112 protein-coding genes and 1 pseudogene (1 of these 113 cut by a window edge) are annotated in these 112,774 nt (G+C 57.7%); 48 read left to right on the top strand and 65 right to left on the bottom strand.

Features of this window, described 5'->3' with window-relative positions; translation table 11 throughout:
* A protein-coding gene (era, locus tag HDF14_RS09290) for a GTPase Era (protein WP_183975771.1) crosses the window boundary here: on the top strand, positions 1-423 show its 3' end. 627 nt of this gene lie to the left of the window's left edge; only the last 423 of its 1,050 coding nucleotides appear in the window; its start codon lies beyond the left edge, outside the window; the stop codon is at positions 421-423.
* A gap of 21 nt (positions 424-444) precedes the next feature.
* Here era and HDF14_RS09285 read toward each other — a convergent pair whose 3' ends face one another.
* The 3 genes from HDF14_RS09285 to ald form a co-directional block, all read right to left on the bottom strand.
* Positions 445-1,815 carry a sigma-54-dependent transcriptional regulator gene (locus tag HDF14_RS09285; RefSeq protein ID WP_183975769.1) on the bottom strand — a complete coding sequence of 457 codons (1,371 nt, stop codon included), beginning with the start codon at positions 1,813-1,815 and terminating at the stop codon, positions 445-447.
* Positions 1,812-4,412 (bottom strand): sensor histidine kinase, encoded by a 2,601-nt coding sequence (locus HDF14_RS09280; protein ID WP_183975767.1) that lies wholly within the window; start codon positions 4,410-4,412, stop codon positions 1,812-1,814. Before HDF14_RS09280 ends, HDF14_RS09285 begins: the two co-directional genes overlap by 4 nt.
* 76 nt (positions 4,413-4,488) lie before the next feature.
* Complete coding sequence (ald, locus tag HDF14_RS09275; protein WP_183975766.1) at positions 4,489-5,601, bottom strand: alanine dehydrogenase; 1,113 nt, start codon at positions 5,599-5,601, stop codon at positions 4,489-4,491.
* Positions 5,602-5,920: 319 nt separating this feature from the next.
* On the opposite strand from ald, the gene HDF14_RS09270 reads away from it, so the two are divergent.
* Positions 5,921-6,985: a rod shape-determining protein gene (locus tag HDF14_RS09270; protein WP_281376834.1), complete on the top strand. Its 1,065-nt coding sequence runs from the start codon at positions 5,921-5,923 to the stop codon at positions 6,983-6,985.
* 358 nt (positions 6,986-7,343) lie between these two features.
* Complete coding sequence (locus HDF14_RS09265; protein WP_183975764.1) at positions 7,344-7,556, top strand: hypothetical protein; 213 nt, start codon at positions 7,344-7,346, stop codon at positions 7,554-7,556.
* Between the two features lie 58 nt (positions 7,557-7,614).
* Here HDF14_RS09265 and HDF14_RS09260 read toward each other — a convergent pair whose 3' ends face one another.
* The 4 genes from HDF14_RS09260 to HDF14_RS09245 form a co-directional block, all read right to left on the bottom strand.
* Positions 7,615-9,099, bottom strand: coding sequence for a hemolysin family protein (locus tag HDF14_RS09260; protein WP_183975762.1), 1,485 nt, complete (start codon positions 9,097-9,099; stop codon positions 7,615-7,617).
* Entirely contained in the window at positions 9,096-9,803 is a 708-nt protein-coding gene (ybeY, locus tag HDF14_RS09255) for an rRNA maturation RNase YbeY (protein ID WP_183975760.1), read from the bottom strand. The genes HDF14_RS09260 and ybeY overlap by 4 nt, the downstream gene beginning before the upstream one ends.
* On the bottom strand, positions 9,800-10,762 hold the full coding sequence (locus tag HDF14_RS09250; protein WP_183975757.1) for a glycoside hydrolase family 16 protein: 963 nt from the start codon (positions 10,760-10,762) through the stop codon (positions 9,800-9,802). Before HDF14_RS09250 ends, ybeY begins: the two co-directional genes overlap by 4 nt.
* Before the next feature lie 79 nt (positions 10,763-10,841).
* Positions 10,842-11,879, bottom strand: a complete 1,038-nt coding sequence (locus HDF14_RS09245; RefSeq protein ID WP_183975756.1) for a PhoH family protein — start codon at positions 11,877-11,879, stop codon at positions 10,842-10,844.
* A 468-nt stretch (positions 11,880-12,347) separates the two neighbouring features.
* Between HDF14_RS09245 and rpsT the strand changes: the two genes are divergently transcribed.
* A complete protein-coding gene (gene rpsT, locus HDF14_RS09240; RefSeq protein ID WP_183975755.1) occupies positions 12,348-12,626 on the top strand; it encodes a 30S ribosomal protein S20 in 279 nt (92 codons plus the stop codon).
* A gap of 380 nt (positions 12,627-13,006) precedes the next feature.
* Here the strand turns inward: rpsT and HDF14_RS09235 are convergent, their stop codons facing one another.
* Positions 13,007-14,776: a hypothetical protein gene (locus tag HDF14_RS09235; RefSeq protein WP_183975753.1), complete on the bottom strand. Its 1,770-nt coding sequence runs from the start codon at positions 14,774-14,776 to the stop codon at positions 13,007-13,009.
* Positions 14,777-14,948: 172 nt separating this feature from the next.
* Here HDF14_RS09235 and HDF14_RS09230 point away from each other — a divergent pair, with 172 nt between their 5' ends.
* Together HDF14_RS09230 and HDF14_RS09225 are read left to right on the top strand one after the other, a co-directional pair.
* The gene (locus HDF14_RS09230) at positions 14,949-17,063 is read left to right on the top strand and encodes a M13 family metallopeptidase (RefSeq protein ID WP_183975751.1); all 2,115 of its coding nucleotides are present in this window, start codon (positions 14,949-14,951) and stop codon (positions 17,061-17,063) included.
* A gap of 81 nt (positions 17,064-17,144) precedes the next feature.
* The gene (locus tag HDF14_RS09225) at positions 17,145-18,065 is read left to right on the top strand and encodes a DMT family transporter (protein ID WP_183975749.1); all 921 of its coding nucleotides are present in this window, start codon (positions 17,145-17,147) and stop codon (positions 18,063-18,065) included.
* Positions 18,066-18,077: 12 nt separating this feature from the next.
* On the opposite strand, the gene HDF14_RS09220 is transcribed toward HDF14_RS09225, so the two are convergent.
* Positions 18,078-19,463: an MATE family efflux transporter gene (locus HDF14_RS09220; protein WP_183975747.1), complete on the bottom strand. Its 1,386-nt coding sequence runs from the start codon at positions 19,461-19,463 to the stop codon at positions 18,078-18,080.
* A gap of 728 nt (positions 19,464-20,191) precedes the next feature.
* Between HDF14_RS09220 and HDF14_RS09215 the strand changes: the two genes are divergently transcribed.
* Positions 20,192-21,169, top strand: coding sequence for a zinc-dependent alcohol dehydrogenase family protein (locus tag HDF14_RS09215; RefSeq protein WP_221304624.1), 978 nt, complete (start codon positions 20,192-20,194; stop codon positions 21,167-21,169).
* An 87-nt stretch (positions 21,170-21,256) separates the two neighbouring features.
* Positions 21,257-21,586, top strand: a complete 330-nt coding sequence (locus tag HDF14_RS09210) for an STAS domain-containing protein (protein WP_260698152.1) — start codon at positions 21,257-21,259, stop codon at positions 21,584-21,586.
* A 6-nt stretch (positions 21,587-21,592) separates the two neighbouring features.
* Here the strand turns inward: HDF14_RS09210 and HDF14_RS09205 are convergent, their stop codons facing one another.
* From HDF14_RS09205 to HDF14_RS09190, 4 genes are all read right to left on the bottom strand, one after another.
* Positions 21,593-22,747 (bottom strand): DUF1254 domain-containing protein, encoded by a 1,155-nt coding sequence (locus HDF14_RS09205; RefSeq protein ID WP_183975743.1) that lies wholly within the window; start codon positions 22,745-22,747, stop codon positions 21,593-21,595.
* A gap of 65 nt (positions 22,748-22,812) precedes the next feature.
* Complete coding sequence (locus HDF14_RS09200; RefSeq protein WP_183975741.1) at positions 22,813-24,246, bottom strand: DUF1254 domain-containing protein; 1,434 nt, start codon at positions 24,244-24,246, stop codon at positions 22,813-22,815.
* 89 nt (positions 24,247-24,335) lie between these two features.
* Positions 24,336-25,592: a threonine synthase gene (locus HDF14_RS09195; RefSeq protein ID WP_183975739.1), complete on the bottom strand. Its 1,257-nt coding sequence runs from the start codon at positions 25,590-25,592 to the stop codon at positions 24,336-24,338.
* A gap of 192 nt (positions 25,593-25,784) precedes the next feature.
* Positions 25,785-25,997, bottom strand: a complete 213-nt coding sequence (locus HDF14_RS09190) for a hypothetical protein (RefSeq protein ID WP_183975737.1) — start codon at positions 25,995-25,997, stop codon at positions 25,785-25,787.
* Between the two features lie 298 nt (positions 25,998-26,295).
* Between HDF14_RS09190 and HDF14_RS09185 the strand changes: the two genes are divergently transcribed.
* The 15 genes from HDF14_RS09185 (at position 26,296) to HDF14_RS09115 (ending at position 40,890) form a co-directional block, all read left to right on the top strand.
* Positions 26,296-27,273 (top strand): HAD-IIB family hydrolase, encoded by a 978-nt coding sequence (locus HDF14_RS09185; protein WP_183975736.1) that lies wholly within the window; start codon positions 26,296-26,298, stop codon positions 27,271-27,273.
* A 64-nt stretch (positions 27,274-27,337) separates the two neighbouring features.
* A complete protein-coding gene (locus HDF14_RS09180) occupies positions 27,338-28,042 on the top strand; it encodes a lytic transglycosylase domain-containing protein (protein ID WP_183975735.1) in 705 nt (234 codons plus the stop codon).
* A 33-nt stretch (positions 28,043-28,075) separates the two neighbouring features.
* Entirely contained in the window at positions 28,076-29,128 is a 1,053-nt protein-coding gene (locus HDF14_RS09175) for a lysylphosphatidylglycerol synthase transmembrane domain-containing protein (protein WP_183975734.1), read from the top strand.
* A gap of 196 nt (positions 29,129-29,324) precedes the next feature.
* Positions 29,325-29,798, top strand: coding sequence for a transcriptional regulator NrdR (gene nrdR / locus HDF14_RS09170; RefSeq protein ID WP_183975733.1), 474 nt, complete (start codon positions 29,325-29,327; stop codon positions 29,796-29,798).
* A 3-nt stretch (positions 29,799-29,801) separates the two neighbouring features.
* Complete coding sequence (locus HDF14_RS09165; protein ID WP_183975732.1) at positions 29,802-30,848, top strand: isocitrate/isopropylmalate dehydrogenase family protein; 1,047 nt, start codon at positions 29,802-29,804, stop codon at positions 30,846-30,848.
* A gap of 55 nt (positions 30,849-30,903) precedes the next feature.
* A complete protein-coding gene (locus HDF14_RS09160) occupies positions 30,904-31,710 on the top strand; it encodes a beta-sandwich domain-containing protein (protein ID WP_260698151.1) in 807 nt (268 codons plus the stop codon).
* Between the two features lie 45 nt (positions 31,711-31,755).
* Positions 31,756-32,121 (top strand): hypothetical protein, encoded by a 366-nt coding sequence (locus tag HDF14_RS09155; RefSeq protein WP_183975731.1) that lies wholly within the window; start codon positions 31,756-31,758, stop codon positions 32,119-32,121.
* Between the two features lie 147 nt (positions 32,122-32,268).
* Positions 32,269-33,390: an aspartate-semialdehyde dehydrogenase gene (gene asd / locus HDF14_RS09150; protein WP_183975730.1), complete on the top strand. Its 1,122-nt coding sequence runs from the start codon at positions 32,269-32,271 to the stop codon at positions 33,388-33,390.
* Between the two features lie 26 nt (positions 33,391-33,416).
* Positions 33,417-34,820, top strand: a complete 1,404-nt coding sequence (lysC, locus tag HDF14_RS09145) for a lysine-sensitive aspartokinase 3 (protein WP_183975729.1) — start codon at positions 33,417-33,419, stop codon at positions 34,818-34,820.
* Positions 34,821-34,830: 10 nt separating this feature from the next.
* On the top strand, positions 34,831-35,517 hold the full coding sequence (locus tag HDF14_RS09140) for a 4-hydroxy-tetrahydrodipicolinate reductase (RefSeq protein ID WP_183975727.1): 687 nt from the start codon (positions 34,831-34,833) through the stop codon (positions 35,515-35,517).
* Between the two features lie 18 nt (positions 35,518-35,535).
* The gene (locus HDF14_RS09135) at positions 35,536-36,804 is read left to right on the top strand and encodes an aminopeptidase (RefSeq protein ID WP_183975725.1); all 1,269 of its coding nucleotides are present in this window, start codon (positions 35,536-35,538) and stop codon (positions 36,802-36,804) included.
* A gap of 328 nt (positions 36,805-37,132) precedes the next feature.
* Positions 37,133-38,380 carry a pyridoxal phosphate-dependent aminotransferase gene (locus tag HDF14_RS09130; RefSeq protein WP_183975723.1) on the top strand — a complete coding sequence of 416 codons (1,248 nt, stop codon included), beginning with the start codon at positions 37,133-37,135 and terminating at the stop codon, positions 38,378-38,380.
* A 122-nt stretch (positions 38,381-38,502) separates the two neighbouring features.
* Positions 38,503-39,423 (top strand): 4-hydroxy-tetrahydrodipicolinate synthase, encoded by a 921-nt coding sequence (gene dapA / locus HDF14_RS09125; RefSeq protein ID WP_183975721.1) that lies wholly within the window; start codon positions 38,503-38,505, stop codon positions 39,421-39,423.
* 32 nt (positions 39,424-39,455) lie between these two features.
* Positions 39,456-40,073: a hypothetical protein gene (locus HDF14_RS09120; RefSeq protein ID WP_183975719.1), complete on the top strand. Its 618-nt coding sequence runs from the start codon at positions 39,456-39,458 to the stop codon at positions 40,071-40,073.
* Positions 40,048-40,890 carry a 2,3,4,5-tetrahydropyridine-2,6-dicarboxylate N-succinyltransferase gene (locus HDF14_RS09115; protein WP_183975717.1) on the top strand — a complete coding sequence of 281 codons (843 nt, stop codon included), beginning with the start codon at positions 40,048-40,050 and terminating at the stop codon, positions 40,888-40,890. The genes HDF14_RS09120 and HDF14_RS09115 overlap by 26 nt, the downstream gene beginning before the upstream one ends.
* A gap of 242 nt (positions 40,891-41,132) precedes the next feature.
* Here HDF14_RS09115 and HDF14_RS09110 read toward each other — a convergent pair whose 3' ends face one another.
* Both HDF14_RS09110 and HDF14_RS09105 read right to left on the bottom strand, forming a co-directional pair.
* The gene (locus tag HDF14_RS09110; protein WP_183975715.1) at positions 41,133-42,518 is read right to left on the bottom strand and encodes a dihydrolipoyl dehydrogenase family protein; all 1,386 of its coding nucleotides are present in this window, start codon (positions 42,516-42,518) and stop codon (positions 41,133-41,135) included.
* A gap of 180 nt (positions 42,519-42,698) precedes the next feature.
* The gene (locus HDF14_RS09105; RefSeq protein WP_183975713.1) at positions 42,699-43,310 is read right to left on the bottom strand and encodes a protoglobin domain-containing protein; all 612 of its coding nucleotides are present in this window, start codon (positions 43,308-43,310) and stop codon (positions 42,699-42,701) included.
* A 72-nt stretch (positions 43,311-43,382) separates the two neighbouring features.
* Here HDF14_RS09105 and HDF14_RS09100 point away from each other — a divergent pair, with 72 nt between their 5' ends.
* From HDF14_RS09100 to HDF14_RS09080, 5 genes are all read left to right on the top strand, one after another.
* A complete protein-coding gene (locus tag HDF14_RS09100; RefSeq protein WP_260698150.1) occupies positions 43,383-44,945 on the top strand; it encodes a carboxylesterase/lipase family protein in 1,563 nt (520 codons plus the stop codon).
* A 118-nt stretch (positions 44,946-45,063) separates the two neighbouring features.
* The gene (rpiA, locus tag HDF14_RS09095; protein WP_183975711.1) at positions 45,064-45,777 is read left to right on the top strand and encodes a ribose-5-phosphate isomerase RpiA; all 714 of its coding nucleotides are present in this window, start codon (positions 45,064-45,066) and stop codon (positions 45,775-45,777) included.
* Positions 45,778-45,827: 50 nt separating this feature from the next.
* The gene (locus tag HDF14_RS09090) at positions 45,828-47,492 is read left to right on the top strand and encodes a ribonuclease J (protein ID WP_183975709.1); all 1,665 of its coding nucleotides are present in this window, start codon (positions 45,828-45,830) and stop codon (positions 47,490-47,492) included.
* A 202-nt stretch (positions 47,493-47,694) separates the two neighbouring features.
* Positions 47,695-49,911, top strand: a complete 2,217-nt coding sequence (locus HDF14_RS09085) for a patatin-like phospholipase family protein (RefSeq protein WP_183975707.1) — start codon at positions 47,695-47,697, stop codon at positions 49,909-49,911.
* A gap of 112 nt (positions 49,912-50,023) precedes the next feature.
* A complete protein-coding gene (locus tag HDF14_RS09080) occupies positions 50,024-51,049 on the top strand; it encodes a threonine ammonia-lyase (RefSeq protein WP_183975705.1) in 1,026 nt (341 codons plus the stop codon).
* A 76-nt stretch (positions 51,050-51,125) separates the two neighbouring features.
* Here the strand turns inward: HDF14_RS09080 and HDF14_RS09075 are convergent, their stop codons facing one another.
* Positions 51,126-52,934, bottom strand: coding sequence for a chloride channel protein (locus HDF14_RS09075; protein WP_183975703.1), 1,809 nt, complete (start codon positions 52,932-52,934; stop codon positions 51,126-51,128).
* Between the two features lie 6 nt (positions 52,935-52,940).
* The gene (locus HDF14_RS09070; RefSeq protein ID WP_183975701.1) at positions 52,941-54,125 is read right to left on the bottom strand and encodes a tetratricopeptide repeat protein; all 1,185 of its coding nucleotides are present in this window, start codon (positions 54,123-54,125) and stop codon (positions 52,941-52,943) included.
* Between the two features lie 179 nt (positions 54,126-54,304).
* Between HDF14_RS09070 and HDF14_RS09065 the strand changes: the two genes are divergently transcribed.
* Together HDF14_RS09065 and HDF14_RS09060 are read left to right on the top strand one after the other, a co-directional pair.
* Complete coding sequence (locus HDF14_RS09065; protein ID WP_183975699.1) at positions 54,305-55,336, top strand: hypothetical protein; 1,032 nt, start codon at positions 54,305-54,307, stop codon at positions 55,334-55,336.
* An 82-nt stretch (positions 55,337-55,418) separates the two neighbouring features.
* Positions 55,419-56,303, top strand: a complete 885-nt coding sequence (locus HDF14_RS09060; RefSeq protein WP_183975697.1) for an undecaprenyl-diphosphate phosphatase — start codon at positions 55,419-55,421, stop codon at positions 56,301-56,303.
* Between the two features lie 66 nt (positions 56,304-56,369).
* Here HDF14_RS09060 and HDF14_RS09055 read toward each other — a convergent pair whose 3' ends face one another.
* Both HDF14_RS09055 and HDF14_RS09050 read right to left on the bottom strand, forming a co-directional pair.
* Positions 56,370-56,729: a DoxX family protein gene (locus HDF14_RS09055; protein WP_183975695.1), complete on the bottom strand. Its 360-nt coding sequence runs from the start codon at positions 56,727-56,729 to the stop codon at positions 56,370-56,372.
* 113 nt (positions 56,730-56,842) lie between these two features.
* The gene (locus HDF14_RS09050; protein WP_183975693.1) at positions 56,843-57,307 is read right to left on the bottom strand and encodes a PA2169 family four-helix-bundle protein; all 465 of its coding nucleotides are present in this window, start codon (positions 57,305-57,307) and stop codon (positions 56,843-56,845) included.
* A gap of 368 nt (positions 57,308-57,675) precedes the next feature.
* Between HDF14_RS09050 and HDF14_RS09045 the strand changes: the two genes are divergently transcribed.
* On the top strand, positions 57,676-60,360 hold the full coding sequence (locus tag HDF14_RS09045) for a DNA translocase FtsK (protein WP_183975691.1): 2,685 nt from the start codon (positions 57,676-57,678) through the stop codon (positions 60,358-60,360).
* A gap of 24 nt (positions 60,361-60,384) precedes the next feature.
* Here the strand turns inward: HDF14_RS09045 and HDF14_RS27175 are convergent, their stop codons facing one another.
* The gene (locus HDF14_RS27175) at positions 60,385-61,683 is read right to left on the bottom strand and encodes a DUF3999 family protein (protein WP_183975690.1); all 1,299 of its coding nucleotides are present in this window, start codon (positions 61,681-61,683) and stop codon (positions 60,385-60,387) included.
* Entirely contained in the window at positions 61,680-63,581 is a 1,902-nt protein-coding gene (locus HDF14_RS09035) for a DUF2339 domain-containing protein (protein WP_183975689.1), read from the bottom strand. The genes HDF14_RS27175 and HDF14_RS09035 overlap by 4 nt, the downstream gene beginning before the upstream one ends.
* 85 nt (positions 63,582-63,666) lie before the next feature.
* On the opposite strand from HDF14_RS09035, the gene HDF14_RS09030 reads away from it, so the two are divergent.
* From HDF14_RS09030 to HDF14_RS09020, 3 genes are read left to right on the top strand one after another with little or no spacing between them, the layout of a single operon-like run.
* Positions 63,667-64,377: an Hpt domain-containing response regulator gene (locus HDF14_RS09030; protein ID WP_183975688.1), complete on the top strand. Its 711-nt coding sequence runs from the start codon at positions 63,667-63,669 to the stop codon at positions 64,375-64,377.
* A 36-nt stretch (positions 64,378-64,413) separates the two neighbouring features.
* Positions 64,414-65,121: a response regulator gene (locus HDF14_RS09025; protein ID WP_183975687.1), complete on the top strand. Its 708-nt coding sequence runs from the start codon at positions 64,414-64,416 to the stop codon at positions 65,119-65,121.
* A 42-nt stretch (positions 65,122-65,163) separates the two neighbouring features.
* Positions 65,164-66,174 carry a YpdA family putative bacillithiol disulfide reductase gene (locus tag HDF14_RS09020; protein ID WP_183975686.1) on the top strand — a complete coding sequence of 337 codons (1,011 nt, stop codon included), beginning with the start codon at positions 65,164-65,166 and terminating at the stop codon, positions 66,172-66,174.
* 13 nt (positions 66,175-66,187) lie between these two features.
* On the opposite strand, the gene HDF14_RS09015 is transcribed toward HDF14_RS09020, so the two are convergent.
* The 3 genes from HDF14_RS09015 to HDF14_RS09005 all read right to left on the bottom strand — a co-directional run bounded on the left by HDF14_RS09015 (position 66,188) and on the right by HDF14_RS09005 (position 69,202).
* A complete protein-coding gene (locus HDF14_RS09015) occupies positions 66,188-67,072 on the bottom strand; it encodes an ABC transporter permease (protein WP_183975685.1) in 885 nt (294 codons plus the stop codon).
* Positions 67,073-67,105: 33 nt separating this feature from the next.
* Positions 67,106-68,047, bottom strand: a complete 942-nt coding sequence (locus HDF14_RS09010; RefSeq protein ID WP_183975684.1) for an ABC transporter ATP-binding protein — start codon at positions 68,045-68,047, stop codon at positions 67,106-67,108.
* A 117-nt stretch (positions 68,048-68,164) separates the two neighbouring features.
* Positions 68,165-69,202, bottom strand: a complete 1,038-nt coding sequence (locus tag HDF14_RS09005; RefSeq protein WP_183975683.1) for a zinc-dependent alcohol dehydrogenase family protein — start codon at positions 69,200-69,202, stop codon at positions 68,165-68,167.
* A gap of 20 nt (positions 69,203-69,222) precedes the next feature.
* Between HDF14_RS09005 and HDF14_RS09000 the strand changes: the two genes are divergently transcribed.
* On the top strand, positions 69,223-69,555 hold the full coding sequence (locus HDF14_RS09000) for a hypothetical protein (RefSeq protein WP_260698149.1): 333 nt from the start codon (positions 69,223-69,225) through the stop codon (positions 69,553-69,555).
* A 147-nt stretch (positions 69,556-69,702) separates the two neighbouring features.
* On the opposite strand, the gene HDF14_RS08995 is transcribed toward HDF14_RS09000, so the two are convergent.
* Both HDF14_RS08995 and HDF14_RS08990 read right to left on the bottom strand, forming a co-directional pair.
* Positions 69,703-71,283 (bottom strand): OmpA family protein, encoded by a 1,581-nt coding sequence (locus tag HDF14_RS08995; protein ID WP_183975680.1) that lies wholly within the window; start codon positions 71,281-71,283, stop codon positions 69,703-69,705.
* 244 nt (positions 71,284-71,527) lie between these two features.
* Entirely contained in the window at positions 71,528-72,265 is a 738-nt protein-coding gene (locus tag HDF14_RS08990) for a GvpL/GvpF family gas vesicle protein (protein ID WP_183975678.1), read from the bottom strand.
* Positions 72,266-72,810: 545 nt separating this feature from the next.
* Here HDF14_RS08990 and HDF14_RS08985 point away from each other — a divergent pair.
* Entirely contained in the window at positions 72,811-74,007 is a 1,197-nt protein-coding gene (locus HDF14_RS08985) for a DUF481 domain-containing protein (RefSeq protein ID WP_183975676.1), read from the top strand.
* A 66-nt stretch (positions 74,008-74,073) separates the two neighbouring features.
* Here HDF14_RS08985 and HDF14_RS08980 read toward each other — a convergent pair whose 3' ends face one another.
* Positions 74,074-74,631: a c-type cytochrome gene (locus tag HDF14_RS08980; RefSeq protein ID WP_183975674.1), complete on the bottom strand. Its 558-nt coding sequence runs from the start codon at positions 74,629-74,631 to the stop codon at positions 74,074-74,076.
* A gap of 141 nt (positions 74,632-74,772) precedes the next feature.
* Here HDF14_RS08980 and HDF14_RS08975 point away from each other — a divergent pair, with 141 nt between their 5' ends.
* Together HDF14_RS08975 and HDF14_RS08970 are read left to right on the top strand one after the other, a co-directional pair.
* On the top strand, positions 74,773-75,507 hold the full coding sequence (locus HDF14_RS08975) for an outer membrane beta-barrel protein (protein WP_183975672.1): 735 nt from the start codon (positions 74,773-74,775) through the stop codon (positions 75,505-75,507).
* 165 nt (positions 75,508-75,672) lie between these two features.
* Positions 75,673-77,196 (top strand): fumarate hydratase, encoded by a 1,524-nt coding sequence (locus HDF14_RS08970; protein WP_183975670.1) that lies wholly within the window; start codon positions 75,673-75,675, stop codon positions 77,194-77,196.
* A gap of 15 nt (positions 77,197-77,211) precedes the next feature.
* Here the strand turns inward: HDF14_RS08970 and HDF14_RS08965 are convergent, their stop codons facing one another.
* Together HDF14_RS08965 and pgsA are read right to left on the bottom strand one after the other, a co-directional pair.
* Positions 77,212-77,400 (bottom strand): hypothetical protein, encoded by a 189-nt coding sequence (locus HDF14_RS08965; RefSeq protein WP_183975668.1) that lies wholly within the window; start codon positions 77,398-77,400, stop codon positions 77,212-77,214.
* A 244-nt stretch (positions 77,401-77,644) separates the two neighbouring features.
* The gene (pgsA, locus tag HDF14_RS08960; protein ID WP_183975666.1) at positions 77,645-78,337 is read right to left on the bottom strand and encodes a CDP-diacylglycerol--glycerol-3-phosphate 3-phosphatidyltransferase; all 693 of its coding nucleotides are present in this window, start codon (positions 78,335-78,337) and stop codon (positions 77,645-77,647) included.
* 373 nt (positions 78,338-78,710) lie between these two features.
* Here pgsA and HDF14_RS08955 point away from each other — a divergent pair, with 373 nt between their 5' ends.
* Positions 78,711-81,425, top strand: a complete 2,715-nt coding sequence (locus tag HDF14_RS08955) for an FG-GAP-like repeat-containing protein (protein WP_183975664.1) — start codon at positions 78,711-78,713, stop codon at positions 81,423-81,425.
* Positions 81,426-81,501: 76 nt separating this feature from the next.
* On the opposite strand, the gene HDF14_RS08950 is transcribed toward HDF14_RS08955, so the two are convergent.
* Positions 81,502-82,767 carry a Glu/Leu/Phe/Val family dehydrogenase gene (locus HDF14_RS08950; RefSeq protein ID WP_183975662.1) on the bottom strand — a complete coding sequence of 422 codons (1,266 nt, stop codon included), beginning with the start codon at positions 82,765-82,767 and terminating at the stop codon, positions 81,502-81,504.
* Between the two features lie 229 nt (positions 82,768-82,996).
* On the opposite strand from HDF14_RS08950, the gene trpE reads away from it, so the two are divergent.
* The 8 genes from trpE (at position 82,997) to HDF14_RS08910 (ending at position 90,767) form a co-directional block, all read left to right on the top strand.
* Positions 82,997-84,511: an anthranilate synthase component I gene (gene trpE, locus HDF14_RS08945; RefSeq protein ID WP_183975660.1), complete on the top strand. Its 1,515-nt coding sequence runs from the start codon at positions 82,997-82,999 to the stop codon at positions 84,509-84,511.
* Between the two features lie 262 nt (positions 84,512-84,773).
* On the top strand, positions 84,774-86,390 hold the full coding sequence (locus HDF14_RS08940; RefSeq protein WP_183975658.1) for an AsmA family protein: 1,617 nt from the start codon (positions 84,774-84,776) through the stop codon (positions 86,388-86,390).
* Positions 86,391-86,466: 76 nt separating this feature from the next.
* Positions 86,467-87,054, top strand: a complete 588-nt coding sequence (locus tag HDF14_RS08935; protein ID WP_183975656.1) for an anthranilate synthase component II — start codon at positions 86,467-86,469, stop codon at positions 87,052-87,054.
* Between the two features lie 9 nt (positions 87,055-87,063).
* The gene (locus HDF14_RS08930; RefSeq protein WP_183975654.1) at positions 87,064-88,008 is read left to right on the top strand and encodes a nuclease; all 945 of its coding nucleotides are present in this window, start codon (positions 87,064-87,066) and stop codon (positions 88,006-88,008) included.
* Between the two features lie 139 nt (positions 88,009-88,147).
* Positions 88,148-88,705 (top strand): elongation factor P, encoded by a 558-nt coding sequence (gene efp / locus HDF14_RS08925; protein ID WP_183975653.1) that lies wholly within the window; start codon positions 88,148-88,150, stop codon positions 88,703-88,705.
* 99 nt (positions 88,706-88,804) lie between these two features.
* Entirely contained in the window at positions 88,805-89,086 is a 282-nt protein-coding gene (locus tag HDF14_RS08920; protein WP_183975650.1) for an acylphosphatase, read from the top strand.
* Between the two features lie 6 nt (positions 89,087-89,092).
* A complete protein-coding gene (locus tag HDF14_RS08915) occupies positions 89,093-89,632 on the top strand; it encodes an adenine phosphoribosyltransferase (protein WP_183975648.1) in 540 nt (179 codons plus the stop codon).
* An 88-nt stretch (positions 89,633-89,720) separates the two neighbouring features.
* Complete coding sequence (locus HDF14_RS08910) at positions 89,721-90,767, top strand: NAD(P)-dependent alcohol dehydrogenase (protein WP_183975646.1); 1,047 nt, start codon at positions 89,721-89,723, stop codon at positions 90,765-90,767.
* Positions 90,768-90,792: 25 nt separating this feature from the next.
* On the opposite strand, the gene HDF14_RS08905 is transcribed toward HDF14_RS08910, so the two are convergent.
* Together HDF14_RS08905 and HDF14_RS08900 are read right to left on the bottom strand one after the other, a co-directional pair.
* The gene (locus HDF14_RS08905) at positions 90,793-91,998 is read right to left on the bottom strand and encodes a lactonase family protein (protein WP_183975644.1); all 1,206 of its coding nucleotides are present in this window, start codon (positions 91,996-91,998) and stop codon (positions 90,793-90,795) included.
* 19 nt (positions 91,999-92,017) lie between these two features.
* Positions 92,018-92,449: a hypothetical protein gene (locus HDF14_RS08900; RefSeq protein WP_183975643.1), complete on the bottom strand. Its 432-nt coding sequence runs from the start codon at positions 92,447-92,449 to the stop codon at positions 92,018-92,020.
* Positions 92,450-92,662: 213 nt separating this feature from the next.
* On the opposite strand from HDF14_RS08900, the gene HDF14_RS08895 reads away from it, so the two are divergent.
* Positions 92,663-94,111, top strand: a complete 1,449-nt coding sequence (locus HDF14_RS08895; RefSeq protein ID WP_183975642.1) for a GGDEF domain-containing protein — start codon at positions 92,663-92,665, stop codon at positions 94,109-94,111.
* Positions 94,112-94,186: 75 nt separating this feature from the next.
* Here HDF14_RS08895 and rplQ read toward each other — a convergent pair whose 3' ends face one another.
* The 33 genes and pseudogenes from rplQ to tuf form a co-directional block, all read right to left on the bottom strand.
* A complete protein-coding gene (rplQ, locus tag HDF14_RS08890) occupies positions 94,187-94,666 on the bottom strand; it encodes a 50S ribosomal protein L17 (RefSeq protein ID WP_183975639.1) in 480 nt (159 codons plus the stop codon).
* 173 nt (positions 94,667-94,839) lie between these two features.
* Positions 94,840-95,943 (bottom strand): DNA-directed RNA polymerase subunit alpha, encoded by a 1,104-nt coding sequence (locus HDF14_RS08885; protein ID WP_183975637.1) that lies wholly within the window; start codon positions 95,941-95,943, stop codon positions 94,840-94,842.
* 189 nt (positions 95,944-96,132) lie between these two features.
* Positions 96,133-96,765, bottom strand: coding sequence for a 30S ribosomal protein S4 (rpsD, locus tag HDF14_RS08880; RefSeq protein WP_179585608.1), 633 nt, complete (start codon positions 96,763-96,765; stop codon positions 96,133-96,135).
* 54 nt (positions 96,766-96,819) lie between these two features.
* The gene (locus HDF14_RS27510) at positions 96,820-97,005 is read right to left on the bottom strand and encodes a DUF1272 domain-containing protein (protein ID WP_183975635.1); all 186 of its coding nucleotides are present in this window, start codon (positions 97,003-97,005) and stop codon (positions 96,820-96,822) included.
* 15 nt (positions 97,006-97,020) lie between these two features.
* On the bottom strand, positions 97,021-97,443 hold the full coding sequence (gene rpsK / locus HDF14_RS08870) for a 30S ribosomal protein S11 (protein WP_183975633.1): 423 nt from the start codon (positions 97,441-97,443) through the stop codon (positions 97,021-97,023).
* Between the two features lie 3 nt (positions 97,444-97,446).
* Positions 97,447-97,827 (bottom strand): 30S ribosomal protein S13, encoded by a 381-nt coding sequence (rpsM, locus tag HDF14_RS08865; protein WP_179585614.1) that lies wholly within the window; start codon positions 97,825-97,827, stop codon positions 97,447-97,449.
* Between the two features lie 151 nt (positions 97,828-97,978).
* Positions 97,979-98,092, bottom strand: coding sequence for a 50S ribosomal protein L36 (gene rpmJ / locus HDF14_RS08860; RefSeq protein WP_158790629.1), 114 nt, complete (start codon positions 98,090-98,092; stop codon positions 97,979-97,981).
* A gap of 177 nt (positions 98,093-98,269) precedes the next feature.
* A complete protein-coding gene (gene infA / locus HDF14_RS08855; RefSeq protein WP_013581270.1) occupies positions 98,270-98,488 on the bottom strand; it encodes a translation initiation factor IF-1 in 219 nt (72 codons plus the stop codon).
* A gap of 147 nt (positions 98,489-98,635) precedes the next feature.
* A complete protein-coding gene (map, locus tag HDF14_RS08850) occupies positions 98,636-99,385 on the bottom strand; it encodes a type I methionyl aminopeptidase (RefSeq protein ID WP_183975631.1) in 750 nt (249 codons plus the stop codon).
* Between the two features lie 20 nt (positions 99,386-99,405).
* Complete coding sequence (locus HDF14_RS08845; RefSeq protein ID WP_221304622.1) at positions 99,406-100,131, bottom strand: adenylate kinase; 726 nt, start codon at positions 100,129-100,131, stop codon at positions 99,406-99,408.
* A gap of 12 nt (positions 100,132-100,143) precedes the next feature.
* Positions 100,144-101,553, bottom strand: a complete 1,410-nt coding sequence (gene secY, locus HDF14_RS08840) for a preprotein translocase subunit SecY (RefSeq protein WP_183975629.1) — start codon at positions 101,551-101,553, stop codon at positions 100,144-100,146.
* Between the two features lie 90 nt (positions 101,554-101,643).
* Positions 101,644-102,105 carry a 50S ribosomal protein L15 gene (gene rplO / locus HDF14_RS08835; RefSeq protein WP_179585620.1) on the bottom strand — a complete coding sequence of 154 codons (462 nt, stop codon included), beginning with the start codon at positions 102,103-102,105 and terminating at the stop codon, positions 101,644-101,646.
* A gap of 97 nt (positions 102,106-102,202) precedes the next feature.
* A complete protein-coding gene (rpmD, locus tag HDF14_RS08830; RefSeq protein WP_183975627.1) occupies positions 102,203-102,397 on the bottom strand; it encodes a 50S ribosomal protein L30 in 195 nt (64 codons plus the stop codon).
* A 38-nt stretch (positions 102,398-102,435) separates the two neighbouring features.
* A complete protein-coding gene (gene rpsE, locus HDF14_RS08825; RefSeq protein ID WP_313899529.1) occupies positions 102,436-102,942 on the bottom strand; it encodes a 30S ribosomal protein S5 in 507 nt (168 codons plus the stop codon).
* Positions 102,943-102,990: 48 nt separating this feature from the next.
* Positions 102,991-103,356, bottom strand: coding sequence for a 50S ribosomal protein L18 (rplR, locus tag HDF14_RS08820; RefSeq protein WP_158943420.1), 366 nt, complete (start codon positions 103,354-103,356; stop codon positions 102,991-102,993).
* A gap of 119 nt (positions 103,357-103,475) precedes the next feature.
* A complete protein-coding gene (rplF, locus tag HDF14_RS08815) occupies positions 103,476-104,021 on the bottom strand; it encodes a 50S ribosomal protein L6 (protein ID WP_183975625.1) in 546 nt (181 codons plus the stop codon).
* A 116-nt stretch (positions 104,022-104,137) separates the two neighbouring features.
* Entirely contained in the window at positions 104,138-104,536 is a 399-nt protein-coding gene (gene rpsH / locus HDF14_RS08810) for a 30S ribosomal protein S8 (RefSeq protein WP_183975624.1), read from the bottom strand.
* 162 nt (positions 104,537-104,698) lie between these two features.
* Positions 104,699-104,884, bottom strand: coding sequence for a type Z 30S ribosomal protein S14 (locus HDF14_RS08805; RefSeq protein ID WP_020715220.1), 186 nt, complete (start codon positions 104,882-104,884; stop codon positions 104,699-104,701).
* 61 nt (positions 104,885-104,945) lie between these two features.
* On the bottom strand, positions 104,946-105,494 hold the full coding sequence (gene rplE / locus HDF14_RS08800) for a 50S ribosomal protein L5 (RefSeq protein WP_183975623.1): 549 nt from the start codon (positions 105,492-105,494) through the stop codon (positions 104,946-104,948).
* Between the two features lie 114 nt (positions 105,495-105,608).
* Positions 105,609-105,938: a 50S ribosomal protein L24 gene (gene rplX / locus HDF14_RS08795; RefSeq protein WP_221304621.1), complete on the bottom strand. Its 330-nt coding sequence runs from the start codon at positions 105,936-105,938 to the stop codon at positions 105,609-105,611.
* A gap of 68 nt (positions 105,939-106,006) precedes the next feature.
* Positions 106,007-106,378, bottom strand: coding sequence for a 50S ribosomal protein L14 (rplN, locus tag HDF14_RS08790; RefSeq protein ID WP_158790617.1), 372 nt, complete (start codon positions 106,376-106,378; stop codon positions 106,007-106,009).
* 80 nt (positions 106,379-106,458) lie between these two features.
* Positions 106,459-106,803: a 30S ribosomal protein S17 gene (rpsQ, locus tag HDF14_RS08785; RefSeq protein ID WP_179636960.1), complete on the bottom strand. Its 345-nt coding sequence runs from the start codon at positions 106,801-106,803 to the stop codon at positions 106,459-106,461.
* Positions 106,804-106,805: 2 nt separating this feature from the next.
* Positions 106,806-107,081 carry a 50S ribosomal protein L29 gene (gene rpmC, locus HDF14_RS08780; RefSeq protein ID WP_020715225.1) on the bottom strand — a complete coding sequence of 92 codons (276 nt, stop codon included), beginning with the start codon at positions 107,079-107,081 and terminating at the stop codon, positions 106,806-106,808.
* 25 nt (positions 107,082-107,106) lie between these two features.
* Positions 107,107-107,541 (bottom strand): 50S ribosomal protein L16, encoded by a 435-nt coding sequence (gene rplP, locus HDF14_RS08775; RefSeq protein WP_179636956.1) that lies wholly within the window; start codon positions 107,539-107,541, stop codon positions 107,107-107,109.
* Between the two features lie 73 nt (positions 107,542-107,614).
* The gene (gene rpsC / locus HDF14_RS08770) at positions 107,615-108,289 is read right to left on the bottom strand and encodes a 30S ribosomal protein S3 (protein WP_158943402.1); all 675 of its coding nucleotides are present in this window, start codon (positions 108,287-108,289) and stop codon (positions 107,615-107,617) included.
* 78 nt (positions 108,290-108,367) lie between these two features.
* Positions 108,368-108,892: a 50S ribosomal protein L22 gene (rplV, locus tag HDF14_RS08765; protein WP_183975622.1), complete on the bottom strand. Its 525-nt coding sequence runs from the start codon at positions 108,890-108,892 to the stop codon at positions 108,368-108,370.
* Positions 108,893-108,983: 91 nt separating this feature from the next.
* Positions 108,984-109,271: a 30S ribosomal protein S19 gene (gene rpsS, locus HDF14_RS08760; RefSeq protein ID WP_158943398.1), complete on the bottom strand. Its 288-nt coding sequence runs from the start codon at positions 109,269-109,271 to the stop codon at positions 108,984-108,986.
* 126 nt (positions 109,272-109,397) lie between these two features.
* Positions 109,398-110,222, bottom strand: a complete 825-nt coding sequence (rplB, locus tag HDF14_RS08755) for a 50S ribosomal protein L2 (protein WP_183975621.1) — start codon at positions 110,220-110,222, stop codon at positions 109,398-109,400.
* Between the two features lie 82 nt (positions 110,223-110,304).
* The gene (locus HDF14_RS08750; RefSeq protein ID WP_183975620.1) at positions 110,305-110,598 is read right to left on the bottom strand and encodes a 50S ribosomal protein L23; all 294 of its coding nucleotides are present in this window, start codon (positions 110,596-110,598) and stop codon (positions 110,305-110,307) included.
* Complete coding sequence (gene rplD / locus HDF14_RS08745; protein ID WP_183975619.1) at positions 110,599-111,276, bottom strand: 50S ribosomal protein L4; 678 nt, start codon at positions 111,274-111,276, stop codon at positions 110,599-110,601.
* 95 nt (positions 111,277-111,371) lie between these two features.
* A complete protein-coding gene (gene rplC, locus HDF14_RS08740) occupies positions 111,372-112,109 on the bottom strand; it encodes a 50S ribosomal protein L3 (protein ID WP_183975618.1) in 738 nt (245 codons plus the stop codon).
* Positions 112,110-112,205: 96 nt separating this feature from the next.
* Entirely contained in the window at positions 112,206-112,523 is a 318-nt protein-coding gene (gene rpsJ, locus HDF14_RS08735) for a 30S ribosomal protein S10 (RefSeq protein WP_013581294.1), read from the bottom strand.
* A gap of 125 nt (positions 112,524-112,648) precedes the next feature.
* A pseudogene (gene tuf / locus HDF14_RS08730) lies at positions 112,649-112,774 on the bottom strand (elongation factor Tu); the annotation flags it as partial.

Below are 112,774 nucleotides of genomic sequence, written 5' to 3'. Positions count from 1 at the left end.
CATCAACTCACCGATCAGCCAGAGCGTTTCCTCGTCGCCGAACTGATTCGCGAGAAGATTTTGATGCTCACCGGCGAAGAGGTCCCATATGCGACCGCGGTCGTCATTGAAAAGTTTGAAGAGCCCGCCTCCATGAAGAAGATGAAGGACGGCAAGCTGCCTGTGACAAAGATCTCGGCGGCCATTTTCTGCGAGCGAACAGGCCAGAAGGCGATCCTAATTGGCAAGCAGGGCGAGATGCTGAAACGAATCGGCACTGCGGCACGGAAAGATATCGAATCTCTGCTGGGCACGCGGGTGTTTCTCGAACTCTTTGTGAAGGTACAGGAAGAGTGGCGTTCCAGCCGAGGCTTTGTTGAAGACCTCGACTGGCGGAGGCAACTTGAAGAGATTGCGGCCAAACAGGCTGCGGAAGAAAAATAACGGCGCAGAGTTGTTTCGGGTCTATTCTTTCACGCTGACGCCGAGTGCTTTCATCTTGCGATAAAGATGGCTGCGCTCAAGGCCGAGGCCTTCTGCGGCGCGGCTGACGTTGCCGTGGAACTCATCTAATTTTTTCAGGATGTAGTCGCGTTCGTAGGCTTCGCGGGCCTGCAGGAGGCTGGTGAACTCTTCACGACCGTTGTTCTTGTTCGCGTCTCGGGCGGAGTCGCGGTAGACGAGCATGGGCAGATGCTTGCGTTCGAGGCGCTGCGTCTTGGGATTGAGGATCAATACCCGCTCGACCAGATTGCGCAACTCGCGCACGTTTCCGGGCCAGTGATATTGCTTTAGAGCGGCAAGAGCGTCGTCGGTCATTTCCACGTGTGGGCGTCCATACTCCGCACCGAATTGCTGCAGGAACTCTTTTACCAGCAAGGGAATGTCTTCCTTGCGGTCGCGCAGTGGTGGGACGAAGAACGGAATGACATTGAGACGATAGAAGAGGTCTTCGCGGAAGTTGCCGCGGGCGATCTCTTCTTCAAGATCCTTATTGGTCGCTGCGATGACGCGGACATCGACGTGGACGGGATGGGAGGCGCCAACAGGAAGAAAGCGCTGCTCGTCCAATGCTCGTAATACTTTGGCCTGTGTCTTGAGGCTCATATCCCCGACCTCGTCGAGGAAGAGGGTGCCACCGTCGGCTCTCTCGAAGGTCCCACGCTTTTCGGTAGGTCCGCCTGGGACCGCACCATGGCGATAGCCGAAGAGCTCGCTCTCGATGTAATCCTCGGGGATGGCAGCGCAGTTTAGCTCGACGAAAGGACGATCTTTGCGCAGGCTCTCGGCATGCATGGCTCGACCGACGAGCTCTTTTCCTGCGCCGGATTCTCCGTAGATCAGCACGCGACCGTTGGTTGGCGCCATTAGCTTAATCTGTTGTCGCAGGGCTTTCATGGGAACAGAGTTTCCTGTGACCGTCCCTTTGGTGAGCTGGCGTGAGAACTCCTGATTGTCCTCGCGCATCTGGCGAGCCTTCATGGCGTTCTTGAGAACGATCAGGGTGCGATCCAGTGAGAGAGGCTTTTCGAGAAAGTCGTAGGCACCCAGTTTTGTGGCACGGACTGCGGCTTCGATGGTGCCGTGACCGCTAATAATGACGACTTCGGGAACGTTGGCCGATTCCATTTGACGGATTTCGGTGAGGGTATCGAGGCCGTCACGGTCGGGCAACCAGATGTCGAGAAGGACAACGTCGTAGGCGGCGTCGCGAAGAAGCTCCAGGGCTTCGCCGGCTGTTGCTGCGGTGGTGACCAGATAGTCCTCTTCTCGAAGGATGCTTTCGAGCGACTCGCGGATCTCGGCTTCGTCGTCAACGATGAGTACGTGATTCATTGTGGGCCTCTGGGGCGAGTGGAGGCAAAGTCGTCTTCGGCTTTGGTGCCGTTGGTTGCGGCGGCAGATTCGACTTCAACTGTCGAGTGATGACCATTCTGGGAAGGGGCATAGGCACTGAAGACAGCTGTCGCCTCGGCGTCGCTGTCCGGCGAACTGGCTGGGCGAAGCTCAACGATAAACCTGGCTCCCGCCGGCTCATTCTTCTCCGCGCGGATAGTGCCCTGATGCTCCTGGATGATCTTTGCAGCAATTGCGAGGCCGAGTCCGGTACCGCGCTGCTTGGTGGAGAAGTACGGCAAGAAGAGGCGCTGTCGCATGTCGTCGGTAAGACCGGAACCGCTGTCGGCGATGGTAAGTTCGACCATTCCGCTGTCCAGGAGACAGGTGCTTATTTGCAGCTCTCGATAGAGGCTTTGCTGCATTGCCTCGGCGGCATTGTCGATGAGATTGCCGAGAGCGCGCTTTAAGGCCTCTGGGTCTGCCATGACGAGCGGCAGATCGGGACTCATCTTACGGACGACGCGAATCGTCTGCATGCGGCCTGCGAACAAAGCCAACGAGTTTTCGACGATCGTGTTGAGGTCTGCAGGCTTCGGGCGAGCCGTGGGGAACTCCGCAAGAGCGGCAAATTGGTCAACGAGTGAACGCATGCTCTCAACCGAAGAGGTGATGACCTCAGAGCATCGGCGGATGACGGCGATGGAAGGTGGTTCCGCGCTGCTAGGTGGTATCGCGTCGGCGACGGCGCGGGCGAGGCGGTCGATGTGACGGCGAATTTGCTCGGCGCTGAGGCTGATTGGAGTAAGAGGATTCTTAATCTCGTGGGCTACCCGCCGGGCGACCTCTTTCCATGCTGACTGCTTCTGCGCGCGGAGCAGCTCGGTCGCGTTTTCAAGGACGATTACGTAGCCCTGATGCTCACGGCGCATGCGTTCGGAAGCAGCAGGCATCTCGAGCAAGGCAACTGTAGCGAGGAGATTCATGGTTCCGCCAAATCTGTCGCCCGACGTTCTGGGAAAGCCTGTAATCTCAATCTCACTCGAAGCCGAACCCATGCGATGACTGCGTTTAATGAGGCGGTCAAGTACCTCGGAGACCTCAGGCGGAAATACCTCTTCCATGACCAATCCATAGAAAGGTCGCTGTCCGCCCGGATCCATCATCTCGCTAAGAGCGCGGTTAGCGAGGACTATCCGTCGATCCGTGTCGAGCGTCGCTACGCCGTTGGGAATCGTCTCGAGCATCGTTTCGAGTTCTCCGCGACGCGCCTCAAGCGCAGTGTTGGCGGCGCTGAGTTGTACGGTGGACTCTTCGACTGCGCGGCGGCTGCCCTCTAGATCGGCGGCCATGTGATTGAAACTGCGCACTAGTTCCCCAAGCTCTTCGGTTGCACTCTCCTGCACGCGGTGGCCGTAGTCGCCTTGTGCGATAGCTTCCATCGCATCCGCAAGAGCCTCAACCGGCTTCGTCACTTGTTTTGAGAGATGAAGCGCCAACCAGCATGAGGCGAACAGAGCAAGGCTCGTCATCATCAGCAGCAGGAGCATGTAGAGATCTCTGATCTGACGACGCTCGCTGTAGAGTACCCAATACGCGTCTGCAGCCTTACGCAGATTGGTCATGGTCGCAGCCATACCGAAGGGCATAGGCAGGCCTACGACGACGGTCTCGCCCTGTTTCAGAGTAGTGGCACCCAGTGCGTAGTCGGTTGCACCAAGCGAAAACACGGGCTGGTCGACGCGCTGGGCGGCGTTGAGGATCGCGGCATCCATGGGGTCGGTGGGGGCGTGAGCGCTCGCCTCCTCCGTGTCAGCCCCGGCCACCTGGTCGGGAAGCCAAACCTTAACCTGCGCGGTGGCTCCGACGCGCTGTGGCAGGTGAAAGGTAGCAACGACGCGACCCTCGCGATAGACGATAGCAAAGCCGTTTTGCAGGGTAATTTCGTGCTGTCGCAAAACCTCGTAGACCGCCTCACGGTTCAGATGAGAGGCAGAGGGTGCGGCGGGATGCGCAGGACCATGCGCCGAACCGTGGGTCGAGCGATGCGGCTGGCTATGACTCGACGCAGGTTCTCGTGCAACTCGTTCATTGGCTACGGGAGCAACCGCCGGTGGTGCGGGCAGACTAGCGGCGATCGAATCCGCCTCGGCGCGGGCATTCGCTGTCGTGTAGTGCGCCAGTTCGAGGGCCATGTTGTTGCTGTCTTCGCGCATATCCGTGACAGGCTGAGTAAACCAGCGGTCAACGGCGCGATTCATGAGTTGATAGCTGAATGCAAACATCGAAGCGATGGGAACGAGACTGACCAGCACTGCGCCCCACAACATGCGGGTGCGCAAACGTGTACCCATCACACGGCTGCGCTGGTCCGCATACAGCTTCAGTACGTTGCGAACCAACAGCAGCAACACAGCGACGAAGAGAAGAAACGCCACGATCGACAGACCGGTGAAGATCACTGTCTGCTGGTTGCTCGCCGGTTTGGGGAGCTGGGTGTTAAAAGCGTTCAGAGTAGCAAGAGCCACGAAGAGGATGAGCAGGCACGCACCGAGAGCGACGATCCAAATCTTTCGCCGATTCGCAGTTGGTCCCATGGCCCGCTCCCCTCAGTCCCCACGATTATATGCGGCTGAGATCGGTTTTTCGTTCATTCCGCAACAGTGACGGCGGCTAAACGAGCTTCGCTACGGCCTGCCAGTCGCGCTTTTGCGCCTGAGCGACTGCGCCGTAGGTCAGGACACCGTTGAAGGTGTTGACGCCCTCGGCAATTCCCTTGTCCTCGCTGATGGCCGCGTTAGCACCCAGACGCGCTAGTTTGAGCACGTAGGGGAAGGTTGCGTTGGTCAACGCGAGGGTTGATGTGTTGGGTACAGCGGCAGGCATGTTCGTGACGCAGTAGTGAACCACACCATTGACCTCGTACGAGGGGTTCGAATGCGTCGTCGGGTGCGCGGTCTCGATGCAGCCGCCCTGATCGATCGCGACGTCGACGATCACGGCACCCTTCTTCATCTTCGCCACCATCGCTTTGGTGACGATTTTTGGGGCGGCCGCGCCCGGAATCAGGACGCCCCCAATGACGAGGTCGGCATCGCGAACGGCGTGCTCGATGTTGTAGCTGTTCGAGGCGACGGTGTGGAGGCGGCCGCCGAAGATGTCATCCAGTTCGCGCAGACGATTCAGGTTCAGATCGATCAGCGTGACCTTCGCGCCCATTCCGAGCGCGATCTTTGCAGCGTTCGTGCCGACGATACCCCCGCCGATGATGCAGACGTTGCCTGGGGGTACGCCTGGAACACCTCCCAGGAGAACTCCGCGCCCGCCATGCTCCTTCTCGAGGTAGGCTGCGCCGACCTGGACGCTCATGCGGCCCGCGACTTCGCTCATTGGGGTTAGCAGCGGTAAGGCGCCGGTGCGATCACGGACGGTTTCATAGGCGATGCCTGTGACTTTCGACGTAAGCAGCGCGTCGGTCAGGTCGTTGAGCGGAGCCAGATGGAGATAGGTGAATAGAACCAGACCCTCGCGGAAGTGCTTGTACTCTTTCTCGACCGGCTCCTTGACTTTGACGACCATCTCGGCGAGCCGCCACACATCATGTGCCGAGCCGACGATCTCGGCGCCCGCTGCCTGGTATTCGTCGTCGGGCATGGCCGACAATGCACCGGCGTTGTGCTCTACGAGAACTTTGTGTCCAGCTTCGACCAGTGCTTTGACACCAGCTGGGGTTACTCCTACGCGGCTCTCGTGATCCTTCACTTCCTTCGGCACACCAATAATCATTCGTCTGTCTCCACATCGCTGAAGCTTATTTGATTGTATCTATTCGCACTGGAAGGATGTCACAGGAGTATGAGAAGGCCTCTCGCGACCGCGCTCTATAACCAAACGTGAAGATCCTCTTCTCGCGCTTGAGAGTACGGCTCGACTGTCATGTGAGAATTCTCATCTATCCGTGCATGTTCTGCTGCCGGTGCAGTGTGAACCATAACGGGACTAACACAGAAGAGGCATGCTAACTGGTTAGGTTAGGTGCTGAAATACCGCTTGCTAAAGGAATACACTAGTGTGAGTCTCTTTTTAGGATCGATCGCAAACACCTATGTCTTCGAATAGTTTTCAGATGCGTTACTCCCGCATTCACAATATGCGGTCTCTTTTCAGCCTCTTTTCCAGCGACCTTGCTATCGACCTCGGCACGGCGAATACGCTTGTCTTCGCACACGGCAAAGGCATCATCGTCAACGAGCCTTCGATCATCGCGGTGAATAAGATCACCAACGAGGTTGAGGCTGTCGGCAAAGAAGCCAAGGAGATGCTTGGCCGCACACCGGGAAATATAGTCGCCATCAAACCGATGAAGGACGGCGTGATCGCCGACTTCCGTCACACCGAGAAGATGTTGAACTACTTCATCCAGAAGGCTCACAACCGGAAGATGATGGTGCATCCTCGCATCGTGATTGGCGTTCCGTCTGAGATCACGCAGGTTGAGAAGCGCGCGGTTATGGACTCGGCTTACCGGGCCAAGGCGTCCGAGGTTCACCTGGTCGAACAAGCCATGGTGGCCGCGATTGGCGCGGGTTTGCCGATTACCGAGCCGGGCGGCAACATGGTTGTCGACATTGGCGGCGGCACAACCGATATCGCGGTGATCTCGCTGGCCGGCATTGTCTACTCGCGTTCCGTGCGCATGGCCGGAAACCAGATGGACGAAGCCGTGATGACGTACCTGAAGCGGAAGTACAACCTGCTGATCGGCGAGCGTACCGCGGAACAGATCAAGATCTCGCTTGGTTCGGCGTATCCGCTGGATAAACCTATTTCGATGGAGGTCAAGGGACGCAACCTGATCGAGGGCGTGCCGAAGACCATCACCATTGAAGACTCCGAGATTCGCGAGGCGCTCTCGGAGTGCATTGCGACCATCATCAACGCGATTCGCGTTGCGCTTGAGAGAACTCCGCCGGAGCTTTCGGCAGATATCTCCGACCGTGGCATTGTGCTTACCGGTGGCGGGGCGCTGATCAAAAATCTGGACAAGCGGATTCGTGAAGAGACGGGGCTTCCAGTTTCGATCGCGGACGATCCGCTGGCCTCGGTAGTGCTGGGTACGGGCAAGATGCTGTCGGATTTCAAACTGCTTCGCAAGATTTCTATCGACTAATCGACTTTGGTTCTACTCTGGTTGGGCAAAGGCTCCGGATTCTCCGGGGCTTTTGCTTTTTCTGCTGGTGAGGGTACCCCCCCCCCGTCGCCTTCGTGTAAGTGCTTATTTATTAGTAGTTTACGAGAGATATACCCTTGCAAATTCGTCATAGCAAATGGGTTACGGCCAAATTCGTCCAAACAAAGGATTTAGCGAGTCTCCTTTTACAAAAAGAAGAAGCCCGGGTGGGTACCTGGGCTTTTATGAACTGTGATCAGTATATCGGTCCGTGGGTAACTGCTGCGCCACGCTTATGTCGTTGGTGGGTAGCGGGTTAGATGGTTTAGGGGCTTGACAGGTTGATTGAGGGGAGGAGATGAAGATCCCCTTCGGGGATGACAACCAGAACGGCAACGGCAACGGCAACGGCAACAACAACGGCAGCGGCAGCGGCAGCGGCAGCGGCAACGACAACGACAACGACAACGACAACGGAAAATACAGGGATCCTTCGAGTACGTTGCTCAGGATGACGAGCGCTTGGGGTTGGGAAGAACAAGCGACGGCGGGTCAACTTTGCTTAGGATGACAAGTGTTTTGTCTTGGGCTGGAAGGACTTGCGACGGCAGGGCGAGCGATAGCTGCGGCTAGGCGGCGGGGAGGTTGGCGAGGCTGACTCGGATGCGGTCGATGCGGCGGTCGGTGCTGGCTAGTACTTCGAGGCGGAGGCCGTCCTCTTCGACGACTTCGCCGGGTAGGGGGATGTGGCCGGCGATCTCGGAGACGAGGCCACCGAGGGTTGTGGATTCGTAGTGCTCGGGAAGACGGACGGCTGTGGGGTCGTCGCGAGTGTCGCGGGGCTCGCGTAAATCTCTTATGTCTTTGGCATCGTCGGAGTCTTCCCTGCTGTCGCTCCAGTGAGCGGCTTCCGCTGATTCGAAGGCCTCGTCTTCGGGATCGTGGGGTTCGCTGTCTTCGGCGGGGCGTCCGTTGCGGTTCGGTTGTTCGAATTGATCTGCGAAGAGGTCGCGGAGGCGCGAGAGCTCGAAGGAGCCGGAGACGACGTAGGCGCCGTTGGGTTCGCGGATGGGTTCGTCGTCGGCTTCGGGCTCGTCGTGCTCGTCGGCTATGTTGCCTACGATGGCTTCGAGCAGATCTTCAATGGTGACGAGGCCTGCGACGCTGCCGTACTCGTCGATGACAATGCGCATGTGTTGTTTTTCGCGCTGCATCTCGCGGAGGAGCTCAGCCACCCTTTTTGTCTCGGGTACGAAGGCGGCTGGGCGCTGGATCTGTGCGACGGTGAGGGTGTTGGCTTCGGCGTCGAGGACTTTCAGGAGATCGTGGGCGAAGGCGATGCCGGTGACGTGATCGAGCGAGCCGTTGTAGACGGGGACGCGGGAGAAGGCGTGCTCGTTAATGGTGGCGGTGAACTCCTGCAGGGTGAGGGTGCCGGGGACGGAGAATATTTCCGGGCGAGGGGTCATGACCTCGAGGACGACTTTGTCGCCGAACTCTACAGCGGAGCGGACCAGCTCGCGATCGGACTCTTCGAGGATCCCTTCTTCTTCGCCGGCTTCGAGGAGTGCGTCCATGGCTTCGGAGGGATGATCTTCTTCGGTGGTGTCTTCAGGTTCGGCGAGCGCGGCGATGGAGAGGAGGAGGCCGAGGAGGAGGGTGACGGGAAGGATGAGATAGAAGAGGGCCTGGAGAATGGGGGTGATGCGCCTGATCCAAAGGCCGCGGGTGCGGGAGAAGAGAAGCTGGGGGAGGAGACGATCGAAGATGAGGATGAGGAGGATAAGCTCAAAGACGGCGCGAAGGATCTCGCCTGTGGTTGGGGTGCGGGCGAGGGTTGGGACGAGTGTGGTGTGGCTGTAGAGGCGGAGGCCGGAGAGCAGAGCCAGGGCGGCGAGCGAGAGTTGACGAAGGACGGAGGCGGAGAGCGCGATGGACTCGCGACCGAGGCGGAGGCGGGGTTCGACAACGCGCTCCCATGAGTCGATGTTGTCCTGATACTCGCGGGCGAGAAACTTGCCCATCTCGGAGTAGATGCGATCGACGTAGGCAGCCAGCGCCAGGATGGCTAGGAGGAGGAGGAGGGCGATGGTGTAGGCGTAAGAGGAAGTCACTTTGCGCCTCGCTTGTTTTTAATCTTCGTACCTTTGGGTTTTTTGGTGGTTCGTGCGAAGTGCGGGGGTCTCTCCACTGCGGCGGCATAGTGCGCCACCTTCGGTCGAGATGACGATTTTTTAGTGAGGGTCGGAGATGTTTTTGTTGAGTGTGATAGCGATTTCTTAGTGATGGCTGAAGATGGTTTTGTTGAGCTGGGTTGCGATTTCTTCAAACGTGAAGAGTTCTCTTTGGCGGCGCGCGTCATCGACTTTCGCGGGAGTGCAGTGGTGCGTTCGATGAGAGTGTTTGAGAGCTTGAGTTTGGTGCGGAGCGTGGCTTCGCGGGCGGCCATCTGTCCGTTGTCGGTTTCGTGATCGAGGCCGGAGAGGTGGAGGAGACCGTGGAGGAGGAGGATTCTTACTTCGTCGCGCAGGGAGTGGCTGTAGGTGGCGGCCTGGCGGGCTGCTGTTTCGAGGGAGATGGCGAGATCTCCGGCGTGCGTATCTGCGATCTCGTCGGGCGTGGGGAAACTGAGGACGTCGGTAGGCTTGTTTTTGCCGCGGAAAGATTTGTTGAGACGACGGAGGGTGGGGTCGTCGGCGAGCAGGACCTCGACCTGGCCAGTGAGGCCGACGGCGAGGCGGGCACGGTTAAGGAAGCTCGTCAGGCCGGGGCGTGAGAGATTTTCCTTGAGGCTTGATGGTGGCTCGATGGTGATCATTGAAGGGGCTTCGGTGCTGCGGCCGTTACGAGAGGCTTTTGGGTGGACTCGGTTTGGCTGGATTTCGTGTTGTTCGGCTTGTAGACGCGGACATAGTCGACGACCATCTGCTGGGGGAAAGTAGTGGTCTGGTCGGGGTTGCCGGGCCAGTCCCCGCCCGTTGCCAGATTCAGGATGATGAAGAAGGGATGATCGAAGGCCCAGTGGGTGCCGGGCGGCAGATCGGCGGGAGTGCGATGCGTGATCAGGTGATCATCGATGAAAAACTTTAGGTCGTTGGGGGCCCACTCGACGGAGTAGAGATGGAAGGCAGTGTTGACAGCTTCGCCCCCGGGGAGGATAAAGCGGGCGGGGATGGCGTGGTCGCGGCTGTAGCCGGGGCCGTGAAGGGTGCTGTAGATCTGGGTGGGGTCTCCGATGTTCTCCATAATGTCGATCTCGCCGCATTCAGGCCAGGGGTCGGAGTCGATATTGCTGCCGAGGAGCCAGAAGGCGGGCCAGATGCCTTTGCCGGTGGGAAGCTTCATGCGGGCTTCGAAGCGTCCGTAGGGCTCGGAGAAAAGGCCCTTGGTGAGGATGCGGGCGGAGGTGTAGGGCTGGGTGATGCCGTCGGGACCGGTGTGGGTTTCTTTGAGCGCGGTGATGATCAGGTGGCCGTCCTGCTGATGGGCGTTGGCGGGACGGTTGGTGTAGGACTCGAGTTCGTGATTGCCGTAGCCACTGCCACCGATGTCGTAGGTCCACTTTGTGGGGTCGGGCGATGTGCCGTTGGGGCCGTTGAACTCGTCGCTCCAGGTTAGGGTCCAGCCTGCTGGGGGGTGAGGGGACTGTGCTTTGAGAATGGGTGCGAATCCGGTTATGAGAGACAGCGCGAGGCAGGCACGTGTGAAGGTGCGCAACTGGCCGGGGCGGCGGGGCGCGGAGATGGAGTGAGTACTTGGAGGTTCGATGGTGGTCATCGCTCGGAAGCAGGTGGTGCTAAATGTCACAGGGGGCTGAATGCGCCCCCTGTCCTTGATTATCGCAGATTGCTTGTGTTCATTGAGGTTTTGGTATGGGTTTGGAGGCCTGGATGACGTTTGGGTCGGGTAGGGCAGTTTCGCCGATGGGAAGAGGAAGCTGCTGCTGAGCCTTGCCGTAGCTGTCGTAGGCCCGGACGATGCGCTGGACGAGCTGGTGGCGGACTACGTCGACATCTTCGAAGTGGCAGAAGCGAATGCCTTCGACACCGTCGAGGACGTGGAGAGCTTCGAGGAGGCCGGACTTCTTCGGGTTGGGCAGATCGGTTTGGGTGAGGTCGCCGGTGATGACGGCCTTGGAGTTGTGGCCGAGACGAGTGACGAACATCTTCATCTGTTCCATGGTGGTGTTCTGGGCTTCGTCCATGATGATGAAGGCGTCGGAGAGGGTACGGCCACGCATGAAGGCGAGTGGGGCGACCTCGATGACGTTAGACTCGAGGAGCTTGTCAACCTTGATGGGGTCGAGAAGATCGTAGAGGGCGTCGTAGAGGGGGCGGAGGTAGGGATCGACTTTTTCCTGGAGGGAGCCGGGGAGGAAGCCGAGGCGTTCGCCGGCTTCGACTGCGGGACGGACCAGGATGATGCGGCTGACTTTTTTCGCCATGAGGGCGCTGACCGCCATGGCGACGGCGAGGTAGGTTTTACCTGTACCGGCGGGTCCTAGACCGAAGGTCATGTCGGATTGTTCGATGGCCTCGACGTATTTGCGCTGGTTGGGCGAGCGGGGCTGAACCATGCGTTTGACGCCGGCGGAGCGCTGCTTGCCAGCGTCGACGAGGGATTTGAGAGTGGTGGCGGGGTCGGCGACGACGAGTTTGAGCATGCCGTGGAGTTCGCCGTTGTGGAGGTTGATGCCGGATTTTCGGAGGGTGTCGAAGTCGGAGAAGACTTGTTCGACGCGGGCAACGTTGGTGGCTTCGCCGGTAACGTGGATAGCGTCGGAGCGGAGATCGATCGTGACGTTGAGTTTGTCCTCGAGGATGCGGAGGTTTTCGTCGTGGGTCCCGTACAGGGGCTCAATGCCAGGTGTGATTTCCAGGGATTTTTTAATCAAGTAGTGTGCTGACCTCCGTCAGGGGGAGCTGGGTTGGGTACATGGCCGGTTGACCTGAGATTTTTAGGGGGGAAGAGCGGGCACTGACTGGTGGCGCATTTGCTGCGCCCTTTTACTGCGACCGGGATGGCGAAAGGTGCCAATCTAGTGTCGAAGATGGGCAAAGAGTAGAACGTCAGGGAGATGGCGTCAAGGGGCAAATGATGAATTGATTTTGAAGGGGAGCCGAGATTGGATCGTGGCACCAGCATGTTTTGGTATGTGAGATGCTTTTTGGCGGCGAAAGGACGGTTTTTGGGGTAAAGACGGTTGACCGGATGGCTGGGTTTCCGTAGACTTAGATATTGCAGGGAGTGCGGCAGGCTTGTTTAGCGCTGCTCCAAGGCTGTGACTGGAAGCAACGTCAGCTGGCCTCTAGCCTGCATCCCATTTTCCCCTACAAACGTACGGGTTGAGAGAAGAGAGTTTATGGCAAATCATGTTTCGTCGTTGAAGCGCGCACGTCAGACCGTAGCCAAGACCGCGGTGAACCGCTCGAACAAGAGCAAGCTGCGCGGAACGTTGCGCCTTCTGCGCGAGTCGATCGCCAAGGGCGACCACACCGCAGCAACCACCCAGTACCGTGAGACCGCTTCGATTCTGGACAAGAGCGTTCAGAAGGGCGTTCTGCATAAGAACACCGCGAGCCGCTATAAGAGCCGCTTGAATGCTCGTGTGAAGGCTGTTGCGCCGAAGAAGGCTGCTTAGTTTTCAGCTATTTGCGCTGAGATTTTCGTCTTTAGAAGCGATAGCAACAGATTCTCTTCGGGCATGACAACAAGAAAAGCTAAGATTTAAAGAGGCTGGCTGCGGGAGACCGCGGCTGGCTTTTATCTTTTGTGAGCTCCTCTACGCTTCACGTGTCAGCGGGCTCAAAGCCTTGACGGCAAATAACAACGGCAAAAAACGAAATACGGGTCTCTCCACTGCGTTGCGCGATGAGACCGCGCGACTTCGGTCGAGATGACGATTCCTGTGGGGGGTGTCTTAGAACAAAAGCAAGAACAAGAACAAAGACAAGAACAGGGCAAGAACAAGGACAAAGGCAGGACAAGGACAACGGCGACGATGTGGCAGGAGAGCGGACTCTACTGCGGGGTGTCCTTGGGATGGTCGGGGTTTGCGGGTTTGTCTGAGGGCTTGTCGGTTGGAAGGGTATAGAGGGTCGGGGGTTTGCGGTGGGCTTCCGGGGATGGGTCGCCGGAAGACTGAGCGGTACCGGAGGCTAGGCTGGGGTTGTCGGGGGATTGTGCGGGAGGCTGGGCGGGTTGGCCGGAGGGTTCGGCGGTAGCCTGAGCGGGACGGCGGGAGAGTGGGGTGGTGGCCTGATCGGGATGCTCGGGGGGGGGCTGACCTAGGTCGTTCGAGGCCGGGGCGTTGGCGTGGGTCGCAGGTTGGGAGGTCTGGTCGGAGTCGGAGGTTCCTGCGGTGGGGCTGACTACGGCGTTGTCGGGCTGGGCTTCGGGTTGAACGGTGGAGTCGGCCTCTTCGTCAGAAAGGGTGGGCTGGTTTGCGAAGTGAACCGGGAGATCGTTCGCGGGAGGAGCAGATGTCTGGGCCAGTTTGACCGCATTCACCTCCTTGGAGGTGAGCGCCGGAAGGCGATAGATCTCAATGGCGTCGGCGTGGATGAGAGCGAAGGAGAGGCCGTCGGGAGAGAGGGCGAAGTTCTGTCCTGCGCGCTCGATGGGGGAGCAGTCAACGTGCAGGATCTGCTTGCCGCTGTCGGTCTGATAGACGACGACGGTTTGGGACGATATCTCGTCGGGACTAACGGGCTGGTCGGCTACTACGGAGTTGCGCAGGAGAATCCGGCTGAGGGCGAATCGGCCGCTTGATGGAGCGAAGACGAGCGATGGGGCGATGAAGTCACCGAAGAGGCCTTGCTCCCACATCTCTTGTCCGCGCATGTTGAAGCCGCCCACTGCGCCGACGGTATGGCTGTTGCGGCAGCCGAAGACGATGAATTCGCTGTGGCTGACGAAGAGGGGATAAGGGTGGCAGGTGGAGTCAAAGGGAGAGAGTTCGTCGACCTTACCGGTGTAGGAGTGGAAGTCGAAAGCGTAGTGTTGACGGCCCTGGTCGACTGTGTCGAGATAGCCGGCGACGGTGATGGGGGCTCCTCCGACGGCTCTGGATCGTGCAATACCTGCGTATTCGGCTTTGATGGGGGCGGCGGGCTCGGCGGGTGGATGGAGACGATAGAAGTTCACTTGAACGACGGGGTGTTCGGGAGCCGGTTCGATGGGCGTGGGGCCGAAGAGGGGAGTCTTCGGTTTGGGCGGAGCGGGCGTACGTTTGATGGTCTCAACGGTGAGCAGGTCGGCGTCGGGCGAGAGGATGACGGCGGCTATGCGACGATTTTCTGTGGAGAGAAATGGCCGCTCAGCAAAGGACTTGCCGGTGGAGAGGTTGGCGAGGGGAGCGAAGGTGGTAAGGGTATCGCGGATGCGTAGTAGGAAGTGACCGTGGCCGAGGCTCCACAGATACTGCCCGTGGTCGTGCGTGCGCCAGGTGGTGCGGGCGAGGGCGTGGCCGGAGGGGAGTTCGATCAGGACGGCGTCGATGGTGCGGTCCATATCGTCCTCGGGCTCGTCGGGCAGCCGCGTGAGAAGGTGGCGGGCGCTGAAGGTGAGCAGAAGATGCTCATTGTCGACGTAGTGGATGGTCAACATGGAGCTGCCTGCGAGGAGGAACTGCTCGGAGAGTGGTTGGAACCCGAACGGTTGCAGAGGAAGACGCTGGTCGGGAGTGGCGACGCGCGCGGCGAAGAGGGCTTGAGCGAAGAAAAAAAGAAGAGCACCCATGAGCGAGAGGCAGTGGCGCAACGTCGAAATGAGAGGTTTAGAAACCTTCATGGGAACCGTCATGGGAGTGGACGCGTATCTCTGCTCACCGAGAACGCTCGAGTAATGGTTTCACAGACGCGCGAGCGTTGCCAATGTATGCAGACGATGTTGCGTAAATAATGGCCTGCATTGGATTGGTGATACAAAGGCTGCAGAAATTCTCCGAGAAAAGGAAGACGAAATGTTGAACGCATGGACTTTGGGAGTGCCCGACAGAACGAGACGACGCGCTGGGCTAAGCGTATTGATTGCACTGGCTACGGCTGGCACCGGCGTTACCGGATTTGCACAGACGAAGCTGGTGAATGACAGCAGCAAGCCGACCGAGGTCTATTTGCCGATTCCCGGGTTCGATACGACCTCGCTGGATACTTCGGCGGACCCCTGCAATGACTTTTACAAGTTTGCCTGCGGGAAGTTCGCGGCGAACCATCCGATTCCTGCGGACCAGGCTGGCGTGGATCAGTTTTATGCGCTGTATAACGTCAACACTCAGTCGCTGAATGGGATTTTGAACAAAGCGGCTGCTGGCGGGGCGGGGCGGTCGCCGGATGAGCAGAAGATCGGGGACTACTACAAAGCGTGTATGGATACCGACGCCATCGAAGCGAAGGGAGTGACGCCGATTGAGCCCCTGCTGCGTGAGATCGATGCCGTGAAGAGCAAGGCTGAACTGCCGCCGCTGATTGGGAAGCTGCAGCGCATAAGCGTGAATGCGTTCTTCGGTTACGGCGAGCAGCAGGACTTCAAGGATGCCACGAAGCAGATTGCGTTTGTAGGACAGGGTGGCCTTGGGTTGCCGGAGAAGGATTATTACCTTCGCACGGGAGCGAAAGACGTTGAGCTGCGAGAGCAGTATGTAGCGCATGTGGCGAAGATGCTGGAGCTGGCGGGGACCGCGCCGGAGAAGGCGAAGATGGATGCTCAGGCGATCATGGCGTTCGAGACGGAGTTGGCCAAGGCATCGATGGGCGTGACGGAGATGCGGGATCCGGAGAAGACCTACCATCTGCAGCCGATTGCGACGTTCGAGGGCACGATGCCGGGTTTTAAGTTCGGAGAATTTGAGAGTGCGGTGCATTCGCCAAAGGTCAGCGAGATTAATAATTCAACCCCGGATTTCTTTCCTGCACTGATGAAGGAGATTGATGCGACTAGCCTCGAAACGCTGAAGGCCTATCTGCGATACCAGGTGCTGACGACTTATGCGGGCAGACTGCAGAAGGAGTTCGATGCGGAGAACTTTGATTTTTACGGGCGCAAGCTGAATGGACAGCCGGAGCAGGCGGCGCGCTGGAAGCGCTGCTCGAACTCGGTGAATGGCGCGCTGGGCGAGGCTTTGGGCAAGGTGTACGTGGAACAGTACTTCGCCGGAGATAGCAAAGCGAAGATGGTGGAGATGGTTGCTGACATCGAAGCGGCCATGGGCCGGGATATCGATCAACTTGAGTGGATGTCGGCTGCGACGAAGACGCGGGCGAAGGAGAAGCTGCACGAAGTCACGAACAAGATTGGCTATCCCGACAAGTGGCGAGATTACTCCAAGCTAGAGGTCAAACCGGATGACGCTTTGGGGAATTCGCAACGAGCGGACGCATTCGAGAATGACCGTCAGCTGGCGAAGATCGGGCAGCCAGTGAATATCTTTGAATGGGATCTAACGCCTCCAACGGTGAATGCGAACTACGATCCAAGCATGAATACGATTAACTTCCCTGCCGGCATTCTGCAGCCTTCGTTCTACGATCCGAAGCAGGATGATGCGACGAACTATGGGCATATCGGCGCGGTGATTGGACATGAACTGACGCATGGCTTCGACGATGAGGGGAAGAAGTTTGACGGTAAGGGCAACCTGAGCGATTGGTGGACGCCGGAGGATACGAAGAACTTCGTGGCTCGGACGGACTGCCTGGAGAATGAGTATGGCAACTTCATCGCCGTTGATGATGTGAAGGTGAATGGCAAGCTGACGTTGGGCGAGAACACGGCGGACAATGGTGGGCTGGTGCTGGCTTATATGGCGTATCTCGATCGCGCGAAGAAGGAAGGTGTGGATCTGGCGGCGAAGAAGGATGGATACACCGCGCCGCAGAGGTTCTATATCGGCTTTGCGCAGAACTGGTGCGAGAACTCACGGCCGGAGCAGACGCGGACGCAGGTGTTGACGGATCCGCATTCACCGGATCACTTCCGCGCAAATGGCGCGATTGTGAATCAGCCTGGGTTTGCAGCGGCGTTTGGCTGCAAGCAGGGGACTCCGATGGTGCCTGCGAAGAGCTGCCGCGTCTGGTAAACGCTTAGGTTTGGAGGTGCTGCGGGAGAGAGGGCTTCGGCTTTCTCTCCCCTTCGCTTTTAAGTGTGCGAGAGTGGAAGGATGGTGGTTTTAGAGAAGAGACGGGCGCTAGGGTTTGCGGCGTGTGCGCTGGCGAGTTCGTTGTGGGGTTGCGGGTTTTTCTTCGGCAAGATTGCGCTTGCTGAGATGAACTTTGCGCATATGGTGCTGTACCGTTTTCTGTTTGCGATGGTGGTGTTGTTGCCACTGCTGGTGACGCATCGTCCGGGGTTGAATGGCCGGGAGTGGGGGGTGTTGCTGGTGGCTTCGTTTCTCGGGGTGCCGCTGCAGTTTCTGATTCAGTTTTATGCACTGTCGATTACGACGGTGAGCCACGCTGCTCTGATGGTGGGGACGATGCCGGTCATTCTAGCGGTGGGGGCGGCGGTGTTTGCGCATGAGCGGATGGATTGGGTCGGATGGGCGGCGCTGGCGGGGTCAACGTGCGGGGCGGCGCTGATTGCGCTCGGTGGTGGTTTGCATGCGAAGGGTGGAGCGACGCTGGCGGGAGATGCGTTAGTGGTGGTTTCGTTGATGATTGCGCTGTTCTGGATTCTTTTCAATAAGCAATTGATGGGTCGGCACTCGCATATTGTGGTGACGACGTATGGGTTGTTGCTTGGGACCTTAATGCTGATGATTTGGGTGCCGGTGCGTTATGGGATGCCGCCGGTGGCGGGGGTATCGGTGAAGGCGTGGCTGGCACTGGCGGGGAGTGGAGTGCTTTGTACGGCTACGACTACGCTGCTGTGGAATTGGGGCATGACCCAGGTTCCGGCGTCGCAGGCTGGAGTGCTGTTGAATATGGAACCTTTGATTGGGAGTCTGCTGGGGGTGTTGGTGTTGGGGGAGCGGTTGGGGCCCAGCGCGTGGGTGGGGGGCGGATTGATTCTTGCTTCGGCGGTGACGTTGACGACGCGGTCGAAGACGAGGGTGCGCGAGGATATGGCGCTGGCTGGTTGAGCGTATTGCGCGCTAGTTGTTGGTGGTGATTGGCTCGTGGGTCAGGTTTGAGGATTCGAGTTTTTTTGTGGTGTGTCTCCAGATGAGGGTGAGGGTGGTGCCAGCCACCATGAGACCGACGCAGAGGCCCATCCAGAGGCCGACGGCTCCGTAGTGAAGATGGAAGCCGAAGAGGTATCCGATGGGGAGACCGATGATCCAGTAGCCGACGATGTGGACGGCTAGGCCCGCGTGAGTGTTGCCAGCGCCACGGAGAGAGCCGGTAGCGGTGATCTGGAGCCCGTCGAAGAATTGGAAGATGGCTGCGACGAGGAGTAAAGGGATGGTGGCGGTGATGACACCTCTGTCGATTGTGAAGCTGCTGGCGATGGCTCGGGGAAAGAGCAGGAGGACGGCGGAGAAGCAGGCCATGACGCAGGCGCCAAGAAGGATTGCGGCCCAGCCGGCCGAGGCGGCTTCCTCGGGGGCTTTGCGCCCGATGCCCTGCCCTACCCGGACTGCTGCGGCGGCAGAGATGGCGAAGGGAACCATGAAGGTGAAGCTGGCGCAGTTGAGCGCGATCTCGTGTCCGGCAAGTGGAAGTCGGCCCATGAACCCGATGAGGAAGGTGACAGTGGCGAAGATGGAGATTTCGACGAAGATCTGAGCGCCAGCAGGTGCTCCGAGGAGAGCGAGTCGACGGAGGCGGCGGGGCTCGAAGTGGCGGGACATGCTGCTGAGGCCGTAGCGGTGGCGGCGCTCGATTTGCCAGAGCGAGATGACCATGAAGAGCGCGAGGTAGCAGCGGGAGAAGGAGGTGGCAAGCCCGGAGCCAGTAACTCCGAGGGCTGGGATGTGGATGGCGCCCCAGGAGTGGCCGTAGATGAGGAGCCAGTTTCCGCAGACGTTGATGACGTTTGCTGTGACCAGGGCGGCGGCGATGGGGCGGACGTGGTTGAAGGCCTGAAGGTAGCGGCGGAGGGTGAAGTAAAGGAAGAGCGCGGGTGTGCCGTAGTTGAGTGCGCGGAGGAAGGAGACTGAGCCGGTGAGGACGGCGTGGTCGATCGGCAGACGCATCATGAGGATGGGAGCGCAGAAGACGATGAGTACGAGGGTGAGAGCGAGACCCGCGGCGAGGATGAGGCCGTGCAGGAGCCAGCGATTGGCCTCATCGAAATGGCCGGCACCGTGGGACTGCGAGAGGTAGGTGTCGAGGCCGAGGAGGATGCCAGCGATGCCAAAAGCGATGGTGTTGTAAAGAACCTGACCGAGGGCGGCGGAGGAGATCGCGAGGGCGGGGTTGGCCATGTGTCCGACCATGACAGTGTCGACGATGCCCATGGACATCCAGCCGAGTTCGGCGAGGATGAGCGGGAGGGCGAGCGTGAGCACGGGCCGGATTTGCTGCCGAACGGACATTTGTTTTTAGAACCTCCCCCCTCCCCTTACGGGGTATTTTGCACGTAAGTTGTTTGCTGTCTTCAGGATAGACGGATACGCCCTCTGCAAAATATTCATTACAGAAGGGTTACGACTAAAATACTTGTTTTGTGCAGGTTACGAGGCCCAAATGATGTCGTAAAAAAACAGAGACCCCGGATTCGTGCCGGGGTCCTGTTTTACATCTGTTACCAGTATAGCTGGTTGAGGGAAACTCATACGCCACGCAAATGCGCTTGTCTGGCGCGGGGATTCGTGAGTTCAGGGGTTGACAGCTTTTGCTCGAGATAGTTTTGGACAAGGAAAAGCCGTCCCTCCCGAGGACGGCCTTTCTTTTAGATCCAGATGGCTTGCTGTATCTGGATAAATCGTCAGTTTGAAGCTGCCTTACGCTTGCCAGTCCGGCCCGAACATACGATGAGGCCAGCTTTGCCGTTGTGGCAGTTGGATTGCTATATCAAAGGGTGCAATCGAAAGGCCAATTCTCCCTTTATTGTTTTTCGGGCCGTTTCCGCAGATTGACATTGAAACGTAACAATTTGTGTGCGTTATGTTGCAGTGAGTGGGGAAAGAGATTTTCCAGCTATCGGGACCCCTCGTGTTTGCGTCAGTCAGAGAGAGTCGGAGAGACGGACGTAAGCCGCCCATCGGTGACACGTAACTGTGGCACCCCCAGTTTTTTCAAATTTGCGATGAGAGAGAACGCTATGCGCGCTTACGTTGTTGAACGCCCTGAAGCAGGTTTTACGGCGGTGGATCTTCCCTGCCCTGCGCCCTCCGCAGGTCAGGTGCTGGTGCGTGTGCTTGCTAGTGGAGTGAATCCTCTGGACACGAAGATTCGTGCGGGGAAGGCGCCTCATGCAAAGCAGCCGCTGCCTGCGGTGCTTGGTCTGGATATGGCTGGGATGGTCGAAGAGGTGGGTTCGGGAGTGACGGCGTTCCGGCCGGGCGATGCGGTGTATGGCATGGTGGGCGGCGTGGGTGGACTGCAGGGGACGCTGGCTGAGTTTGTGGTCGCGAATGAGGATCTGGTTGCGCTGAAGCCTGAGTCGCTTTCGATGCGCGAGGCTGCGGCGTTGCCGTTGATTACGATTACGGCCTGGGAGGGGTTGGTCGATCACGCGAAGGTGCATGCGGGACAGAAGGTGCTGGTGCATGCGGGTGCGGGTGGAGTGGGTCATGCGGCGGTGCAGCTTGCGAAGGCGCTGGGTGCGGAAGTATTTGCGACGGTTTCTGCGGAGAAGCGGAAGGTCGTTGAGGAGTTTGGCGCAACGGCAATCGACTATCGTGTGCTTTCAACGGAGCAGTATGTGGAGATGTATACGGGAGGTGCAGGGTTCGACGTGGTCTACGACACGGTGGGAGGGGCGACGATCGATGCTTCGTTTGCTGCGGTGAAGCGCTACACGGGCCATGTGGTGAGTTGCCTGGGATGGAGCACGCACTCGCTGGCTCCGCTCTCGTTTCGTAGCGCGACGTACTCAGGTGTGTTTACGCTGACGCCGCTACTGACTGGACTGGGGCAGGCGCATCATGGCGAGATTCTGAGTGAAGCGGCTGCGCTGGCGGAGGGAGACAAGCTGAGGCCACTGATGAACGCGCGGCAATTTACCGCGGCGGACCTTGATGACGCTTATGCGTTGGTGGAGTTGGGGGCTCAGGGCAAAGTGGTGATTGAGTTCTGAAGCGATGAGGCGGGTTTCAGGATTTACACGTCTGTAATCTACGGCCGGCGTGGCTTGCCTACACTTTCAACTATGCTTGATCAACCGTTGACTCATAGTTTTACGCCCGGAAAGAGCGAGGGGACGACGATCCTGAAGCTCGAGGGGCCGCTGACCTTGTCTTCCATCTTCGGGTTTCAGAACGAGTTTCGTACCCATACGCCGCAGGTGATGATTGTGGATCTGAGCGAGAGTCCGTATATGGATTCGGCTGGGCTGGGGTTGCTGATGAACTACTATGTGGCAGCTGAGAGCCATGGCCGGAAGCTGCTGCTGGCGGGGGCGAATGAGCGGATTGTGTCGCTGCTGGAGATGACGAAGGTGCACAAGGTTCTGAAGACCTTTCCGACGGTGGAAGCGGCTGAGGCTAGTCTGTAGCGTCGCTCAAGGTATTGGTTTCGCTTCGGGGAACTTCCATTTTCCGCTTAAGATCTCGGCGCGTGGACGGTAGAGGCGGACCATGTAGTTCCAGCCGGACATGATGGGCAGGCAGTTGGGGATCTTGCCGTCGCATCCTCCGAACTGTACGGTGACGGAGCCGTCACTGTCCTTCTTCGCGGTCAGGTTGTCAAGGGTGTAGGCGTTGTAGGGATTTTGCTCGAAGTAGCCCTTTCCGTTGTAGAGGCTGATGGACCAGAAGCCGTCGACAGGTACGTCGTTGGCGACGTGAAGCTGGTAGACGGTTTTGCCGTCGTTCTGCTTGGGAACGATGTTGAGATAGAGGGCGTCCTTTTCAGGATTGCCTCCCCAGGCGGATGCGGCTCCGATGAGATGGCGGACGGGCTGGGTTTGGTCTTTGGTGCCGAACATGTAGTGCGTGTCAGGAAGGCCCTGGGCGAGGAGGAGCAGAGCCTCGCGCACTTTCTTCTGGCTGGCGAGATCCCACTTCGGAGCTTCGAAGGTGCCGGGGCTCTTCTGTGTGACTTTGATCGCGTCCTGCAGGGTGTGGACCTGGTCGAGATCTTGCGGGCTGTTGGGGTCGACGAGAGTGCGTACGGCTACGATGCCATACCGGGTTCCGATTTTGTCTTTGGTGAAGGTGTAGACTCCCTTGCCGTAGACGACCATCGGGGTGTACTCGTCCTGGTTGATGACCTGCATGGACATGAAGCGCTGGCCCGCGTCGGGGAGGGTGATGGTGACTGGGCCGGCGTCGAGATCGAATACGGCGGCGGAGTAGAGGGTGTCGCGATTGAGCCGGATTACGGTTTGATTGTCGAGCGGGGCGGGAGTGCGGTCATGGATAAACTTTCCGAGGGCTCCGCGCTTGAGGGCCTGAGCGCCGAAGTAAAGGTCGGACTCGGCGCGAACGAAGTTGTCGGCGGTGACGGGTGTGCAGTCGGAACATGAGGGAATTTCGGGTTGTGGTGGTTTTTCGGCTGCTGTATTTTCGGCTGCTGTGGAGGCCGTGGGCGCGGGGGCTGGATTTTGCTGGCAACCTGCGAGAAGCAGAAGCGATGCGGCGGGGATCAGGAGGAGACTCCTGGATGCGGATTTGTAACTGCGTTTGAAAGACTTCTCTGTTTGGATCGTTTGCATCTCGGGTCTCCTGCGATTTGTGATCGTTGCGGTTCGCGGATGATTGCGGGTTCTATGGTCGAGAATTATTTGAGGGGGACGGGTTGCATCTGGGGCTTCTTCCAGGTGCCGTTGAGGACTGCTTCGCCGGGCATGTAGACGCGGTAGATGGCGTAGAAGGGGCCGTCGGGCGCTGGGAGCCAGTTGGACTCCTTGTCTTTGCCGGGGGAGTTTTTCTGGATGTAGAAGGTGAGCGAGCCGTCGGGGGCGTACTTGTAGGACTTGAGCGTGGTGGAGTTGAGCAGGTAGCGCTTGAGTGGGTTGGCGACGAGGAGCTGGGTCTTGCCGTCGTACATGGTGAGGGACCAGAAGGCGTGGTTTTCTGGGATTCCGCCTTTGGCGAAGTGCAGCTCGTAGGTGCTCTTTGAGGCGTCGAGAGGGTGGTGGTCGGCGTCGGCGAAGTAGCCGAAGTAGATGGCGTCGGCGCCTGAGTTGCCGTAGAGGCCTAGTTTGGCTCCGGCGAAGCGGTAGACGTAGTTGTTCTTGAGGAAGTCGCGGGTACCAAACATCTGGGCGCTGGAGATCTGGTCGGTGTTGACTTTCTTGATGATGCCGTCGATCTCGGCGCTGGTTTCGGCGATGCCGTCGTTGATGGCTTGCTGGGTGGGTGGGGTGAAGGTGGCGAGCTCGAAGGTTTTGCCTGCGCCGATGTTGAGTTTGGCGAAGCGTGTCATGAGGTCGGTCTCAGACGGGTCGGTGGGGCAGAACTGGAGGAGGAAGTTGACGTAGGGGAAGATGGCGGGAGATGGGGTGGTGATGAGGTCGGGGGTGGGCTTGGGCCAGTTGACGGCTGGGGCAGCGGGTGGGGCTGGCAGGTGGAGGTAGGTGCTGAGCGGCACGGCGTGGTAGCCGGATTGGATCTTGCGGACATTGTTGATGTCGGCGGCGTTGAAGAGCTGGGTGCGGATGAGGAGATAAGCGAACTGCGTCTGGGCGTGGAGGACGGCTTTGATGCCGGGGGGAGTTCCGCCATTCCAGGCGGGGCCGGCGATGAGGAAGTTGCCGCCGTCGTTGCCGTAGCTGCGAGTGCCGAGGTAGGCGAAGTTGAAGGTGTAGAGATCGACGAGCTGGCCGGTGTAGTAACGGTTCTTCTCGATCTTCGGCATGGTGATGACGATGGGCTCGGCGCGGAGGTCCATCCAGACGTAGGAGTAGGGAGTGTCGGAGTTGGGGGTGACGACGAATTTGTCATCGGGCGTGGCTACGTTTTTGGAGTTGGAGAGGGTGTTGAAGGGTGCGCGGTAGTCGGATCCGGTGGTGTCGATGGCCTGCTTGTACATGGTCAGGTAGTTGGCGGCCATGGGGAAGCCGTAGATGTAGGCTTCTTTCGCGATGGCGCGGGCATCGGGCGGGATGGGGCCGCTGGAGGAGTTGTCGGCGGGCTTGCTGCAACCGTTCAAACTGAGGAGGGTGGTGAGGACGATTGCGGCGTTCTTGATGGGAGCGAGACCGAGGGCCATGTGTTCCTCCGTGTCTATGAGCGGGTCGGCTCAGGAACAGGATGATGAGAACACAGGACTGCGGGATGATGAATGAAAAACGTGACGGATTATTGCGGAGTGATGATGCCGCCTACGGGCATGCTGGTGGGGAGGGTGCCGGGGCGCTTGAGGTGCATGGCTTCGGCTGTCATGTCGGTGTACTTGAGGCCGGCGCCGGTGTTGAAGAGGACTACCTTGTCTGTCGGCTTGAGGTCGCCGGCGGCGAGGAGGGCGTCGTAGGCCGCGGTGGCGGCTGCTCCTTCCGGGGAGAGGAAGACGCCTTCGTGTTTGGCGTAGTCGAGGATGCTGGCCAGGATCTGTTCGTCGGTGAACGCGAGGGCGGCGCCGCCGGATTGGCGGACGATGTCGAGGATGATGGCGTCGCCATAGGGCTTGGGAACGCGGAGGCCGGCGGCGAAGGTGGCGGCGTTCTGGAAGAACTCGCTGGCGGGCTTGCCTTCTTCGAAGGCCTTGGCTACGGGGGCGCAACCGCTGGCCTGGAGGGCGTACATCTTTGGGCGCTTGCCGCTTACCCAGCCTAGCTGCTCCATCTCTTCGAAGGCCTTCCACATGCCGATGAGGCCTACTCCGCCGCCGGTGGGGTAGAAGACGGCGTCGGGGTACTGCCAGCCGAGCTGCTCGACGAGCTCGTAGCCCATCGTTTTCTTGCCTTCAACGCGGAAGGGCTCCTTGAGGGTGGAGATGTCGAACCAGACCTGATTGGCGGGAGTGTTGGCGTCGCGCTGGGCCTTGATGTTTTCGCCGACCATGCGGGCGCAGTCGGAGATGAGGCCGTCGACCATGGTGACGTCGGCGCCGTAGACGATGCCTTCGAGATAGTTGGCGAACGGGACGTCCTGCGGCATGAAGATGTGGGCCTTGATGTCGGCGGCAGCGGCGTAGGCGGCGAGTGCTCCAGCGGCATTGCCTGCGGAGGGGACGGCGAGATGCTGGAGGCCGTAGTGTTTGGCCATGGTGACGGCGAGGCCAAGGCCGCGTGCTTTGAAGGTGCCGGTGGGGTTGGCTCCCTCTTCTTTGATGTAGAGGCCGGGGTAACGCTTGCTATGGAGCATGGGCGTCCAGCCTTCACCGAGGGTAACGGGAGTTACGTCGGGAAGGACGCTGGAGTAGCGCCACATGCCGAGGCTCACGGGAGAGGCTGCCGCGCGAGTGGCAATGTCTTCACGCTTCGCGGTCTGGCGGAGCTTGTCCATGTCGTAGCGGACGTAGAGTGAGCCGGCGCAGAGGGGACAGAGAGTTTGAGGGGTTTCGGCAGAGACGTGATGGTGGCAGCGAGAACACTCGAGCGAAGCAATGACAGCCATATATTAGATGTTACCGTAAAAACTCTTCTGGGTGACCTTCCGGCCGGGACCGCTACGCGCGACGCGGTCACTTCGTGACGGGTATACCCCTTCGGTTGGCGCTCCCGTTGGTCGCGAGCAAAAGATATTCCGCCGACCAGCGGGAGGCCAGCCGGTATAGGCCAGCCAGTATAGATGTCACGAAGTGACTCGTCAGTGTCGTTTGAGCCAGCGGCGGGACGAAAAGTCCGTCAAGATGCTTGCCGCGAGGAGCGCGACGCTGATGGCGAAGGCGCTGATGACCCAGTTGAGCTCCATGCGGCCCTTGAGCATGAACCTGTCGAGCAAGGCCAGGACGAGGACCAGAACCGCCGCTTCGGCAAAGAAGGAAGAACAGCGCGGAGCTGCGATGGCGATGAAATCCAAGAGCGGAGAAGGTTTTGCTTGGGGCGGAGCTCCGCTGCCAGGAGGAACCAGCGCAATTCGGTTGAAAGGCTGGTTGGAGGTTTGGGGAGAAGAATCTGGAATTTGCTGCGGTGAGACGCTCCCAAGGGAGGTTAGTACATTTTTGTGAAACATAAACAAGCCTTTGTGGTGTCTGTTACCAGTGTGGCTCAGGGGGCCATGAATGTCACGTGAATTTCTCGTAAATTATAGATATTGAATAGGTTATGGATACTTATACAGCGAAGATGAGAGAATATGCAGGGAAATTGAGGTGGGCATGCGTTTAATCGCAGTAGATATGGACGGAACGCTCGTTGGACCGAATGGGTTGGTGAGCGAAAGAAATCTGGCCGCGATGAAGGCGGCAGAGCAGGCGGGGATGACGGTGGTGGTGGCTACTGGTCGGCGGCACCCGTATGCGATGAGGGTGCTGAGGGGGCTGGGTTTGCGGGAGGAGGACGCGCTGATCAGCTCGAACGGAGCGGTGACGCGGACCGTCGGGGCGAAGCTGCTGGACAGGACGTTACTGCCGCTGGAGACGGCGCGGTGGCTGTGTGGGCATGTGGAGGAGTTTCGCAATGCGCTGGTGGTGACCTTCGATAAGGTGACGGAGGATGGGGAGGATGTGCGCGGGGCGCTGGTGGTGGAGCACTTGGCGGAGCTGAACGCCAGCATTAGCAAATGGGTGGCGGCGAATAAGCCCTATATCGAATGTGTGGTGCCGATTGAAGATGCGCTGGAGGGGGAGGCGCCGATCTCGATGTTGTTGTGTGGAACGATAGAGCGGATGCGGAGGGCGGAAGCGAAGCTTTTGGAGCATCCGGGGGTGTCGGCTGTGGGAGTGTCGCCGCTGCGGAAGGACGAGGTGCGGCGGCTGGAGAATATTGGCCTGGCCCGAGGCGGGATAACACCGCAGGAGCGGGCTTCGGTGGCAGAGGCGGCGTTGCATCGGACGGAGTATCCGGAGCGGGATTTGAGCATGGTGGATATTTTGCCGGCGGGGTGCAGCAAGGGGTCGGCACTGCTGCGGCTCGCGGAGACGCGAGGGGTGAAGGCAGAAGAGATTCTGGCGATTGGGGATAACTGGAATGATGTTTCGATGCTGGAGGTTGCGGGGCGAGCGGTGCTGATGGGGAACGCTCCGGAGGATCTGAAGGCGTTGGCTGGGGACAGAGGGTGGAGGATGGGGCGGCGGCATGATGAGGATGGGGTGGCGGAGGTGATTGAGAGGATGTTGGCGGGTGGTCTTGGATGACCCTATCGTGGGAGTTCAAAGTTGGGTCGATGGCGGGTTGGGGTGGTAGGCTTTGAAGGTGGCAATGTGGATTAAAGCGTTTGTGTTGAGCACGGTGATCGCTGCGGCGTGCCCGTTGGCGCGTGCGGCAGAGCACGTGACGCTTAAGAATGGATTTGAACTGGATTGCGTTCGGCGAGAGGCGGTTGGGGATAAGGTTCGTCTCTATTTTGCGGAAAAACCTGGGGCTGCCGCGAGTTCGAACTACATGGACGTTGCGGCGGATTCGGTGGTTCGGGTGGAGACAGTTGCGGATCTGCCGGAGCCGGTGAACGACGTGAAGGCGCCTTCTGCGGTGACGCTAATGACAGTGCCTACGAAAGAAGAGATGCATGAGATGTTGGCGCATGCGGGTGCGGCGCACAACATTGATGAGGATCTGCTGGCGAGTGTGGTGAGGGCTGAGAGTGGCGGGCAGGTAAGAGCGGTTTCGCGGACAGGCGCGCAGGGGCTGATGCAACTGATGCCTGGCACGGCGAGTGCGATGGGTGTGGAAGATGCGTTTCGGCCGGAGCAGAATATCTCGGGCGGGACGGCATATTTGGATTTAATGCTGACGCGCTATCACGACAATGTGGCGCTGGCGCTGGCGGCCTATAACGCCGGGCCGGGCGCGGTGGATAAGTATCACGGGATGCCTCCGTATCGCGAGACACGGGCATATGTGGCGCGGGTGATTCGCGAGTTTAATCGCCGGAAGCAGATGGCGATGGTTGCTCAGGCACGATAAGACAGCACCAGCTACGGATCAAGAGAGAGATGGATGACCAAGCGTAACGCAGTGGTGTGGGGAGTCGGCGCGGTTGCGCTGGCGGTGCTGGTGTGGCTGTTTCGGACCAGGGTGCAGTTTGATTGGGCCAACTTCTGGCGGCAGCTTCGGTATGTGAGCGTTGGGCACCTCGTCGCTGGAATTGTGCTGATTTACGTTACATTTTTTCTGCGGGCGGTGCGGTGGTCGGTTTTTCTGTCGCCGACGAAGAAGGTCTCGCCTGCTTCCCTGCTGGGTTCGCAGTTTATTGGATTCACTGCGGTGGCGTTGTTTGGACGGCTGGCGGATTTCACTCGGCCTTACCTGGTGGCGCGACGAGTGAATCTGCCGTTGAGCTCCCAGATAGCGGTCTGGACGATTGAGCGCATGTTCGATCTGGGAGCGGCGGCGTTGATCTTTTCGGGGGCGCTGGCTTTCACTCCGAAGGGCCTTCCTCATCATGAGGTATTTGTGAAGGCTGGCGCGTTGAGCATGGGACTTACTCTGGCGATTGCGATCTTTGCGGGTGTGGTGAGGGTTGCGGGTGGGACCGTTGCTTCGTTTGCGCGGGGGACGGTTGGGTTGGTTTCGAAGGCGGCTGGTGAGAGCATCGCTACGAAGATCATCGGGTTTCGCGATGGGCTGAATGCTTTGTCTTCGGCACGGGACTTTGGTGTGGTGACACTGCTGTCGCTGACGATGTGGATGATGATCGGGTTTGGCTATATGGAGACGCTGCACGCGTTTGTGAATACGCCGGAGTTGGCCGGAGTTACGTTTTCGCGGACGATGCTTTTGATGGCGGCGAGCATTGGCGGATCGCTTCTGCAGCTTCCGATTATTGGGTGGTTTACTCAGATTGCGATTACTGCTGCGGCGATGCATACGTTTTTTGGTGCGCCGCTTGAGGCTGCTACTGCTTGTGGTGCTTTGTTGCTGATGGTTACTTTTCTTTGCATTATTCCTACTGGGTTGATCTATTCGCGGGTGGAGCATGTGAGTTTGAAGAAGGTTGCGCAGGAGAGCGAGGCGGCTGGGGTTGCGGTGGTTGAAGGGGATTTGGGGTAGTTTCTCTTGAGTCTTGTCCTGCCGGACGGGCCCACTGCGCTTGTCACCCCACGAACCAAGACCTGTTCGTGGGGACCCCGGTTCGCGCGGTCACTTCGTGACTTGTGTACCTTTCTTGACGAGTGAACGACTCACGGACCTCCCTTTGGTCGGTGGGAAGAGCTTGGTTGTGCGCTGATAGAATCGACTTATTCCGATGAAGTGCCCCTACTGTGGTTTTGCCCAGGACCGAGTTGTCGATTCACGCGAGAGCAAAGATGCGGATTCGATACGCCGACGACGAGAGTGCGAAGGCTGTAACAAGCGATTTACGACGTATGAGCGGATCGACGAGATCCCCTACATGGTGGTGAAAAAAGATGGACGGCGAGAGAAGTTCGACCGGCAGAAGGTGCTGAGTGGGCTGCTGCATGCCTGCGAGAAGAGGCCTGTCGCCGCTGTGAATCTGGAACGGATTGTGGATGAAACTGAGGCCTATGTGGTGGATTCACCGGAGCGTGAGCGGACGACGAACGAGGTCGGCGAGTTGATTATGACGCGTCTAAAGGAGATCGATACGGTTGCGTATATCCGGTTCGCGAGCGTGTATCGGGACTTCAAGGATGTTCGCGAGTTCAAGGAAGAACTGGAAGAGTTGTTGAACGGGAAAGACCCAAAGAAAAGGCGGTAGTGGATGACGGCAGCGAAGAAGACGCACAGGATTACTTTGATTCCGGGCGATGGAATTGGCCCGGAGGTCTCTGGCGCGGTAGTGAAGATTCTTGAGGCTGCGGGTGCAGCGACGGGCGTGGCGTTTGACTGGCATCCCTACGATGCGGGAGCAAATGCGTTCGAGAAGACGGGTGAGTACATTCCGAAGGTGCTGTATGACTCGATCGAGAAGAATCGTGTTGCGCTGAAGGGGCCGGTGACAACGCCGATTGGTGGTGGATTTGCTTCGATCAACGTAACGCTGCGGCAGAAGTTTGAACTGTTTGCCAACTTTCGGCCTGTGAAGAGTCTGCCCGGGTTGAAGACGAACTATCCGAATATCGATCTGGTGATTGTGCGCGAGAACATGGAGGACTTGTACGCTGGGCTCGAGCATGAGGTGGTGCCCGGAGTGGTGCAGGCGTTGAAGATTATTACCGAGAAGGGTTCGACGCGGATTGCTAAGTTTGCGTTTGATTATGCGCGCAAGCATGGGCGCAAAAAGATCCATGCGATTCACAAAGCAAACATCATGAAGCTGTCGGATGGCCTGTTTCTGCGGTGCTGCAGGACGGTATCGGAGGGTTTTCCCGAGGTCGCTTATCACGAGCACATCGTCGATAACACCTGCATGCAGCTGGTGATGAATCCCTATCAATACGATATCTTGCTGACTGAGAATTTGTATGGGGATATTCTGAGCGACCTTTGCAGCGCGTTTGTGGGTGGGCTTGGGTTGGTTCCGGGGGCAAATCTTGGGACTGAATGCGCGATCTTTGAGGCAGTGCATGGATCGGCTCCGGATATTGCAGGGAAGGATATGGCGAATCCGACTGCCCTGCTGCAGAGCGCTGTGCTAATGCTGCATCACATTGATGAGCCGGCGACGGCGGAGCGGGTGCAGGCTGCGCTGGAGCAGGTGTATCGCGAGGGGAAGACTCTGACGAAGGATGTTGGAGGCACGAGCGGTACCAAGGCGTTTGCCGATGCGGTGATGGCTGCGATGGAAGCTCCGGTGGCTGCGGCTTAGGCCTTTGTGTGGTGCGATTGCTGCAGTTTCAAGGAAGAGATTTGAGCGAGGTGGTATGAGGCGGATTTGCGGTTGGTTGGTGGCTGGTGCGGTTGCATGTGGTGCGATGAGTGGATGCAAGCCCAGTGACGCGGTGAAGCATAGCGGCGATAACATTGTGCCAGAGACGTCGAAGATAACGCCGCCGACACCGACGGTGCAACTCGATAAGGCGGCGCTGGGGATGGTGACGGGCACGATCCGTTTTGCCGGGAAGGCTCCGGAGCCTGTGAAGATCGATATGTCGATGGATCCAGTGTGCTCGATGACGGCTGCGGATAACTTTGCTGAGCAGTATGCGGTGAAGGACGGCAAGCTGGGGAATGTTTATGTGTATATCAAGAACGGGCCTCCAGCTGCGATGTTGTTGGGCGGCCCGACGCCTATGCCGGTGGTGCTCGACCAGGTGGGATGCAAGTATGTGCCGCATGTGATTGCGGTGGTACGCGGCGGGTCGGTGGAGTTTAGAAACTCTGACTCGACGATGCATAACATTCACACGATGCCGACGGTGGCTGGGAGTCAGCCGATTGATATTTCGCAGGGGCCAAAGGGTTCGCCGCAGGTGAAGCAGTTCAACCAGCCAGAGGTGATGATTCCGGTGAGGTGCAATAACCATCCCTGGATGAATGCCTTTATCAATGTTTCGGCTACGCCGTTTTTTGCGGTCACAGACGCGGATGGGCATTTTGGGATTAGCGGATTGCCTGCGGGGACGTATACTTTGGCGGCGGTGCACGAGAAGCTGGGCGAGCAGACGATGACGGTGACGGTCGAACCGAAGGGGACGACGAAGGCCGATTTCAGTTTCGGTGCGAAGTAGAAGTTGATCGCGTAACAAAGATCAAAGGACAGCTACGGAGGCAGGATGATTGCAGAATTGGCGGTGTTGGCAGCACAGCATTCGGCGCAGTTTACGGTTGATCTGGCGTTCGTGGTTCATGCGTTGCCGCTTTGGTTTCTGGTGTTTGCTCTGTTTTTGCCTCGGCTCGCGATGGTCGTGGCGTGGTTTCAGGGTTTGCTGGGACCGTTTCACTTCGATCTGACACCACCTCATTTCCAGGGCTTGGTTCCGCTTCTGTTCTGGTTGCTGCTGCCGCGGGCGCTGGTGCTGTATCTGATTTATCAGGATCAGGGGATCCACTTCTGGTTTCTGTTGCATCTGCTGGTGGCCTTGCTGGTGTGGGCGGGCGGTGGGCATCGGATGACGCGGTCGCGGCGGCGGGTCGACTAGATCCTTGTCCTGCCGGACGGGCCTCCTGCGCGGAGCGCGGTCACTTCGTGACTTTTATACCTTGTTTTGGTTGGGTTAGTTGCTCAGCCTTCCTTGGTCGGCTTTTGGGTGAGTGACGGTGTTCGGTCCGCGAGTTATTCTTAGTGGATGGAACGACGCAGGGTTGGCATTCTTGGCGCGACCGGCATGGTCGGGCAGCGATTCATTCAACTTTTGAGCAATCATCCGTGGTTCGAGATTGCGTGGCTGGCGGCGAGCGATCGCAGCGCTGGGAAGACGTACGCCGACGCTTGCAAGTGGAAGCTCGAGACTCCGCTGCCGAAGCGAATTGCGGCGATGACGTTGCAACCGAATGTTCCTGAGGGATCGGCGATTGAGTTGCCGAAGATTATCTTTGCGGCGCTCGATGCTGATGTTGCGCGAGAGCTTGAGCCGAAGTTTGCAGCGGCAGGTTGCGCGGTGATTTCGAACTCGAGCGCGTTCCGGATGACGGCGGACGTGCCGCTGGTAGTCCCGGAGGTGAATTCGGATCATCTTGCGCTGCTGGAGACGCAGAGCTGGCGGAAGGACCACGGTGGGCGTGGTGGGTATATCGTCACGAATCCGAACTGCAGCGCAATTGGGCTGGTGCTTGCATTGAAGCCTCTTGAGGAAAAGTTCGGGATCGAGAGTTTGTTTGTGTCGACGATGCAGGCGGTGAGCGGCGCGGGATACCCAGGGGTGGCATCGCTCGACATTCTGGGGAACGTGGTTCCGTTTATCAAGAATGAAGAGGAGAAGCTGCAGGAGGAGGTCGGCAAGCTGCTGGGTGAGCGGAAGGGCGCGAAGATTGAGTTGCTGGACGCGAAGGTGAGCGCGCATTGCAACCGGGTGGCGGTGGAGGATGGGCATACGGAGTGCGTGAGTATTAAGCTGAAGAAGAAGGCTACGCGAGAGGAGATTCTGGCGGCGTGGAGTGAGTTTCTGCCGCTGGAGGGGCAGCATCTGCCTACGGCTCCCGAGCAGCCTGTGGAGTATGACGAAGGAGTGGATCGGCCGCAGCCTCGTCTGGACAGGATGCGAGGACATGGAATGACGGCGACGGTGGGGCGTTTGCGTGAGTGCACGCTCCTGGATTGGAAGTTTGTGGTGCTGTCGCACAATACGATTCGCGGTGCGGCGGGAGCAGCGGTGTTGAACGCGGAGGTGCTGGCGTTGCTGGGCAAGTTGGATAAGTTGGGAGTTCCATTGCAGACGGTTTCGGCTAAGGCCGTGGCGGTGACGGCTTGAGCGTAGCGCGAGAGAAGTTGGTTGTAATGAAGTTTGGGGGCACGTCAGTAGAAGATGCGCCGGCGATGAAGCGGACGGCGGCGATTGTTCGCGGAAGACGGGAGAAGGGACTGGAGGCTGTCGTTGTTGTTTCGGCGATGGCGAAGGTAACTGATCTGCTGCTGTCGGCTGCTGCGGCTGCGGGCCGTGGGGATAAAGCTGGAGCGCTGGCGATTGGGGCTCGGCTGAGGCATCGGCATATCGACACATCGAGCACGTTGCTGGATGGGCAGCGGTGTGTACGGGTTCAGCAGGTGCTGCATCAGGAGTTCGATGCGCTTGACGATCTGCTGCGGGGGATTGCTGCGGTGGGAGAGTTGACGCCTCGCACGAACGACCTGGTTGTGAGCTTTGGGGAGCGGCTGTCGAGCAAGATGATGGCTGAGACGCTGGAGCATCAGGGCCTGGAAGGCGTGCATGTGGATGCCCGGACCTGCATCATTACGGATGCTAGCTACGGCAAGGCCGTGCCGCAGGACGCTGCGATTGAAGCGAAGCTGGCTGAGATCGTGCTGCCGCTCATTCAAGCCGGGAAGACGCCGGTGATGGGAGGATTCATTGGTTCGACCGCCGATGGGATTACGACCACGCTAGGGCGCGGCGGCAGCGACTTCACCGCTTCCCTTGTAGGTGGTGGAATGCACGCGGGCGCGATCGAGATCTGGACGGACGTGAATGGAATTATGACGACCGACCCGAGGATCTGCCCGGATGCGCTGCGGGTGAAGACGATCAGCTTTGAAGAGGCTGCGGAGCTGGCTTACTTCGGCGCGAAGGTGCTTCATCCGGCGACGATTCTGCCAGCGGTGCAGAAGAGTATTCCGGTGTGGGTGCTGAACTCGCGCAATGCGGAAAATGAAGGCACGAAGATTACTGCGATGGCGGCGAGGTGCGCGAGCCCTTTTAAGAGCATTGCGGCGAAGAAGCGGCTGACGATTATTGATGTCGTTGCGAGCCGAATGTTGATGTCGCATGGGTATTTGAAGGCGGTGTTCGATGTCTTCGATAAGTACAAGTGCGCGATCGATATGGTTTCGACGAGCGAGGTGAGTATCTCGCTAACTGTTGACAGCAATCAGCAGCTACCGGAGATCTGTGCGGAGCTGGCGAAGATTGCTGATGTGAAGATGGAAGGACACAAGGCTCTGGTGTGCCTGGTGGGCGAGGATATTCGCGGACACAATGGCATTGCGGGACAGGTGTTTTCGGCGATCAGTCATGTGAATGTGCGGATGATCTCGCAGGGTGCGAGCGAGATCAACATGAGCTTCATGATTGATGAAGAAGATGTGGAAGAGGCTGTGCGGAGTCTGCATAACCACTTTTTTGCGAACCCGGATGAGACGGTGTTCGATGTTGTGAACCGGGTTCAGCTTGAGAGCAAGGCTTAGGAAGGAATCAATGCGGGTTCTGGTGTTGGGGATGGGAAAGACAGGCAAACTGGTGGCAACGGTTGCGGCGGAACGCGGGCATAGTGTGAATGTGCTGGATGCGAAGGAGAATGCGGGAGCCTCGGCGCTGACTCCGCCGTTTGTTTCGGGGTTCGATGTGGTGATTGATTTCACTACGCCAGAGGCGACGATTCAGAACATGCGGGCGTGCCTTGCTACCGGCGCGAAGATGGTGATTGGAACCACGGGGTGGTACGAGAAGCTCAATGACATGCGCGGGCTGGCGGAGCGGAAGCAGGCTGGTCTGCTGTATGGGACCAACTTTTCTGTCGGCGTGCAGGTGATGTTTCGCCTGGCAAAGACGATGGGAGCCGATCTGAAGAAGGCTGGATATGCGTTCTCGATTGCGGAGACGCATCACGCAAGCAAGCTGGACTCGCCTTCGGGCACGGCGATCACCTTGGCGAAGGTGGTTGAGGCGGCGGCTGGTGTGTCGGAGGTGCCGGTGGAGGCGAGGCGCGAGGGAGATGTGATGGGATTGCATACGCTGACTGCTACGAGCGATGCGGACCGGTTGGTGTTGACGCATGAAGCGTTTTCGCGGCGAGGGTTTGCCGAGGGTGCGGTGAGGGCGGCGGAGTGGTTGGCTTCGCGAACGGGATGCTACGACTTTCAGGATGTTTACACCGAGGTTTAGTAGTTGCGAGGAGATGTTATGAGCGTGATGGAAGCGGTTGCGAAGACGAAGTTTGCGGAACTGACGTTTGACGAGAAGCTCGACCGGCTGGCAGAGGTTGCGGTGAAGGTTGGGCTGGGGCTGAGGGCCGGGCAGGAGTTGATTATGTCCGCTCCTATTGAGGCTCTTCCTTTGGTGCGGCGGATTACGGAGCACGCGTATAAGGCGGGGGCTCTGCTGGTGACTACGTTTTATTCGGATGATCCGAGTGTGCTGGCGCGGTATGAATACGGTGCGGATGCGAGCTTCGACTACGCGCCGAAGTGGCTGCATGACGGGATTGCAGAGGGCTTCCGGAGTGGTGCGGCTCGGCTGGCGATTGCGGGGGCGAATCCGGCGCTGTTGGCGAAGCAGGATCCTGCGAAGGTGGCGCGGGCCAATGTTGCAGCGTCGAAGGCGGGTAAACCGGCGATGGAGTTGATTACGCGGCATGAGATCAACTGGACGATCGTTGCGTGTGCGACGCCGGAGTGGGCGAAGCTGGTGTTTCCGGGGGAGCCTGAGCATATTGCTGTCGCGAAGTTGTGGGAGGCGATCTTCGTCTCCTCGCGGGTTGCGGTGGACGACCCGGTGGCTGAGTGGAAGGAGCATGGAGCGCGCCTGAAGAAGCGCATGGATATGCTGAACGCGAAGAGGTTTTCTGCGCTCCACTTCAAGGGTCCCGGCACAGATCTGAAGGTCGGTTTGGCGGATGACCATCTGTGGGCGGGTGGTGGGACGACTGCGGGGAATGGGGTTTATTGCCAGCCGAATATTCCGACCGAGGAGTGCTTTACGACTCCGCATAAGGATCGTGTGGATGGGACTGTGAAGGCGTCAAAGCCGCTGTCGCACCAAGGGACGTTGATTGAAAATATTGCGGTGCGGTTTGAAGGCGGCAAGATCGTTGAGGCTACGGCGACGGCTGGTGAGGATGTGTTGAACCGGTTGATCAGCACCGATGATGGGGCGCGCCGATTGGGCGAGGTGGCGCTGGTGCCGCACTCTTCGCCGATTGCGCAGAGTGGTGTGCTGTTCTGGAATACGCTGTTCGATGAGAATGCAGCGAGTCATATTGCGCTGGGGCAGGCGTATTCGACCTGTTTGATCGGCGGCGAGAAGATGGATGCGGCGCAGTTGGCGGCGCTGGGTGCGAATGCGAGCCTGATTCATGTGGACTGGATGATCGGATCGGGCGAGATGGACGTGGATGGGGTTGCCGCGGATGGAACGGCTGAGCCACTGATGCGCAGGGGAGAGTGGGTTTAGTTCGCGAAGAGAGCGTTACGCGGCCGGCGTTGATTCGAATAGGCCGCCCGCGTAACGTTCTCAATGGGTTGAGGAAAGCGGCGTGGTTACTGGCTTTTCCACTGCGAACGGAAGAATTTTTCTAGTATTTGCGGGAAATTCGCGGTAAATTGAAACTCAATCGGACGACGGTCGTCTACACCCCAAAGTTCCCAAAGAATAGTTGCTGCAAGGCGATTCGCTTTTGCAGGAAATATGTAGCAGATCCTCAGGATCCTCAGTTGGTTCTTCCTTCTGTCGCCGTGGTGTCGCATCTCTACTAGTCGAAACTTTTCAAGGAGAACTTTCTATGAATTCCGATATGACGCAAGGTGTTTCCCGCAGATCGTTTCTGCGCATCGTTGGTGCTGCTTCGGCGGCGGCGACTACGTTTCCGGCGTTTGCCTCGATGACACCGCCTGCGGCGGCAGGGCAGACGGCGCGACGAAGCGGAACGCGTGGGATGCAGCCGCTTTCGGCCGACACGGTTGTGATCAGCTCGAATGAAAATCCTTTGGGACCGGCGCAGTCCGCACTGACGGCGATATGTAGCATGGGCGCGCAGGGAGGCCGTTACCACTGGGATGAGTACATGAAGACGATTGATGTCTTCAATGGGCAGTTTGGCTTGAAAAAAGACTATTCGGCGCTGTTTCCCGGGTCGAGCGGACCGTTGGATCTCGCGCTGATGTCGAATATTGGACCGGACAAGCCGCTGGTTTATGGAGACCCGAGCTACGAGCAGGGGCCGCGAGCGGCTGAGACGATGAAAGCGCCGAAGTATCCGGTGCCTTTGACTGCCACGTATGCGCATGATGTGAAGGCAATGTTGAAGGCGCATCCTTCGCCGGGTGCGTACTACATTGTGAATCCGAATAATCCGACGGGGACGATTACTCCCAAGGAAGACATCGTTTGGTTGGTGAACAATAAGCCGGCGGGTTCGGTTGTGATTATCGACGAGGCCTATACCCACTTTTCCGATAACGAGTCGTGCATCGATCTTGTGCCGCAGGATAAAGATGTGATTGTGATGCGGACGTTCTCGAAGATCTACGGCATGGCTGGGTTGCGGGCCGGGTTCGTTGTGGCACGGCCGGATTTGATTGACCGGTTCAACAATGTCGGTGGGCCCAGCCAGAGCCTGGCGAGCGTCTCGATTTCGAGCGCTGCGGCTGCCCGCGCAAGTTTGCTGGATAAGGATCTGGTTCCGCTGCGCAAGAAGATCAACGCGGATATTCGGACGGAATCGGTGGAGTTTTTGACGAAGCATGGCTATAAGGTGATTCCGGGATCGCAGGGCAATATGTTCATGGTGGATGTGAAGCGTCCGGGGAAACAGTTCCAGTCGGCTATGTTGAAGGAGAATGTTGCGGTCGGCAGGACGTGGTCGGCGATGCCGAACTATGTGCGGGTGACGGTGGGGACGAAGTCGGAGATGGCGAAGTTCCAGACGGCTTTTGTGAAATGCATGGACATGCCCGCGGGAGCGGCGAATGGAGCGGCGGAGTTGCATGCGCCTGAGTTCCATGTGCCGTCGGAGCTCTATCGCGGCTAGTTGTTGTAAAAAGCGCTCGGCCTCGGCGAGAGATCGTCGGGGCTATTTTTTTGCTTTGATTTTGACGTGAGGACTGGGTGCGCTGAAATCAACATCGCTGACGGGGTAAACTTGCAGTCACTATGGAATTGATGGGTTGTGGAACGGCGCTGGTGACTCCCTTTCGCAGGGACGGCAGTGTGGATGAGCCTGCGCTGCATGCGCTGGTCACGTGGCAGATCGAGAGTGGGATCGACTTTCTTGTTCCGTGCGGGACGACGGGGGAAGCTTCGACACTGACCGAGGTAGAGTGGTTGCGGGCGATTGAGGTCGTGGTTGCTGCTGCGGCGGGGCGGGTTCCGGTGTTCGCGGGCTGCACGCACAACTCGACCCATGAGGTAGTGGCGCGGGTGCGGAAGGTGTCACAGGTGCATGGGTTGACGGGCGTATTGAGTGCCAATCCTTACTACAACCGGCCGGGGCAGGAGGGGCAGTATCAGCACTTCAAGGCGATCGCGGAAGCGACGGCTCTTCCGGTGCTGTTGTACAACATTCCTTCGCGGACAGGTGCGAATTTGGAACCGGCGACGGTGCTTCGGCTGGCGGAGTTGAAGAACGTCATTGGAGTGAAAGAGTCGAGCGGGAATATTGCGCAGATTACCGAGCTGCTGACGACCGCGCCGCGAAACTTCAAGGTGTTTGTGGGAGATGATGGGCTGACCCTGCCGGTGCTGGCGTTGGGTGGGGCGGGGCTGGTGTCGGTGGCTTCGAACGTGATTCCGGGGCAGATGGCGCGTATGGTACGGGCGGCGCTGGAGAACGATTGGGTGGACGCGCGGCGGATCAACCGCCAATTTTTCCGGTTGATGCAGGCGCATTTTTGGGAGGCTAGCCCTGCCCCGGTGAAGGCTGTGCTCCACATGCTGGGGCGGGGGGAGAATGTGCTGCGGCTGCCGATGGTGCCGGTGTCCGATGCGACTCGAAGGCGGCTGGAGCGGATGGTGGGCGAGTTGGGAATGTTGGTTGGGGTTCCTGCGACGGGCGAAGATTTGAGGATGTTTTGAGGCGAGAGATTCCATACCAGGGAAGATGTTTGTTGTTTGTACTGGTAATTTGCTGTGTGACAGCACTGCGTGCCCAAGATAAAGGGCTATGGCAGGATTTCCGTTTCGATGACCTTCAGACCAAAACGAGAACCGCGCGGCTGGAAAACGGTCAGATTACTGCAATACGAAGGCTGTTGTTAACGCAAGTCAAAGTAGACAACTCGTGCGGTCCCGAGGTTATCCATGCCTTATTCCAAGGATTGACATTTGATGAAGTTCCTCTGAAGGAGAACCTGCGTGTAGTGAGAGCAACTGCCGGGGTCGGATGCGAGCGCGGGGGGCAAGGTGCGAACGGTGGAATGTGGCTCTTTCAAGTTGAAGGGAAGAAAGTTCAATTCCTCGGTGCACTGAGCGAGTGGGGGATGGCCGTTCAACCTGCGGAAATAAATGGATTTCATGACTTTGTGACGGGATGGCATGTCTCAGGGCGGGAGACTGGTCTTAGCTACTATCGCTTTGATGGCAAATCTACAAGCCGAATAGTGGAACATCCGCCTTCGGGGAAGATAATGGCGTGTGGCGTTTGGATACGCATGAGAAAAGTGCCCCGAATCAGTAACTACAAAACAATCGGAGAGAAGATTGAAGACGCTAGAAACGGCGATTGAGTATTGGTTTGCGCAGGGTGCGGAAGCAGTGGGAAGTGGCGAGGCGGAGCAAGCCTTTCTTGAGCTGCGTGGGAAGTTGGAAGCGGGAGAGTTGAGGGCTGCGGAGCCGGATGCTTCCGTGCCGCTGGGATGGCGCGTGAATGGGTGGGTAAAGCGGGGGATTCTGCTGGGGTTTCGTATTGGCACGATGGTGGAGATGGGCGGAGAGACGCTGCAGTTTATTGATCGGCACACGTATCCGGTGCGGCGGTTTTCGGTAGCGGACGGCGTGCGGGTGGTGCCGGGTGGCGTGAGTGTGCGGACTGGTGCTTATGTGGCTAAGGGGGTTGCGGTGATTCCGCCCGCGTACATCAATGTTGGGGCGTATGTGGATGAGGGGACGATGGTGGATTCGCATGCGCTGGTGGGGAGTTGTGCGCAGGTTGGTCGACGCGTGCATTTGAGTGCAGCGGCACAGATTGGTGGAGTGCTGGAGCCAGTGAATGCTTCGCCCGTGATTATCGAGGACGATTGTTTGATTGGTGGGAATACTGGTGTCTATGAGGGGACCGTCGTGCGGAAGCGTGCGGTTCTGGCGGCTGGGACTGTGTTGACGCGAGGGACGCCTGTGTATGACCTGGTGAAAGGCGAGATTTATAAAGCTACGGCGGAGAAACCGCTCGTGATTCCGGAGGGGGCGGTGGTGGTGCCGGGGTCGAGGGCGGTTTCTAAGGGGAAGGGCGCGGAGTGGGGGTTGAGTTTGGCGGCTCCGGTGATTGTTAAATATCGGGACGAGAAAACTGAGCTTTCTTTGGTGTTAGAGGAGATTTTGCGCTAGTTTGTGGTGGTAAAGCGTGGTGAGTTTGTGGCGGTTTGTGTGGCTGAGGTGGTGGTTTAGCGACGTATTTTTAAGCGCCTAAAAATACGCCATGGTTTTGAAGTTTATTTTTTGATCCTGTCCTGCCGGACGAGCCCACTGCGCGTGGGGCGGCCACTTCGTGGCGTGTATACCTTTTTGTGTGGCAACGTTCTGCGGTGGCCTCTCCCGCTGGTCGGGACGGGCTACCGCTGCGACCCTGTCTATGCGGGTTTCTTGGGGACGGTGTTGAAGAGATTGATGAAGCCTTCTGACAGGCTCGGATGAGTGAGGATGATGTTATGGACCGCCGAGTAGGGCAGGTTGGCGGACATTGCTAGCTGGATGACGGGGAGGAGTTCGCCGGTACCGGATCCGAAGGCGGTGAAGCCGAGGATACGGTCGTCGGAGCCGATGAGGATCTTCATGAAGCCGCGGGTCTCGTCGAGGGTGCGAGTGCGGAGGGCGGCGGCCATTGGGATCTTGCCGAGGCGGTAGGCTGTTCCCTGCTTCTTTGCCTCGTTCTCGCTGAGGCCTACATGGGCCAGTTCGGGGTCGGTGAAGGTGACGGAGGGGACCTGGCGGTTCTTTGTTGTGCGGTTGGCTCCGGCGAGGTTATCGCGGACGATGCGGAAGTCGTCGTAGGAGATGTGGGTGAAGTGGGGTGAGCCAGCGCAGTCGCCCATGGCCCAGACACCGGCGGCGGTGGTTTCGAGGCGGTCGTTGACCTGAAAGTGGCCAGTGGGGGTGGTTTTGATGCCTACGACGTCGATGCCCATGTTTTGCGTGTTAGGTGTGCGGCCAGTGGCGACGAGGATGTGCGAGCCCTGGAGCTTTGCGCCGTCGCTGAGGTAGACGGTAACGGATTTGCCGGAGGTGCCTTCGACGCTGGTGATGTTGGCGCTGGTGACGATGTCGATGCCTTCGTCTTCGAAGAGTTGGTGGAGGCCTTCGGTGACGTCGGGATCTTCGCGGTGGACGAGGGTGGGATTGCGCTCAATGATGGTGACGTTGGCTCCGAAGCGGCGCATGGCCTGGGCAAGTTCGAGACCGATGAAGCCGCCGCCGAGGACGAGGAGATGCTCGGGGAGTACGGTGAGCTCGAGGAGTTCGATGTGGGTGAGGGGCGCGGATTCGACGAGGCCAGGGATGGGGTCGATGGTGGCGCGGGAGCCGGTGTCGAGGAAGATGTAGTCGGAGCGGAGGGTGCGGGTGCCACCGGCGTTGAGGGCGACTTCGATGGTCTTGTCGGCGATGAAGCGGCCGAAGCCCATGACGATCTCGGCTTTGCTTTTTGTGTAGTTCGCGAGGTGCATGTCTCGGAGGCCGTCGATCATGCGTTGGCGGCGTGCACTGACAGCCTCCATGTCGACGTGCCAGTCGCCGTGGACGATGCCGAACTCGGAGCCGCGTTGGAAGAAGGAGGCGACCTTGGCGGAGTGGATGACGTTTTTGCTGGGTAGGCAGGCTACGTTCGGGCAGGCTCCGCCGAGACGCTTGTCTTCGATGTTGGCGACCTTTTTGCCCTGAGAGCCGAGATGCCAGGAGAGATATTTTCCGGCTTCTCCGCTGCCTATGATGAGTGCGTCGTACTGTTCTGGTGTGGACATTGTGTCTCCGTGCTTTTGAGGATTGTGTGTTGCTTCGGGTTCGCCCTGCGCGGGCAGCGATCACTTCGTGACTTGTATACCCCTTCGGTTAGCGCTCCCGTTGGTCGCGATCAGATATTTTCCGCGCCGATCCATAGGAGGCCTGTCGGCAGGACGTCTTCTTCAACAAAATTGACTTCTTCACCATTCGTTTGGGGCCTGGTGGGCGTCGGTGTAGGGTTCGGTCCAGAGTGCCAGCTGGAGTTGGATCGATTTACACCATGCCCGATGCATTCGATCCACCTCGTCGGCAGAATGATTCTTCGCAGCGAGATAAGGTTTGATGGTTTCGTTTATTACAGAGATGAAGCCCACGATGTTGCGGAGTGGGACGTAGGAAGTTGAGCTGACGTTGTCGGTTTTGTTTTTCTTCAACGCGGTGTGGCGGAGGGCGATCTCCTGCTGATAGTTGAGCCAATCCTGATCGTAGGGGCGGAGGCAGGTGTCGAGGATCCATTGCTGGAATCGCAGGTTGCTCTTGGCGAGGTAGTCGGGGAGGGGTTCGTTCTGTGGAGAGCGTGAATGGCGAGCGAGATTTGGAATACCTGCGATGATTCCGCTGCGCCAATGCTCTACGATCTGTTTGGTCTGGTCTGCGAGTACGGTGCCGGCTTGCTGGAGATAGCGCTGATCTTCTTCTGTGAAGCCTACGGTGACTTTTAAAGCTTCTAACTGCTGCAGCGTGACAGGTGAGGTCGCAACTTCGGATGTGCCGTAAGTGTAGCCATGAATTTGTTCAGCGACTTTCTGCATGGGATTCTCTTCCCTTCCCTGGAGCTACTGTCTATTTAGAGTGACATGGCTTAAGAGACTTAGGTTGAGGAGATGGCAGCTAAAATAAAGCCGATACCTATGATCACTCGTCGAAGCTTCCTGGTAAATGGTTCGTTGGCCGCATTTGCTTCCCGAACCAGCAGTCTTTTCGCGGCTCCCGACGCCACCTCCGCTGTCGTTCGCGCACCGAGCGGAGCACTGCGTGGGGAAAGCGTAGACGGTGTCCGCGTCTTTCGTGGCGTTCCGTTTGCTGAACCGCCGGTGGGATCACTGCGCTTTCTTCCTACAGTAAAGGTGAACCGGTGGAAGGGCGAACGTGATGCAACCAAGTTCTCCGCCGCGCCGATGCAGCGCAAACTGCTGACAGTACCGCACAGCGAAGATTGCCTCTACCTGAACATCTGGGCCCCCGAAGGTAAAGGACCTTTCCCCGTATTTGTCTGGATTCACGGCGGAGGTTTCACGGACGGTTACGCCTTCGAGCCCACCTATGATGGCACGGATTTTGCACGGGAAGGGATCATCAGCATCTCTGTCGAGTACCGTCTGGGGGTCTTTGGCTTTCTGGATTTTGAACCTCTGCTCGGGGCGCAGTATGCAGGAACGGCGAACAATGGCCTGCATGACGTGATGACTGCGTTGACGTGGATCCAGGAGAACATCGGCGCTTTCGGTGGCGATCCAGCACGCGTCACCATTGGAGGAGAGTCAGCGGGTGCGAAGTTGACGGATATTTTGATGGGCATTCCATCGGCCCAGCCGCTGTTTCATCAGATGATCTCCGAGAGCGGTGGGGCCGAACGCGTGTGGGCTCGTGGGGCGAGCGCAGGGATCACAAAGGGTTTTGCAGATATCTGGCAGAAGCAATCGGGCGACGCCATCGCGAGTGTAAAGACGGCAGCGGGAGCAGGCTTGATTCAGGCTCAGCAGGAGTTCCTCGATACGTGGCCGCAGCACTTCCCGCTGCGTGCTGAGATTGATGGGAGTTTTATTCCGCGTCTTCCCGTGGAGACGATTGCTGGCGGTTCGACTCGTGGCAAGAGACTGCTGATCGGCACGAATCGGGAAGAGAGCGCTATCTTCATTGGGCCGCATCCGAGGAATGATGCAACGGCGATGCAGCTCGGCAACACGAGTGTCGCGAAGTTCGATGCTGTTTATCAAAAATACAAAGAGATCTATCCGCAGCTCAGCGTTGAGCAGCGCCGCATTCGCGCTGTTACGGCGGAAGAGTATTGGATCCCTTCTATCCGTGTCGCGGAGGCACATCTGAAGGGCGGTAGCGCGTATGTGTACGAGTTGGAGTTCGCAGAGACGAGCGGTAAATTTGCGGGCGATGCCTACCACTCGTTGGATGTCGGCATGGTGTGGAATCATCCGCATAAGCAGGTTTCGGATGCTGCATCTGAAGCTGCTTTGGGCAAGCAGATGCACACTGCCTGGGCAGCGTTCATCCGTGGTGAAACTCCAGCGGCATCGGGGCTTCCTGCATGGCCGCAGTATGACGAACAGAGCCGGTCGACGATGATATTCGGCGCGAAGGCGAGCAGGGAAAGCCGCGTGGAACAAGGGCCGCAAGCTGCCGAACTCGCGCTGTGGAACGAAACTCTGTAAGACTCAACGGCTTACGAACCGATCGCTGAGAACCGCCGGGGCGGTTGTTTCACTGACCTCCTGCTGATTCGTTGGCGGTGTGGTGCAGATTTTTTTTGCTCGTGATATCAAGGAAGGCATGAGTACTCCTGAGCAGGCAAATTCGACGGATGCAGCCAAACGCAGGGCTGCGGTGTGGGCTGCGTCGCAGGTTGAAGATGGGATGAAGGTGGGGTTGGGGACAGGCTCTACTTCAGCGCTGGTGATTGAAGAGGTGGGGCGAAGAGTTGCGGAGGGATTGCGGATTACGGCGATTGCTACCTCTGAGGCGTCACAGAAGCAGGCGTTGGGTTTGAAGATTCCGATGAGTGACTTTGCGCATCTGCCGCAGCTCGATCTGACAATCGATGGGGCGGATGAGGTGCAGGAGGGGACGCTGTACCTGATCAAAGGGCATGGAGGGGCGCTGCTGCGGGAAAAGATCGTGGCGATCGCGAGTAAAAAGCTGATTATTGCCGTTGACCCGAGGAAGCTGGTGAAGACCTTGGGGGCTGTGTTTACGCTGCCGGTGGAGATTGTGCCGTTTGGGTTTGAGACGACGATGAGGCGGCTGAAGGATCTGGGATTTGATTGTGAACTGCGGATGAATGATGATGGAAAGCCGTTTGTAACGGATGGGCAGCATTACATTGCCCACTGCAAACTGCCACAGGTTGGGTTTGACGCGAAACAGGCCGCGGAGAAGCTAAAAGCGACGGTTGGAGTGGTGGAGCATGGGCTGTTTCTGGGGATGGCGAGCAAGGTAGTGATTGGTGGGCCGGAGGGGATTCAGGTCCTGGAGGCGGCGCGGTAGAAAGCTCGTTCACAGGGCGATTCAGGTTGCGGTGATAAGCTTAAGCATTGATGGCACAAGATAAATTGAAGTTGATTCCGCTGGGTGGCCTTGGCGAGTTCGGTATGAACTGCATGGCGATCCGCTGGCAGGATGACATTATTGTCATCGATGCTGGTCTGATGTTTCCTGAAGAAGAGTTGCTGGGTGTGGACATTGTCGTCCCGGATATCAGCTATTTGACTGAAAACCGCGAGAAGGTTCGCGCGATCCTTTTGACGCATGGACATGAAGACCACATTGGCGGGCTTCCATGGATTCTGTCTGAGCTGAACGTTCCGGTGTATGGGACGGAGTTCACGCTGGCGTATGTCGAGGGCAAGCTCGAAGAGCACCGGCTGCTGGATGATGCGGATTTGAACGAGATGATTCCCGGCAAGCGGCTGACGCTGGGGCCGTTTTCGGTCATGCCGATTCGGGTGACGCACTCGCTGGTGGACTGCGTGGCGCTAGCGATTCATACGCCGGTGGGTGTGGTGCTGCATACGGGCGACTTCAAGATCGATCTTTCGCCACCGGATAACAAGCCGTTCGATCTGCATGCGTTTGCCGAGCTGGGCAAGCAGGGCGTGCTGGCGCTGTTGCAGGACTCGACGAACGTAGACCGCAATGGGTATACGCCAAGCGAGCGTGCGGTAAGGCCGAAGCTGGACGAGATCTTTTCGCAGACGAAGAAGAAGCTTTTCTTTAGCTGCTTCTCTTCTTCGATTCACAGGATTCGGCTGGCGATGGAGCTGGCGCATCAGCATGGGCGCAAGGTTGCGATTATTGGGCGGTCGCTCGATAACTCGACCGAGATTGCGCAGGACCTTGGGTATCTCGATGTGCCGCAGGGGCTGGTGATTAATCCGGGGCAGATTCGTGATTTTCCTGCAAATAAATTGCTTATCATGATTAGCGGAACGCAGGGCGAGCCGATGAGCGCGCTGAGCCGGGCTGCGGTGAATAATCACAAGTTTGCGCACATCGATGCTGACGATACGGTGCTGCTGAGTTCGCGTGTGATTCCGGGAAATGAGAAGTCGATCTATCGGATGATCGATCACCTGGAGCGGCGCGATGCGAAGGTGATTCATGATGATGGACAGTCGGGGTTGATCCACGTGAGCGGACATGGAAGCCAGGAGGAGCTGAGGTTGATGATCAATCTCGTTCGTCCGAAGTTCTTCATTCCGGTGCATGGAGATTATCGCCACTTGAAGCGCCATGCGGAGCTGGCGGGATCGATGGGCGTGGTCGAGAAGACAATTCTGCTGGAGGACGGCGACGTTCTGGAGCTGGATAAGGGCTCAGCTACGAAGACCGGGAAGGTAACGGTTGGTCGAGTGTGCATCGATTCAGGTGGGACTTCGACTGATGTCGTCGAAGACATTGTCATTCGCGATCGGAAACATTTGAGCGAGGATGGGATTGTGCTGCCAATCATCGCGATCAACAAGCGGACGGGGCTGCTGGAGAATCCTCCTGAGATTGTGATGCGGGGGATGGCGATTCCTGAGGAAGGCTTGATTGCTGAGGCTCGGCAGGTGGTTCAGCGGACGCTTGAGGGATCTTCGGCGGAGGAGAAGGCCGACTACGGCGTGATCAAAGAGAAGATTCGCAATGATCTGAAGCGGTATATCCAGAAGAGCACGAGCCGGCGGCCTTTGATTATGCCGGTCATCCTCGAGATCTGACACATAATTGTTGCAGTGAAAAAGCGCTCCTGATGGGGCGCTTTTTTATGCGTTGATGCTGGTTAGGGTGGTGATTACCCCTATCAGTTAGAGGCCCAGATCAAGCTGCGGGAATAGTAGGATCAGCGCGGGGATATGTAATTGCGCACCGATGAAACGTGGTCGATGCGGCGGTGCGGTTCGACCGGACAAGGTGACTTTTATGTTGAGGATTGCTTTTTGCCGACACGTGTTTGCGGCGATGTTGATCGCGGCGATGTTGTCGGCGGGAGCGGTGGAGGCGCAGAAGCCTGTGATTGAACCGCCGACGCGGCCCACAATCGGGCTGGTGCTGGAGGGTGGTGGGGCACTGGGGTTTGCGCATATTGGTGTGATTGAGTGGATGGAAGCGCACCATATCCCTGTAGATGATGTGGCTGGGACAAGTATGGGTGGCTTGATCGGCGGTCTGTATGCGTCGGGAAACAGTCCGCAGGAGATTGACGCGTTTGTTGGAGGGATCAACTGGTCGTCGGTGTTGAGTGGGCAGGTGCCCTTTCCGGCGTTGAGCTATCGGCGAAAGGAAGACAAGCTGGCATTTCCGAACCGGCTCGACTTTGGCTTGAAGCATGGGATTAGTTTTCCGAACGGATTGAATTCGGGGTCGGGCGTGGGGATGCTGCTGGATCGGGAGATGCTTCCTTACTATGATTTGAAGAATTTTGATGACTTGCCAATTCCTTTCCGATGCGTAGCGACCGATATTACGACCGGCGACGAGCACGTGTTCAAAGATGGATCGCTGGCACAGGCGATGCGGTCGACGATGTCGATTCCTGGCGTGTTTGCTCCAGTGGTGCATGGGGATCAGGTTTATTCGGATGGCGCTGCGGTGAACAATTTTCCGGTGGATGTAGCGCGCAGCATGGGCGCAAAGATCGTGATTGCGGTGTATCTGGATACGGGGACGGTGAACAAGGAGAGTTTCAATTCGTTGGTGGGTGTTGCGAGCAGAAATCTGGCCATCATGGTTTCGGCGAATGAGCTGAAGAGTATGAAGGACGCAAATATTCTGCTGAAGGCGGATGTGAGCAAGTTCACGTCGAGCGACTTTGAGAAGAGCGAGGATATTATTCCGCAGGGCGTGAAGGTTGCGGAGGAGCATGCTGCGGAGTTAGAGAAGTATGCTTTGAACGATGCTGAATGGCAGGCTTATGTGGCGCAACGGGACGCGCGGCGGAGGACAAGGATTCCTATACCGCAGTTTGTGACTGTATATGAGCTGAAAGGAGCTCAGCGGGCCGAAGTTGCGAATGAGTTTGCCAAGTACGTGGGAAAGCCGATTGACTCACAGAAGATTGACGAGACGATTGCGGACCTGCAAGGGACGAGAACTTACTCGAGCATCAGCTACAACATGATTGATGAGAACGATCAGACGGGGCTGCTGGTGCGGCCGAGGCTGACGAACTATGGACCTCCGTTTTTGAATGTAGGGCCGACGCTTTCATCCAATGATGCGAATGATATTCAACTTGGGTTGGGCGGACGCGCAACGTTCTTTGGGCTGACGGGGCCGGGGTCTGAGGTAAGGATAGATGCCTCGATTGGGCAGGCGGCAGGAGTTGGCGGGGAGTTGTATCAGCCGCTGGTTGTGGGGAAGCGGTATTTTGTCGCACCACGAGCGTACTACTCCCACACCATCACGTCGTTCTATTCGGGGAGCCAGGAGCTCTCGCAGTACACCGAGAACCGGAATGGTTTTGGGGTGGATCTTGGGTATCGGTTCAGCTCGAAGGCCGAGTTGAGGATGGGGGAAGACTACCAGTGGTATGGAGAAACGCTTCGGGTGGGACAGCCGATCGAGCAGGTCTTTCACCTGACGCCGTTTGTGAGTAATGTGCGTTTTCAGTACCTGGGGCAGGACAATGTGCAGGTCCCAACGAGAGGGACAGAGTTTTTGACGAAGTACATCTACTCGACGCAGAGCCCGTTTAGCGAGGGTGGGTACTCGCAGTGGGATTCGAGAGCAGCGCACTTTATTCCCGTGGGCGAGAAAGGAATTATCTTCGGCACGATGTCTGGGGGAACGAGTTTTGGCGCTACGAATCTTGGGCTTGCGGGATTTTCGCTCGGCGGCGCGTTGCGGTTGAGTGCGTATGACAGCGGAGAGCTGCTGGGGAACGATTATTTTCTGGGGCAAACCGGTTATCTCTACCGTCTGGCGAAGCTGAATCCGGTGATTGGGGAGTCTATTTATGCTGCCGGGTTCTATGAGATCGGGAAGGTGTGGGGCGGGGCTGCGGGAACGCCGACGCTGCCGAACGATATCTCGGGCGCGATTGTGATCAAGACTCTGCTGGGGCCGTTTTATGGTGGAGCGAGTATCGGGGATAGCGATCACCGCAAGTGGTTCTTCGGCTTGGGGCGGGTGTTCTAGTGACTTTGTTCGAGGGTGATTCGCCGTGTTTGTCAGGTGCTCCCTTCTACTTACTACGCGGCAGACGCTTATTATTATCCTTGCGGCAGGAGCTGTAAGGAGATTTGGGCGGATGAGCGAGTTTGTGACGTTGGAGGAGATTCGGGCAGCGAAGGAGCGGATTGCCGGGGTTGCGGTGAGGACACCGCTGTATCGCGTGGAGCGGGCTCGGTTGCGGATGGAAAAATTTCCGGAGCCGCAGTTTGATCTCTATATCAAAGCGGAGAGTGAGCAGCCGATTGGGAGCTTCAAGCTGCGTGGGGCTTACAACATGGTGGCGCAGTTGTCGCCGGAGGAGTTGCGGCACGGGGTGATCACTTACTCAAGTGGAAACCATGCGCAGGGGGTGGCGTATGCGGCGCGGGCACTGGGGGCGAAGGCAGTGATTGTGATGCCGAGGAATGCTCCGGAGGTGAAGAAGGCAGCTACACGGGCTCTGGGCGCGGAGATTGTTGAGGTGGGGCCGGCTTCGTCGGAGCGGAGGTTGAAGGCGGAGGAGTTGGTAGCGAAGTTTGGGTACGCGATGATTCCTCCTTATGATGCGCCGCAGATTATCGCCGGGCAGGCTACGTGTGGGTTGGAGATTGTGGAACAGCTGCCGGGAGTTGAGCTAGTGATCTCGCCTGTGAGCGGTGGCGGGTTGCTGAGTGGGACGGCTACTTCGGTGAAGCTGGCGGCGCAGGCGGGATTGGTGAGTGCTGGGGTGCAGGTTTGGGGTGCGGAGCCTGAGTTGGCGGCGGATGCTAAGGAGAGTTTCTACTCGAAGACACTGGTAGAGTGGCCTGCGGCTGATACTGCGCGGACGATTGGGGATGGGTTGCGCACGCAGAGTATGGGGGTGTTGAACTTCGCGCACGTGATGAAGTTTGCGGATGGGATTGTGACGGTGTCGGAGGGCGAGATACTGACTGCGATGCGCGTGATGTTGGGTGCTACCAAGCTGGTGCCGGAGCCTAGTGGAGCGGTGACGCTGGCTGCGGCGCTGTTTCATGCGGAGGAGTTGCCGAAGGTTCGGAAGGTTGCGGTGATTCTTAGTGGAGGAAACCTGGAGCCGGAGCTGCGGAAGCAGTTGGAGACGGAGTTAGTCGCGAAGGCTTAGTCCTGCCGGACGGGCCCGCTGCGCGGGGCGGTCACTTCGTGACTTGCCTACCGATTGGTCCTCCCGTTGGTCGGGATCAATGCTGATTATGTTTTTGGTAGCGGTTTAGGACTTCCTGCAGCGTGATTGTGCCTTCGAGGGAGCCGCGCATGGCGCGGTTGGTGATGGGAAGGAGCGGCCAGCGCTGGAAGTGCGGCAGGGCGCTTGAGAGGGGCAGATCCGGGAAGAGGATGGGAGTGCGTTCGGGGCCGAGATGTTCGGCTAGGGTGGCGGACTCACCGAGTACTTTTTCGGAGTTTGGCTCGATCTGTGATGCGGCGTTGTCTATCATTTCCCCCAGGGCTTCGAGCTCTTCTCTCTTTGCGGCATACCAGAGGCCATCGAGGCAGTGGACGAGGATGACGGGGATGGATTTGAGGTCCTCGTACTGGGCGAGCGAGAGCAGCGTGTCGGCGATGGTTTCGCTACCCTGAAGAACGGGGACTGTAACGGGCTGCATGGCGTCTTCGAGGTGGAGGTTGCTCTCTTCGCGAAGCTCTTCCATGGATGGGAGGTCGAGGCCGTCCTGGTGGGTGAACTGCTCGAGGATAGGGACGGGCTGGAGGGTGCGGGAGATGAGGTAGGCGATGGCGTTGGCGAGAATGACCGGCAGGACGATGGAGTAGTTGCCGCTGACCTCGAGCACCATGAAGACGGAGGTGAGAGGGGCGCGAAGGAATGCGGCGAAGAGGACGCCCATTCCGACCAACGCGTAAGAGCCGATGGTGCCGGTGAGGTGCGGGAAGTAGATTTTTTCGAAGGTGCCTACTGCGGCGCCGAGCATAGCTCCGATGAAGAGCGTGGGGGCAAACATTCCACCGGGGGTGCCACTTGAGAAGGAGAGGGTGGTGGCGATGATTTTGAAGAGCGCGAGGAGGAGGAGCATCTTCCAGGCGAACTGGGCATGCATGGCCTGATCGATGGCTTCGTAACCGGCGCCCATGACCTGGACTAGTCCGAAGTAGCCAATGGCTCCGACGAGGAGTCCGGCTGCGGCGGGCTGGAGAAGCTGTGACCACTGTGGTTGGCTGCGGAGTTTGGGGCGAAGGTAGCTGAGGCAGCGGGCGAAGAGAAGAGAGGCGAAGCCGCCGACGACTCCGAGGGCGGCGTAGGCGAGGAGTTCGCGTGAGTCGCGGAGGTCGACGACCGGAATGCGGAACATGGGCTGCGTGCCCCAGAAGGAGCGGGCGACGACGACGCTGGCGACGGCGGAGAGAACGATGGAGCCGAGGACGGCGGCGCTCCATTGGCCGATGACCTCTTCGATGACAAAGAGGATGGCTGAAATGGGAGCGTTGAAGGCGGCGGCGAGTCCGGCGGCGGCTCCGATGGGAGCGAAGATGCGGAGCCTTTCTTTCGACATGCCGAAGCGACGGCTGATGAGGGAGGCGACGCCGGCTCCGATCTGGAGGGAGGGGTCTTCGGGGCCGAGAGAGTGGCCACTGCCGATGGCGAGGGCAGAGAGGAGAAATTTGCCGATGACGGTGCGGAAGGAGATGTAGCCGTTGTTGATGTAGAGGGCGGCCTTGGTCTGGTTGATTCCGCTGCCTCGGACATTGGGGAAGACGTAGCGGGTGAAGAGGGCGATGACTAAGCCTGCGGCGGCAGGGATGTAGAGCAGGCGCGGCTGGTGCGGGTTGGGAGAGGAGCCGAGGAGAAGGACGCTGAGCCACTCGATGGCCATGCGGAAGGAGACGACGAGCAGGCCGGAGATCACGCCGATGAAGATGGATAGGACGAGGAAGACACGCTCCTCTCGGCCGGGAGCGATGCGGGCGATCATATCCTCGCGGGGGGTTGATGCTGCCACTGGTTCGGTCTCTACGATGGTGGGATTGGTTTCCATCTTCGCTTAGGGCTCCATCGCTTTGGGGAATTTAGCGAGTTGCAGGAGAAGGGCGTCGTCTCCGGTGGGTGCGCCGCAGATCTTGCTGGTTTGGGTTTCGGTATCGAAGACTAGCTGCATGGTTGCATCCTGCTGGGTGGGATCGTTGAGGAGAACGACGCGGTTGCTGGTGGCGTCTTTGCTCCCCCATTTTGTGGTGAGATCCTGCAACGGCGTTGGGAGGCCGCTGGCGGTGGAGACTTGAGCGCTACAGGCGTCGAAGCGTTTCTTTGCCAAAGCGCGGGCTTGGAGGATACGCGTGACACGCTCGTTGTTTGGGAGCTTCTTCAGAGGTGCGAGGGCGAAGATTCGCGTGGATTCGTCGAGCATTTCCTTGTCGCTGGGGTAGATTGTTTCCTGGTTGGAGGTAGCGGCCTCGCGTTCGTGCATGGCCTGCTCCATGAGGCGGTGGGCATCGTCGAAGTGGCCGGAGTCGTATTCGAGGCGCGCGGCAGATTCGAGCGCCGTGGGGTTTTTCGGCTCCAACGCGAGGACCTTGTGATAGTAGTTCAGGGCATCGTGGGGAGCGTTGGCTTGCTCCAGTAGCTGCGCGATGGTTAGGGAGACGGGGACGTCATCGGGAGCGTTGCCTCCGGCGATGAGGAGCTCGGTGCGGGCGTTGCTGAGTTCGTGATGGGCGATGAGGTATTGGGCGAGTTCGAGGCGGACGTCACGGCGTCGGAGAACGCCATCTCCCTCCCAGGTGCCATAGATGGAGGCGCGGTAGTAGTTGACGGCGGTCTGAACATCGCTCTTCTTTGCAGCGAGATGCGCGAGACGCAGATTGATAAAGCCGTTGCCGGGTTCGGTCTCCCAGAGGCCGAGGAAGTAGTTGTAGGACTCTTCGGTGTAGCCGGCGTCGCCGAGGGCCTGGGCTAGGAGAAGCTCGTAGGAACGCTGGCCGGGGACATACGAGAGTGCGGTGCGGAGAGCGACGATGGCCTGGTCGGGATGGCTGGAGTTGATGGCGGCCTGGCCTCGAGCGGACCAGCGCTGACCGAGTTCCAGGCGGTGGGACGCGAAGGATCGAAAGAGGAAGAAGGTGATGAGAAACAGGACTACGGTGATGAGCACAAGACTGAGGAAGGTCAGGGAGTCGCGAAGGATCAACCTTCGCTTCAGGCTCGAATAGTCTTCTGTTTGCAGTGTCATAAAGCGGGGGCGTTCTTCTTAGCTGCTGCTTTCTTTAGTCTATGGATTTGATGCATATGGGGATAGTGAAGCAGTCTTCGAGAAGTCGGTGGCGATATTGGTTCGTAACGGCGGGGCAAAGTTTAGACTGGACGCTGTCTTGCTGCCCGGCAAACTATGGCGGCGTCTAAATGAGGTCTATGCAGATTTTTTCTATTCGGCGATGTGCGGCGTTGAGTGTTGGGGTGGTGATGCTGACGGCAGGCGTCACCGCATTGGGACAGAAGAAGGGGAAGGGTCAGGACTATGATCGGACGGCGATCGCGACTGTGCTGCATGATGCGAATGTGTATGTCGCGTCGGATGCAGATGCGCAAAAGATTTCTCTGGTAACACCGGGCCACGAGATACAGATTGTGGAACGCAGCGGGCCGTGGGTAAAGGTGTTCGCGAATACCGATATCAATGACGCTGCCAATGAGGATGACAGCAGTAAGCCGATATTCGGCGAAGACGCGAATGTTATGCCCGCGTCAGGGTGGATTAGGGACAAGGGGATTCTAGGCCCGGCTACGGCTAGTGGAGATGTGATTCTGTTTGGATCGGCGGCGAACTTTGAGGACGAGGCAGAGCGACCGCACGCGCCCAAGGGGGCGGCTGCTTCGGCTCATCTGCTTTATAAGCGGGTGGCAGAATATTTTCCGAGTTCGCCGCTGGCGGGTGAGGCGGCATGGAGGGCGGCGGACATTCGATGGCAGCTCGATAAGTTGGATGTCAGCACGCTGCCGAGCGCGAAGGAGCAGGAGGCTTATCTGCGGCCGCAGATTTACGAAGGTGAGTTGAAGAAGGTGATGAAGGTGTATCCGGGGAGCGAGTTTGCGGCGCGGGCGGCGTTTGATCTGCTGGATAACAAATTGTGCGGAGATTGGCAGGGGCTGCCGAAGTGTCCAGAGATGGAGACGGGGCTGTATGTGAAGTATGCACAACAGTATGCGGATGGACCAAAGGCGGCGGAGGCCTTATACAACGCGGTGTACCGGCAGGGTGTGGTGGTGACGATGTACCTGGTACAGGAGGATAAGAAGAAGTCTGACGAGGCGGCGAAGAGGATGCAGGCGCTCGCGATGGACTTGAAGTCCCGATACCCAAAGTCAGAGTTTGCGGCGCGGGGTGAGAGTCTGGCGTTCAGAGTGTCGCAAGGGATCCCTATCTATGGGAGCGACCGGGACTAGACGGTATCTTTGTCGGGACATTTGTGGCGAGACCCGCCCAGCGATTTACCGTTTACACATGCTGACCCTTTAGGATGGAGTCATGTCGATTCTTCATGTCATCATCCTTGCCATTGTGCAGGGTCTTGCGGAGTTGTTGCCTGTATCTAGTTCTGCTCACGTTGTGGTTGCCGAAAAGCTGTTGGGGTTGGACCCCACGACGCCACAGATGACGCTGCTACTGGTGATGCTGCACACGGGCACGATGTTCGCCGTGATTGTTTACTTTTGGAAGCAGTGGAAGAAGACTTATTTTTCGAGTGGCGATGCCTTCAAGCGCTTCTTGATACGGTTGATCTGGGCTTCGCTGCTGACCGCCGTGATTGGTGAAGTTATCGTCAAGGCGATTGAGAAGACGGCGTTCAAAGGGGCTTCGAAGGGAGAGATCGAGTTGCTGTTTGGGCGGCTGGATTTGATTGCTCCCGCGTTGGCTGCGGCCGGGTTGCTGATTCTGCTTGCTGGCTTGATGGAGAAGCGGCGCATGGGCGCGCATGAGCAGGTCTACGGTGACAGCGTGACAATGCGACAGGCGGGATGGATCGGTGCGATCCAAGGCTTGTGCCTGCCGTTTCGTGGATTTTCTCGTTCGGGAGCTACCATCTCGACGGGTATGTTGGCCGGTGCCAGCAAGGAGCGGGCGGAGCGGTTCAGCTTTGCGTTGGCGGTGGTGCTGACGCCTCCTGCGGTCGGGCGCGAGGTGATGCGGTTGGTCAAAGCCTCGCATGCGGCGCAGGCAGCGGGTACGACGATCGATCTGCATGGAAGCATGGTGATGGGACTGCTTGGGGCTGTGTTCGCGTTTCTGGCTGGCCTGGTGGCGCTGAGGTGGTTGAGCAGTTGGCTGGAGGAGGGACGTTGGTATCTGTTCGGCATCTATTGCCTGGTGGCGTCGGTGGTCGTGTTTGGGCTGTATCACGCGGGGTATTAATCCGCAGTTGTAAACGCAGGGAAGGCTTCGCGTGTGGTTACATCTCCATGCGCGAAGCCTTTTTCGTTATGGCGTGCGGGTATAAAACCACGCCCAGAAGACGAGGGGAAGCTGAAGAGGAATTCGCAGCCACTGCGCCCAAGTTTGGCCCATGATGCCGGGTGCTGGCAGGTGGGCTGTCGCCATGTAGATATTGGCTGGCAGTATCACGATGAGCAAAGTTACCAATCCCCAGGCTGCAGCGTGGCGCGTTTGTGGGAAGAGAAGGCCTATGCCTCCGAGAATCTCTGCTGCGCCGCTGATGTAAAGGATGGCAAGGTGCGCAGGCAGCCAGGGCGGAATAATTTTGAGGTAGATGGCGGGATGAAGGAAGTGAAGGCTGCCGGCGACGATGAAGAGAACGGCCAGGAGAATGCGGCCAATCATGCTGGATCACTTCCCTCTTGTTACATGTCTCGGCTGTTTAGTTTTCTAGGGCTAGCAAAAAAGCGGGCAGCGGGGATGACCCCTGCTGCCCGACGTCGAGTGGTACGCCCTGGTTACTTCGATACAAGTGCGTCGCGGTGACTCTTTACGTAGTCATGCGAGGTGAGAATGTGTGCCTGCTGTTCTGCAACAAGTTGGCGAACAGGTAGCGGAAGATCCTGATTGAGCGCGTCGGCGTAGGCTTTTTTGGCTTCATCTTCGCCCTGCTCGGCTGTTTCGAGGAGCGTATGGTCGCCGCCGCCAAGCTTGGCTTTGAGGTCACCCCAAACACGGTGAAGGGTGCCGGCGGTGGTACCGGACTCTTTGATGTCGTGAACGCCGTTCTGATGGAGAATCTCCTCGAGATCGCCGCGAAAGCTGGCGCGTTTGAGAGATTCGGCCAGGAAATAGCGCTTGAGAGTTTCGTCTTTAAGGTGCTCGCCGATGTCGGCGAAGCCCTTCTGGCTGTCGAGGAGTGTGCTGATGAGGGAGTCGAGCGAGCGTTGCATCTCGTGCTGTTTGCCTGAATCTGTAGCCATTTGGAAACCTCAATCCTGGGGTGAATTTTGTTCGGTTGGAGCAGGGTCCGTCGGCTGTGCGCGATTCTCCTCCGCCGACGGCAAGCAAGAGAAATCGCGAAAATCCCGCTCCCCTGCCAACCGATTCTAAGGACCGCCGGGTGAAATGGGCCCGGCGGTGAATATGGAAGGATAGATGCATGGTTGGCCTGTGGGTTTGTATGTGGATACCCGAAGCGAGGTTTTTGTGCGTGGGCTTAGAGGTGGTCTGGGATAATCAAAGGTGCTCTGGTGATTTGCGGGCTTGGTTTGGATCGGACGGCGCGTTGAGATTTTGCGCGCCGGGTCGAATGAGTCCGCGCGTCCCCTCTCACATGAAGGCTCCCCCAATGAAAACTCTGAGACTTGTTTCGACCCCGACGCGCAACCGCCGCCTGAATGAGATTCTCGGGATGGTCGTACTGGTGGGTGCGGGGCTGCTGCTGCTGGCGCTGGCCAGTTATACGCCGACCGATCCTTCGTTCGACACGGTGGGACAGTATGTGAAGGGTCGGCCTGCGCATAACTGGACGGGGATGGTCGGGGCGTACCTGGCGGATGCGATGCTGCAGTTGATTGGGGTCGCGGCGTTCTTTCTTCCGCTGGTGCTGGGACGGCTGGGTGTTTGCTGGATGCGGTCCCGACCGGCAGGGTCTCCGCTGGCAAAGACGATTGGGTTGGGGATGTGGGTGGTGTTTGGGCCGGCGGCGATCGCGTTGTTGCCGGGTGAGATGATGTGGCGCGGCTCGTTGCCGGTGGAAGGGACGACGGGCAGGCTGCTGGCGGATTTCATGGTGCACTATCTGAATCTGCCTGGGGCGGCGATTGTGCTGACGCTGATGGTGGCGGTGTCGCTATATCTTGCGACGACATTTACGTTCAACACGGCACGGGAGTGGGCGACGATCCGGTTTGGGTTTCTGCAGCGATTGTGGGAGTGGTGGGTGCAGCGGCGAAGCAGGCGCGCCGGTGCGGAGGTTTCCTTTGAGGAGTCGTATGGAAGCAAGCGTGAGCAGGCAGACGCGAGGGCGCGACGGGCTCGGGAGCTTGCTGAAGATGCTGAGCGAAGGAGAGCGCAGCCAGAGCCGGAGCCGACGACTCTGCTGGGCGGACTGTTTGGTTGGTTGAGCAGGAAGAAGCGGGTTGAGCCTATTTCGATTGTGCCTGAGGAGATTGCTCCGGGACATACTCCTTCGATCTTTGAGGCGATGCCGAGAACGCTGGTGGATGCTCCTCCGGTGACTGCGTTCGGCACGGCTGCTGCGGCGGCGGCTCCGTTTGCGGAGGTGCTGGCGAAAGCGGCTGCGCCGGTGCATGCGATTGATGATGAGTCGAACTTTGGTGGTTTCGGCCGCGAAGACGAATGGCGGCAGCCAGCTGCGGCGAAGGTGGCTGCTCCGATTCGCGCGGTGAAGAGGGTTGAGGAGACTCGAACTTCTTTTGCTGCGCCTCATGCCCCTGCTGCCGCTGCGATGGCTCCGCTGGCGGCACTGCCGGAGAGTATCTCGTTTGGCAAGCGAGCGGATGCAGACATCAAGCCGGTGACGATTGTGCCGAAGAGCGTGCGGGGGTATAAGTTGCCGCCGTCTTCGTTGCTTTATCGGAGTGAAGAGCACGCTGTTGTTCGCGAGGACGCGCTGCGCGAAGAGGCGCGGGTGCTGGTGGAGAAGTCGGCTGAGTTTGGCGTTGATGGGCAGGTGACGCAGATCAATCCCGGACCGGTGGTGACTACGTTTGAGTTCAAGCCTGAGGCTGGGGTGAAGGTTGCTCGCATTACTGGGTTGGCCGACGATCTTTGCCTTGCGATGGCGGCAGAGTCGATTCTGATTGAGCGGATGCCGGGGAAGAGCACGGTTGGAATCCAGGTGCCCAATCATGAGCGGGAGACGATCTGGCTTCGGGACGTTGTCGAGTGTGAGAGCTTTGCGCAGAGCAAGAGCAGGCTCGCGATTGCGTTGGGCAAAGACATCAACGGGCGCATCGTTACTGCTGATCTAGCGAGTATGCCGCATGTGCTGATCGCGGGTTCGACGGGTTCGGGTAAGTCGGTCGCGATCAACGCGATGATCATGAGCGTGCTGTTCAAGAGCACACCCGAGCAGGTTCGGATGATTCTTGTGGACCCGAAGCGCGTGGAGCTGGGAATGTACGAGGGGATTCCGCATCTGTTTACGCCGATCATCACGGAGGCGAAGCTGGCGGCAAATGCGCTAAGAAATGCCGTGCGCGAGATGGAGCGGCGGCTGAAGCTGCTGGCGGCGAACCACGTGAGGAATATCGATCAGTTCAACAAGCTCTTCGATCATGGCAGCGAGTATTTGTTCGAAGATGTGAATCAGGAGCCGCTGCCTTACATCATCATCATCATCGACGAGTTGGCAGACCTGATGATGCTGGATCGGGCGAATGTGGAAGAGTCGATTACCCGGCTGGCACAGATGGCGCGTGCGGTTGGAATTCATCTTGTGCTCGCGACTCAACGGCCTTCGGTGGATGTCATCACGGGGCTGATCAAGGCGAATGTGCCCACACGTATGAGCTTCCGGTTGGCGACGAAGGTGGACTCGCGGACGATCATCGATTCGAATGGCGCGGAGAGCCTGTTGGGACGCGGCGATATGCTTTATCTGCCGCCGGGGACAAGCCGTGTGCAGCGCGTGCACGCTCCGTTTGTGACGGAGAAAGAGATCTCGGCGGTAACGGCTTTCTGGAAGGCGCAGGGTGAAGCGGAGTATGTGCATGGGTTCCTCGAAGGCCCGAAAGAAGATAACCCCACCGGCAAGGATGGCGATGGCGGAGACGATGGGGACAACAATGATCCGATGTACGACGATGCTGTTCGGTTAGTGTTCGAGTTTGGCAAGGCGAGCACTTCCCTGCTGCAACGCAGGCTGCGGATTGGATATGGGCGCGCAGCTCACCTGATCGACCTGATGTACAACGACGGGTTGGTTGGGCCAGCGGATGGGTCGAAGCCGCGTGAGATTCTGAAGTCGCCGAACTGGATCAACGAGGTCGATGCGGCGATTCGCTAGTCGGATTATTAGACAAGGCTCCGATTAGTGGTGGACTGTCTTTGACGAGCGGATGGCGATGATAGCGAGGATGCAGATCACGATGAGAAGCGCGACCCAAAGTAGGTGGGGATGGCGGTCGGTGAGAGGGCGTGCGTCGGGGCGATCTCGATAGGCAGGGTTGAGTTGCTCAGGGTTTAGTTTGGCAGTGTGAAACTCGCTGGACGGAGAGAAGAGGCGGGTGTAGTCGTATTGGGGTGCGGTGAGGGCGGCGTCTCCGTAGAAGAGGGTGAGCGGCTGAGCGGCGGGGGCATCGAAACAGATCTTGCGTTGGCGTGCCTCGAGGCGGATCGCGGTGATGGGGAGCGGTGTATCGTCACCATTGTTCACTGCGACTTCGACTGTCGCAGCGCTCTGCATATTGGAGCCTAGCGTTGCCGGGACACTGAGTCGTTCCTGTCGAATCTCGCGACCTGCCTGGGTGAGGTGAACGCGGAGGATGGTGCCGGCGAGAGTTTCGCCGAGCGAGTCTGCCGGGTTCGCTGTGGCGATGGGGTGGTCGGAGATGCTGACATCGCGGCTGAAGTTAGCTTTGAAGTTCGGAGCAAGAGCGAAGGAGATGCGTTCGATGGGAATGCGTTCCGGAAGACTGAAGGTGGATATGCTTTGGCGACCGCGTTGTGTGATGGAAGTAGCTTCGGCTGCTGTGGTGTAGAGAGACTGTGCTTCGCGACTGGGGGGGACGGTGACGGACTGCACCATCTTTTGCAGCGCCTGGGGCGAGGTGTCTAAAGTGTGTGTGCCGGTTGCCGGAGAGATGGCCAGCTCGATGTGGACGTAAGGGAGACTGGTCTCCTGCAGGTGAATGGTGGTGCTACGGGAGAGGCGCTGTGAGGTGAGATCGAAGAGGGTGAACTCTCCGAGACGGGTCTGGTTTGCGTAGGTGGGGTCGCGGGTGCCGGAGACCGTAGCGGTGGCGATGAAGTCTTGAGCGGGCAGGTCGAGGATGAGCTCGGTGTAGGGGCGATTCGGCATCTCGAGATCGAAGACGATGTTGCGACCGCGAAGGCCGAGATTGCGGATGGTGGCGGTGTCACTGTCGGGCTGCTGGGGTTCGCTTAGCGTGATGGCGTAGGGAATTTCACGGTTGTCCTGATAAAGGCGGAGATCTTTGAGCGACGGGGCGGCGTGGGGGAAGAGAGCGGGATCGAGCACCGCGCAGCTTTGACCGGGACCTGTCGGTAGGGTGATGGTTCGCTGGTAGCGGAAGTAGTGAGGATCGGCCGGCTCTGGAGTTGTGATTGTCTGCCAGAGAAGGAGGGTCAGAAAAATCGCTGACTTCACTGATCGACTCCTTCCTGTGTGTGCGGTGCTCGAACCGGGGTTGGAAGGCGGAGGGCAAGCCAGTCTTTCTGGTAGGCGAAGCTGATGGCCATCAATAGGGCTCCAAGGCCGAGGAAGCTGAGGACACGATAGCCCTGGCTAAGATTGCGCAGGTCATAGAGGAAGGTTTTGCCGATGGTAAAGACCAACAGGAGGAGAGCCTGCCAGCGGATGAAGGCGGACCGTTTCCAGAAGCCCAGGGCCAGTAATGCGGCTCCGTAGAGCATGAGGAAGGCGGACATAGCGAGAGCTTTCTGGAGATCAGCCTCGGGGTTGGCGACAGAGACGCTCCATGCAGAGTCGAGCTCGCGGAGACACGACAGGATGGCAATGAAATTGAAGGCTGCTATGGAGGACCCTGCGATGAGCAGCCAGCTTGGGAAGGATCCCTCGTGATGCTTGTCAAGATGAAGGGGGCGGTGGGCGACGAAAGCGGAGATGCCGAGAGCGGCGAGGCCGAAGAGCGCAGTCGCGAAACGAAGATTGAAGAAGGCGATGGCTATTCGTTCGTTGAGCCAGAAAGGTTCGACGAGGAGGCCGCAGACTCCTAGTACGAGCGCGGTGGTCGCGAGGCGACGAAGGATGCGTGGGGCCGTGAAGGTGGCGTCGTCTGATGTTGGGCGTGTGAGACGAGCCGCGACCCACAGGAGAGCCGCGCCCTCAGCGAGCCAGCCTACGATAATCCAGCGGCCGCTTGCCTTGAGGGGAATGGCGATTGTGAGGAAGACGATAGCGAGGGAGAGATGGACGGCTGAGGTAACGCGAGGCTGGGGCAGTCGCATCAATCCGAGATAGAGGGCGGAGAAGATAACTGCGAGCCAGGGGAGGAGATCGTGATTGCCTGTGTCCTGCAGGACCGCGTAGAACGCCAGAGCAGCGAAGACGGCGTTGGCTAAGGGGAGCAGGATTTCGGTAATCGGAGAGGATATACGTTTTTCGTTTTGCGGGTTGCGAATGGATGGAATCAGGAACGTGACGAAATACAGCGCGATGAAGATCGTTGTGGTGGCGAGCGGCTTTGGCGTGTTGTAGCCGTTGAACCATTCCACGTACCACGCGATGAAGAAGGCAACGGTGGCGGGAAAAACTCCGATGAGAAGGCGCGACCAGGGTTTAAGACGTACGAGGCAGACCGTGGCGATATCGATGGCGAGGATATAGGTGAAGAGAAAGACTTCATGGTTGCCGCCGGTGGAGAGGAGCAATGGGGTTGCGAAAGCTCCGACGAGCGCGTAGACGGCGAGGATCTGGCTGTTTTGTGACCAGGCCATGTAGGCGTTCCATGCCGTGACCAGGATCATGGTTGGAAGAGCTACGGCGGCGGGGAGCAGATGGTAGAGCTGAAAGGCAGCCCAGAGCGAGAGATAAAGGGCTCCGCTGCCAATGGCCTTCAGCGAGAAGGAGAATGCGTTGAAGCCTTGACGGCGGAAGCGCTCGGACCAGAGGACGACCGCTGCGCCTGCGGCCAGGCCGGCGAGAATGCGGCCAATGGGCCCGATCCAGTGGTTGTCGATGGCCCACTTGAGAAAGAGGGTAGTCGCGATGAGCAGCGCCAGAATGCCGATGCGGCTGAAGAGTTGAGAGCCAATGCGGTTCTCAAGCGCGCCGCTCGATTTAGGAAGATTTTGCGTGAAGTTCGGTAGGAGGTTTCCTGTGGATGTTCCGACAGGGGCAGGTGGCGGTGGGGTAGAGAGTTTGCGCGCTTTGAAAGAGGGGGTGGAGCGCAGTTCTGCCAGTTGCTGCTCCAGATTCTGGACGCGGAGGGACAGGGCGGCGAGGGTCGCGGCCATCTTGGCTTGCTCGGTGGGCTCCTTTGGGCGGTCCTGATGCTGCTCGTCCTGCATATCCTCCGAAGCCATGGCAACTACTTTACCGCTATCGCGTACGGGATTGGTACTGGAGTCTGTCAGTTGATACTCTTTGCGCTGAGGATGAGGGACAGGGATGGCCGTTCGGATCTTGATTGTGGATGATGATGAGTTGAGTCGGGAGGTGCTTTCCCTGCTGGCAACGGGCGCTGGGTACGAGGTAGAGGCGGCGGACTCGGGCGATGCTGCGCTGGAGCAGGTGCAGCGCGTGCGTCCGGAGGTGGTGCTGACGGATATACAGATGCCCGGGATTGCAGGGGATGAACTCGCTCGGCAGCTGCGCAGTCTGTGTGGAGCTGGGACTATGCTGCTGGCAATGAGTGGAAGTGAACTGGAGGAGGGAGTGGGGCGGGGGTTCAATGGGTTTCTGCTGAAACCTTTTACGATGGAGACGCTGACAGCTACGATTTCCAGTGGTTTAATTCGAGTGGAAGATAGACCGGCCGACGCGGACGATGTTGTGCTGGATGAGGGTGTGTACGCGAAGCTCGCGGGATCGATGAGGGAATCGCAGTTGGAAGAGTTGTATGCGCTTTGCCGTAAAGATGCGCAGGTAAGGGTTGAACGGATGAAGGAGGCAGCATCTGTGGGCGACGATGCCACCTATAGAAAAGAGGCACATGCGCTCAAAGGGGGGTGCGGAATGGTGGGGGCTGTTGAGCTGCAAAGACTTGCAACGTCAATGGAGGAGCGGGGTTTGCGTGATGACGATGTAGCTACGTTGAAGGAATTCGTGGCCGCGTCGGAACGGCTGCGGCGTATTCTGATCGCACGCGAAAGCAACTAAAGTAGGATCAACGAGTTGTCGGGAGATAATGCCACGATGAAGGAATCGATAAAGAAATCTGACGATGCAGTAGTCGCAGCGACACCGATCCGTATCGTTGTTGCCGATGATCATCCGGTAGTGCGCTTCGGCGTGAAGAACATGCTGGAGAACGAAGTAGGCTTCGAGGTAGTAGGCGAGGCAGAAGATGGCGATGTGGCGATTACGCAGACGCTGGAGCTGGAGCCGGATATTCTCTTGCTCGATCTGCAGATGCCGCGACTGCCTGGGCTCGAGGCGCTGCGAGCGATTATGAGCAAGTCGCCACGTGTGAAGATCATTATGCTTACGAGTACGATCTCGACGCAGCAGATTATCGAAGCATTGCAGATTGGGGCTCGCGGGATTGTGCTGAAGGATGCTGTTGCGGGCGATCTTTCTCGCTCGCTGCGGGCGGTGCTTTCTGGTGACTACTGGATCGGCGGAGAGCGCGTTGCGAACCTTGTGGCGGCACTGAACGAGCTAATGAAGAAGGCCGCGGCTGTGCCGGAACGCAAAACGTACGGTTTGACGCCACGGGAACTGGAGGTTGTGACCTGCATCGTGGAAGGCTGCAGCAACAAGGACGTGGCGAAGCAGTTCACGATCAGCGAAGAGACTGTGAAGCGGCATCTTTCGAATATCTTCGACAAGACCGGCGTTTCTACGCGGTTGGAGCTGGCGTTGTTTGCGATTGCCCACAAACTGGTGGTACTGGATAACTAGCGATAAGAGTGGCTGGTCGCGAGGCTTCAGTAAAATGAAGAAATGAGCGACGGCGCGAATTCGAAGATTGTAGATTTGCTGGTGATTGGCGCGGGACCGACGGGTATGGCTTGCGCGATTGAGGCGCAACGAGCCGGTTTTACAGCGATGATGGTCGATAAAGGCTGCCTATGTAATTCGCTGTTTCATTACCCAGCACATATGACCTTTTTTACGACGCCGGAACTGCTGGAGATCGGGGATATGCCCTTCTCCAGCCCGAATCAGAAGCCCAATCGCAGTGAGGCGCTCGAATACTATCGCAAGGTCGCCGAGTTCTACAGGCTGGACGTTCGGCAGTATGAGAATGTCGAGCGGGTGGATGGTCGCGATGAAAATTTTACGGTTCATACGGTGGATCAGTTTGGACGGCCGATACAGCATCGTGCGCGGAAGCTCGTGATCGCGACCGGATACTACGATCTTCCGAATTACCTTGGAATTCCGGGTGAGGATCTTGGCAAGGTGAAGCACTACTATCATGAGCCGCACCCCTACTATGGGCTCGAGGTGCTGGTGATCGGAGGCAAAAACTCCGCGGCGATTGCGGCGCTCGACTTGTGGCGGCATGGCGCGAAGGTGACCCTCGTGCATCGGGGCAAGGAGATCTCAAAGAGCGTAAAGTACTGGATTTTGCCCGATATCAACAACCGGATTAAGAACGGTGAGGTGAATGCCTATTTTGATAGCGCCGTGACCAACATCACAGAAGATGACGTTACGATTGCTACTCGAAGGGGGAAGATAACGATTGCAAATCAATTTGTGTTTGCGTTGACGGGATATCATCCGGACTTCGATTTCATTGAACGACTTGGGCTGAAGTTGGATAAGGCGAATGACCGCTGCCCGGTGTGCAATCCGGCGACGCTGGAGAGTAATGTTCCGGGCATTTATGCGGCTGGAGTGATTGTGGCTGGAGAACGGACGAGCGAAATCTTCATCGAAAATGGACGCTTTCACGGCAAGTTGATCGCGGCAGATCTGCGACGCAAGCTAGAAGCGGTGGCTTAGGATATTTGGTGGCTTAGCCGATGACGCGGCGGAGAAATCCTCTGATCCCCAGCGTCGTGAGGAGGCATAGCGAGACCAGGAGCATGCCGACGATGATGTAAGGATTCATGTGAGGCAGCGTTGGCGTGAGCGATGCGCGGAGGCCTTCGGTCATGTAGACGATGGGGTTGATAAGAACGCCGATCTGGAGCCAACGAATGTGAGTCAGCGCGGCCCAGGGGTAGTAGACACAGCCCAGGAACGTGATCGGGATGACGACTACGCCGAAGATGAGGCCGATCTGTTGCGGTTTGACGCTGGTACCGATGGTGAGACCGAGCGCACCGGCAGTGAGGCTGGCGAGGGCGACGATGAGAATGAGAAACGGCCAGCTGCTGACATGAGTAGTGGGATGCGTGGCCGGAACGTAGTAAGCCAGCGGGTAGACGATGCAGGCGGCGATGACGCTTTGCACGGCTGAAAAACAGATTTTTTCGATCGCTACGAACGGTACGGGTAGCGGGCACATCACGCGATCGTCGATCTCGCGTGTGATGCCGAACTCTTGCGCGAGAGGAAGGGCAACGGCTGCGATGCCGGAGAACATGATGGCGACGGCCATGAGGCCGGGAAGAAGAACGGTCGAAAATGCGTTGCCGGCCATGGTCGCAGTGGGGTTCATCGCGGCGCCGGCGTTCATGTGTGGGATGACGTAGGTGAAGACAAAGAGAAAAAGTAGAGGGTTCATGCAAACGCGAATTACGAAGGGGAACAGCTCGCGGCGAAGAACGTGCAGATCCCGGCGGAAGAGACCAACGAAGGCGCGTCCGTATTGCGTCAGCTTCGAACTTTGAGCGGCGCGGATCTTCGGGCGGTTCAGCGGCGTGCTGGTATTTGCGGCTTCTGCCAGTTGAGTCATAGATCTCTCTCGATTTCTCGATGCCGCCCTGCGCTATTCGCGGAGGTCGCGGCCGGTGAGACGGATGAAGACGGTCTCGAGGCTGGTTTCTGTGATGGTGAGGTCGCGGAGGCCGTAGGGGTCCGCTTCGCGAACGACGTCGGAGAGAAGGCCTTCTGCGCCGTGTGCGAGGACGCGGACGCCCTTGGCGGTGGGCTCTGCGCTGGCTACTCCGGCGAGTCGCTGAAGCTGCTGAACGAGGGTCGGGATATTGTCTTGGCTGCGGAGGAAGAGCTCGTACACTTTTTGCGCTCCTACGGAGCCTTTGAGTGCGGTGGGGGTGTCCTGGACGAGGATCTTGCCGTGATCGATGATGGCGACGCGGTCGCAGAGTTCATCGGCCTCCTCCATGTAATGGGTGGTGAGGACGACGGTGATTCCCTCTTCGCGTAGATTACGAACGGCGTCCCACATGGCGATGCGGCTTTGCGGATCGAGGCCTGCGCTGGGCTCGTCTAAGAAAAGAACTTTGGGGTGGTGAGCGATGGCTCGGGCTATCTGAACTCGTTGAGCGAGGCCGCCGGAGAGCTGGGCGGGATAGGCACCAGCGCGTTCGGTGAGGTGGAACTGCGCGAGGAGTTGGTTGGTGCGGTCGTCAGCCTCGGCGCGGGAGAAACCAAAGTAGAGGCAGTGAAAGTTGATGTTTTCAAAGATCGTGCAGGCGCGGTCGAGGGTGTTGTACTGCGGCACGACACCGATGAAGCGACGGGCGACTGCTGGGGTCTGGACGACGTCGATTCCTGCGATGCGGACGCGACCCGAGGTGGGCAGAGCGCGGGTGGTGCAGATACTGATGGTGGTGGTTTTTCCGGCGCCGTTGGGGCCGAGAAGACCGAAGAGCTCACCCTCGCGCACGCTGAGGTCGATACCGTCGACGGCGACGACTCGCTGCCTGCCGTCATAGATTTTCTGGAGGCCTTCGATCTCGACTATCACTGAGCTTCACTCCTGCGGCGCTTCTGCGATTATATGCAACGTGATGGCGCGATCCGGATCGTCCAGTCGCTGACTGTTTCGCGTCGTCAATATGTTGCATCCAGAAGTTGCCAGCGCCTACTGTTGGGGCGTGACGCGGATGACGATTTTGCCGAAGTGCGAGGCGGATTCCATGTGGGCAAACGCCTCGGCGGATTGCTCGAAGTCGAAGACTTTGTCGACCACCGGGTGCAGACGGGCCTGTGCGATGGCTGCGTTCATCTGCACGAACATCGCGCGGGAGCCGACGTAGATGCCCTGCACGCGCAGTTGCTTGTGCAGGATGGGGGTAAGAGCGACTGGGTCTGTGGTGGAACCGCCCGAGAGGATGCCTATCTGCGCAATGGTTCCACCGACGCGGGCTGCACGTAGAGATTGTCCGAAGGTGCCGGCGCCACCCACTTCGATGATGCGGTCTGCCCCTTTATTTGCAGTAGTCTCGGAGACCCATTTGGACCAGTCGGGGCGCTGTTTGTAGTTGCACCCTTCGTCGAGACCGAGAGAGCGGGCACGGGATAATTTTTCTTCGCTGGAGGAGGTGCCGAGAACGCGGGCTCCGAGAAGTTTTCCGAATTGCAGCGCGAAGATGGAGACACCGCCAGTGCCCTGAATGACGACCGTTGCGCCGGGTTCAATTGGATTGGCGGGATCTCCGGCGTGATGTAGTGCGTTCCACGCAGTGACGCCGGCGCACGGCAGAGTCGCGGCTTCGTCGTAGGACAAGTGTTCAGGGAAGCTAATGACTCCCTGTTCGTGAAGCAAAGCGTATTCGGTGAGCATGCCGTCTACGTCGCCGCCAAGTGCGTCTTTTGATTTTTCGGCGGTCGGCGGGCCGTCGAGCCAGCGCTGCATGAAGATGCCGCAGACGCGGTCGCCAACTTTGACTCGTGTGACGCCTTCGCCGATGGCGACGACCTCTCCCGCACCATCGGAACAGGGGATGCGTGGGAGAGCCATCTTTGGGTTGTAGAGGCCCTTAACCACCATCAGGTCGCGATAGTTGAGAGAGACCGCGTGAACCTTGATCAGGACCTTGCCCGGCTCTGCTTGTGGCGTAGGCAGATCGATGGGACGGAGGTGGTCAATGCCGAATTTCTGGACTGGGTATGCGTGCATGGTTCCTCTGATGCATTTGGATGTTGATTGATTCGGAAGATACGGGCAGGCTAAAGCGGCGAAACTATTTATATATTGATATACCGCAGCGTAGAATGAACATTATGTCGCGAGGATGGGAGAGTAAATCCGTGGAAGAACAGCAAAATCAGGCTGCCGCTCCGAAGCCTGTCACCGCAAATGACAATGCCGAGGTGGCAGAACGTAAACGAAAGCGACAGGCGCTGGAACTTCAGCGGGAACGTATCCTTTCGGAGCGGACTTCAAGCCCGCACCGGCGATCCGCTCTTACCGTTGCGCTTGCCGATATCGAAGAGAAGCTCTCGGAACTTGGTTGGTCAATCCACATGTAGAGTTTTGACTGCTGTGACGAGTGGTAAGCTGGTGGTTCAGCCGCGACTGCGCCGTGGCGTTGAGCGGCTTGTTTGAGTGTCGACATTTTGGGCTGGCAAAACGAAGGGCCGTTACGAGCGGCCCTTCTTGCTTTTCAACAGAGAAGTTTACTGAGGAGTTGCCGGAGCGGGCGTGGCATCAGGGCTGCTTTGTTCTACTCCGATGGCGTCTCCCGAGACGACAAGGTTGACCCGACGGTTTTGGGATCGACCCTGTGCAGTCGCATTGTCCGCTACAGGTTTGGCCTTGCCATAACCTGTGGCCGAGATGTTATCCGGCTGTACTCCCTGTGTGACCAGAAAATCGCGGACGGCGTCGGCGCGGTTTTCGGAGAGCTTCTGGTTGTATGCATCGCTACCGACGCTGTCGGTGTAACCCTCAACCTGGACCTTTAGACCGGGATAGGCCTGCAGAATTCCTGAGACCTTCGCCAGACTGATCTGCGTGTTGGGCTTGAGGGTGTACCGGCCTGTATCGAAGAGGACGTCGGACATGTTGACGATGAGGCCGCGCGCCGATTCGCTGGTGGCAAGGACGCTATTGAGTTGAGAACGCAGCTTCTCGCGAACGGCGTTTGCGTCTGTTGCGCTCTTGTTGGCGGCGGCGGCGCGGGCTTGCGCTTCGGCAGCGGCGGCTTCCGCACGAGCGCGGTCTGCGTCCGCTTCAGCCTGGGCGGCACGGGCGCGTTCAGCTTCAAGTTGAGACTGCTGAGCCTGTAGCTGCGACTGCTGTGCTGCGGCCTCGGCATCACGCTTAGCGTTGTCGGCGTTCAACTGACGCTCCGCTGCCTGCTTGCGTAGAGTGACGAGACGGGCGTCTTCGGCACGCTGCACGGCCTGGCGGGCAAAAGTGATCTCCAGCCTTCGATCGGCTTTTTTATTCTGATCGATGTCGGTGGCGTTACGAAGATCCTGCTTTGCCTCCGCCATGATATCGGCAGCGTACTTGTCGGCGCCGGCATCCTGTGCGATGCGGATGGCGTTGTTGGCCTGATAGAGCTCTAGCGGAGACTTTTCATTCCGGGTGATGGGGTTGAGGTTCGAGGTAGAACCTTCGGTCTGCGCGTACGAGCCGCGCGCCAGCAGAGAGTAGTGTGCGTTAACTTTTTCCAGCACGCCTGTGGTCTTGTCGTTGATAATTACGTTTTGCAGCACCACAACATCGCTCGGCTGGGTTACGGAGAAGTAGGGCTCCGCGGTGACGATCATTCCAAAGGACTGCAGCGCGGTCGTAACTTCGATGTTGTTTTTATTGTTCGAGGGGAGAACCTCGCCCAGATTATTGGGGCGACCGTCTGGAGTAATTGCCCATAGGACGTAGGTCAGGTACTCGGGACCGAAACCGTTGGCTGGAGTAAGACCCTGAAATCGGGCTTCAATATGGATTCCGCCGCGTTCACTGGTGACCTTCGCCTGACCTTTGGCGAGCGGAAGGAGCGCAGTGCCCTTGAACCCAATATTGGTCGAACCGCTGCGATGTAGGTAGTTGACGGCGTCGAGGTCGCGCTGAACCACCTTCACGCGATAGATATAGATTCCGTTGTCCTGTTTCTTGATCTCATTTGAGTCTTGAGCGGGAACCGTCTGGGCGGTGGGGTTCGGCTCCTGGGCGTGTAACGTTACCGATGTCGATCCGCAAAGTCCGGCAGAAACCAATAGGGCAGTAAAGAGGTTCTTGTTGCGATTCATTCACGATCTCCTTGCCGTACAGAGCTTATGGCGCAGGCGCGCAAAACTTTGCTTACGCTTGGCGGTTATATCATGCGATGCGGCGGCGGAAGCAAAGGGTGTCCAGAAGGCTATTGCTTGAGATGGCGCGCTCGGCTTCTTAATGAACGATAAGACGCTGAAAAGATTAGGCTTGCTGGGATGAACAAAGAAAACGGCGACTCTTCGATGGAGGAAGGGTCGCCGTTTTCTTAAGTGCCTTTTTTTATGCGCTGTGCTGATGCTGCGGCGTGGTGCGATGCACGAAGTGATACGGTGGCCAGGGGCCAGAGAGCTGCATGCGGCAGTCCTTGAGCTCAAGCGTGGCTGAGGTGTACTTGTTCTGATACCGTTCCACGGTCTTATTGTCGATCAAGTGGGCGATGTCGAGAAGCATTTTGCCGGTATCCATGCGTTTGCAGGTGATCTCTTCAGCCAGAGGCAGAAACATGCGATGCATCTGGATGGAGAGCGCGCGGGCCTTGGACTGACGCTCGCGTTGACGGCTGGCGCTCTCGCGCAGGCTGGTCAGATACTGCTGACCCACTGTCATGTCGCGTGCGGCGTTACCGGGGCAGATATCGTCGACCAGGACCTTGAGGTGCATCTCGGCCTTGCCGCGGAGACGCTCGACATTGGCCTGGAAGTGACGCTGGTTGGAGCGAACGGAGCGGCGCAGGGCGTCGTCATCCTGAAAAGTCGTGCCAAAACGGAAGGGTAGGACGGTGGAAAGTTTGAAACAGTCTGCGACAACGCGGGCGTGGTCTTTGGCGGCCTGCTGGTCGAGCCGGGCAGTGTCTTCGGGGCTGTGCTCGGAGACGATGACCGCCAAGTCGCTGGCAGGAAAGAGAAACGTTTGATTACCGAAGAGCCCCGACACGTTGGTCAGGGGCATCGGGCGGCGGTGGCGGCAAAGTTCTGGAAATGCTTGTCTCTCTGCGACGCAATACGCGTACCATGCCATAATTTATATCCTTCCGAGCACGCTGAGGGGTCTAACTGCCCCATCAGGAAGTTGGTTATGTAACTCAAACCGATACGAAAATTTTGAGGGAACTCTTCATTTCAATAGGTTTCTTGGCCCTGAGAAGTATGCCATTTGTCGCAAACTCCGCCGAACCGAAACGGATAGTATGCCTATTGAAGTACGATTGGCAACACTTTCTTCTCCGAGGAGGTGCACTATTTTCTGTGCGAGAGGTTTCTCGTGAAGCTTCACTTCGCCAGGTTTGACGAGTGGTCGCACCAATCGGGTCAGCCCGAAGAGACGCGGATCGTGGAGTTTACAGTCAGAGGTCTACTCGGTTGGCTTTTTTCTGACCTGGCGAGATCGGCACTGTGGTGGGGCAGGAGGAGTCGGTGCGACGCAGCAATCGGCCTGGCAGACAGACTCTTCGGGGTCTGAAAAACCCGAAGAGACGCAACACTTTTCAATGACACGAACAACCGGTTGCAATATTTACCTCGGAAGTTCCTCGACTTCCCCACAGGCTAGGCTATTTTTAACGGATGAGCCCAAACTACGAAACTACCCCTGGCAGCAGGCGCGGTAAGTGGCACAGTCTGTTTGTCTTGAGCCTGATCACCGGCACCCTGTTACACGTGGCACCGCAGGCATGGGCCCAGAGCCCTGCGGCCAAACCGAGTCCCGATGTCATCGTGTTTACCAATGGCGATCAGTTGACGGGCACGCTGGAGCGAGCGACCGGCGACTCCTTCGTTTTTAAGAGCGACGTGGTTGGCGAGATCACTGTGACTGCGGACAAGATCAAGGAGCTGCACACCGCGGGGAAGTTCGTCGCGTTGAGGAACGGTGAAGAGGTCACCCGCACCTCCAAGAAGCCGGCAACGATTACCTATCAGGACAGCGTGATCGCCCTGTCGGATGATACCTCTTCCAGCACCGTTGAAACGGTTCCGGTGAAGGATCTTGCCGCCCTCATCGATGACGCGACTTACACCAAGGAGGTTTCCGGAAATCCGGGAATTTTCCAGGACTGGACAGGAGGAGTGACCGGGGGAGTGACGTTGGTCGAATCGACGAACACGGGAGAGACGTTCACTGCGGCACTCAACCTGATACGGCTCGTTCCTTCCGTTTCGTTTCTGCCGCCACGGACCCGCGACACTATCGATGTGCTGGAGACCTACGGCAAATTGACTCAGCCCACGGTTCCGCAAACGAACCCTCCGACGCCGGACTCCGTAGCGAAGACCAATATCTTCCACGCAGACGCTGAGCACGATAAGTACTTCACGCCGCGGCTTTACGGGTTGGTAGGGCTATCGTACGATCACAACTTCGCGCAAGGACTGAACCTGCAACAGATCTACGGCGCTGGTATCGGCTATACGGTGATCAAAACACCGGTTCAGGAGTTCGATGTGAAGGCCGATATTCACTATGAACGACAGAACTTCGTGCCTCCTACGACGAGCAACGATCTGATTGGATCGAGTTTCTCAGAGCTGTATCATCGCAATCTGCCGCACAAGATACTGTTCACAGAGTCCGGGACGTTTATCCCGGCATGGAACGATCCCAGCATCTATTCCGCTATCTTTGAGGCTGGATTGCTGCTGCCCACGTACAAACGCTTCAGCCTCAATCTCGATCTGCAGGATAACTATCTGAGCAATCCGGCGTTTGGGTATAAGAACAACAGCTTCCAATTCGTGACCGGTGTGACTTACACGCTGAAGTAGCGTGGCTGCATGGGCGCGAGACGTTTCGCGCCCATGCGCTGGACCCTTAGTGCGTGTGAATGTTGTTTAAGGAGTCGGCGAGTCGAGGATCTGGGCGACTGGGCCGGGCAGCTCTTTGTCAGCGTTTTTGAGAAGCAGGCTGACCTGCCACATTTGAGTGTCGGAGAGCACGTGCTTGTACGACGGCATGCCGGAGAGACGGATGCCGTTGGCCACCTTCCAGTACGTCTCCCCGGGTTCGTCATCGCTGACGCCGACGACGTCGCTATTTTTGTGCTTTTTCCAGAGCTGCGGCGCGGTGGGGAACATTGCCTTGGCGAACGGTACATCGCGGCCGGGAGTGCCGTGGCAGCTGGCACATTGAGCGCGATAGATGTGTGCTCCCGATTCGAAGACATCTTCGCTGATACCGAATGGAGCGGCCTTGGACTCGCGCTCGATGCGTGCATCCAGAGGGAGCCCGACGATCTGCTTTTCGAAGGGGAGCGGCGCGTCGGCAACGGCGACCGGTAGCGGGCCGAACTTGAGATAGGCAAAAAGTCCCAGGGCGACGGTCACGATTCCCAGCAGAAAACCGAGAAAGACCTTGCCAAAACCGCCGCCGCTGCTGCTTTTTTTCGCCATCTTGAGGAAACTCCTTCGGGGTGAGGGCCGCTTTGAGGCGCGGCGGATGTTCTAATAAGGGGATGGCCGCAGTTGGGTTTCCAGCCAGCAGGTCTTAAGTTCCACAATAGCAAAGCCAAGCTTGTGCAGGAGTAATCGTTGATGTTCGGTTTCAGGTCGAGTGTAAAGAAGGTTGCAGGATTGTTGCTGGCGGGGTTGATGGCCAGCGGGGCAGTTGCTGTACAGGCACAGGTAACGCATAGGACGCGACGGGAGTCGAGCGCCAATCGCAAGGCCCGCATCGCGAGGACGACAGCAGAGACGTACGACCATCGATATGAAGTCGCTGGGGGTGGCGGCTACATGCGGTTCAAGTCTGGCTCATTACTGCAGAGGAACAATGAGGTCACGTTTTGGATGACGGGGACATACTTCCTCAATCCGAAGCTGGGTATTATCGGCGAGGTTCGCGGCGCGTATGGAAACGCGAAGATCGCGAATAATCTTGGCTCGCCCGTTACCCTTCCCTTCAATCCGCAGATCTCGCAGTATCCATTCCTGGGCGGAGTGGCATATCGGGTGTACGCGAAAGAGAAGATCGCGGTGACGGTGACCGGCGAGGGCGGAGCTGCACTGGGCAAGTTTGACGGTGACGCCAAAGGCTTTCAGTCGAAAGATATCGGGGTGTGGCAGGACGCGACCAAGCCTGCCTTCGCCCTGGGCGCCAACTTCGACTACAACTTCTACCCGAATATCGCGTTCCGAGTTTCTCCGACGTACCTGGCGACTTTCTTTCGGCTCGATCCGTTGGATCTGACGCATGGGCCGCAGAGCACGATCCAGAACAACTTTGGCGTCAACGTCGGTATTGTGTATCGGTTCGGAAAGATCAAGTAAGAGGTCGTTGATTTTTGGGACGGGTGTGGCGAGAGATCTCGCTGCACCCGTTTTGTTTTGGGCTGAGTTGATCTTGGGTCATGAGTTCACGAAGGTTCCCTCAGGCCAGAGATGCTGAAGCGCAAGTAAAATACTGTAGCGGAATCATCGTGGAGGCAGTTTGTAATGGCGACGATCAAGCAGGACGACTTTATCCGGAGTGTGGCCGATGCGCTGCAGTACATCAGCTTTTATCACCCGGTGGACTACATTACGAACCTGGCACGAGCCTACGAGATGGAAGAGAGCCACGCCGCTAAAGATGCGATGGCGCAGATTTTGATCAACTCCCGCATGTGCGCCGAGGGTCATCGGCCAATCTGTCAGGACACGGGAATTGTGACGGCGTTTGTGAAGGTGGGGATGGATGTCCGCTGGGAACCTGGCATCGGTGGCATGATGACGATGCAGGAGATGGTCGATGAAGGCGTGCGCGAAGCTTGGCGGAATGCTGACAACGTGTTGCGGCCGAGCATCCTTGAAGACCCGGCCTTTACGCGGAGAAATACGGGGGACAATACCCCGGCGATGGTGGTGGTGGAGCTGGTGGGAGGCGGGGATGTTGACGTAACGGTTGCCTCGAAGGGCGGAGGCTCGGAGGCGAAGAGCAAGTTTGCGATGCTCAATCCGTCCGACTCGTTGGTGGACTGGGTGCTGAAGACAGTGCCGACGATGGGTGCGGGTTGGTGTCCACCGGGGATGCTCGGGATCGGAATTGGAGGGACTGCGGAGAAGGCGATGGTGATGGCGAAAGAGTCGCTGATGGACCCGATCGATATGCAGGAGTTGATCGCTCGGGGGGCCAAGACGAAGATCGAAGAGCTGCGAATTGAGCTGTATCACAAGGTCAATCGGTTGGGGATCGGCGCGCAGGGGCTGGGCGGCCTGACGACTGTGCTGGATGTGAAGATCATGGATTTTCCAACGCACGCGGCGAACCTGCCAGTGGCGATGATTCCAAACTGCGCGGCGACACGGCATCTCCACTTCAAGCTGGATGGAAGCGGGCCGGTGATGGTAGATCCGCCGAAACTGGATGCGTGGCCGAAGCTCGAGTATGACGTCCATACGGCACGGCGGGTCGATCTAAATACCGTTACGCATGAGGATGTGAAGAGATGGAAGCCCGGCGAGGTCATTCTACTGTCAGGCAAGCTGTTGACCGGACGCGATGCTGCCCACAAACGAATGACTGACATGCTGACGCGAGGCGAAAAGCTGCCCGTCAATTTCAAGAACAGGTTCATCTACTACGTTGGGCCGGTGGAGGCTGTGCGTGACGAAGCCGTTGGGCCTGCGGGGCCGACGACAGCGACGCGCATGGACAAGTTCACACGGCAGATGCTGGCTGAGACCGGCTTGTTGGGCATGATCGGCAAAGCAGAACGTGGCCCTGCTGGAATCGATGCTATTCGCGAGTTCGAGTCGGTGTATCTGATTGCAATCGGTGGCGCGGCGTATCTGGTCTCGAAAGCGATCAAGAGCTCGAAGGTGCTGGCGTTCGCGGACCTCGGAATGGAAGCGATCTACGAGTTCGAAGTTCAGGACATGCCTGTGACCGTGGCCGTCGACACCAAGGGGACCAGCGTGCATACGACAGGTCCCGAGGAGTGGTCACGTAGAATAGCGGGGATTCCAATCCTGCAGTAAAGTGCGAATCTCCTCTTAGTGCCGTATCGCAGCAACAGTGGATGACTTCCTGATCTTCTTATTCTCGATCGTTTCCTTTTCCATGCGACGTTGTGCGAGGAAGCGGCCACACGGTGGGCAGATAAAGTTCAGGAATGGCGCCCAAGCGAACAAGAGCCCGATGATGGCGACAGTAATGATGATGGCGATGATTTCGTCAGACATGTGACTTCTCCAGGGCCTCTCGCGAGAGGCGGTTTAGGGAATGGGAGGCATGGCTCCTCGCTGATGAGCAAAGCCTGCAAAGCATCACAATTGACTCGGATAGGTGTTGTTCGCTGGAGACGATTCGATCCGAGAACAAGGCCCGGTCGTGCGTCGAGCGGAGGGCGCTCCAACACCAGCAGTATGCCACAGGCCCGAGATCCAGACCACATCAATTTTCGTTCAACTGCAACTCCGCCAGAACTTAGGAGATGCGGGAGGGATGCTCTGCTGGCGGTACCGGTTTGGGCTTACGGCTTAGGACGAAACTGCGGCGCTTGCGGCGTTTGTCGGAGGCGTGGTCGATCTTCTTCCAGAAGCCGATGAAGTAGTCGACCGCAGAGATGATCGAGACGATGGTCATCCAGTAGATGGCGGTGACGGCGATGAAGTGAACGCCGACGATGTACCCGCCCCAGTTCCAGTAGTCCCATCGGTGTGCGAGGATGGCCGCGACGACGGAGACGATCTGAATGACAGTCTTCAGCTTGCCGATCTCACTGGCTTCGATCGTGAAGCCTTCCGTCGCGGCGATGCTGCGCAGGCCAGAGACCAGGAACTCGCGGCCGATAACCAGGACCGCGATCCAGGGTGGCACGATGCGGGGGTTGTAAGCCACCAGGATGATGTAGGCGGCGGTGATCATGAGCTTGTCGGCGAGGGGGTCGAGAAGCATGCCCATGGTGGTGATCTGTTTGCGTCTGCGGGCGAGATAGCCGTCGAGACCGTCGGTAATGCTGGCGAGGATGAAGACAATGCTGGCGATGATCTCCTGTTCGCCTCCACGCAATCCCGTCGCGCCGTGAGCGACGGTAAAGGGGAACGCGGGCGAGAGTATCCAAATGAGCAGCGGGACGCATGCGATACGGCTCATCGTAATGGAGTTTGGCAGATTCATCGAGAGGTTACGCGGCTCGCGGCAGAGGCACCGACAATAGCATTCTGCCACAGTAAGACGCGCGAAAGTGGGAAAGGATCACGCTGACCGGAAGTTGCAGGGCGTGAATGCCATGGAGAAAAGCAAGCCGACGCTCCCGCCGGTATGTCTTTGTCACGATTCAGGTTGTCCAGCAGAGAGCCAGACTTTCTTGAGAGTTATCGGTGAGACGGCTGGGAGGGTTTAGGGGAAGTCCCATGCTGGCCGAGACAATCCTAAAAGCTCCACTGACCTCTGCTGAAGACGGTGGTTCCTGCATAACTCCTTTCCCCTCAGAGCCGCCCTCTACCTTCGCCTAAAGACGCCGATAGAGAAGACAGTTCGAGCGTGCGACATGCTGATGCGAAGCGTTCTGCCCAAGACAATCACCGTATGCGCTCTGAGCCTACTGGCCATGGCTGCAATGGCCCAACAATTTCAGCAACCTTTGGTGATCGCGACGGGGAATTGGCCGTCCGGGATTGTGGCGGCAGATTTGAACGGGGACGGCAGGACGGACTTGATCTATACCGATTACGGTGCTACCCGCACCGCATCGACGACTCATGTTTTGTTAAGTAACGGAGATGGAACCTTCGCCGCCGGCCAGACGATCCCGACAGCGGGGGCGTCGATTGCTGTTGCAGACTTCAATCATGATGGGCACGCGGACCTGGCATGGGTGTGGGGTGCGGTTGGGCTTGGGAAAGCGTATCTGGCGTTGGGGAACGGCGATGGGACATTTGCATCCGCACAGGAGGTTGGAACCTTCGCAATTTTAGGAACGAATGCACCTCTGTTCCGTTACGTGAAGGGCGCGCAGCTGCACGATACGGGGTACATGGATCTGCTGGTGGAAGACGCTGCGAACCCTTCGTTGATCACATTGACAAGCGACGAAAACGGCATCTTGGTAAAGATTGTCGGAACGCAACTTCCGAATGGCGTCGGGCCAATGATGACTTCGGATTTGAATGGGGATGGTCACGCCGATCTGGTCATTCAGTCTGTCACAGGTGGCGTTGCAGATGTTTTTCTTGGCTCGGCCGATGGACTACTGACACCTGCGGGACTTTATGGGGGGTCGAGTGCTGCGCAGAGCATGCTGCTGCAGGATTTGGATGACGATGGGCATCCCGACCTTGTATTGGAGGGCGTCGATGGGCAGATCGAGATCTTTCACGGAAACGCAGATGGAAATTTTTCGGCAGAATCCGAGGGCGGAAGTGGGAACGCCGACGCGACGACAGGTCTAGGAGGACGTCTGGTCGCGGTAACCGGTGCCTCAGGACAACACATCTTTTATACGGCGACTCCGGCAGGCATGAGCGTGTTGGTGGAGAAGAGCGACTTGAATCTGATGCTGGGTGGGATCTATAACGCGGGACCGGGCAGAACAAGCTTTGCGTCTGGAGACTTTAATGACGATGGCGTTCTCGATGTGGCAGTCGATTCGCCTGAAGGAATCGCGATTCTGTTTGGAGACGCGGATGGAAATCTTGGAAGCTCACGCGCGTTTGCGGCAGGGAAACCTGCACTGAGCGGAGCTTTGGGAGAGTACAGCGGTTCGAAGAATCTAGATGCAATCTTGACTGTGGCGGCTTCGCAAGCGCTGCTGCTGCACGGGAATGGAGATGGAACGTTCTCTGGTGGAGCCACACCGACGACCTCACAGGTGAGTGCGACCCCTGGCCCTCAGGTTGTGAATCTTCCGGGAGCGCCGCTTGTCGCTGGTCTTGTGCAGGTAGCATCGATGACCGAAGATCTCGATCGGGATGGCAATCAGGATGTGATCGTAGCGTATGACAACTCCAAGGCCGATCACGCTCATCCCACGGCGGCTGCGTCGAACGCGATTTATATCTGGTACGGCAACAGCGATGGGGGCTTTGAAGCTCCCGTCGTGATGTCTCCGTCGCGAAACTTCTACCAACTGGCCGTGGCCGATGTGAATGGCGATGGACGTCCGGATCTGATCATGAGCGACGGATACGTGGTCAGTGTTCAGAACAATCTGGGCGGACGAGTCTTTGGTGAAGAAGAGCACCTTCTGGCAGGAATGGGAATCAACTCCATCTCGGCAGGCGATGTAAACAATGATGGATATACGGATCTGGTGATTGCGAACGGCGGTACGGTCCTCGCGAATGCCACGATCAGGAGCCTAACGACACCGGTGAGCGGCGGTGTGACCAACGGCGGGATCACAGTGTTACTGAACAGAATTAAGACAACTGCTGTTCCGAAGATCCCAACCATCGCAGTCTTTAGCCTTTCGACACCATCGACGATCTACTTGGGACAGGTGGTAAGTGGTGCTGCGCGGGTCACAGCGAGTGATGGAAGCACACCGACCGGAACGATCTCTTTTTTCGATGGCACAACAAATATTTGTACGATTGCTGTGACGGAGGCGGCCAGTTGCCCGCCGAGTGCAGGCTCCGGATTCTCCGTAGGGACACATACGTTGACGGCGGCGTACTCGGGCGATGCGACCCATCTAGGATCTACCTCAGCACCAGTGACGGTAACGGTGCTACCGCTTGCGACGACGACTGACAAGTTCAATATTTCTGTAACTGGTTCTACGACCACGTCAGTGGGCGGAACGGTGAACCTGCAAGTCGCGGTGATTCCTGAGGTTGGATCTACGAAACCCGTGCAGCTGTCGTGCGGAGATCTGCCGACAGAGGCGACGTGTGCGTTTCAAACACAGACGATTCCTGGAGGCGGCGGGACGACAACGATGCAACTGAGCGTAATGCCTCCGCGATCATGCGCGGTCGCGGACTCCGAATCGAGGACGGCCAGTCTGCCGTTTGCGAGTACGACCCTCGCAGCTTTTATTGTCATACTCATACCCGGTAAGCGAAGACGGGCGATCAAGAGTCTGCTGGCTGCGGTCGTTGCGATCTTCGGAATTGCTTCGATAACAGGATGTGCAACCTGCACGGATCTCGGGACGAAGCCGGGAAGCTATACGATTCGAGTTATTGGAACCGAGGCCGGACAGGTTGCGAGCATCGTGACGGTCAAAGTAAAGCTCACGGTAAAGGAGAAGCTGCTCTGAAAATCGAAGCGGCAGTTACTGCAAATAAAAAGAGGCAGCCTCGTGGGCTACCTCTTTTACTCTGGCGATTCAAGAGTTAAGCGTAGATACCGCGCTGCTTGGTGGTGTAAGCTACGCGGTCAATTGCGAGCATATAAGCGGCGATGCGGTTGTTGACCCCGTGATTCTGCGCGTAGGTCACGACGTCGCTGAAGCTCTCCGTCATGATGCTATCGAGGCGCTGGTTGACCTCGGCCTCAGTCCAGAAATACCCCATGCGGTCCTGCACCCATTCAAAGTAGCTGGTAGTAACGCCGCCGGCGTTGGCGAGGATGTCGGGGATGATGAAGACTCGCTTGTCAGCCAGGATCTCGTCGGCCACCGTGGTTGTGGGGCCATTGGCACCTTCGCAGAGGATCTTACAGCGAATGCGGTCGGCGTTCTTACTGGTGATGACATTTTCGGTCGCTGCTGGAATAAGAATCTCGCAGTTATACGTGAGCAGCTCGCGTTTGTCGGCGGCCTCGGCCTCGGTGAAGCCGTTGATGGTGCCGGCATTCTTGCGGTGCTCGATCAGGGCCGGGATGTCGATTCCATTTGGGTTGTAAAGTCCCCCGTCGTACTCGGCGATGCCGATGATCGTGTAACCCTTCTGCGCGAGCAGTTTGGCGGAGTTGGAGCCGACATTGCCGAAGCCTTGAATGATGACGCGGCATCCGTCAATGGACATCTCGAGATGCTTCATCGCCTCGTCGCAGACAACGGAGACGCCACGGCCAGTAGCTTCCTTGCGACCGCGAGAGCCGCCGAGGTTGACTGGCTTACCGGTGACAACGGCATTGACGGTCTGACGCATGTGCATGGAGTAGGTGTCCATGATCCAGGCCATGGTCTGCTCGTCGGTGCCCATGTCGGGTGCGGGAACATCTTTTTCCGGTCCAATGAATTCGATGAGTTCGGCGGTGTAACGGCGAGTCATGCGCTCGAGTTCACCCTGGGACATCTTTTTGGGATCGCAGATGACGCCGCCTTTGGCTCCGCCGAAGGGGATATTAACGACCGCGCACTTCCAGGTCATCCAGGAGGCTAGAGCGCGAACTTCGTCAAGAGAGACGTCTGGAGAGTAGCGTATGCCGCCCTTTGCGGGGCCGCGGGCAACCGAGTGCTGAACACGATAGCCGGTGAAGACTTCGATAGAGCCGTCATCCATGCCTACGGGGATGTGAACGATGAGTTCGCGGGAGGGGTACCGAAGGACCTTCCAGATGCCTTGATCGAGATTGAGTTTTTGTGCGGCGAAGTCGAACCGAGCGGCCTGGGCTTCCCAGGGATTAGTCTCCTGCTCGAGCGTAAGGGTCTGCATTTTTACTGTCCTTTGTTCTGTTGCTGGTATCAGCGATTCTCCGGCCATCGTTTTGCCTCACTGGAAGCAGGATAAGCTTGTGCCAGACCGGTCTGTGGCCAAACTCGAGGAGTATAGGCTCGTCGAACGACGATGTGCAATCGAACGGATGGGGGAGGAGCCACTGTCGTCAAGAGTAGGCCGCCGGACATTAAACACGGATAAACCTGCATTTATGATGGATGTAGCTATGCCTTCTTTCGACTCCAATTCCCTTCCCCCCGCTCGCGAATTTCTGAAACTAAGTCGTAACCATTCGCTGGTGCCCGTTTATCGGACAGTAACGGCAGACCTCGAAACTCCGGTTTCGGCGTTTTTGCGCATCGCATCGGAAGAGCCAGAGGCGTTTCTGCTTGAATCGGTCGAAGGTGGCGAGCATGTCGGTCGTTACACCTTCATCGGCATCCAACCCTACAAAAAGATGACGGCGCGGGGAACACGCATCACGGTTCGCGAAGGACGGCGCGAGCATAGGTTCGACGGAGATATCTTTGAGGAGCTAAAGCGGGCTCTGAGTGGGCACACTCCGGCGCGATTGCCGGGTCTGCCTCCGTTTACGGCAGGTGCGGTTGGGTTCTTTGCTTACGACGTCGTGCGGCAGATTGAGAAGTTGCCCTCGCTGGCCAAGGATGAGCTCGGAGTGCCGGACGCATGCCTGATGTTCTTCGACCAGGTGCTGGCCTTCGATCACGTGAAGAAGGAGATTCACCTGATGGTGACGGCGGACCTGACGCGAGAGCCTCGCGAAGGCGCCTACGAACGGGCCGTGCGTCGGCTGAACAAGATGGAAAAACGCTTGGCGAGTGCGCTGCCAATCCGAAAGAAGAATCGGCCGGAAGGCAAGCTCAAAATAACCTCGAGAACTCCGAAGGCTGCGTTTCTGAAGGCCATCGAGAAGACGAAAGAGTACATCGCTTCTGGCGACGTGTTTCAATGTGTTATTTCGCAGCGGTTCGATTGTGTCCCTGGAGTCGATGCGTTTGAAATCTATCGAGCACTCCGCATCGTGAACCCTTCGCCCTACATGTATTTTTTGCGCTTCGGGCTGGAGGAAAAGACCGCGAAGAAGGGGCACCTTGCACATATCGTGGGGTCTTCGCCTGAGCTGCTTGTGCGTGTGCACGGGCGCGAGGTGGAGTATCGACCAATTGCAGGGACACGTCCGCGCAGTGCCGATGAGGTGGAGGACCGCGCAATGGAAGCTGATCTGCGCGCGGATGAGAAGGAGGTGGCCGAGCACATTATGTTGGTCGACCTCGGGAGGAATGATGTTGGACGGGTGAGTGAGTTTGGGTCGGTGAAGGTGAAGGATCTGATGTTCGTGGAGCGGTACAGCCATGTGATGCATCTGGTGAGTGCGCTGGAAGGCACCCTGCGTTCGGAGCTGGGGGCGCTGGATGCGTTTCGCGCCTGCTTCCCTGCCGGAACGCTCAGCGGCGCACCGAAGATCCGAGCGATGGAGATCATCGAAGAGCTGGAGCCGGCACGGCGCGGAGTCTACGGCGGCAGCGTTCTCTATGCAGACTTCAGCGGGAATCTGGATTCCTGCATCGCGATTCGGACACTATTCATGAACGGCAGGCAGGGGCACTTTCAATCGGGCGGGGGGATCGTGGCAGATTCGGTTCCAGAGAAGGAGTTTGAGGAGTCTGTGAATAAGGCGCGAGCGGTGGTAAGGGCGATCGAACGGGCGCGGGGAGTTTAGAGATCGATGCTTGAGTCACGTCAGTCCACGCAATTGTCAGAGTCTATAGTGAAAGCTGCCGATCACCCCTTCTTGCGGAAATAACGGCATTACCTTCGAGGAAGCCGGCTTCTCAGGACTAATTCTGACCACCCGAAGTTCGATTTTGGTCGAACCTTTCCGGCAAGAGCGGGATTGTCTTTAACCTTTTCCCGCCAATCAAACCCTTCAGGTGAGGAAAGTCGGTGACAATGGGGTGCGGCTTTGCCACAACGGAGGATTCGTGAAGAAATCGGTCAAGATCGTTTTGGCTGCAGCTAGCGCACTACCGATAGTCGTAGCGGCGGCCGTGCCCCTCTTCGTGAACGCCAACACGTTTCGTCCTATCGTCGAGAGTAGGCTCAGCGCAGCACTTTCCCGTAAGGTCACCCTCGGCGATTTGAGCCTTTCCGTCATGAAAGGAAGCCTAGTAGCGAACGATCTCGCCATAGCCGAAGATCCTAAGTTCGGCCAGACTCCATTCTTTACTGCGAAACGATTGCACATTGGCGTTCAGATGAAGCCACTGATCTTCCACCATGAGCTGCTCGTGCGAAGTTTCGAGGTCGATGCCCCCCAAATCCATCTGATCCGCGCCGAGGATGGAACCTGGAATTTCTCTACCCTGAGCCACGGCACAGACTCTCTGAACACCACTCGATCGACCACTTTGCCTGATCTCCCGGTCGATCAGATAACCATCAAAGACGGCAACGCCAAGATGGAAACCCTGCCCTTGCAGAAAAATCCCCAGGTCTACGACCATCTCTACGTCGAGTTGGAGCACTTCTCCTTAGGCCAGGCCTTTCCGTTTACGGTGAGTGCTTCGCTGCCCGGCGACGGCAAGGTAGAAGTCTCGGGAACCGTCGGGCCTATCAATCCGCAAGACGCCGCCTTCACCACCTTCAACACACAGGTCAAAATTCAGCATCTCGACCCTGTCGCCGCCGGTTATGTTGACCCAGCGGCCGGGATCTCCATGATCGGCGGCCTCGATGCGCACATTGCCTCAGACGGCGTAAATGTCACCAGCGACGGCAAAGTCCACGCTGAACAGCTCATCCTCCTCAAGGGAGGCAAGGCAGCTCCGTACCCTATTGATGTCAGCTATCAGGTTGTCCACTCACTCAGAAGCAACAGTGGCCAAGTCTCCGATCTCGTCTTTCAGACCGGCGCGATTGCAATTCACATCAAGGGCAACTATCAACTCGCCGCAAACGTTCCGGTCTTCGACCTCAAGCTGCTGGCTCAAAGTGTCCCCATCAATGATCTGCAGGCGCTTATGCCAGCCGTCGGCGTAAAGCTCCCAAACGGTGCCACCCTCAAGGGCGGAACACTGTCCGCCGACTTCACCATCAAGGGCTCCCCAACAGACAACGTCATCGTTGGCTCCTATGAAATCAAAAATACAAAATTGGTAGGGTACGACCTCGGTTCCAAGATCGCTGGTATCGCCGCTTTGGGTGGCATCAAAACTGGCGATACCACTGTCATCGATATCTCCCGGGCCAACGTGCGCATCACCAAATCAGGCAGCGAGAGCACGAAGATTTACTCGGTCCTTCCTGCGCTCGGCGAGTCTACCGGCAGCGGCACGGTGTCACCCTCTGGAGCGCTCGACTTCCACTTGATCTCTAAGGTTACGAGCGCGAAAGGTCTAAATAAGGTCGGCGTAAATCTCCTTACAAAGCTAAACAGCACGTCTGACACCGCCAAACCTTCGACTGCGACTGGTATCCCCATCAGCATCACTGGCACGGCAGAAGAGCCCGTCATCACCGCTGACGTGAACGGCCTGATGAAAGGCAACGCCGCGACAATAAAGAAGAAACTCTCGAAACTTTTTGGCAAGAAACAATAGTTTGTTTAGGCTAGCCCGACAAACCGTCGAATTCGACAATTGCGCACTGCCTCGGGCGTAGAATTTAAAGATTGCTATGGTCTTCGTTCTGGACAACTACGATTCGTTTACTTACAACCTGGTGCAGTACATGGGTGAGCTTGGAGCCGAGATGGTGATTCGGCGCAACGATGAGCTGTCGCCGGCGGAGGTTGAGGCACTCCGGCCGGAGAGGATCCTGATCTCGCCGGGCCCTTGCACGCCGCAGGATGCGGGGATCAGCATCGAGCTGATCAAGCACTTCGCCTCTTTGGCCGAGGCAGGTGGGCCCAGGGTGCCTATTCTTGGAGTCTGTCTGGGGCACCAGGCGATCGGCGCAGCGTTTGGCGGCAATGTAGTGCGCGCACCCAAGCTGATGCATGGCAAGACCAGTGAGGTCGAGCATGACGGAAAGACCATCTTCAAAGGCATTCCGTCTGCTATGACCTGCACGCGGTACCACTCGCTGATCGTGACCGACGAAGGACTGCCCGAGGAACTCGAGGTTTCGGCGCGGACCGCGGATGGGGAGACCATTATGGCGCTTCGGCATCGGGAGCTGCCAATCGAAGGGGTGCAGTTCCACCCCGAGAGCGTGCTGACCATCCACGGCAAACAAATCATTCAAAACTTCCTGAAGATGTAGCGTGGGGCGATGATGGTGCGTCGGCTGATTCTCGTGTTCACAATCGGGTGCGGAGTTGCGTGGGCTCAGCAGCCGATTGGCACAGTAGGCGTGCAGAACGCCAACATCGCCGGGGCGCTTGAGATAAACAACGGGCGCGCGATTCTCGTGGGGAATACGACCGTCACGGCAAGAGACCACACGGCTGAGATTGAGTTGAAACGTGGTGGAACAGTGCGCGTATGCGCCACCAGCGGGCTACATCTGACCTCAGGACAAGACGCCGCTGGTTCTGCGCCGCTGATGCTGGCGCTCGATCGAGGGGCCATCGAAGTACAAATGGCCGCGACGACGAGGGATATGGTGATGACGCCGGATCTGCGGTTTACGATGCGTGGGGACGGGCCTCTCGATTTGCAGCTCCGGGTAACGAAGAATGGCGATACCTGCGTAGAGAATCGCGGAGCCCAGGCACCCGTGCTCAACATTGCGGACCAGTTCGGCGAGGCGTCGTACGAACTGAAGGCGGGACAGCATGTGCTGTTCGAACACGGCAGCCTCAAAGAGGTTGTCGATCATGAAAGCTCCTCGTGCGGATGTCCTCCGGAGCCTGCGATGACAGTTGCCGATGCGCTTCTAAACGCCGGCAATGCCGGAACCACGGGTGATGCGAAGACTGCGGCGGAACTGCACCCTTTTCCAGCAGCTATAAGCGCGGGGTTAGCCCCGGCACCGGTCCCGGAGGCGCCCGCCGGTGCATTGCACGAGCAGGTTTCCGCGACGCTGAACTCCGGCGACAGTCCGGATAGCACCACGCCGCCGCCGGCGACTCCCGAGGCAAAGAGCGCGACCACCACCGCGACGGCAACTGCCCCTCAGAGTCAGACGGCGGCCAGCACTCCTGCCGCAACCCCTCCACGGCACGGTTTCGGACATGCAATTGGACGATTCTTCCGAAAGATCTTTGGAAGTTGATCGCCCCGGCATTCCTGGTCCGACAGAGCCGAAAACAGGCTCGCTGCGCTACAATTAAAAGGTTGTAGGCTCGCTGGCAGATATCGTCGACGCCCACACCAAAACAGCTGAATTCAGCACAGATCAGGGGTTTTCTCTTATGTCGATTCCCGCAACGCAGATGCGCCCGGGCATGGTTATCAAGTTCAAGGACGATCTTCACCTGGTTTTCTCGGTGGAGCACCGCACCCCCGGCAATCTTCGGGCCTTCATCCAGGCCAAACTTCGCAACGTGCGCACTGGCGCAATGTTCGTCGAGCGTTTTCGCTCGCCGGACCCAATTGATCGCGTAATCGTTGACGAAGTGAAGATGGAGTTTTTGTACAACGACGGCGATGAGTACTACTTCATGGATGACAAATTCGAGCAGACGATGCTGAAGCGCGACACGCTCGGCGATGCCGTTGACTATCTGCTGCCCAATCTTTCGATCAACGTAAGCTTCCACGACGGCAAGGCTGTCGGCATTGAGCTCCCAGGCGTAGTCGAGATGACAGTCATGGAGACTGAGCCGGGAATCAAGTCCGCGACAGCGTCGTCGGTCTCCAAGCCTGCAAAGCTCGAAACAGGACTCGTCGTGCAGGTACCTGCTTTTATCAACGAAGGTGAAAAGATCCGCGTGGATACTGCAGAAGGCGCTTACATGAGCAGGGCGTAACAAGATCGTTTACAGAAAAGGCGGAGTCCCTGGCTCCGCCTTTTCTTTCGTCTTCAACGCCTTGCGTGCGTGTATCCGCTCTGCGACACTGGAGGCTCCATGGTGTTCCATTACCTCGTAAAGGGTCGCGTGCAGGGAGTCGGATTTCGCTGGTTCGTACACCAGGAGGCAGCGGAGCTCGGACTGCGGGGATGGGTCCGAAACACAGATCAGGGTCACGTCGAGATCGTCGCGGCGGGTAAACCTGAAGAGCTTACTGAGTTGAAGGATGCGCTGCGAAAGGGTTCGCGCGGCAGCCGCGTTGATGCCGTAGAGGAACAGGAACTGGTCGAGAGCGAAGGCGCGCAGCTCGGGCCATTTGAGATCGAAGGAGCCTGGTAAGGACTGATGACACTACCGATTAACTGCGAACCACTGAAGACTCTGATCCGCACTGTACCCGATTTTCCGAAGCCTGGAATTCTCTTCTACGACATTACGACCGTGCTGAAGGATAAGGCGGGGTTCGCCACATTGATCGACGCTTTCGCACAGTACTACATCGGAAAAGAGATCGATCTTGTGTTGGGAATCGAGGCGCGCGGATTTATCTTCGGACCAGCACTGGCCTACCGGCTGAACGCCGGCTTCGTGCCCGTTCGCAAGCCGAAGAAGCTGCCTGCCCCAACCGCCCGCGTCACCTACGATCTCGAATATGGCACTGACTCCCTGGAGATTCATCTGGATGCTATTCAGCCGGGAGAGCGTGTCGTCATCGTGGACGATCTTCTGGCAACTGGTGGCACAATGCAGGCAACGGTCGAGCTCGTGCGACAGCTGGGCGGCGAGATCGCCGGACTTGGCTTTGCGATCGAGCTCGACTTCCTGAAGGGCCGCGATAAATTCCAACAGTATGACGTACTGAGTCTGCTGCACTACGACGAGTAATTCGACAAAGTGAGGCGAAGACTCCGATCAGTGGCAACCGTCTCCAATAAATGCTTGGCATCCAGTTCGGACAATTGAGGATTGAGAAATGAAATCACGCGGATATGCTGTACACGATAAGAAGTCGCCATTGGCTCCTTTTAGCTTCGAACGGCGTGAGCCAGGCGCGAACGATGTAGTGATAGAGATTGCCTACTCCGGAATCTGTCACTCGGACATTCACCAGGCGCGGGATGAGTGGGGCGGGTCCATCTATCCGATGGTGCCGGGACATGAGATCGTCGGGCACGTGACGGCTGTTGGACGTGACGTGAAGAAGTTCAAGGTAGGCGATCTGGCCGCTGTCGGAGTGATCGTCGACTCCTGCCGCGAATGCGAGAACTGCAAGGCAGACGAGCAGCAATATTGTCTGAAGGGCGCAGTCGAAACCTATAACAAAAGCGATTACTCAGGCCAGGTCACTTATGGTGGCTACTCCAACAACATCGTTGTGCACGAGTACTACGTCCACACAGTCTCGCCGAAGCTTAATCTCGCAGCAGTGGCTCCCCTCCTCTGCGCAGGAATTACAACCTACTCACCGCTTCGCCACTGGAAGGTGGGCAAGAACAGCAAAGTAGGCGTTATAGGCCTGGGCGGGCTCGGTCACATGGGCCTGAAGTTCGCTCATTCGTTTGGCGCGCACGTAGTCCAATTCACCACCTCCGAAAACAAGATCGAAGACGCGAAGAAGCTAGGCGCAGACGAGGTAGTCGTGACGAAAGATGCTGCCGCCGTGGGCAAGCACACGGGCAGCTTCGACTTCATCCTCGATTGCGTCTCAGCGCCGCACGACGTCAATCAGTACCTGAACCTCTTGCGTTTGAATGGAACTCTCTGTCTCGTTGGCCTTCCTGAAATCCCGTTGTCAGTCGCTCCATTCTCTGTTGTGGCCAATCGGCGCTCTCTCGCCGGATCGGGCATCGGAGGGATGAATCAAACCCAGGAGATGCTCGACTACTGCGCAGACCACAACATCGTCTCCGACATTGAACTTACCTCAGTCGACAAGCTGAATGAAGCGTATGAACGGGTGCTGAAATCGGATGTGAAGTACCGGTTCGTGATCGACATGGCGACGTTGCCTAAGAGCTAACAAGACGCGACGCCTCTGTTTACGTCTAGGCAAAGAGGGTGAACAGAGGCGAGTCCAGAGCGAGGGTCTGCACCGGGCCAGAGAGCATCCCGGTTGCGGAATCACGACGAAAGACCGTCACGTTTGCGGAGTCCTGGTTCCCGCAGATGACCCACTGTGCTGTCGGGTCCAGGGTGAAGTGGCGAGGAGTCTTGCCGCCACAGGAGATCCGCTGCACAAGCGTAAGATCACCATTCTTCGTGCTGATTGAGAAAACAACCAGTGTGTTCTCCCCGCGATTGCTGGCGTAGAGAAAATTGCCGTCAGGAGAGACTGCAAGTTCAGCAGCCGTGTTCTTGTCGGAGGGAAATTCGGGCGCGATGGTCTTGATCGAGAAAGTGGAATTAACCAAAAGGCCTTGCGGCGTATTACTGAAACGCGTCGCAGTCCAGAGGCAGCGATCAATGCTGGATTCCATCTCATTGATGCAGTAGACCCACCGGCTATTGGGGTGGAAGACGACATGGCGTGGTCCACAACCCGGACGCTCATTGGTGAACAGGTGTGGGTCGGAGAGCGTGCCAGTTTCGGGATGAATAAAAAAAACTGCGATATGGTCTGTGCCTAAATCGCAGACCAGGAGGAAGCGATCATCCGGTGAGATGGTGACGCAGTGGGGATGCGGATCCTGCTGGCGGGCGGAGTTCGGTCCAGGTTCTCCGAACTTCTGACGATTCTTAAAATCGAGGCGTTCTACCGGCTGACTAAGCGTGCCGTCGGACTGAATTCGATAAGAAGAGATAGAGGAACCGGTGTAGTTAGCCACGAACGCGGCGTGGCCGGTAGAGTCCACCGAGACACAAGCCGGCCCGGCTCCTCCGGAGGGCACCTGGCCGATCTGACGAAGGTTGCATGTTCCCGGGTCCAGCGCAAAGGTCGTAACGGTCGCAGCGGGATCATTAATCGCATTGACCGCATAAAGCGCGCTGTGGCCCGAACCAGGAGGCGCCAACGCAAGAAAGGATGGCCGGGCCGTGGCTGCAACCAACTCTGGCGAAGATAACTGGCCATGGGTTGAATCAAAGGTTGACCGGTAGATACCTTTGGACACTCCTTTAGTCGTGTCGGTTCCGAAGAAGACATAAACCGGAGCTGGCGCGGCTTTCTTCTTGCGTGTAGGCCACGTCGCAAAGGCACGTGCCGACGCCGTAAAGGCAGGAAACAGGACAAGAAATCGGCGGCGCGAGAACATGGGCCAAACCCCTGGGAGGTTATGCTGGTTCGCCTGGAAGATGAATGCCCAACTCGTCCTCGGCCCGGATATCCGGGTTGATGACGGGAAGGCTGGGAAGATTGTCGGTGCGGCCAGCTTCTTTTACGACGGCGCTGGCGTGTTCGAGAACCTCATCGACCGTCATGGTGTACATCTCCCGGCCATTGTCGTAACCGGACTTGACGGCGTGCAGCAGATACCGCCCGGCGGCCTGAGCCGCAAGATAATCCGTAATGACGAAGCCGGTACGACGCTTCTGTTCGACCCACGCCAGGTTCGGCATAGAGATCCAGACGGGTCTGTCGTTGACGGCGAAGCGGATGTCGGTGGCATCGGCATGCCGCGTCGCGATAGCCACCATCGTCCCCTTCCAAACGCAGTGAAGGTCTTCTCCGGTCCAGCGGTCGGTTACTTTGAAGTCTTCATACATGATTGTTTCTAGATTAGTGCAGGGGGCAGGTATCAGCAAGGTAAGGGCCCAAAACGAGAAGATTTTTGGTCTGACCTCTAGATAAATCGATTATCTTCACCTTCTATTCCCACAATGGGAATAAGACGTCGGGTTACTTTCGTAAGCACTTGAAATTGCTTCTGGCGTATGCAAGTCACCAAAGTTATTCTTATTTTGATTTTACGGTGATAGATGACGTTGCGTCGAACAGAAGCCGAAGCCGCTAGTTTAAGGGCGATCTGGACACGTGATTTGTTGGACTCCCAGCCAGAGTTTGAATGTGGCGAACTTGTACGACTTGCTGCCTGTCTCTGCGGAACTCCAATTGGCCTGGTGACGCTCCTCAATGAGCGGCACCAGTGGTTTCGCGCGTCTGACGATCTGAAGATGGGAGAGACACCGCGAGAGGTAGCCTTCTGCGCGCATGCAGTCCGGCAGAATGGCCTCTTCATGGTGAACGACGCCCTGACGGATCCGCGATTTTCGAGCAATCCTCTGGTGACTTGGGATCCGGCGATCCGTTTTTTCGCCGGCGTCGGGTTGTATAACTCAGACGATGAGCCGATGGGGACCTTTTGCGTGATTGATATGGCTCCCCGGATCCTAAGTGAGGATCAGATGGAAGCGCTCGAGATTCTGGGGCGGCAGATCAGTCTTCGGCTGGAAGCAGTGGTGCAACGCAAAGCGCTGGAACAAGCGCTGGCGGACAAAGAAAGAGCGAGCGCGGGACTGAAGGCAAGTGAAGAGCTCTTTCGCGCGTTTATGAACGCGAGCCCGTTCCTAAGCTATATCAAGGATGCTGCTGGACGATTGCTGTTTTACAACCGCAGCTTCGCTCAGAGATTTGGCGTAAGTGAGTACGCGTGGCTGGGGCGGACCGACGAGCAGCTCTGGTCGAGAAAACTCACAAAGTCGATGCGAACTCATGATCTCGAGGTCATGGCCGGCGGAAAGATGGTCGAGACCGAGGAGCTTATCCGGAACTCAGACGGATCGGTCAGTTCGTTGCGATCTTTCAAGTTTCCTTGTCATGATTCTGCACGAAACGTGTTGCTGGCCGGAGTAGCCGTGGATGTCTCGGAGGAGGTAGCTCATCACGCCGAGCTGGAACGCTACCACCGCGAACTTGAAGATGCCAATGATCAGTTACGGAAGCTAGCCGTCACCGACGAGCTCACAGGATTGCGTAATCGCAGATCCTTTGAAGAGCGGCTGATAATGGAGTTCTCGCTCGCGCGGCGGAGGAAGCGAGAGCTTTCGGTGTTGTTGATCGACGTCGACAACTTCAAGACGATCAACGACAGATGGGGCCACGCAGCCGGCGATGAAGTCCTGCGTCGCCTTGGCATGATCCTGCGAACGACGGTGCGGCTGCCCGACTTGCCTGCACGATATGGCGGCGAGGAGTTTGTGGTTCTGCTGCCGGAGAGCGGAGAAGAGAGCGCCATGGGACTCGCCCGGCGCGTCATGCAGCGAGTCGCTACCGAAGACTGGGAGAATGAGCCACTGACCATCAGTGTGGGAATGGCTTCCGTGAACGAGTCGCTCGAGAGCGGATTTCAGTTGGTGGAGCTCGCTGACGAGGCTCTTTACGCTGCCAAGCGCGCCGGGAAAAACCGTGTCATGGTACACAGCGGCTAATTTCTTCTGGCATTGCGAAAATGAAAGAGGCGCACCCACAAGGTGCGCCTCTTTGCTCAATATTTTCGCTTAACTTTATGCTTCTGCGTTCGGGTCGCCGGCTTCGCCTTCGCCGCGCTCTTCCATCTGCTTGGCAAGCTCTTCGCGCTTCTTGGTACGGGCTTCTGAGCGCTTCTGAGCCTTTTCGTTGAGCTCATGCTCGGCACCGAGGAGTTCGATGTAAGCCATCTCGGCGGCGTCACCCTTACGGGCTCCGAGGCGAGTGATCCGGAGGTAGCCACCCTGGCGTGCAGCGTAGCGCGGAGCCACGGTCGCAAAGAGGCGGTCGACCGACTCAGGCGTCATCAGGTAAGCAGCGGCCTGACGGCGTGCGTGAACAGTGCCGCGCTTGCCGAGGGTGATCATCTTCTCGATGAGAGGACGAGTGGCTTTGCACTTAGTGATGGTTGTCTCGACGCGGTCCATCAGGATGACGGAGGTGACGAGGTTGCGCAGCATGGCGCGGCGATGGCTGGTGTTGCGGCCTAGTTTGTATCCTGCATTACGGTGACGCATCGATGATCTCCTTCGACTCGGCATTGGCCGTGAGTCGGTACTGCTTAGAATGTGCGCTCTGTTGAAACACTGCGCGGGTAAAGCTGCCCGAGGGCTTTGCTGTACGCGGCTTGCGCTCGCGTTTTCATCTAGAGGCTGCGGCGGTGGAGTTGATTCCACCGCCGCAAGCTTGGTTAGAAGTTCTCTGGCTCACTGCCGACGAGGTCGAGGTCTTCGTCCTCATCTTCGTCTTCGTCATCATCGTCATCAAAGTTGCCGAAGCTGGCGGCGAGGGTGGCTGCGGGCAGAACGGAGGTGGGTCCGGGCTGCGGGTTGCCATTCTCGTCGATCTTCATGCCGAGGGACAGCCCCATCTGCGCGAGGATCTCTTTGATCTCGTTCAAGGACTTGCGGCCGAAGTTCTTGGTCTTCAGCATCTCAGCTTCGGTCTTCTGAATGAGCTCGCCGATGGTGGCAATGTTGGCGTTCTTCAGGCAGTTGTAGCTCCGGACGGAGAGCTCAAGCTCTTCGACCGAGCGGTTGAGGTTCTCGTTACGCAGGGCTGGACCATCGTGCAGGCCGTCGTGACCGGCTTCCATCTCCTCTTCAAAGTTGATGAAGATGGTCATGTGATCCTTCAGCAGCTTCGCGGAGAGTCCGAGCGCATCCGCAGGAAGAACGGTGCCGTTCGTCCAGATCTCGACCGTGAGCTTGTCGTAGTCGGTGATCTGACCGAGACGTGCAGCCTCGACGAGATAGTTAACCTTGCGAACGGGCGAGTGGACAGAGTCGACCGGAATGAAGCCAAGGCCGAGGTCGCCGTCGAAGTTCTTATCAGCCGAGATGTAGCCGCGGCCGCGCTTCAGGCGCATCTCCATGTCGATCTTGCCACCTTCGGAGACGGTGCAGATGTAGACGTTCTTGTCGAGTATCTCGACGTCGCCATCAGCTTCGATCATGCCGGAGGTGATGACGCCGGCCTGGTCGGCGCGAAGATAGAGAGCCTTGGGGCCTTCACCAGCAAGCTTGAACGGAATCTGCTTGAGGTTCAGGATAATGTCGGTCGCATCTTCGACGACGCCGGTGATGGACTGGAACTCGTGCAGGACACCTTCGATGCGAACAGCGGTGACGGCAGCGCCTTCGATCGAGGACAGAAGGGTGCGGCGGAGCGCGTTGCCAATGGTGGTACCGAAGCCACGCTCAAAGGGCTGAGCGGAGAACTTACCGTATTTTTCGGTAAGGGTTTCGGTGTCGACTGCGAGACGCTTGGGCTTTTGAAAACCTCTCCAAAGCATGTGTTTCTCCTTTTCCGGCTCACTCGCGATGCATTCTGCGAGATGGCGGGGTGTTGCTGTTGCGGGTTAGGTTGTGCTTTACAACGCCGGAGTGAGGTGTGACCCCCACCCCGGATAAAGTGTTTCAAAGTCTTCGAAACAAACCGCTTAAGTCTGGACCAAGGTCCAAGACGAAAACTGAAGGTGACTTTATTTCGAGTAGAGTTCGACGATCAGCTGCTCATTGACGGGCAGGTTGACGTCCTCGCGCTTCGGCAGAGCGATGACCTTGCCGGAGAGATTGTCGCGATTGATGTCGAGCCACTGAACCTGGTTCTGACCGGCGGCAAAATTCTTCGCCTCTTCGAGCATAACCAAAGCCTTCGAACCCTCGCGGATTGCGATCTCATCGCCAACCTTCACCTGGAAGGACGGGATGTTGACCTTCCGGCCATTGACCTGAAGGTGACCGTGACGGACGACTTGACGGGCCTGGCGGCGGCTCATCGCAAAACCAAGACGGTAGGCGACGTTGTCGAGACGAGTCTCAAGCTGCTGCAGCAAAAGTTCGCCGGTGACGCCGGTCTTGTTCGAAGCCTTCTGGTAGTAAGCGCGGAACTGAGTCTCGAGCGTGAAGTAGATGCGCTTTGCCTTCTGCTTTTCGCGGAGCTGCAGACCGTAGCCGACAACCTTCTTCACTTTGCGGGACTGGCCGTGCTGGCCTGGGGGGAAGTTGCGCTTCTCGACGGGGCATTTCTCCGAGAAGCACTTGGTTCCCTTGAGGAAGAGCTTGGTGCCGTCGCGGCGGCAGAGGCGGCAGACGGGTCCGGTGTAACGTGCCATTTTTATAACTCCTGACTTCGGGTGACGATCGCTTTACGCGCGAGCAGCGCTTCTTCACGATCCAGTTGTTGTAACGTCTTGCGTGCGGCGGGGCCTGAGAACAAGCTCACCGCCGCAGTTGGGACAGATTGCATTCAAAACCTGAGCGCATGTTGCACAGAAGCTGCACTCATAACTACAGATGAAGGCTATTCCGTTTGCATCGAGATCTGCATTGCAGCGCGCGCATTCGGACTTCATCAGAAGTGCCACAGATCAAACGCGGCGGCGCTTCGGCGGACGGCAACCGTTGTGCGGCATGGGCGTAACGTCGCGGATGCTGCGCACCTCGATACCGGTGGTTGCGAGAGCACGAATCGCGGACTCACGGCCGGAGCCGGGACCGGAGACACGCACATCGACCGAACGGACACCGTGGTCACGGGCTGCGTTGGCTGCACCGACGGCGGCCTGCTGCGCTGCAAACGGAGTCCCCTTACGAGAACCACGGAAGCCAAGCGAACCGGACGACTTCCAGCTCAGCGTGTTGCCGATCTGGTCAGTGATGGTAACGATCGTGTTGTTGAACGACGCCTGAATGAAGACGAGACCAAATGGAACATTCTTGCGTTCGCGCTTCTTGAACTTCTTATTCTTGCCGGGCTTTGCTGCGCCCTTCGTATTCTGTGTCTTCGCCATGTCTTATTTCGTCGCTTTCTTCTTACCGGCAACGGTTCCCTTACGTGGGCCTTTGCGGGTGCGAGCGTTTGTGTGGGTGCGCTGGCCACGGACAGGAAGGCTGCGGCGATGGCGGAGGCCACGGTAGGACTGAATTTCGATGAGGCGCTTGATGTTGAGCGAGATGTCCTTGCGGAGATCGCCTTCGATCTGGCCCTCGGCTTCGATAACCTGACGGATGCGGTTCAGCGCGTCCTCGTCGAGCGTGCCGACCTTCGCGACCGGATCGACATCCGCCTTCGCGAGAATCTTGGCGGCGCGAGAGTCGCCGATTCCGAAGATGTAGGTGAGACCGATGCGCGCCTGTTTGTTATTAGGGACATCGACTCCAGCAATACGTGCCATGGGGTTCCTTTTCGGTTGAGCTTCGTAGCTTCGCCACGAGAGCGGGATTGCCTGTTTGCGGCGAGTCCGTCGGGTTCAACGCAAGCCTTGATTTCGGCTAACTAGCCCGACGGGGCCGGTACTGCTGGGTATTGCAAAGACCTTTATGGTCTTAGCCCTGACGCTGCTTGTGCTTCGCGTTCTCGCAGATAACACGCACCACGCCACGGCGGTGAATGACCTTGCACTTGTCACACATCTTCTTTACTGAGGCACGAACCTTCATTGTGATTCCCTTCTTTTATGCAACATGAACCCGACAAACAGAGGACGCGTCTCAAGGATTTAATTCCTTTCGACAAGCGACCTGTATGCCAGGGCGAAAATGCCCTGACTTATCCCAAGTGCAAATGCGCTTGAGCAACCCATTGATGGAGACGGGATGGGCTCCCGTAGCCGATGCCTACTTGTAGCGGTAGACAATGCGGCCGCGGTTGAGATCGTATGGGCTGAGCTCAATCGCGACGCGGTCGCCGGGGAGGATACGGATGAAGTTTTTGCGCATACGTCCGGAGACGTGTGCAAGGGCCTGGTGCTTGTTCTCAAGCTCGACCTTGAACATCGCATTCGGCAGGGTTTCGACAACCACCGCCATCACTTCAATTGCATCTTCCTTCGACAAACGATCTCCTTTGGAGGTGAAGAGGATAACCCCTTTTATCTCCACAACTTCTTGTATGAGTTGAGCATTTTCCTCAACCCAGAGTTACCATGCGATACACTTGCGCACACCGCATCTCTTATAGTACCCCAGAATGGGTCTATTTTCCTAGCGGGTTAGCACCTGGGGGCCATCTTTCGTGATGGCCACCGTATGCTCAAAGTGGGCACTATAGCTGCCATCGATGGTCACCGCCGTCCATCCATCCTTCAAAACGCGTACTTCAGGTCCACCGGCGTTGATCATCGGCTCGATCGCCAGTACCATCCCCGCCTTTAGCCGAGGGCCCTTGCCTGCAGCGCCAAAGTTCGGAACCTGAGGATCTTCGTGCATGGCACGTCCAATCCCATGCCCGACGAACTCCCGGACAACCCCAAAACCTTCGGCTTCACAGAGTTCCTGAACGGCCGCGGAGATATCGCCCAAGCGTCCGCCTACCTGACACTTCTCAATCGCCTTCTCTAGAGAGGATTTCGTCACTTCAAGAAGCTTGGTCGTTTCCGCGCTGACCCTACCGATCGGATAGGTCACAGCGGCGTCGGAATAGTATCCGTCGATAATGACTCCGCAGTCGATCGAGAGAATATCGCCTTCGGCCAGAATCCGCTTGGCGTTCGGCATACCGTGAACAACTTCGTTATTAACCGAAGTGCACAGAGCAGCAGGAAAGCCGTGATATCCCTTGAAGGCCGCGATCGCGCCCAACTCCGCGATCTTCTTGACGGCAATTTCCTCGAGATCCATCGTCGAAGCGCCGGGAACGACGTGGGGCGCAATCGCGTTGTGGACCTGGCGAAGAGCTTTACCGGAGATCCGCATCTTCTCGATCTCCTGTGCCGTTTTGATCATGATAGCCATAGTGCAGTTCGTCTCAAGTGTTACTGATTTGGCGCTTGGCGAAGGCGATGGAGAGCGGCATTAATTCCAGCCGTGACGTCTTCCACTGCACGATCTCCATCCACGATCTCGAAGCGGCCTTGCTTGCGATAGTGCTCCACCACAGGAGCCGTCTGGGCTTCGAAGGTCTTCATACGCTCTGCGAAGACAGCCTCAGAGTCATCAGGACGCTGAACCAGAGCTGAGCCATCAATATCACAGATGCCGGCGACCTTCGGAGGATTCGAGTAGATGTTGTAGATGTGGTCCGTTCCGCAAATCCGGCGGCCAGTGATGCGATGGAGCAGCTGCTCGTACTCGACGACGATGCTGATCGCAACCACGGGCAAAGTGCTGGTATCAGCGGACAGCTGCGCATCAAGCCAGGTCGCTTGATTCAAAGTCCGCGGAAAACCGTCGAGAATAAAACCGCGCTGCGTATCAGGCTGCTTCAGCCGGCCCGCGACCATCTGATTCACGAGGTCGTCGGAGACAAGTATGCCCTGATCCACGAGCGCCTTGGCGGCTTTGCCAAGCTCCGTCCCCTTGGAGATATTGCCACGAAGAATGTCACCAGTCGAGACTTGAGGGATGCCATAGGCAGCCATCAGAGCCTTAGCCTGGGTCCCTTTGCCCACGCCGGGCGCGCCTAAAAGGAGTACCGGCCCAGGCAGGAAGTTCTTGTCCGCCGGGGCCGTCTCGGGCTCAGATACGATGCTTGTCGTCAATGCGATAACTTCCTACCAGCTCTTGCGTCCACGGATGCGGCCACTCTTGGGAGTGAAGCCGTCATAGTGACGCATGATGAGCTGCGATTCGATCTGCTGAACGGTATCCATAGCCACGCCGACAACGATCAGCAGACTGGTTCCGCCGAAGTAGAAGTTGACGCCAAGACCGTTAGTCATCCAGGTTGGCAGGCGGTCGAAGACCGAGCCGATAAGCCAGATGTGGTTGAAGTGTATTCCGCTGATCAGCAACTGCGGAATAATCGTGATGATGATGAGATAGAGTGCGCCAACCAGGGTAATGCGGGTCAGCACATCGTTGATAAAGTCGGCCGTGCGCTTGCCGGGACGAATGCCTGGAATAAAGCCGCCGTACTTCCGCATGTTATCGGCGATGTCGTCTGGACGGAACACGATCGAGATGTAGAAGTAAGCGAAGAAGATGATCGCGACCATCTGCAGCAGCTCGTACCATGGCTCACCAGGTGCCAGAGCCCGCAGGATCGGACCAAAGAAGGACGAGTCCTGCAGCGAGTAACCGAAGATGTGAGCGCCAGAAAAGAGCAAGGGCGCCGATAGAATCGAGCTGGCGAAGATGACCGGCATCACGCCGCCGGAGTTCACTTTGAGTGGAAGGTGCGTGGATTGGCCACCCATCATCTTGCGGCCAACGATTCGCTTGGCGTATTGAACCGGGATGCGACGCTCGGAACGCTCCACAAAGACGATGAACGCAACCACGGCGATCATGCCGACAACCAGGAGAACAACCGCGATCGGTGTTAGCGCTCCCCACGCGTTGTCGCGAACCTTCTCATACAGATTCTCGATGCCCTTCGGCAGGCCCACGACGATACCGGCGAAGATCAGCAAGCTCATACCGTTGCCAATGCCGCGCTCGGTAATCTGCTCGCCCAACCACATGATGAAGGCAGTGCCTGATGTCAGAGTGATGACGCACAGCGGGATGAACGCTGCGCGGGAGATCGTGACCATCGACTGGCCCGTGCTTGTGTTGGTCAGCGTCAGAGCAATCGCAAATGACTGCACGATGCCAAGCAGTACGGTCACATAGCGCGTCCACTGCGTAATCTTGCGGCGGCCGAGTTCGCCTTCCTTCTGCAACTTCGCAAGCGGCTCATAGATGACGGTGAGCAACTGGAAGATGATCGAAGCCGTAATGTACGGCATGATCCCGAGGGCAAAGACTGTCAGCTTCCGGAGGTTTCCACCCGAGAAGAGATCGACGAGGCCGAGTGCCGATCCGGAGTTCTGATTGAAGAACTGCGCGAGCATGTCGGCGTTGATACCGGGGGTAGGAATATGCGAGCCGAGGCGATATACGGCCAGCATGCCAAGCGTGAAGAGCACACGCTTGCGGAGATCAGGAATTTTGAAGATGTTTGCGATTTTCTCGAACATCGGGTGCAGGAACCTCGGGTAAAACTGGGGATCTGTGAAACGGCAATGCGAGGGCGATTGCCCTCGCCTGCCAATCATTCTAAATGCTACTTAGCCAATGAGGATGGCCTTGCCGCCGGCCTTTTCGATCGCTTCCTGCGCAGTCTTCGAAAACTTGTGTGCGTGAACCGTCACAGCGGTCTTGATCTCTCCGTTATTCAACACCTTGATCAATGCGCCCTTCTTGCGGAGCAAGCCAAGCTCGATGATCTTGTCGAGAGTGAACTCGGTGACATTCTCGGCAGCGACGATCTCGGCAACGCGATCAAGCCCGAGGACCTGATACTCAACGCGGAAGATGTTGGTAAAGCCGCGCTTCGGCAGACGGCGGTGAAGCGGCATCTGACCGCCTTCAAAGCCACGCATCAGCGAGGAACCCGAGCGGGAACCCTGACCCTTGTGTCCGCGGGTTGATGTCTTACCCATGCCTGAACCCATACCGCGGCCGACACGCTTCTTGTTTTCATTTGCCCTCTTAGGGGCGCGCAGATTGGAGAGATTACGAATTGCCATTATTTCCTCGCTTAACGCCGACGAAGCAGCTTCTGCCCTTCGCCGACTCGCTTATGAATTTGCCCTGACGGGTTTGGTAGGTTATGCCGAATCGCGATTAGTCGACGACGCGGACGAGATGTGGAACCTTTGCGACCATGCCACGAATGGATGGTGTGTCTTCGCGTTCGACGATCTGGTTCAGACGGGTAAAGCCGAGGCCCTTGATGACGAGCTTGTGCTTAACCGGGGTGCAGATCTTGGAACGGAAGTACTGCAGCTTGATTTTGGCGATTGCGTTGTTGTCAGCCATGAGAGAGCTCCTGTAGATCTGTTGAAACAGGGTTGAGCTTAGAGCTCTTCCACCGTCTTGCCGCGCAGGGCGGCGACTTCGGCCTTATTGCGAAGCTGGATGAGAGCGTCGAACGTAGCCTTGATGACATTGTGTGGGTTCGCCGAGCCGAGGCTCTTGGTCAGCACGTTCTGCACGCCAGCGGCGGTCATCACAGCGCGAACCGTCTTGCCAGCAATAACGCCCGTACCTTCGGGAGCTGGCTTCAGCATCACCTGGCCGGCGCCAAAGTGGCCCAGAACCTGGTGAGGAATCGTGCTCTCGGTCAAATTGACCTTGTGCAGATTCTTCTTGGCCGACTCGATCCCCTTGCGGATTGCCTGGGGAACTTCTTTGGCCTTGCCTGAACCGTAGCCAACTACGCCTTCCGCCGGATCGCCGATGACGACCAGCGCGGCGAAGGACATATTCTTACCGCCCTTGACGACCTTGGTGACGCGGTTGATCGAAACGACCTCGTCCTTCAGGTTGAGGCGGTTCGCGTCGATTTTTTTCTTCATTGCCATAATGTCTTATCCAGCTTTCTGGCGGCCAATCAGGGCGCCGTGGGAACCTTAGAAATCGAGACCCGCTTCACGGGCTGCATCGGCGAGGGCCTTCACGCGGCCGTGATACAGGTAGCCACCGCGGTCAAACACAATCTTCTTGATGCCCTTTTCCTTGGCGCGCTCGGCGATCAGCTTGCCGACTTCAGCAGCCGCGACAATGTTGCCACCATACTTCTTCTCTTCGGTCTTCTTCCCCATGGAAGAGGCAGAGGCGATCGTAACTCCGTTGAGATCATCAATGAGCTGCGTGTAGATGTGGTTGAGCGAGCGATAAACGTTGAGGCGCGGACGCTCGGCGGTACCTGACATCTTCTCGCGGATGCGGGTGTGAACGCGCTGGCGGATCACATTGCGCTGACGTGGATTAATCATGATTGACTTTCCTTCCTAATAGCGTACCCAGAGTACTGAGGACGTTCGGTTGTTGAAACTAATGTTAGGTGGCTGCATAAGGAGTGAATTATCACAGCTCACTCCTCATGCAGCGCAGACTACTTGGCTCCGGTCTTTCCGACCTTCTTCTTCAGCTTCTCGCCGGTGTAGCGGACGCCCTTGTTCTTGTAAGGGTCGGGCTTGCGGAGGGAACGCATGTCGGCAGCAATTTGACCTACCTTCTGCCTATCGATGCCGGAGACAGTGAGGTGCGTCTGCTTCGCATCGATTTCAACCGAAATGCCAGTCGGGAGCGGAAACTCGATGGGGTGAGAGTAGCCCAAGGTGAAGACCACCATGTTCTTGCCCTTCAACTCAGCGCGGTATCCGATACCGACGATGTCGATATCCTTCGTCCAACCTGTGGTAACACCGGTGACTGCATTGAAAACCAATGCGCGGGCGAGTCCATGAAATGCAGCCTGCTTATCGGTCTGACGCTCCGTAACCAGGTGACCATCCTTCTGAACGAGAGTGATGCCGCCAGGCAGCATCGCAGTAACCTTGCCCTTGGGGCCTTCAACCAGGACGGTGTTGCCGTTTTCGCTGACCGTGTACTTGACGCCGGCGGGTAGAGCGATCGGCTTCTTACCAATACGTGACATAACAAATCCCTTTTGTGGCTTGCGAGTCGCGATAGCACTTCATGCTGATCGTTCCACTGCAGCCGATAAAACTTTTCTATCTTGCCATCGCAAAGATGACGAAAGCTAATTCTGAACTACCAAACTTCGCAGAGGATCTCGCCGCCAACACCTTCGCGACGCGCCTGACGACCTGTCATAACGCCCTTAGGGGTCGTCATGATGGAGATACCAAGACCACCCTGAACGCGACGGATCTCGTCACGGCCGAGGTACACACGGCAACCGGGACGGGACACACGCTGCAGATCGCGGATAACAGCCTCGTTGTTCGGGCCGTATTTCAAGTAAACGCGAAGAACCTTCATGCCATTCTCTTCGGTCGGCTTGTAGTTCGCGATATAGCCCTCTTCCTTGAGGATGCGGGCAATCTCGGCCTTGAGCTTGGATGCGGGGACGTCGAGTTTCTGGTGACGCGCACGGATGGAGTTACGGATGCGAGTCAAAAAGTCTGCTACTGGATCGGTGAGGTTCATTCATTCTCCTTCATCCCCCGTTCGCTCACGAGTGTCTCTCGCAAGAACCAGCGGGAATGTCTGTTTCGGGTGATACGTCCAGACTTCTGCACCATAAGCTGACGCCCTGATGAGGTCTCTGGAGTAAGTGCGCGACTTAGGCCGCACACGAATTCTTTTATTCTACCAGCTCGACTTCACAACGCCCGGAATTTCTCCCTTGAGGGCGAGCGAACGGAAGCAGAGACGGCATACGCCGAACTTGCGAAGGAACGCGCGAGGACGACCGCAGAGCTGGCAGCGGTTGTGCTGGCGAGACTTGAACTTCGGTTTCCTTGCGTCTTTGACGCGCTTTGCTGTAGTTGCCATGTGTTTTGCTCTCTATCTTTTGTGCAAATCTGTTCGAGGCCCGTGGGCCTGGCTTCGTGAACTATGCTCCAACGCGGAAGGGCATACCAAAGCTCTTCAGCAGGGCGCGGGCACCGTTGTCGTCCTTCGCCGTCGTGACGATGGTGACGTTCATACCCTTCAATTTGTCGACCTTGGCGTAGTCGATCTCAGCGAAGATCAGCTGATCGCGGAGGCCAAGGGTGTAGTTGCCGCGGCCATCGAAGCTCTTCGAAGAAACGCCGCGGAAGTCGCGGACGCGGGGAAGAGCGATCGAGATGAGGCGGTCAAGAAATTCGTACATCGTATCGCCGCGAAGGGTGACCATCGCACCAATCGGCATGCCCTCGCGCACCTTGAAGGCGGCGATGGACTTCTTCGCCTTGGTCGTCACAGGCTTCTGGCCAGCGATGGAGGCGAGATCGGCCACTAGGGGATCCATGATCTTGACGTTCTGGGTGGCTTCGCCGAGACCCATGTTGATGACGATCTTCTCGAGCTTCGGGATCGCCATGGCGTTGGTGATGTTGAGCTCTTTGCCCAACGCCTGCTTGATCTCGTTCTCGTACTTCTGTTTCAGACGTGCTGCCATGATTTTTCTTCGCTTTCTCCACGATTTCCGGGTTGGGTTGGAGCCCGTGTACCGATGCGTGGGGTGAACCGTTGTTACAGGATTTGAACTGCTGCTACATGAAACAAACTTTGCTTATTTCTTCTTCTCTGCGATCGTTGCGCCGCTGGTCTTTGAGAAACGAACCTTCGTGTCACCCTCGAAACGCGATCCGACGCGGGTCTTCTTGCCATCGCCATCGAGCAGCATGACGTTCGAGATGTGAATGGTGGCCTCCTGCTCCGCGATACCACCCTTGATGTTGCGCTGGGGGTTTGGCTTCACGTGCTTCTTCACCATCATGACGCCCTCAACCAGGACACGATTCTTTTCAGCGATGACACGAAGAACGCGGCCCTGCTTGCCCTTGTCCTTGCCTGCGATTACTTCGACCTTGTCATTCCGCTTGATCTTGATGCCTGCCATAACTCTTCTCTCTTCCTCGACGATCGTGAAACCACGGAGTCGGACTCCGATAGAAAAATAGAAATTGACTAGATGACTTCTGGCGCGAGCGAGACTATCTTGAGGAACTTCTTCTCGCGAAGCTCACGGGCTACGGGTCCAAATACGCGGGTTCCGACAGGCTCGTTGGCATCATTGATGACGACAGCGGCGTTCTGGTCGAAGCGGATGTACGTCCCATCGCGCCGGCGATACTCCTTGCGCGTCCGGACGATCACCGCCTTGACGACCTTACCCTTCTTGACGGTGCCATCGGGAGAGGCTTCTTTGACAGCTGCGGTGACGACGTCGCCGAGGCCTGCCTTCTTGCCGAGACCACCACCGAGGGGCAGGATCACCTGCAACTTGCGCGCGCCGGAGTTGTCGGCTACGTCAAGCATTGTTCTCATTTGTACTGACATCGTTCTTCTCCTGGCTATCTACTGCGGTGACACGGCCGGGGGCTCATGCCCCAGGCTTGAACTTCAATAAACGCTAAAAGTTACTTAGCTTCGGCAGCGACAGCGGCCGCAGACTTTTCTTCCGCCAGCGCAAGCGAAGAGCGGCGAACGATCTCCTCGAGAGACCAGCGCTTCAGCTTGGACAGAGGACGCGCCTCGCGGATGCGAACAACGTCGCCGACGCGTGCCGAGTTCTGCTCGTCATGCGCGTAGAACTTCTTGTTCGACTTCATCACGCGCTTGTACTTGGGGTGCGCCTTGCGCATCTCGATCTCGACGACGATCGTCTTCTGCATCTTGGTCGAGACGACCAGACCCACCTTCTCATTGCGACGCGAGGTCTGAGCTTCGGGAGTTGCGGCTGCCGTGTTGGTTGTATCTGCCATGATTAGTCCTTCTTCGCTTTCTTGCGGGCGGTGCGAGTGCTCTTGGCCGGCGCAACGTTGGCGACGACGGGGTTAGCGGCCTTTTCGGCAGCCAGAGTGCGCTGCCGTTCGACGGTCTTGATGCGGGCGATGTCCAGTTTGAGCGTCCGCAGCTTCTTGATGCCTTCGTTATTGCCGAGGCTCTTCTGGAAGCGGATGCGGAAGAGCTGCTCGCCGGCCTTGGCCTGCTCGCTCTTGAGCTCTTCGTCACTGAGATTGCTAATCTTTTCGAATTCCATTGTCTTTTTCCTTCACTACTAAAAGCTACTTAGCGACAACCGTCGCCTTCACATCGTGGCGCTGTACGAAGCTGGTCTTGAGCGGAAGCTTGTGAGCCGCGAGACGCATCGCCTCTTTGGCTAGTTCCGGAGTGACGCCTTCCATCTCGAACAGGATGCGGCCCGGACGAACAACGCAAACCCAGTGATCCGGAGCGCCCTTACCTTTACCCATACGGGTTTCAGCAGGCTTCTTGGTGATCGGCTTATCCGGGAACAGACGGAGCCAAACCTTGCCGCCACGCTTGATGAAACGTGTCATCGCGATACGGCTGGCTTCGATCTGGCGGTCGGTGATGTAACCGCACTCCATCACCTTCAGGCCGAAGTCGCCGAAGGAGAGATCGGAGCCGCGCCACGCTTTGCCCTTCATTCGTCCGCGCTGCTGCTTGCGGAACTTAACCTTCTTTGGCATCAACATAAGAAACCCTCTTCACTCTTTCAGGGATACGTTCAACACGCTCCCCGGAAACTCCGGCCAGGCCGGGAAACACTTAGCTTGCGAATGCGCCAGTCGTAACACCCTGGTCGCGACGCTTCTTCTGCTCGTAGATATCGCCGCGATAGACCCAGGTCTTGACGCCGATGATGCCGTAGGTGGTGTGCGCTTCGGCAAAACCGTAGTCGATGTCAGCGCGCAGCGTGTGCAGCGGCAGACGACCCTGGAGATACCACTCGGAGCGGGCGATCTCGTTTCCGTTCAGACGACCGGAGACGCGGACCTTGATACCCTTGCAACCGAAGCGGAGCGCCGAGTCAACCGACTTACGCATCGCACGACGGAAGCTAACGCGCTTCTCGAGCTGCAACGCGATGTTCTCGGCAACCAGCTGAGCATCGAGCTCTGGCTTGTTGACCTCGAGAATGTCGATGAAGACCTCGCGACTGGTGCGCTTCTGAATATCGGCCTTGAGCTTGTCGATCTCGGCGCCCTTGCGGCCGATGATGATGCCCGGACGCGCAGTGCGGATGATCAGGCGCAGCTTATTGCCTGGTCGCTCGACTTCAACCGAGCTGACACCGGCAGCCTTCAGCTTCTCGCGCAGCTCAGCCTTCAGCTTGACGTCTTCGACCAACAGCTTGTCATAGCCGCGTTCCACGAACCAGCGTGACTTCCACGGCTTGTTGATGCCGAGGCGCAACCCATACGGATGGACTTTCTGTCCCATAGCTTCCCTTTACTCCGTGCCCTCTCCGGTTGAGCCGGTAGGCGGTAGTGCAAAACTTTAAGTTTACAAGAAACCCGCTTACTTCGCGGCCTTTTTCGTTGCTGGCTTCTTGGCGGCTGCCTTCTTGGCTGCGGGCTTCTTCGCCGCGGTCTTGGTGGCTGCCTTCTTGGTGCCCTTCTTAGCTGCCGGAGTCGGAGTTGCATCAGCAGCTGCGCTGATCGCAGTGGCCGACTTCTTCTCCGCAACCGTCACGATGATGTGTGCGAGTCTGCGTTGGTAGCGGAACGCGCGGCCCATTGGGGCAGGGCGGATACGCTTCATGCGCGGACCTTCGTTCGCAATCGCGGTACGGACGTAGAGGTTATCGACGTCTACATCGAGCCCCTGCTCCTGCGAGACGTAAGTCGCGTTCTGAATCGCCGAACGCAGAACCTTCTCAACCACGGGCGCCATTCGCTTGGTGCTGAAGTGAACGGTATTGAGCGCCTGCTCGACGCGTAGTCCCTTGATCAGATCAAGGACAAGCTTCGCCTTCTGCGGGCTGGTGCGCTGAAACTTAGCTTCTGCGCGGAACTCTCTGATTTTTTCTGCTGCCTTAGCCATAATCTTCGTCCTTCAAAACTTCTGCTTCGCTGCCCGACAACCGTTGCCGCGGGCTCGCGGTCTTACCTAACTGCAAACGATCAGCCCAGATTTATTTGGGCTTCGCGGAGGTCTCAGCCGCACGCGCGGAGTGGCCCTTGAAGGTGCGGGTTGCCGAAAACTCTCCGAGCTTATGGCCCACCATGTTCTCCGTCACGTACACCGGAATGAACTTGCGACCGTTGTGCACGGCAATGGTGTGACCGACGAAGTCCGGGTGAATCGTGGACCGGCGCGACCAAGTGCGCAGTACCTTCTTGTCATTGACCTGGTTCATCCCCACAATCTTCTTCATGAGGTGATCGTCAATGAAAGGACCTTTTTTTGCTGAACGTGACATTTTGCTAAGCTCCGACTTTCTTGTTGCGATGCTGGATACGACGAATCTCTTGTTTGCGAGACTTGGTGTTGCCCTTTGCTGCGGAACCAAAACTAGAACAAATACATTTGCTGAAAAGCCGTTGTTTTACTTCGTACCGCGCTTCACGATGAACACATCGGTACGCTTGTTGTTGCGGGTCTTGTATCCACGAGTCGGCTGGCCCCAAGGCGTTACTGGGTGACGACCGCCCGAGGTCTTACCTTCACCACCACCGTGCGGGTGATCGACAGGGTTCATCGAGACACCGCGGTTGGATGGGCGAATACCCTTCCAGCGATTACGTCCCGCCTTGCCGATCGTGACGTTCTCGTGGTCGGTGTTGCCAACCTGACCGATGGTCGCCATGCACTCGACAAGAACCTTGCGGGTCTCGCCGGAAGGCAGCTTGAGAAGAGCGTAATCGCCTTCCTTCGCGATCAGGTTGACCTGGGCGCCGGCTGAGCGAGCCATCTGTGCACCCTTGCCCGGACGAAGCTCGATGTTGTGCACAATCGTTCCGGTCGGGATGAACTTCAGCGGCAGAGCGTTGCCGACGAGGATGTCGGCCTCGGGGCCGCTCATGATCGACTGCCCAACCGTGAGACCAATCGGCTGAATGATGTAGCGCTTCTCGCCGTCCGCGTAGTGGATCAGTGCGATGCGGGAGCTGCGGTTCGGATCGTACTCAACTGTCGCGACCGTGCCGGGGATCCCGAACTTATCGCGCTTGAAGTCGATGAGGCGCAGCTTCTGCTTGTGACCGCCACCGTGGTGACGCATCGTGAGGCCACCATTGTTGTTGCGGCCGCCGGTGCGCTGCTTGACTCCGAGCAACGGCTTGTGAGGCTTGTCCGTCGTGATGTCATCGTTGACAAGCTTCGTCGCGAAGCGGAGTGATGGGGTAATCGGTCGAAATGATTTGATCGGCATCGTCTTTATTCCCTTGCCCGCGCTGCTAATCGCTTAGCTGCGCTTCGGTCCTGAATTCTGTTGCTGCGAAACAAACTCGCGCTTAGAGACTGTTGAGGTACTCCGGCATCTTCTCGCCATCTTTCAAGCGAACGTAAGCCTTCTTCCAATCGGGGCGAAAACCGGCAAATTTACCCCGGCGGCGCTCCTTGCCCTCAACGGTCGAGGTACGAACACCAGTAACTTTGACCTTGAAGAGTGTTTCAACAGCTTGCTTGACTTCGGTCTTGGTGGCCTTCAATGCGACTTCAAACACCAGAGTGTTCTGCGTCTCCTTGACGGTCATGCCCTTCTCGGTAATGAGGGGGCGGCGAATGACTGTATAGAGGGTTGGCATTTACGCAACCTCCTTCTGCGCGGCGGCTTTGCTGCGCTTCGATACAAACTTCTTGAGAGTCTCCTGAAGAGCCTCGATGGCGTCCTTCGAGAACACAGCGTGCTCGTAACGGAGCAGATCGTAGGGATGAACCTCGGAGCTGAGAACCAACTCCACGCCAGCCAGATTGCGCGAGCCAAGATAGAGTTTCTCGTCAAGCTTGCGGCTGCTCTCAACCAACAGAGTCGTCTTGCCTGCTTCGAGCTTGTTCAGCGCGGTGCGGAAGTGCTTGGTCTTCGCTTCGGCAACCTCGAACGAGTCGACGATGGTGAACTTGCCATCGTTGATCTTCGCGGAGATCGCGGATCGGAGAGCGCCCATCAGCTTCTTCTGCGGGAAGGCGTACTCGTAGCTGCGCGGCTTCGGTCCATGGACCGTACCACCACCACGCCAAAGCGGGGTGCGGATCGAACCGACACGTGCGCGCCCGGTTCCCTTCTGCTTCCAAAGCTTCTTACCCGCACCGGAAACCTGATTGCGGTTCTTGGTGGCTGCGGTTCCCTGTCGAAGAGCGGCACGATAGTGCTTGACCGACTCCCAAAGAAGCCCATCGTTGATCTCTGCCGCGAAGACCTCGTCGACGAGTTCGAACTCTCCGACCTTGGCTCCAGCGAGATTTACTACGTTGATGTTTGCCATCGTTCTTCTCTCTTTGCGCTCGCCATCGATGCGGCGAGCAAAAACTTTGTTTAAAAAAAGCTTTACAACCAAAAAGACTTCTCTTGCTTTTCTCTTTACTTCTTCTTCGGTGCTGCCTTCTTGGAAGCCTTCAAAGCGTCCTTTGTTGCAGCTCCAGCGAATCCACGACGCTCACGCGGCGGAGCCTTAGCCTTCGAGATCAGCACGAAACCATCACGTGGACCAGGCACAGCACCCTCAACAAGCAGAAGGTTGTCATCAAGATCGATCCCACGAATACGTAGGTTGCGAACCGTAATCTGCGCATCCCCCATATGGCCTGGCATACGCTGGCCAGGGAATACGCGAGACGGGAACGACGAAGCTCCGATCGAACCCTGCACCTGGAACATGTGACCGTGCGACTTGGGACCGCCGCCGAATCCGTGGCGACGAATAACACCAGCAAAACCACGACCTTTTGAGGTTCCGATCACGTCGACAAACCGCTCGTCGTTGAAGATATCGACCAGGATGCGGTCGCCAGCCTTGGCCGTGACCTTCTCTTCACCTTCAACAGTCTTCACGGCTTCGAGGCCGACCTCCCGGATCATCCTGACCGGAGGAACATCCGACTTGGCAAAGTGACCGGTCATCGCCTTGTTGACCTTGGAGGCCTTGACGAAGTCGACGTAGCCGATCTGCGCGGCTTCATAGCCATCCTTCGCAAGAGTCTTCAGCTGAGTGATCACGCAAGGACCAGCCTTCAGAACGGTCACGGGATGAATATCACCGCGCTCGTCGAAGATCTGCGTCATGCCGACTTTTTTTCCGAGAATTCCTACTACTGACATTGGAGCTTCCTTTCCTCATCATGCTGAACTTCAGCTCAGCACTGCCGGGTTAATACTTCTAATAAGCGAAAGCAGAAACATTTCGCCGAAAGATTCTTACTTCTGAACCGTCTTGATCTCGACGTCAACACCTGCAGGCAGATCCAGCTTCATCAACGCATCTACGGTCTGCTGGGTCGGCTCGAGGATATCGATCAATCGCTTGTGCGTACGAATCTCGAAGGCCTCGCGCGACTTCTTATCAACGTGGGGCGAGCGAAGAACGCAGTACTTGTTCTTCATGGTCGGTAGCGGAATGGGACCCGCAACCTGAGCTCCGGTGCGCTTCGCTGTCTCGACGATCTCGCCGGTCGACGTATCCAGCACGCGGTAGTCATATGCCTTCAAACGAATTCTGATTCTCTGTCCAGCCATTTTAGGTCTCTTTCACGCTACTCAAAGATCGTTTGGAGTAACTGCCGGCCATGAACTTCTGCACGTACCGGCAGCCCTCGATTTTCAAAACAGCAACAACGAAAAGACTTCTCTGTGCACGTTCTTTACTTGATGATCTCGCTGATGGTTCCAGCTCCGACGGTGCGTCCACCTTCGCGGATAGCGAAGCGCAGACCCTTCTCCATCGCGACTGGCGTATGCAGCGTGATCTCCAGCTGAATGTTGTCGCC

Origin of the sequence: Tunturiibacter gelidiferens, from assembly GCF_014201335.1 — a bacterium.
GTDB classification, from domain to species: domain Bacteria; phylum Acidobacteriota; class Terriglobia; order Terriglobales; family Acidobacteriaceae; genus Edaphobacter; species Edaphobacter lichenicola_E.
Note: the sequence above shows the minus strand (reverse complement) of the source record. Positions and strands in the feature narration are given on the sequence as shown.

Excerpts from the sequence above, each read along its gene's own strand:
- HDF14_RS09285 (WP_183975769.1), bottom strand. The coding sequence starts at position 1,815 with ATGAATCACGTACTCATCGTTGACGACGAAGCCGAGATCCGCGAGTCG.
- HDF14_RS09280 (WP_183975767.1), bottom strand. The coding sequence starts at position 4,412 with ATGGGACCAACTGCGAATCGGCGAAAGATTTGGATCGTCGCTCTCGGT.
- ald (WP_183975766.1), bottom strand. The coding sequence starts at position 5,601 with ATGATTATTGGTGTGCCGAAGGAAGTGAAGGATCACGAGAGCCGCGTA.
- HDF14_RS09270 (WP_281376834.1), top strand. The coding sequence starts at position 5,921 with ATGTCTTCGAATAGTTTTCAGATGCGTTACTCCCGCATTCACAATATG.
- HDF14_RS09265 (WP_183975764.1), top strand. The coding sequence starts at position 7,344 with ATGAAGATCCCCTTCGGGGATGACAACCAGAACGGCAACGGCAACGGC.
- ybeY (WP_183975760.1), bottom strand. The coding sequence starts at position 9,803 with ATGATCACCATCGAGCCACCATCAAGCCTCAAGGAAAATCTCTCACGC.
- HDF14_RS09250 (WP_183975757.1), bottom strand. The coding sequence starts at position 10,762 with ATGACCACCATCGAACCTCCAAGTACTCACTCCATCTCCGCGCCCCGC.
- rpsT (WP_183975755.1), top strand. The coding sequence starts at position 12,348 with ATGGCAAATCATGTTTCGTCGTTGAAGCGCGCACGTCAGACCGTAGCC.
- HDF14_RS09235 (WP_183975753.1), bottom strand. The coding sequence starts at position 14,776 with ATGAAGGTTTCTAAACCTCTCATTTCGACGTTGCGCCACTGCCTCTCG.
- HDF14_RS09230 (WP_183975751.1), top strand. The coding sequence starts at position 14,949 with ATGTTGAACGCATGGACTTTGGGAGTGCCCGACAGAACGAGACGACGC.
- HDF14_RS09225 (WP_183975749.1), top strand. The coding sequence starts at position 17,145 with ATGGTGGTTTTAGAGAAGAGACGGGCGCTAGGGTTTGCGGCGTGTGCG.
- HDF14_RS09220 (WP_183975747.1), bottom strand. The coding sequence starts at position 19,463 with ATGTCCGTTCGGCAGCAAATCCGGCCCGTGCTCACGCTCGCCCTCCCG.
- HDF14_RS09215 (WP_221304624.1), top strand. The coding sequence starts at position 20,192 with ATGCGCGCTTACGTTGTTGAACGCCCTGAAGCAGGTTTTACGGCGGTG.
- HDF14_RS09205 (WP_183975743.1), bottom strand. The coding sequence starts at position 22,747 with ATGCAAACGATCCAAACAGAGAAGTCTTTCAAACGCAGTTACAAATCC.
- HDF14_RS09200 (WP_183975741.1), bottom strand. The coding sequence starts at position 24,246 with ATGGCCCTCGGTCTCGCTCCCATCAAGAACGCCGCAATCGTCCTCACC.
- HDF14_RS09195 (WP_183975739.1), bottom strand. The coding sequence starts at position 25,592 with ATGGCTGTCATTGCTTCGCTCGAGTGTTCTCGCTGCCACCATCACGTC.
- HDF14_RS09185 (WP_183975736.1), top strand. The coding sequence starts at position 26,296 with ATGCGTTTAATCGCAGTAGATATGGACGGAACGCTCGTTGGACCGAAT.
- HDF14_RS09180 (WP_183975735.1), top strand. The coding sequence starts at position 27,338 with ATGTGGATTAAAGCGTTTGTGTTGAGCACGGTGATCGCTGCGGCGTGC.
- HDF14_RS09175 (WP_183975734.1), top strand. The coding sequence starts at position 28,076 with ATGACCAAGCGTAACGCAGTGGTGTGGGGAGTCGGCGCGGTTGCGCTG.
- nrdR (WP_183975733.1), top strand. The coding sequence starts at position 29,325 with ATGAAGTGCCCCTACTGTGGTTTTGCCCAGGACCGAGTTGTCGATTCA.
- HDF14_RS09165 (WP_183975732.1), top strand. The coding sequence starts at position 29,802 with ATGACGGCAGCGAAGAAGACGCACAGGATTACTTTGATTCCGGGCGAT.
- HDF14_RS09160 (WP_260698151.1), top strand. The coding sequence starts at position 30,904 with ATGAGGCGGATTTGCGGTTGGTTGGTGGCTGGTGCGGTTGCATGTGGT.
- HDF14_RS09155 (WP_183975731.1), top strand. The coding sequence starts at position 31,756 with ATGATTGCAGAATTGGCGGTGTTGGCAGCACAGCATTCGGCGCAGTTT.
- asd (WP_183975730.1), top strand. The coding sequence starts at position 32,269 with ATGGAACGACGCAGGGTTGGCATTCTTGGCGCGACCGGCATGGTCGGG.
- lysC (WP_183975729.1), top strand. The coding sequence starts at position 33,417 with ATGAAGTTTGGGGGCACGTCAGTAGAAGATGCGCCGGCGATGAAGCGG.
- HDF14_RS09140 (WP_183975727.1), top strand. The coding sequence starts at position 34,831 with ATGCGGGTTCTGGTGTTGGGGATGGGAAAGACAGGCAAACTGGTGGCA.
- HDF14_RS09135 (WP_183975725.1), top strand. The coding sequence starts at position 35,536 with ATGAGCGTGATGGAAGCGGTTGCGAAGACGAAGTTTGCGGAACTGACG.
- HDF14_RS09130 (WP_183975723.1), top strand. The coding sequence starts at position 37,133 with ATGAATTCCGATATGACGCAAGGTGTTTCCCGCAGATCGTTTCTGCGC.
- dapA (WP_183975721.1), top strand. The coding sequence starts at position 38,503 with ATGGAATTGATGGGTTGTGGAACGGCGCTGGTGACTCCCTTTCGCAGG.
- HDF14_RS09110 (WP_183975715.1), bottom strand. The coding sequence starts at position 42,518 with ATGTCCACACCAGAACAGTACGACGCACTCATCATAGGCAGCGGAGAA.
- HDF14_RS09105 (WP_183975713.1), bottom strand. The coding sequence starts at position 43,310 with ATGCAGAAAGTCGCTGAACAAATTCATGGCTACACTTACGGCACATCC.
- HDF14_RS09100 (WP_260698150.1), top strand. The coding sequence starts at position 43,383 with ATGGCAGCTAAAATAAAGCCGATACCTATGATCACTCGTCGAAGCTTC.
- rpiA (WP_183975711.1), top strand. The coding sequence starts at position 45,064 with ATGAGTACTCCTGAGCAGGCAAATTCGACGGATGCAGCCAAACGCAGG.
- HDF14_RS09090 (WP_183975709.1), top strand. The coding sequence starts at position 45,828 with ATGGCACAAGATAAATTGAAGTTGATTCCGCTGGGTGGCCTTGGCGAG.
- HDF14_RS09085 (WP_183975707.1), top strand. The coding sequence starts at position 47,695 with ATGTTGAGGATTGCTTTTTGCCGACACGTGTTTGCGGCGATGTTGATC.
- HDF14_RS09080 (WP_183975705.1), top strand. The coding sequence starts at position 50,024 with ATGAGCGAGTTTGTGACGTTGGAGGAGATTCGGGCAGCGAAGGAGCGG.
- HDF14_RS09075 (WP_183975703.1), bottom strand. The coding sequence starts at position 52,934 with ATGGAAACCAATCCCACCATCGTAGAGACCGAACCAGTGGCAGCATCA.
- HDF14_RS09070 (WP_183975701.1), bottom strand. The coding sequence starts at position 54,125 with ATGACACTGCAAACAGAAGACTATTCGAGCCTGAAGCGAAGGTTGATC.
- HDF14_RS09065 (WP_183975699.1), top strand. The coding sequence starts at position 54,305 with ATGCAGATTTTTTCTATTCGGCGATGTGCGGCGTTGAGTGTTGGGGTG.
- HDF14_RS09060 (WP_183975697.1), top strand. The coding sequence starts at position 55,419 with ATGTCGATTCTTCATGTCATCATCCTTGCCATTGTGCAGGGTCTTGCG.
- HDF14_RS09055 (WP_183975695.1), bottom strand. The coding sequence starts at position 56,729 with ATGATTGGCCGCATTCTCCTGGCCGTTCTCTTCATCGTCGCCGGCAGC.
- HDF14_RS09050 (WP_183975693.1), bottom strand. The coding sequence starts at position 57,307 with ATGGCTACAGATTCAGGCAAACAGCACGAGATGCAACGCTCGCTCGAC.
- HDF14_RS09045 (WP_183975691.1), top strand. The coding sequence starts at position 57,676 with ATGAAAACTCTGAGACTTGTTTCGACCCCGACGCGCAACCGCCGCCTG.
- HDF14_RS09035 (WP_183975689.1), bottom strand. The coding sequence starts at position 63,581 with ATGGCTTCGGAGGATATGCAGGACGAGCAGCATCAGGACCGCCCAAAG.
- HDF14_RS09030 (WP_183975688.1), top strand. The coding sequence starts at position 63,667 with ATGGCCGTTCGGATCTTGATTGTGGATGATGATGAGTTGAGTCGGGAG.
- HDF14_RS09025 (WP_183975687.1), top strand. The coding sequence starts at position 64,414 with ATGAAGGAATCGATAAAGAAATCTGACGATGCAGTAGTCGCAGCGACA.
- HDF14_RS09020 (WP_183975686.1), top strand. The coding sequence starts at position 65,164 with ATGAGCGACGGCGCGAATTCGAAGATTGTAGATTTGCTGGTGATTGGC.
- HDF14_RS09015 (WP_183975685.1), bottom strand. The coding sequence starts at position 67,072 with ATGACTCAACTGGCAGAAGCCGCAAATACCAGCACGCCGCTGAACCGC.
- HDF14_RS09005 (WP_183975683.1), bottom strand. The coding sequence starts at position 69,202 with ATGCACGCATACCCAGTCCAGAAATTCGGCATTGACCACCTCCGTCCC.
- HDF14_RS09000 (WP_260698149.1), top strand. The coding sequence starts at position 69,223 with ATGTTGATTGATTCGGAAGATACGGGCAGGCTAAAGCGGCGAAACTAT.
- HDF14_RS08995 (WP_183975680.1), bottom strand. The coding sequence starts at position 71,283 with ATGAATCGCAACAAGAACCTCTTTACTGCCCTATTGGTTTCTGCCGGA.
- HDF14_RS08990 (WP_183975678.1), bottom strand. The coding sequence starts at position 72,265 with ATGGCATGGTACGCGTATTGCGTCGCAGAGAGACAAGCATTTCCAGAA.
- HDF14_RS08985 (WP_183975676.1), top strand. The coding sequence starts at position 72,811 with ATGAGCCCAAACTACGAAACTACCCCTGGCAGCAGGCGCGGTAAGTGG.
- HDF14_RS08980 (WP_183975674.1), bottom strand. The coding sequence starts at position 74,631 with ATGGCGAAAAAAAGCAGCAGCGGCGGCGGTTTTGGCAAGGTCTTTCTC.
- HDF14_RS08975 (WP_183975672.1), top strand. The coding sequence starts at position 74,773 with ATGTTCGGTTTCAGGTCGAGTGTAAAGAAGGTTGCAGGATTGTTGCTG.
- HDF14_RS08970 (WP_183975670.1), top strand. The coding sequence starts at position 75,673 with ATGGCGACGATCAAGCAGGACGACTTTATCCGGAGTGTGGCCGATGCG.
- HDF14_RS08965 (WP_183975668.1), bottom strand. The coding sequence starts at position 77,400 with ATGTCTGACGAAATCATCGCCATCATCATTACTGTCGCCATCATCGGG.
- pgsA (WP_183975666.1), bottom strand. The coding sequence starts at position 78,337 with ATGAATCTGCCAAACTCCATTACGATGAGCCGTATCGCATGCGTCCCG.
- HDF14_RS08955 (WP_183975664.1), top strand. The coding sequence starts at position 78,711 with ATGCTGATGCGAAGCGTTCTGCCCAAGACAATCACCGTATGCGCTCTG.
- HDF14_RS08950 (WP_183975662.1), bottom strand. The coding sequence starts at position 82,767 with ATGCAGACCCTTACGCTCGAGCAGGAGACTAATCCCTGGGAAGCCCAG.
- trpE (WP_183975660.1), top strand. The coding sequence starts at position 82,997 with ATGCCTTCTTTCGACTCCAATTCCCTTCCCCCCGCTCGCGAATTTCTG.
- HDF14_RS08935 (WP_183975656.1), top strand. The coding sequence starts at position 86,467 with ATGGTCTTCGTTCTGGACAACTACGATTCGTTTACTTACAACCTGGTG.
- HDF14_RS08930 (WP_183975654.1), top strand. The coding sequence starts at position 87,064 with ATGATGGTGCGTCGGCTGATTCTCGTGTTCACAATCGGGTGCGGAGTT.
- efp (WP_183975653.1), top strand. The coding sequence starts at position 88,148 with ATGTCGATTCCCGCAACGCAGATGCGCCCGGGCATGGTTATCAAGTTC.
- HDF14_RS08920 (WP_183975650.1), top strand. The coding sequence starts at position 88,805 with ATGGTGTTCCATTACCTCGTAAAGGGTCGCGTGCAGGGAGTCGGATTT.
- HDF14_RS08915 (WP_183975648.1), top strand. The coding sequence starts at position 89,093 with ATGACACTACCGATTAACTGCGAACCACTGAAGACTCTGATCCGCACT.
- HDF14_RS08910 (WP_183975646.1), top strand. The coding sequence starts at position 89,721 with ATGAAATCACGCGGATATGCTGTACACGATAAGAAGTCGCCATTGGCT.
- HDF14_RS08905 (WP_183975644.1), bottom strand. The coding sequence starts at position 91,998 with ATGTTCTCGCGCCGCCGATTTCTTGTCCTGTTTCCTGCCTTTACGGCG.
- HDF14_RS08900 (WP_183975643.1), bottom strand. The coding sequence starts at position 92,449 with ATGTATGAAGACTTCAAAGTAACCGACCGCTGGACCGGAGAAGACCTT.
- HDF14_RS08895 (WP_183975642.1), top strand. The coding sequence starts at position 92,663 with ATGACGTTGCGTCGAACAGAAGCCGAAGCCGCTAGTTTAAGGGCGATC.
- rplQ (WP_183975639.1), bottom strand. The coding sequence starts at position 94,666 with ATGCGTCACCGTAATGCAGGATACAAACTAGGCCGCAACACCAGCCAT.
- HDF14_RS08885 (WP_183975637.1), bottom strand. The coding sequence starts at position 95,943 with ATGCTTTGGAGAGGTTTTCAAAAGCCCAAGCGTCTCGCAGTCGACACC.
- rpsD (WP_179585608.1), bottom strand. The coding sequence starts at position 96,765 with ATGGCACGTTACACCGGACCCGTCTGCCGCCTCTGCCGCCGCGACGGC.
- HDF14_RS27510 (WP_183975635.1), bottom strand. The coding sequence starts at position 97,005 with ATGAAGTCCGAATGCGCGCGCTGCAATGCAGATCTCGATGCAAACGGA.
- rpsK (WP_183975633.1), bottom strand. The coding sequence starts at position 97,443 with ATGGCGAAGACACAGAATACGAAGGGCGCAGCAAAGCCCGGCAAGAAT.
- rpsM (WP_179585614.1), bottom strand. The coding sequence starts at position 97,827 with ATGGCACGTATTGCTGGAGTCGATGTCCCTAATAACAAACAGGCGCGC.
- rpmJ (WP_158790629.1), bottom strand. The coding sequence starts at position 98,092 with ATGAAGGTTCGTGCCTCAGTAAAGAAGATGTGTGACAAGTGCAAGGTC.
- map (WP_183975631.1), bottom strand. The coding sequence starts at position 99,385 with ATGGCTATCATGATCAAAACGGCACAGGAGATCGAGAAGATGCGGATC.
- secY (WP_183975629.1), bottom strand. The coding sequence starts at position 101,553 with ATGTTCGAGAAAATCGCAAACATCTTCAAAATTCCTGATCTCCGCAAG.
- rplO (WP_179585620.1), bottom strand. The coding sequence starts at position 102,105 with ATGGCAATTCGTAATCTCTCCAATCTGCGCGCCCCTAAGAGGGCAAAT.
- rpmD (WP_183975627.1), bottom strand. The coding sequence starts at position 102,397 with ATGGCTGACAACAACGCAATCGCCAAAATCAAGCTGCAGTACTTCCGT.
- rpsE (WP_313899529.1), bottom strand. The coding sequence starts at position 102,942 with ATGGCAATGAAGAAAAAAATCGACGCGAACCGCCTCAACCTGAAGGAC.
- rplR (WP_158943420.1), bottom strand. The coding sequence starts at position 103,356 with ATGATTAATCCACGTCAGCGCAATGTGATCCGCCAGCGCGTTCACACC.
- rplF (WP_183975625.1), bottom strand. The coding sequence starts at position 104,021 with ATGTCACGTATTGGTAAGAAGCCGATCGCTCTACCCGCCGGCGTCAAG.
- rpsH (WP_183975624.1), bottom strand. The coding sequence starts at position 104,536 with ATGAACCTCACCGATCCAGTAGCAGACTTTTTGACTCGCATCCGTAAC.
- HDF14_RS08805 (WP_020715220.1), bottom strand. The coding sequence starts at position 104,884 with ATGGCAACTACAGCAAAGCGCGTCAAAGACGCAAGGAAACCGAAGTTC.
- rplE (WP_183975623.1), bottom strand. The coding sequence starts at position 105,494 with ATGGCAGCACGTCTGAAACAGAAGTACGAGAACGAGATCAAGCAGGCG.
- rplX (WP_221304621.1), bottom strand. The coding sequence starts at position 105,938 with ATGGCAGGCATCAAGATCAAGCGGAATGACAAGGTCGAAGTAATCGCA.
- rplN (WP_158790617.1), bottom strand. The coding sequence starts at position 106,378 with ATGTCAGTACAAATGAGAACAATGCTTGACGTAGCCGACAACTCCGGC.
- rpsQ (WP_179636960.1), bottom strand. The coding sequence starts at position 106,803 with ATGGCAGATACAACCAACACGGCAGCCGCAACTCCCGAAGCTCAGACC.
- rpmC (WP_020715225.1), bottom strand. The coding sequence starts at position 107,081 with ATGGAATTCGAAAAGATTAGCAATCTCAGTGACGAAGAGCTCAAGAGC.
- rplP (WP_179636956.1), bottom strand. The coding sequence starts at position 107,541 with ATGTTGATGCCAAAGAAGGTTAAGTTCCGCAAGCAGCAGCGCGGACGA.
- rpsC (WP_158943402.1), bottom strand. The coding sequence starts at position 108,289 with ATGGGACAGAAAGTCCATCCGTATGGGTTGCGCCTCGGCATCAACAAG.
- rplV (WP_183975622.1), bottom strand. The coding sequence starts at position 108,892 with ATGGCTAAGGCAGCAGAAAAAATCAGAGAGTTCCGCGCAGAAGCTAAG.
- rpsS (WP_158943398.1), bottom strand. The coding sequence starts at position 109,271 with ATGTCACGTTCAGCAAAAAAAGGTCCTTTCATTGACGATCACCTCATG.
- rplB (WP_183975621.1), bottom strand. The coding sequence starts at position 110,222 with ATGCCGATCAAATCATTTCGACCGATTACCCCATCACTCCGCTTCGCG.
- HDF14_RS08750 (WP_183975620.1), bottom strand. The coding sequence starts at position 110,598 with ATGCCAACCCTCTATACAGTCATTCGCCGCCCCCTCATTACCGAGAAG.
- rplD (WP_183975619.1), bottom strand. The coding sequence starts at position 111,276 with ATGGCAAACATCAACGTAGTAAATCTCGCTGGAGCCAAGGTCGGAGAG.
- rplC (WP_183975618.1), bottom strand. The coding sequence starts at position 112,109 with ATGTCAGTAGTAGGAATTCTCGGAAAAAAAGTCGGCATGACGCAGATC.
- rpsJ (WP_013581294.1), bottom strand. The coding sequence starts at position 112,523 with ATGGCTGGACAGAGAATCAGAATTCGTTTGAAGGCATATGACTACCGC.